General features: G+C 68.7%; 88 protein-coding genes, 1 tRNA gene, 1 rRNA gene and 1 pseudogene (1 of these 91 running past the window's edge). 43 read left to right on the forward strand and 48 right to left on the reverse strand.

What is annotated here, in order from left to right; genetic code table 11:
* The first annotated feature begins 141 nt into the window (after positions 1-141).
* Together rrf and IEV99_RS00010 are read left to right on the forward strand one after the other, a co-directional pair.
* Positions 142-256 (forward strand): 5S ribosomal RNA (gene rrf, locus IEV99_RS00005).
* Positions 257-461: 205 nt separating this feature from the next.
* Positions 462-538 (forward strand) — tRNA-Met (locus tag IEV99_RS00010).
* Positions 539-717: 179 nt separating this feature from the next.
* On the opposite strand, the gene IEV99_RS00015 is transcribed toward IEV99_RS00010, so the two are convergent.
* The gene (locus IEV99_RS00015) at positions 718-1314 is read right to left on the reverse strand and encodes a PRC-barrel domain-containing protein (RefSeq protein ID WP_188515700.1); all 597 of its coding nucleotides are present in this window, start codon (positions 1312-1314) and stop codon (positions 718-720) included.
* A gap of 269 nt (positions 1315-1583) precedes the next feature.
* Between IEV99_RS00015 and IEV99_RS00020 the strand changes: the two genes are divergently transcribed.
* The 3 genes from IEV99_RS00020 to IEV99_RS00030 all read left to right on the forward strand — a co-directional run bounded on the left by IEV99_RS00020 (position 1584) and on the right by IEV99_RS00030 (position 7454).
* Positions 1584-2564: an ImuA family protein gene (locus IEV99_RS00020; RefSeq protein WP_188515701.1), complete on the forward strand. Its 981-nt coding sequence runs from the start codon at positions 1584-1586 to the stop codon at positions 2562-2564.
* Between the two features lie 10 nt (positions 2565-2574).
* Entirely contained in the window at positions 2575-4026 is a 1452-nt protein-coding gene (locus tag IEV99_RS00025) for a Y-family DNA polymerase (protein WP_244643417.1), read from the forward strand.
* A 128-nt stretch (positions 4027-4154) separates the two neighbouring features.
* The gene (locus IEV99_RS00030) at positions 4155-7454 is read left to right on the forward strand and encodes an error-prone DNA polymerase (protein WP_188517571.1); all 3300 of its coding nucleotides are present in this window, start codon (positions 4155-4157) and stop codon (positions 7452-7454) included.
* Between the two features lie 24 nt (positions 7455-7478).
* Here the strand turns inward: IEV99_RS00030 and IEV99_RS00035 are convergent, their stop codons facing one another.
* The 7 genes from IEV99_RS00035 to amaB form a co-directional block, all read right to left on the reverse strand.
* The gene (locus tag IEV99_RS00035) at positions 7479-7874 is read right to left on the reverse strand and encodes a very short patch repair endonuclease (RefSeq protein ID WP_280514623.1); all 396 of its coding nucleotides are present in this window, start codon (positions 7872-7874) and stop codon (positions 7479-7481) included.
* Complete coding sequence (locus IEV99_RS00040; RefSeq protein ID WP_188515703.1) at positions 7871-8449, reverse strand: GIY-YIG nuclease family protein; 579 nt, start codon at positions 8447-8449, stop codon at positions 7871-7873. Before IEV99_RS00040 ends, IEV99_RS00035 begins: the two co-directional genes overlap by 4 nt.
* A 9-nt stretch (positions 8450-8458) precedes the next feature.
* Positions 8459-9769, reverse strand: coding sequence for a DNA cytosine methyltransferase (locus tag IEV99_RS00045; protein ID WP_308469333.1), 1311 nt, complete (start codon positions 9767-9769; stop codon positions 8459-8461).
* A 63-nt stretch (positions 9770-9832) separates the two neighbouring features.
* On the reverse strand, positions 9833-11518 hold the full coding sequence (locus IEV99_RS00050; RefSeq protein ID WP_188515704.1) for a thiamine pyrophosphate-binding protein: 1686 nt from the start codon (positions 11516-11518) through the stop codon (positions 9833-9835).
* A gap of 216 nt (positions 11519-11734) precedes the next feature.
* Positions 11735-12934, reverse strand: coding sequence for a CaiB/BaiF CoA transferase family protein (locus IEV99_RS00055; RefSeq protein ID WP_188515705.1), 1200 nt, complete (start codon positions 12932-12934; stop codon positions 11735-11737).
* Positions 12935-12937: 3 nt separating this feature from the next.
* Positions 12938-14152 carry an acyl-CoA dehydrogenase gene (locus IEV99_RS00060; protein WP_188515706.1) on the reverse strand — a complete coding sequence of 405 codons (1215 nt, stop codon included), beginning with the start codon at positions 14150-14152 and terminating at the stop codon, positions 12938-12940.
* 76 nt (positions 14153-14228) lie between these two features.
* Positions 14229-15752, reverse strand: coding sequence for an L-piperidine-6-carboxylate dehydrogenase (amaB, locus tag IEV99_RS00065; protein WP_188515707.1), 1524 nt, complete (start codon positions 15750-15752; stop codon positions 14229-14231).
* A gap of 142 nt (positions 15753-15894) precedes the next feature.
* Here amaB and gcvA point away from each other — a divergent pair, with 142 nt between their 5' ends.
* On the forward strand, positions 15895-16827 hold the full coding sequence (gene gcvA / locus IEV99_RS00070) for a transcriptional regulator GcvA (protein ID WP_188515708.1): 933 nt from the start codon (positions 15895-15897) through the stop codon (positions 16825-16827).
* Positions 16828-16904: 77 nt separating this feature from the next.
* Positions 16905-18131, forward strand: coding sequence for an NAD(P)/FAD-dependent oxidoreductase (locus IEV99_RS00075; RefSeq protein WP_188515709.1), 1227 nt, complete (start codon positions 16905-16907; stop codon positions 18129-18131).
* 140 nt (positions 18132-18271) lie between these two features.
* Here IEV99_RS00075 and IEV99_RS00080 read toward each other — a convergent pair whose 3' ends face one another.
* On the reverse strand, positions 18272-18868 hold the full coding sequence (locus IEV99_RS00080) for a tetratricopeptide repeat protein (RefSeq protein ID WP_188515710.1): 597 nt from the start codon (positions 18866-18868) through the stop codon (positions 18272-18274).
* A 126-nt stretch (positions 18869-18994) separates the two neighbouring features.
* Between IEV99_RS00080 and IEV99_RS00085 the strand changes: the two genes are divergently transcribed.
* Positions 18995-20038, forward strand: a complete 1044-nt coding sequence (locus IEV99_RS00085) for an MraY family glycosyltransferase (RefSeq protein ID WP_188515711.1) — start codon at positions 18995-18997, stop codon at positions 20036-20038.
* A gap of 3 nt (positions 20039-20041) precedes the next feature.
* Entirely contained in the window at positions 20042-20968 is a 927-nt protein-coding gene (locus tag IEV99_RS00090; RefSeq protein ID WP_188515712.1) for an NAD-dependent epimerase/dehydratase family protein, read from the forward strand.
* Here IEV99_RS00090 and IEV99_RS00095 read toward each other — a convergent pair.
* Positions 20886-22886 (reverse strand): SDR family NAD(P)-dependent oxidoreductase, encoded by a 2001-nt coding sequence (locus IEV99_RS00095; protein WP_188515713.1) that lies wholly within the window; start codon positions 22884-22886, stop codon positions 20886-20888. The genes IEV99_RS00090 and IEV99_RS00095 overlap by 83 nt on opposite strands.
* Positions 22887-23035: 149 nt before the next feature.
* On the opposite strand from IEV99_RS00095, the gene IEV99_RS00100 reads away from it, so the two are divergent.
* A complete protein-coding gene (locus IEV99_RS00100; protein ID WP_244643735.1) occupies positions 23036-24421 on the forward strand; it encodes a sodium:proton antiporter in 1386 nt (461 codons plus the stop codon).
* Positions 24422-24512: 91 nt separating this feature from the next.
* On the opposite strand, the gene IEV99_RS00105 is transcribed toward IEV99_RS00100, so the two are convergent.
* Both IEV99_RS00105 and IEV99_RS00110 read right to left on the reverse strand, forming a co-directional pair.
* Positions 24513-26132, reverse strand: coding sequence for a phosphoenolpyruvate carboxykinase (locus IEV99_RS00105; RefSeq protein WP_188515715.1), 1620 nt, complete (start codon positions 26130-26132; stop codon positions 24513-24515).
* A 238-nt stretch (positions 26133-26370) separates the two neighbouring features.
* Entirely contained in the window at positions 26371-27174 is an 804-nt protein-coding gene (locus tag IEV99_RS00110) for a HugZ family pyridoxamine 5'-phosphate oxidase (RefSeq protein WP_244643736.1), read from the reverse strand.
* Between the two features lie 150 nt (positions 27175-27324).
* Between IEV99_RS00110 and IEV99_RS00115 the strand changes: the two genes are divergently transcribed.
* The 5 genes from IEV99_RS00115 to IEV99_RS00135 all read left to right on the forward strand — a co-directional run bounded on the left by IEV99_RS00115 (position 27325) and on the right by IEV99_RS00135 (position 31117).
* Positions 27325-28023 (forward strand): response regulator transcription factor, encoded by a 699-nt coding sequence (locus IEV99_RS00115; protein WP_188515716.1) that lies wholly within the window; start codon positions 27325-27327, stop codon positions 28021-28023.
* 47 nt (positions 28024-28070) lie between these two features.
* Positions 28071-29852, forward strand: a complete 1782-nt coding sequence (locus IEV99_RS00120) for a sensor histidine kinase (protein ID WP_188515717.1) — start codon at positions 28071-28073, stop codon at positions 29850-29852.
* Positions 29849-30319 (forward strand): HPr kinase/phosphorylase, encoded by a 471-nt coding sequence (locus IEV99_RS00125; protein WP_280514624.1) that lies wholly within the window; start codon positions 29849-29851, stop codon positions 30317-30319. Before IEV99_RS00120 ends, IEV99_RS00125 begins: the two co-directional genes overlap by 4 nt.
* Positions 30320-30392: 73 nt before the next feature.
* On the forward strand, positions 30393-30794 hold the full coding sequence (locus tag IEV99_RS00130) for a PTS sugar transporter subunit IIA (protein WP_188515718.1): 402 nt from the start codon (positions 30393-30395) through the stop codon (positions 30792-30794).
* Complete coding sequence (locus IEV99_RS00135; RefSeq protein WP_188515719.1) at positions 30791-31117, forward strand: HPr family phosphocarrier protein; 327 nt, start codon at positions 30791-30793, stop codon at positions 31115-31117. Before IEV99_RS00130 ends, IEV99_RS00135 begins: the two co-directional genes overlap by 4 nt.
* 34 nt (positions 31118-31151) lie before the next feature.
* Here IEV99_RS00135 and IEV99_RS00140 read toward each other — a convergent pair whose 3' ends face one another.
* Together IEV99_RS00140 and IEV99_RS00145 are read right to left on the reverse strand one after the other, a co-directional pair.
* On the reverse strand, positions 31152-31811 hold the full coding sequence (locus tag IEV99_RS00140) for a L,D-transpeptidase (RefSeq protein WP_188515720.1): 660 nt from the start codon (positions 31809-31811) through the stop codon (positions 31152-31154).
* Positions 31812-31962: 151 nt separating this feature from the next.
* Positions 31963-32874 carry a DMT family transporter gene (locus IEV99_RS00145; protein ID WP_188515721.1) on the reverse strand — a complete coding sequence of 304 codons (912 nt, stop codon included), beginning with the start codon at positions 32872-32874 and terminating at the stop codon, positions 31963-31965.
* Positions 32875-33024: 150 nt separating this feature from the next.
* Here IEV99_RS00145 and IEV99_RS00150 point away from each other — a divergent pair, with 150 nt between their 5' ends.
* The 9 genes and pseudogenes from IEV99_RS00150 to trxA all read left to right on the forward strand — a co-directional run.
* Positions 33025-33297 (forward strand): hypothetical protein, encoded by a 273-nt coding sequence (locus IEV99_RS00150; RefSeq protein WP_188515722.1) that lies wholly within the window; start codon positions 33025-33027, stop codon positions 33295-33297.
* Between the two features lie 229 nt (positions 33298-33526).
* Complete coding sequence (gene ybaK / locus IEV99_RS00155) at positions 33527-33997, forward strand: Cys-tRNA(Pro) deacylase (RefSeq protein ID WP_188515723.1); 471 nt, start codon at positions 33527-33529, stop codon at positions 33995-33997.
* Between the two features lie 138 nt (positions 33998-34135).
* Complete coding sequence (gene ahcY / locus IEV99_RS00160; protein WP_188515724.1) at positions 34136-35542, forward strand: adenosylhomocysteinase; 1407 nt, start codon at positions 34136-34138, stop codon at positions 35540-35542.
* Between the two features lie 340 nt (positions 35543-35882).
* The gene (locus IEV99_RS00165) at positions 35883-38405 is read left to right on the forward strand and encodes a sensor histidine kinase (protein WP_188515725.1); all 2523 of its coding nucleotides are present in this window, start codon (positions 35883-35885) and stop codon (positions 38403-38405) included.
* Between the two features lie 12 nt (positions 38406-38417).
* On the forward strand, positions 38418-39986 hold the full coding sequence (gene tsaE / locus IEV99_RS00170; protein WP_188515726.1) for a tRNA (adenosine(37)-N6)-threonylcarbamoyltransferase complex ATPase subunit type 1 TsaE: 1569 nt from the start codon (positions 38418-38420) through the stop codon (positions 39984-39986).
* A 100-nt stretch (positions 39987-40086) separates the two neighbouring features.
* Entirely contained in the window at positions 40087-40821 is a 735-nt protein-coding gene (locus IEV99_RS00175; RefSeq protein ID WP_188515727.1) for a nucleotidyltransferase family protein, read from the forward strand.
* Complete coding sequence (gene addB / locus IEV99_RS00180) at positions 40822-43977, forward strand: double-strand break repair protein AddB (RefSeq protein WP_188515728.1); 3156 nt, start codon at positions 40822-40824, stop codon at positions 43975-43977. It abuts the gene before it with no gap.
* On the forward strand, positions 43974-47435 hold the full coding sequence (gene addA / locus IEV99_RS00185) for a double-strand break repair helicase AddA (protein WP_188515729.1): 3462 nt from the start codon (positions 43974-43976) through the stop codon (positions 47433-47435). The genes addB and addA overlap by 4 nt, the downstream gene beginning before the upstream one ends.
* Positions 47436-47510: 75 nt before the next feature.
* Positions 47511-47843 (forward strand): annotated as a pseudogene (gene trxA, locus IEV99_RS00190) (thioredoxin); the annotation flags it as partial.
* Between the two features lie 76 nt (positions 47844-47919).
* On the opposite strand, the gene IEV99_RS00195 reads toward trxA, so the two are convergent.
* The 10 genes from IEV99_RS00195 to IEV99_RS00240 form a co-directional block, all read right to left on the reverse strand.
* A complete protein-coding gene (locus tag IEV99_RS00195; protein WP_188515731.1) occupies positions 47920-49959 on the reverse strand; it encodes a methyl-accepting chemotaxis protein in 2040 nt (679 codons plus the stop codon).
* Between the two features lie 172 nt (positions 49960-50131).
* On the reverse strand, positions 50132-52096 hold the full coding sequence (locus tag IEV99_RS00200) for a response regulator (RefSeq protein WP_188515732.1): 1965 nt from the start codon (positions 52094-52096) through the stop codon (positions 50132-50134).
* Positions 52093-53832: an ATP-binding protein gene (locus tag IEV99_RS00205; protein ID WP_188515733.1), complete on the reverse strand. Its 1740-nt coding sequence runs from the start codon at positions 53830-53832 to the stop codon at positions 52093-52095. The genes IEV99_RS00200 and IEV99_RS00205 overlap by 4 nt, the downstream gene beginning before the upstream one ends.
* Positions 53832-54869 (reverse strand): chemotaxis-specific protein-glutamate methyltransferase CheB, encoded by a 1038-nt coding sequence (gene cheB, locus IEV99_RS00210; RefSeq protein ID WP_188517576.1) that lies wholly within the window; start codon positions 54867-54869, stop codon positions 53832-53834. The genes IEV99_RS00205 and cheB overlap by 1 nt, the downstream gene beginning before the upstream one ends.
* 29 nt (positions 54870-54898) lie before the next feature.
* Positions 54899-57133, reverse strand: coding sequence for a hybrid sensor histidine kinase/response regulator (locus tag IEV99_RS00215; protein WP_188515734.1), 2235 nt, complete (start codon positions 57131-57133; stop codon positions 54899-54901).
* Positions 57134-57142: 9 nt separating this feature from the next.
* Positions 57143-58816 (reverse strand): methyl-accepting chemotaxis protein, encoded by a 1674-nt coding sequence (locus IEV99_RS00220; RefSeq protein WP_244643418.1) that lies wholly within the window; start codon positions 58814-58816, stop codon positions 57143-57145.
* Between the two features lie 5 nt (positions 58817-58821).
* Positions 58822-59394, reverse strand: coding sequence for a chemotaxis protein CheW (locus IEV99_RS00225; protein ID WP_188515735.1), 573 nt, complete (start codon positions 59392-59394; stop codon positions 58822-58824).
* Positions 59391-60836 carry a CheR family methyltransferase gene (locus IEV99_RS00230; RefSeq protein WP_188515736.1) on the reverse strand — a complete coding sequence of 482 codons (1446 nt, stop codon included), beginning with the start codon at positions 60834-60836 and terminating at the stop codon, positions 59391-59393. Before IEV99_RS00230 ends, IEV99_RS00225 begins: the two co-directional genes overlap by 4 nt.
* Complete coding sequence (locus IEV99_RS00235) at positions 60833-61336, reverse strand: chemotaxis protein CheW (protein WP_188517578.1); 504 nt, start codon at positions 61334-61336, stop codon at positions 60833-60835. Before IEV99_RS00235 ends, IEV99_RS00230 begins: the two co-directional genes overlap by 4 nt.
* An 87-nt stretch (positions 61337-61423) precedes the next feature.
* Positions 61424-62509, reverse strand: a complete 1086-nt coding sequence (locus IEV99_RS00240) for an alpha/beta fold hydrolase (RefSeq protein ID WP_188515737.1) — start codon at positions 62507-62509, stop codon at positions 61424-61426.
* 248 nt (positions 62510-62757) lie between these two features.
* Between IEV99_RS00240 and IEV99_RS00245 the strand changes: the two genes are divergently transcribed.
* A complete protein-coding gene (locus IEV99_RS00245; RefSeq protein ID WP_188515738.1) occupies positions 62758-63426 on the forward strand; it encodes a YEATS-associated helix-containing protein in 669 nt (222 codons plus the stop codon).
* Between the two features lie 18 nt (positions 63427-63444).
* Here the strand turns inward: IEV99_RS00245 and gyrB are convergent, their stop codons facing one another.
* From gyrB to mutM, 8 genes are all read right to left on the reverse strand, one after another.
* A complete protein-coding gene (gene gyrB / locus IEV99_RS00250; RefSeq protein WP_188515739.1) occupies positions 63445-65868 on the reverse strand; it encodes a DNA topoisomerase (ATP-hydrolyzing) subunit B in 2424 nt (807 codons plus the stop codon).
* Positions 65869-66047: 179 nt separating this feature from the next.
* Positions 66048-67235 carry a DNA replication/repair protein RecF gene (gene recF, locus IEV99_RS00255; protein WP_244643420.1) on the reverse strand — a complete coding sequence of 396 codons (1188 nt, stop codon included), beginning with the start codon at positions 67233-67235 and terminating at the stop codon, positions 66048-66050.
* The gene (gene dnaN, locus IEV99_RS00260; protein ID WP_188515740.1) at positions 67232-68350 is read right to left on the reverse strand and encodes a DNA polymerase III subunit beta; all 1119 of its coding nucleotides are present in this window, start codon (positions 68348-68350) and stop codon (positions 67232-67234) included. The genes recF and dnaN overlap by 4 nt, the downstream gene beginning before the upstream one ends.
* 158 nt (positions 68351-68508) lie before the next feature.
* Entirely contained in the window at positions 68509-69972 is a 1464-nt protein-coding gene (gene dnaA, locus IEV99_RS00265; RefSeq protein WP_188517580.1) for a chromosomal replication initiator protein DnaA, read from the reverse strand.
* A 964-nt stretch (positions 69973-70936) separates the two neighbouring features.
* On the reverse strand, positions 70937-71203 hold the full coding sequence (rpsT, locus tag IEV99_RS00270) for a 30S ribosomal protein S20 (protein WP_188515741.1): 267 nt from the start codon (positions 71201-71203) through the stop codon (positions 70937-70939).
* Between the two features lie 162 nt (positions 71204-71365).
* Positions 71366-72163 carry a TSUP family transporter gene (locus IEV99_RS00275; RefSeq protein ID WP_188515742.1) on the reverse strand — a complete coding sequence of 266 codons (798 nt, stop codon included), beginning with the start codon at positions 72161-72163 and terminating at the stop codon, positions 71366-71368.
* 29 nt (positions 72164-72192) lie between these two features.
* Positions 72193-72981, reverse strand: coding sequence for an enoyl-CoA hydratase (locus tag IEV99_RS00280; RefSeq protein ID WP_188515743.1), 789 nt, complete (start codon positions 72979-72981; stop codon positions 72193-72195).
* Positions 72982-73080: 99 nt separating this feature from the next.
* Positions 73081-73965, reverse strand: coding sequence for a bifunctional DNA-formamidopyrimidine glycosylase/DNA-(apurinic or apyrimidinic site) lyase (gene mutM, locus IEV99_RS00285; RefSeq protein ID WP_188515744.1), 885 nt, complete (start codon positions 73963-73965; stop codon positions 73081-73083).
* Positions 73966-74049: 84 nt separating this feature from the next.
* Here mutM and ubiE point away from each other — a divergent pair, with 84 nt between their 5' ends.
* The 6 genes from ubiE (at position 74050) to cysK (ending at position 79668) form a co-directional block, all read left to right on the forward strand.
* Complete coding sequence (gene ubiE, locus IEV99_RS00290; protein WP_188515745.1) at positions 74050-74826, forward strand: bifunctional demethylmenaquinone methyltransferase/2-methoxy-6-polyprenyl-1,4-benzoquinol methylase UbiE; 777 nt, start codon at positions 74050-74052, stop codon at positions 74824-74826.
* Between the two features lie 7 nt (positions 74827-74833).
* Entirely contained in the window at positions 74834-76411 is a 1578-nt protein-coding gene (gene ubiB, locus IEV99_RS00295; protein ID WP_188515746.1) for a 2-polyprenylphenol 6-hydroxylase, read from the forward strand.
* A 25-nt stretch (positions 76412-76436) separates the two neighbouring features.
* Positions 76437-77666 carry a bifunctional phosphopantothenoylcysteine decarboxylase/phosphopantothenate--cysteine ligase CoaBC gene (gene coaBC, locus IEV99_RS00300; protein WP_188515747.1) on the forward strand — a complete coding sequence of 410 codons (1230 nt, stop codon included), beginning with the start codon at positions 76437-76439 and terminating at the stop codon, positions 77664-77666.
* Positions 77657-78127 (forward strand): dUTP diphosphatase, encoded by a 471-nt coding sequence (gene dut / locus IEV99_RS00305; RefSeq protein WP_188515748.1) that lies wholly within the window; start codon positions 77657-77659, stop codon positions 78125-78127. Before coaBC ends, dut begins: the two co-directional genes overlap by 10 nt.
* Before the next feature lie 24 nt (positions 78128-78151).
* Positions 78152-78598, forward strand: a complete 447-nt coding sequence (locus IEV99_RS00310; protein WP_188515749.1) for an RrF2 family transcriptional regulator — start codon at positions 78152-78154, stop codon at positions 78596-78598.
* An 80-nt stretch (positions 78599-78678) separates the two neighbouring features.
* Positions 78679-79668, forward strand: coding sequence for a cysteine synthase A (gene cysK, locus IEV99_RS00315; RefSeq protein WP_188515750.1), 990 nt, complete (start codon positions 78679-78681; stop codon positions 79666-79668).
* A 159-nt stretch (positions 79669-79827) separates the two neighbouring features.
* Here the strand turns inward: cysK and IEV99_RS00320 are convergent, their stop codons facing one another.
* The 4 genes from IEV99_RS00320 to fabA form a co-directional block, all read right to left on the reverse strand.
* Positions 79828-82191, reverse strand: a complete 2364-nt coding sequence (locus IEV99_RS00320; protein WP_188515751.1) for a xanthine dehydrogenase family protein molybdopterin-binding subunit — start codon at positions 82189-82191, stop codon at positions 79828-79830.
* Between the two features lie 108 nt (positions 82192-82299).
* Entirely contained in the window at positions 82300-83154 is an 855-nt protein-coding gene (gene fabI, locus IEV99_RS00325; RefSeq protein ID WP_188515752.1) for an enoyl-ACP reductase FabI, read from the reverse strand.
* Positions 83155-83182: 28 nt separating this feature from the next.
* On the reverse strand, positions 83183-84406 hold the full coding sequence (gene fabB / locus IEV99_RS00330) for a beta-ketoacyl-ACP synthase I (RefSeq protein ID WP_188515753.1): 1224 nt from the start codon (positions 84404-84406) through the stop codon (positions 83183-83185).
* Between the two features lie 94 nt (positions 84407-84500).
* Positions 84501-85016, reverse strand: a complete 516-nt coding sequence (gene fabA / locus IEV99_RS00335; protein WP_188515754.1) for a 3-hydroxyacyl-[acyl-carrier-protein] dehydratase FabA — start codon at positions 85014-85016, stop codon at positions 84501-84503.
* Positions 85017-85299: 283 nt separating this feature from the next.
* Here fabA and irrA point away from each other — a divergent pair, with 283 nt between their 5' ends.
* Positions 85300-85770 carry an iron response transcriptional regulator IrrA gene (irrA, locus tag IEV99_RS00340; protein WP_188517581.1) on the forward strand — a complete coding sequence of 157 codons (471 nt, stop codon included), beginning with the start codon at positions 85300-85302 and terminating at the stop codon, positions 85768-85770.
* 69 nt (positions 85771-85839) lie between these two features.
* On the opposite strand, the gene IEV99_RS00345 is transcribed toward irrA, so the two are convergent.
* The gene (locus IEV99_RS00345; protein WP_188515755.1) at positions 85840-86388 is read right to left on the reverse strand and encodes an SH3 domain-containing protein; all 549 of its coding nucleotides are present in this window, start codon (positions 86386-86388) and stop codon (positions 85840-85842) included.
* A gap of 191 nt (positions 86389-86579) precedes the next feature.
* On the opposite strand from IEV99_RS00345, the gene IEV99_RS00350 reads away from it, so the two are divergent.
* From IEV99_RS00350 to IEV99_RS00360, 3 genes are all read left to right on the forward strand, one after another.
* Positions 86580-87575, forward strand: coding sequence for a 2-hydroxyacid dehydrogenase (locus IEV99_RS00350; RefSeq protein WP_188515756.1), 996 nt, complete (start codon positions 86580-86582; stop codon positions 87573-87575).
* 136 nt (positions 87576-87711) lie between these two features.
* A complete protein-coding gene (locus IEV99_RS00355; protein WP_188515757.1) occupies positions 87712-88644 on the forward strand; it encodes a dihydrodipicolinate synthase family protein in 933 nt (310 codons plus the stop codon).
* 27 nt (positions 88645-88671) lie between these two features.
* Positions 88672-89772 carry an NAD(P)/FAD-dependent oxidoreductase gene (locus tag IEV99_RS00360; protein ID WP_188515758.1) on the forward strand — a complete coding sequence of 367 codons (1101 nt, stop codon included), beginning with the start codon at positions 88672-88674 and terminating at the stop codon, positions 89770-89772.
* Here the strand turns inward: IEV99_RS00360 and pbpC are convergent, their stop codons facing one another.
* Entirely contained in the window at positions 89773-91893 is a 2121-nt protein-coding gene (pbpC, locus tag IEV99_RS00365) for a penicillin-binding protein 1C (RefSeq protein WP_188515759.1), read from the reverse strand. It lies immediately after the preceding gene.
* A gap of 7 nt (positions 91894-91900) precedes the next feature.
* Entirely contained in the window at positions 91901-97102 is a 5202-nt protein-coding gene (locus tag IEV99_RS00370) for an alpha-2-macroglobulin family protein (protein WP_188517582.1), read from the reverse strand.
* Positions 97103-97330: 228 nt separating this feature from the next.
* Here IEV99_RS00370 and IEV99_RS00375 point away from each other — a divergent pair, with 228 nt between their 5' ends.
* Together IEV99_RS00375 and IEV99_RS00380 are read left to right on the forward strand one after the other, a co-directional pair.
* Entirely contained in the window at positions 97331-98776 is a 1446-nt protein-coding gene (locus tag IEV99_RS00375; RefSeq protein WP_188515760.1) for a peptidoglycan-binding protein, read from the forward strand.
* Positions 98777-98917: 141 nt separating this feature from the next.
* On the forward strand, positions 98918-100561 hold the full coding sequence (locus IEV99_RS00380) for a Na/Pi cotransporter family protein (RefSeq protein WP_188515761.1): 1644 nt from the start codon (positions 98918-98920) through the stop codon (positions 100559-100561).
* Between the two features lie 12 nt (positions 100562-100573).
* Here the strand turns inward: IEV99_RS00380 and pcaDC are convergent, their stop codons facing one another.
* The 7 genes from pcaDC to IEV99_RS00415 all read right to left on the reverse strand — a co-directional run bounded on the left by pcaDC (position 100574) and on the right by IEV99_RS00415 (position 107537).
* Entirely contained in the window at positions 100574-101779 is a 1206-nt protein-coding gene (gene pcaDC, locus IEV99_RS00385; RefSeq protein ID WP_188515762.1) for a bifunctional 3-oxoadipate enol-lactonase/4-carboxymuconolactone decarboxylase PcaDC, read from the reverse strand.
* A gap of 52 nt (positions 101780-101831) precedes the next feature.
* Positions 101832-103199 (reverse strand): class-II fumarase/aspartase family protein, encoded by a 1368-nt coding sequence (locus tag IEV99_RS00390; RefSeq protein ID WP_188515763.1) that lies wholly within the window; start codon positions 103197-103199, stop codon positions 101832-101834.
* Positions 103200-103354: 155 nt separating this feature from the next.
* Positions 103355-103948, reverse strand: a complete 594-nt coding sequence (gene pcaG / locus IEV99_RS00395; RefSeq protein WP_188515764.1) for a protocatechuate 3,4-dioxygenase subunit alpha — start codon at positions 103946-103948, stop codon at positions 103355-103357.
* Positions 103941-104651 (reverse strand): protocatechuate 3,4-dioxygenase subunit beta, encoded by a 711-nt coding sequence (pcaH, locus tag IEV99_RS00400; protein WP_188515765.1) that lies wholly within the window; start codon positions 104649-104651, stop codon positions 103941-103943. Before pcaH ends, pcaG begins: the two co-directional genes overlap by 8 nt.
* A 57-nt stretch (positions 104652-104708) precedes the next feature.
* A complete protein-coding gene (gene pcaF, locus IEV99_RS00405) occupies positions 104709-105908 on the reverse strand; it encodes a 3-oxoadipyl-CoA thiolase (RefSeq protein ID WP_188515766.1) in 1200 nt (399 codons plus the stop codon).
* A complete protein-coding gene (locus IEV99_RS00410) occupies positions 105905-106678 on the reverse strand; it encodes a CoA-transferase subunit beta (RefSeq protein ID WP_188515767.1) in 774 nt (257 codons plus the stop codon). The genes pcaF and IEV99_RS00410 overlap by 4 nt, the downstream gene beginning before the upstream one ends.
* A 10-nt stretch (positions 106679-106688) precedes the next feature.
* Positions 106689-107537 (reverse strand): CoA transferase subunit A, encoded by an 849-nt coding sequence (locus tag IEV99_RS00415; RefSeq protein ID WP_188515768.1) that lies wholly within the window; start codon positions 107535-107537, stop codon positions 106689-106691.
* 172 nt (positions 107538-107709) lie between these two features.
* On the opposite strand from IEV99_RS00415, the gene IEV99_RS00420 reads away from it, so the two are divergent.
* A complete protein-coding gene (locus IEV99_RS00420; protein WP_188515769.1) occupies positions 107710-108495 on the forward strand; it encodes an IclR family transcriptional regulator domain-containing protein in 786 nt (261 codons plus the stop codon).
* A gap of 107 nt (positions 108496-108602) precedes the next feature.
* Entirely contained in the window at positions 108603-108890 is a 288-nt protein-coding gene (locus IEV99_RS00425) for a hypothetical protein (protein ID WP_188515770.1), read from the forward strand.
* Positions 108891-109003: 113 nt separating this feature from the next.
* Here IEV99_RS00425 and IEV99_RS23935 read toward each other — a convergent pair whose 3' ends face one another.
* Both IEV99_RS23935 and IEV99_RS00435 read right to left on the reverse strand, forming a co-directional pair.
* Positions 109004-110320, reverse strand: coding sequence for a BON domain-containing protein (locus IEV99_RS23935; RefSeq protein WP_371875753.1), 1317 nt, complete (start codon positions 110318-110320; stop codon positions 109004-109006).
* A gap of 147 nt (positions 110321-110467) precedes the next feature.
* Positions 110468-111724 carry an allantoate amidohydrolase gene (locus tag IEV99_RS00435; RefSeq protein WP_188515771.1) on the reverse strand — a complete coding sequence of 419 codons (1257 nt, stop codon included), beginning with the start codon at positions 111722-111724 and terminating at the stop codon, positions 110468-110470.
* A 141-nt stretch (positions 111725-111865) separates the two neighbouring features.
* On the opposite strand from IEV99_RS00435, the gene IEV99_RS00440 reads away from it, so the two are divergent.
* The 4 genes from IEV99_RS00440 to urtA form a co-directional block, all read left to right on the forward strand.
* A complete protein-coding gene (locus tag IEV99_RS00440; RefSeq protein WP_188515772.1) occupies positions 111866-112297 on the forward strand; it encodes a GlcG/HbpS family heme-binding protein in 432 nt (143 codons plus the stop codon).
* 135 nt (positions 112298-112432) lie between these two features.
* Positions 112433-113212: a 2-oxo-tetronate isomerase gene (otnI, locus tag IEV99_RS00445; protein ID WP_188515773.1), complete on the forward strand. Its 780-nt coding sequence runs from the start codon at positions 112433-112435 to the stop codon at positions 113210-113212.
* Between the two features lie 10 nt (positions 113213-113222).
* Positions 113223-114818: an alkaline phosphatase family protein gene (locus IEV99_RS00450; RefSeq protein WP_188515774.1), complete on the forward strand. Its 1596-nt coding sequence runs from the start codon at positions 113223-113225 to the stop codon at positions 114816-114818.
* A 247-nt stretch (positions 114819-115065) separates the two neighbouring features.
* Positions 115066-115343, forward strand: the beginning of a protein-coding gene (gene urtA, locus IEV99_RS00455) for an urea ABC transporter substrate-binding protein (RefSeq protein WP_188515775.1). The gene runs 1009 nt beyond the window's last position; 278 of the gene's 1287 nt are visible here — the first part of the coding sequence; the start codon lies at positions 115066-115068; its stop codon lies beyond the right edge, outside the window.

Consider the following 115343-nt stretch of genomic DNA (forward strand, 5'->3'; position numbering starts at 1 on the left):
CCCAAAAGGGGTCCGGAGCGCCCATCGCCCGACCTTCTTCCCAACGCAGCTCGAAAATCCAGTTTGCTTCACTGTTGTCTCCCGGCAGGAGACCCGCAAGGGTCCCCCAAAACACAACAGCCCATTGCTGATCTTCGCCGGCCTGGTGGCCCTTGCGAGGAGACCAAACCCGATCCCATCCCGAACTCGGCCGTCAAACTCCTCAGCGCCGATGGTACTATGTCTCAAGACCTGGGAGAGTAGGTCGTCGCCAGGCCTGCAAAGATCAGCAAATATCCCTCACACGATGTCAAAACTTCAGCTGACACCCAGAGCGCACATCGCGCCAACGTCAGCAAACTCCGGTTCGGTCGCACACACGACCAACACCCTGGCGCGGGGTGCAGCAGCCAAGCGAACAAGCGCAAGCGCCGTTCGCAACTCAAGAACTCCGGGCTGCGCCGCAGCCCAGACACGGTTGGCGCGGGGTGGAGCAGCCCGGTAGCTCGTCAGGCTCATAACCTGAAGGTCACAGGTTCAAATCCTGTCCCCGCAACCAAAATCCTCAAATCCGACAAAAAACGCCGCCCCCAAAGGGCGGCGTTCTGCGTTGAGGGGACGTTCAGCGTGGGCGCCCATCGCTGAGCAGCCGTCCAGCAGCAGCAGACAGCAAAAAGCCCGAGACGGAGCCCGGGCTTTCCACCTGCGCAACCCGGTCGAAGCCGGGCCGTCGCGCGCTTACTTCAGGTTATAGGCCGGGGCGCTCTTCAGCTGGTCCTTGGTCATGCTGATCATGCCGTGGTCGGGATAAGTGCGGGCGTTGTCGCCGCTGCGCGCCACCGTTCCGGTGGTGTCGGTCGACGCGGGCGCCGCGGGAGCCGCAGCCGTGGTGCTGGCCGTGTTCATGCCGGCGCTGCCCGAGGCGGTGCTGCCGGCATTGCTGGCCGTCGTCGCCTTGCGGGGCGTTTCGCTCCACTGGATGGCGTTGAACGGAACGGCGACGTCCTTCTCGCCCATTCCGAGGAAACCGCCGACGCCGATCACCACACCCTTGATGTTGCCCTGGTGGTCGAGCAGCACGTCGCTGACGTCGCCGACCTTCTCGTCATTCGGGCCGTAGATGTCGACGCCCATCAGCTTCGACCCGCGCCACTGGCCGGCCTGGTCGTTGGTGATGAACTGCACCGAGCCCGAGGAAGCGCCCATGCTGGGCGAGCTGGTTGCGGACGGCGCCGTAGTGGCGGGCGCAGGGGTCGAAGGGTTGGTCTGCGCGATGGCGGTCCCAGCGAGCAGAACGGTGGCGATCAAACTGGTAGCGAGCTTGGCTTTCAGCATTGTGGTGTCTCCGATGCCGATGAAAATTCAATGCGCTCTTAGATACGCACTCCCAGATAACTGCAGGCGGGCCGGATGGTTCGCCGGAATTGCTCCTGATTGCAGGGAAAATAACCCAACTCTTCTGCCGTAAGCTTGGCTTTGAAAGCCGTTACTTGTCCTGTGTGGAATCCCGGAAGGTCTCGCAGACTCTCGTTGACTCCGTCCCCGATCGCTGGAATCCATAGAGAACAAAATAGGAACGATCAGCACAGGAAACCCGTGGAGCCATGCCCGCATCCGCGCAGCCTCTCGCCGTCTCTGCGCTTCGGGAGCGCATCGCCGCCATCGGGGCGGACGGTTCTGCGCGCGATTTTACGCCGTCGCGACGGCTGGTTTCGCTCGGCGTCAAAGCCGTCGACCAGGCGCTCGGGGGCGGGCTTCGGCGCGGCGGTCTGCACGAAATCCGTTCCGCCGAACCGGGATCGACCGCCCCGGCCTCCGGCTTTGCGCTTGCTCTGGCGGCGCGGCTGACCGCCGCCGAGGGGACGTCCGCTCCCTGGCTCTGGGTGCGGCAGGATTTCTCGGGGCTCGAAGCCGGCGAGCCTTATGGCCCCGGGCTCGCGGCCTTCGGCCTCGATCCGGCGCGCCTCGTTCTGGTGGGAGCCGCCGACGCCTCCGATGTGCTGCGGGCGGCCGAGGAGGGGTTGCGCTGCGCCGCCTTGGGCGCCGTGCTGATCGAGCCCTGGGGAGATCCCCGCGTTCTGGATCTCACCGCCACCCGTCGGTTGGTGCTGGCCGCGGAAGCGTCCGGAGTCGCGGCTCTCCTCCTGCGACCAGGCGCCCGGGAGGGGCCTGGCGGGTCCGCCACCCGCTGGAGCGTCGGACCGGCGCCCAGCGCCGCCTTGCCGGCGCGCGGCGTGGGTCCCCCGGCCTTTCGGGTCGTCCTGTCGCGAAGCCGGCAGAGCGGCCTGGATGCTTCCACCCGATCCCTGCCGGCCCCCGCCGGCCAGTTCCCAGACGCCCCTCCGGTCCACGCCCGGGAGGGCGACGGCTGGACCATGGAATGGCGTCCCCATGAACGCATTTTCGCCGACCCTCTCCGCCGCGAAACCCGCCATGCCGGCCCGGAGCCCGTCCGGGCGTTTCCTGGCGGTGCGCTTGCGGCGGCTTCCGGTGGATCGCCTGCGGAGGATGCAGGCTCGCGCGGCTTCGCGCGACGCGCCCCCTCCGACTCCCCGGAGCGCGGAGGGGTCCGCCGCGCCGGGTGACCCGCCGCTCGTGGTGGTCGAGAAAATCAAGGGCGCGCATGTGGTGGCGGCCCTCGACGAGGCGGCGTCCCAGGCCGGCGTTTCGAACGGCATGACGCTCTCCACCGCGCGCGCCATTCATCCCGGTCTGGCCGTCATGGAGGCCGACCCGGCCGCCGACGCCCGCGCGCTCGAAACGCTTGCCGATTGGGCCGAACGCTACACCCCCTTTGTCGGGCTCGACGGCGCGGACGGCCTGTTGCTCGACGTCACCGGATCGGCGCATCTCTTTGGCGGCGAGGCCGCCATGCTGGGCGACATGCTGCGACGCCTGCGGCGAGCCGGTTATGCAGCGTCAGGAGCCATCGCGGGCGCGGTCGGAACCGCCCGCGCGCTGGCGCGCCACGGCGACAGGTCGGTCGTGATCCCGCCGGGAGACGAGGCGGAAGCGGTCGCCGCGTTGCCGATCGAGGCGTTGTTCCTGTCGCCCGACGCCGTCACGGCCCTGCATCGGCTGGGGCTGAAGCGCATCGCCGATCTGGCGGACCGGCCCCGCGGGCCCTTGGCGGCGCGCTTCGGGGCGGACCTGCTTTCGCGCGTCGATCGTGTGCGCGGGCTCGCCGAGGAACCGGTTTCGCCCCGCCGTCCCCTGCCGTCCTGCACGGCGGAGCGACGCTTCGCCGAGCCCATCGGGCACGAGGAGGACGTGCGCCGCTCCATCCTGTCGCTGGCGGGCGACCTCTGCGCCGTGCTGGAGCGCCGTGGCGAGGGCGCGCGGCGGCTGGAGCTCGTGTTCTTCCGGGCCGATGGCGCGGTGCGGCGCATCGTGGTGGCGACAGGCCGACCCTTGCGCGATCCGGCCGGCATGGCGCGGCTGTTCCGCGAAAAGCTGGACGCCCTCGCGGACCCGGTCGACCCCGGATTCGGCTTCGACGTGATGCGGCTCGCCGCCCTCATGACCGAGCGGCAGGACGCAGCCCAGACGGGCCTCGATCGCCGCGCCGAGGACGCCGAGGCCTTGGCCGAACTCGCCGACAAGCTGGCGGCCCGGTTCGGCGCGCGCCGGGTGCAGCGGTTCATCCCGCAGGATACGCACTGGCCGGAGCGCGCCTCCCTGGCGGTTCCGGCGCAACGCAGCGGGCTGGCGCTGGCCGAGGACTGGAGCCCGGTGCTGGAGCCCGATGAGCCGCCGACGCGACCGCTGCGGCTGCTTTCCCGGCCCGAGACGATCGAGGTCCTGGCCGAAATCCCGGACGGACCGCCGATCCGGTTCCGTTGGCGGCGCGTGCTGCACGTGGTTCGCAAGGCCGAGGGGCCGGAGCGCCTCGCTCCCGAGTGGTGGCGTTCTGCGACCGACGCCCTGACGCGGGATTATTTCCGGGTCGAGGACGAGGCCGGGCGCCGCTTCTGGGTTTACCGCGAGGGGCTCTGGGGGCGTGAAACGACCGCGCCGCGCTGGTTCCTGCACGGGCTTTTCGGGTGAGAACCGCCGCGGTTCGGGTGAGAACCGCCGCGGTTCGGGTGAGAACCGCCGCGGTTCGGGTGAGAACCGCCGCGGTTCGAGAGAGAACCGCCGCATGATCGAGGCTCAGCCATGACCCTGTCGCCATGATGCCCGTCGCCCGCAAAGGCGAGAACCCGCCCTATGCGGAGATCGCCGTGACGACGAATTTCTCGTTTCTGCGCGGCGCTTCGCACCCGGAGGAGCTCGTCGCCGAAGCCTGGCGGCTGGGGCTCGCCGGGATCGGCGTCGCCGATCGCAACTCGCTCGCCGGCGTGGTGCGGGCCCACACCGCCATGAAGGAAACCGGAGCGGCCGAAGCCGGCATGCGGCTCGCCGTGGGGGCGCGCCTCGTGTTCGCGGACGCGACGCCCGACATTCTCGTCTACCCGCGGGATCGCGCCGCCTATGGGCGGCTGAGCCGACTCCTGACGCTCGGCAAGCGGCGGGCCGGAAAGGGCGATTGCACGCTGGCGCTGGGCGACCTGCTGGAGCACGTGGTGGGGCAGAACCTCGTGCTGGTCCCGCCCCTGCGGATCCCTGCCGCAGAGGCCGCGCGGCTCCAGGCCGTGCTGGCCCAACTGGTCGAGGCCTCGCCCCACTCCGTCTGGCTGCTCGCAGCCCTGCCGCATGCGGGCGCGGATCGCCGGCGCATGGCCCGCCTGGAGGAGATCGCGGCCGCGAGCGGAGCCCGGCTGCTGGCCTCCAACGACGTGCTTTATCATCACGCCGATCGCCGTCCCCTGCAGGACGTGCTGAGCTGCGTGCGGGAGCACTGCACGGTCGAGACGGCCGGTCGCCGGCTCGAGGCGAACGCCGAGCGGCATTTGAAGTCGCCTGACGAGATGGCGCGGTTGTTCCGCTCCCACCCGGCCCTGCTCGCCGAAACCATGCGGTTCCTCGATCGCTGCGGCTTTTCGCTGGACGAGTTGCGCTACGAATACCCGGACGATCCCGTGCCGCCCGGCAAGACGCCGCAGCAGCATCTGGCCGATCTCACGCAGCTCGGCGCGGGCCATCGCTGGCCCGAAGGGGTTCCGCTCAAGATCCAGGGGCTGATCGCCAAGGAGCTCGCCCTGATCGCGCAACTGAACTACGCCCGCTATTTCCTCACCGTGAACGACATCGTCGCGGAGGCGCGCCGCCGCAAGATCCTGTGCCAGGGCCGCGGCTCGGCGGCGAATTCCGTGGTCTGCTACTGCCTCGGGATCACGGCCGTCGACCCCACCGAGATCGACCTCCTGTTCGAGCGCTTCGTGTCGGCCGAACGAAGCGAGCCGCCCGACATCGACGTGGATTTCGAGCATGAGCGCCGCGAGGAGATCATCCAGTGGATCTATGAGCGCTATGGCCGCGAGCGCGCCGGCATCGCCTCCACGGTGATCAGCTACCGGCCGCGCAGCGCCATCCGGGACGTCGGCAAGGCGCTGGGGCTGGCCGAGGACGTCACGGCCGCGCTCGCCGGCACCGTCTGGGGCAGCTGGGGCAAGGGCATCGAGGAGAACCAGGTTCGCCAGGCCGGGCTCGACCCGCACAACCCGGCCATCCGCCGGGCGGTCCACATCGCGCTGGAGCTGCTGGGCTTCCCCCGGCACCTCTCGCAGCACGTGGGCGGCTTCGTGCTCACGCGCGGCCGGCTCGACGAGACGGTTCCGATCGGCAACGCCGCCATGGACGACCGCACCTTCATCGAGTGGGACAAGGACGACATCGACGCGCTCGGCATCATGAAGATCGACGTGCTGGCGCTCGGCATGCTGACCTGCCTGCGCAAGGGGCTCGACCTCCTGCGCCGGCATGGTGGGCCCGACCTGGAGCTCGCCACCATCCCGCGCGAGGACCCGGCCGTCTACGCCATGCTGCAGCGGGCCGATTCGCTGGGCGTATTCCAGGTCGAGAGCCGCGCCCAGATGAACATGCTGCCGCGGCTGCGGCCGGCCACGTTCTACGACCTCGTGATCGAGGTCGCGATCGTGCGGCCCGGCCCCATTCAGGGCGACATGGTGCATCCTTATCTGCGGCGCAGGCAGAACCGCGAGAATGTCATCTATCCGAGCCCCTCGCCCGAGCATGGCCACAAGGACGAGCTCAAGAACGTGCTCGGCAAAACGCTGGGCGTGCCGCTCTTCCAGGAACAGGCCATGCGCATCGCCATCGAGGCCGCCAAGTTCACGCCCGACGAGGCCAACCACCTGCGCCGCGCCATGGCGACGTTCCGGCGGGTCGGCACCATCCACCTGTTCCAGCAGAAGATGGTGGAGGGCATGGTCCGGCGAGGCTACGACGCCGAGTTCGCCGCCCGCTGCTTCAAGCAGATCGAGGGTTTCGGCGAATACGGCTTTCCGGAAAGCCACGCCGCCTCCTTCGCACTGCTGGTCTATGCGTCGTCCTGGCTGAAATGCCACCACCCGGCCGCCTTCGCGTGCGCGCTGCTCAACAGCCAGCCGATGGGCTTCTACGCCCCGGCCCAGATCGTTCGCGACGCCGTGGAGCATGGCGTCGAGGCGCGACCGCCGGACGTGAACGCCAGCTTTTGGGACAACACGCTGGAAGAGCGCGCGGACGGTTCGCTGGCGCTGCGCATCGGCTTCCGGCAGATCGACGGCTTCCGGGAGGAATGGGGCAAGAAGCTGGTGGAGCGGCGCAGCGGCTTCTACGCCAGCGCCGAATCGCTGCAGCGGCGCGCCGGCCTGTCCAAGGCCGCGCTGGTGCGCCTCGCCGAGGCGGATGCGTTTCGCTCGCTGGGGCTCGACCGCCGCGACGCCGCCTGGGCGGTGCGCCGCCTGCCGGACGACATCGCGCTGCCGCTGTTCGAGGCGGCCGGCGCGGAGGAGCTCGCCGAGGAGCCGATGGTGACGCTGCCCGCCATGCCGATGCCCGAGCATGTGGTGGCCGACTACCAGACCATCCGGCTTTCGCTGAAGGGCCACCCCGTGGGCTTCCTGCGCGGCCTGTTCGCCCGCGAGGGCGTCAAGGATTGCCGCGCCGTTGCGGCGATGCAGAACGGCTGGCGCGTGCGCGTCGCCGGCGTCGTGCTGGTGCGCCAGCGCCCGGGCAGCGCCCAGGGCGTGGTGTTCATGACGGTCGAGGACGAAACCGGCATCGCCAATTGCGTCGTCTGGCCCACCCTAATGGAGCGCTACCGCAAGGAGGTGATGGGCGCGCGCCTCGTGCTGATCGAGGGGCGCATCCAGCGCAGCCCGGAGGGCATCGTGCATGTGGTGGCCGAACGACTGTTCGACCGCTCGGCCGAGCTCGGCCGCCTGTCGCGCGACGACATGCCGGTTCCGCTCGCCAACGCCGACGAGGTGCGCCGCCCGGTCGCCGAGAACCGCACCTCGGGCGGCCACGCCATTCGGCAGCACCCGCGAAACGTTCGCATCCTGCCAAAGTCGCGCGACTTCCATTGAGACGTGGCCGAGGTCGCGTGGGCGTCAGCCCCGTCCCACGAAAGCCCGCAGGCGCTCGGCCAGCGCGGCCTCGTCGCGGGTCTCGCATTCCCAGACCACCAGCGAACGCCAGCCTCGTTCGGCCAACGCGGCCTGCGCGGCAGCATCCCGGGCGCGGTTGCGGGCGATCTTGGCGATCCAGTACTCCCGGTTCGCCTTGGGGGTGCGCGCCCCGCGTACGCAGTCATGCCCGTGCCAGAAGCAGCCATGCACGAAGATCGCGGCCTTGCGGCCCACATAGGCGACGTCCGGCCGGCCCGGGATGTCCTTGCGATGCAGCCGGTAACCCGGCGCGATCCCGCGCAGGAGACGACGCACCAGCCGCTCGGGCGTGGTGTCGGCGGACTTCACGGCCCGCATGATGGCGGAGCGGTCGGTCAATCTTCTCTGCCGCCGTCTTCATCTGGAGATGCGAGTCCCAGAAGCCTGAAATGGTAGCGACGCAGCCGTTCGAAATGAGCATCCATTGCACGGGCAATTTGCGGACTGTTTTTAACCGCAAGAAAGTGCCCAACGATTGCTGAATAATGCTCCGCCTGGCGGGGCAGACGAAGTGCGGGATCTCTCTTTTCGGCGATCTCTTCATCCCGCATGACCTGGACAGTTTCAGCCGGGTCGGGCGCCCTGCCAGCAGCGATCCGGGGCGGGACAGTGCCGTTCATCAAACGGTTCTGATCATTGTGGTAATGATAGAGTATGCTCTCCAAATTATTGATCTTTGATCGATCCGCAACCGGGTAGGCATGCACCCAAGCAATTTCCCAGACGTCGATTTGTCGGTTTGAGATAATGTCGCTTCGAGCAGAGGTCAGGTGACGGCGAACTCTGGAACGGATGCCATCTGTAGACTGGCCGACATAGATGGGGATCTGGTCGAGATCGCATAATACATAGACGCCGATCGCGTTGGTCAGCGTTGCGACTGCGCGTTTCCGGAATGCGAGATCGATGGCCACTGCGCCGCTCTATTCGGCGGCGGCAAGCGTCGGCCGTGTGGTGCCCGCGTCCAAGACAGGCTCAAGCAACTGCTGAGCGATGTACCGGACCACCGGAACAACGACGCCATCGCCACAGACATGATAAGCATCGTTGTATCGCGGCGGCAATTTGTAGTGTTCTGGGAGGCCCATCAGCCGTGCGGCCTCACGAGGTGACAACAAGCGTGTCCTGATCCGGTCGCCATCGACGACGATGATCGACTGCCGGGAGCTGCCGCCAGCCGGCGTCCGTAAGCATCCCGCAGTGTTGTCGAAACGAACTTCCGCCCTTTGACGCTTGATACCGTTCTCATCAGGTCGGGTACGACGATAAATGCCGCCCACGACGCGTCGACCTGCAAGCTGCGCGTCTGTTAGTTTCGCAACGTTGACGTCAGACATCATACCCACGATGTGGCGGGTTACTTCAGGCGAATTCCATGACACCCCAGTTGGGCGATCCTCGATCAGCTCGCTGAGAGTTGCAGCCCGCGGGGGTGGATCAGGAAGCTTCCACCAAAGCCAAGACTTTTTCACATTTGCAGGCAGCAGATCGTGAGCCGCTACGAGCGCTTTTGGATGCCAAGTTTTGCAAGGCTGACCGGCAATAAGACCAGCGTTGATCGAGATCTCGGATCGAACCGCCACGACAAAGAAACGAGGACGGGACTGCGGCACAAAGCGCTTTGCATCGATCACCATCGCTCCCAGTTTATATCCGAGAGATGCGATCGACCTGATAATTTCAACGAAATCGGCTCCGCCGTGAGACGTAAGCGTCCCATAAACGTTTTCCAGAACAATCGACTGTGGAGCGCGCCCTTCCTTCTTAAGAGCAGCCATTTTCTCAAAGAAGAGCCAAAATGTCCCGCTTCTCGTTTTCTGATTGTCACCGGCTCGGCCCAGTCCTTTGTAACCGCCGGCCAATGAAAGATCCTGGCAGGGAAAAGAAGCCCAGGCCAAATCAGCCTGGCCTGGCAGCTGCCCTACGCTGACCTCCGCGACATCTCCCTGGACAAGGTCAGCATCTCCCCAATTGTCTCGGTATGTGACGCATTTCATCGGGTCGAAATCATTGGCGAACAAGCATGTCCAACCAGCGCCTAAACCGGCGCGCGCCATGCCGCCCCCGGCGAAAAATTCGTAGAAGGTCCGTTTGCGCCCCTGCATTCCCGAATCATAAAAAATGCAGCCGCGAATGTCGATCAGGCGGCGCGTAAAGGCGGGGGATGAATCGCGCGGGTCCGTTCGCCTGACGCTGTTCTGCTTCGGCTTACGGCAAGGCAGCGGAAACAGCAAAAACGCGGCCGCCCCACGCAGCGTGCTAATTGCGGGGAGCGGGCCTTTGTTCCTGAGGGGACGTTACTGCACGTTTTGCGCCGCCAGCGCCTTCTCACGCATGGCCGTCAGCGTGGTGGCGGGCGTGATCGCCTCCGGATCGATCAGGCAGTGGAGGATCGCAGGCTTGCCGGACGCGACGGCGCGTTCAAAGGCGGGGCCGAACTCGTCGGCGGTCTCGACCCGCTCGCCATGGCCGCCAAACGCAACCGCGTAGGCGCGGAAATCAGGGTTCTTGAGCGCCGTGGCCGAGACGCGGCCCGGATATTCGCGCTCCTGGTGCATCCGGATGGTGCCGTACATGCCGTTGTCCACCACCACGAAGATCACCGGCAGCTCATATTGCACAGCCGTCGCGAACTCCTGCCCGTGCATCAGGAAGCAGCCGTCGCCCGCAAACGCCACCACCATGCGGTGCGGCTGCGCGCGCTTGGCCCCGACCGCAGCAGGCACGCCGTAGCCCATGGAGCCGGACGTGGGCGCGAGTTGGGATCCGAACGAGCGGTATCGCAGGAAGCGCGCGGGCCAGGTGGCGTAGTTGCCGGCCCCGTTGGTCACGATTGCGTCCGCCGGCAGGCGATTGCGCAGCCACAGCATGGCCTCGCCCATCTGCAGCCGGCCCGGAATGCGCGGCGGCTGGCCGGTCCAGGCGAGATAGTCCTCGCGCGCCTGTCGGGTCTCGGCCGACCACGGGATCTGGTTCGGCGGCTGCAGGCTCTCCAGCGCGGCCGCGAAGCCGGCCGGCGACGCGCAGATGCCCAGCGCTGGATGGTAGACGCGGCCGAGCTCCTCCGAGCCCGCATGCACATGCACGAGCGTCTGCTTCGGCGTCGGGATGTCGAACAGCGTGTAGCTCTGCGACGCCATTTCGGACATGCGGCTGCCGGCCAGGATGACGAGGTCGGCGTCGTCGATGCGACCCTTCAGCTTGGGGTTCGGCGCGATGCCGATCTCGCCCGCATAGTTGTCGTGGTCGCCCGAAAACAGCATCTGACGTCGAAACGAAGCCGCGACCGGCATGTCGAAGCGCTCGGCGAAGCGCTGTACGCTCGCGCAGGCCTTGGGCGTCCAGCCCGTGCCGCCCAGGATCATGATCGGCTTCTTCGCCGCCCAGATCAGCTTCTGAAGCTCGGCCATCTGGGTCTGGCCCGGCCAGATCTCCACCGGCTCGACGCGAGGCCCGGCCTGCACGGCCGCGAGTTCGAGCAGCATGTCCTCCGGCAGCGCGATCACGACCGGGCCCGGCCGGCCCTGCATTGCCACATGGAAGGCGCGCGACACCACCTCGGGGATGCGCTCCACCTCGTCGATCTCGGTGGCCCACTTGGCCATGGTCCCAAACACGGCCCGGTAGTCCATCTCCTGGAAGGCGCCGCGGCCGCGCATCTCGCGCGCGATCTGGCCCACGAACATCACCAGCGGCACGGAATCCTGCTCGGCGATGTGGATGCCCGCAGACGCGTTGGTGGCGCCCGGCCCGCGCGTCACCATCACGACGCCCGGCCGCCCGGTGAGCCGCGCCGTGGCGTCCGCCATCATGGCGGCCCCGCCCTCCTGCCGGCACACCGTCACGTTGATGCTGGCGTCATGCAGCGCGTCGAGCACGGCCAGGAAGCTCTCGCCCGGCACGCAGAACACGTGCTCGACGCGCTGCGCCTGCAGGCAGTCGACGATGAGCTGGCCGCCTGTGCGGGCCGGAAGGGTGGTCATGGGCGTGTCCTCGAAATCTGGTTGTCCCATCCTCGCTACCCTCATCCTGAGGAGCGGGCCCGCAGGGCTCGCGTCTCGAAGGACGAGGGAGTTCAGGAGGCGCCGAACTGCGTTCTGGAGCCCTCGTCCTTCGAGACGCGATGCTGCGCATCGCTCCTCAGGATGAGGGTGTTGGTGCGGTTGCTCACGTTCGTTGAGCGCGAAGAATATCAGACATCATGGCGCGCCCATCCAACCCGCATCCGCCAGCACCTCGTTGGTGTGCTCGCCCAGCCCGGGCGAAGGGCGTTGGGCCACCATGGGCTGGCCGTCCAGCACCAGCGGCGAGCGGATCGAAGGGATGCTGCCGCCCGCGGCGTGCGGCGCGGGCAGGTCCACCCGCATGCCGCGATGCCGGGCCTGCAGGTCCTCGAACACGTCCGCGACGGTGTTGATCGGCCCGGCCGGCACGCCGACGCGCTCCAACGCGGCGAGGAGATCGTCGCGCTTGAAAAGCTGCGTCCGTTCGGAGAGCAGCGGGATCAGGGTCTCGCGATGCTGGATGCGCAGAGCGTTGGAAGCGTAGTCGGGCGATTGCCCGAGCGCCGCCGCGCCCAACACTTCGCAGAGCCTCCGGTATTGCCCGTCATTGCCCGACGCGATCACGATGTGGCCGTCCGCGACCGGGAACACCTGGTAGGGCACGAGATTGGGATGCGCGTTGCCCATCCGCTTCGGGACCTTGCCGGACACGAGGTAGTTCAGCGCCTGGTTTGCGAGCACCGAAACCTGAGTGTCGAAAAGCGCCATGTCGAGGTGGCTGCCCACCCCGGTGGCGTCGCGCTGGCGCAACGCCGCCAGCACGCCGATGACGCCGTAAACGCCCGTGAAAATGTCCGCATAGGCGACGCCCGGTTTCTGCGGCTCGCCGTCGGCGTCGCCGGTGAGGTCCATGATGCCGCCCATGGCCTGGATCATGAAGTCGTAGCCGGCGCGCTCCGCATAGGGGCCGTCCTGCCCGAAACCCGTCACCGAGCAGGTGATCAGCCTGGGGTTCAGCGCACGCAGGCTCGCATGATCAAGCCCGTACTTCTTCAGCCCGCCAACCTTGAAGTTCTCAACCACCACGTCGGCGTGCTGGGCCAGACGCCGCACCAGCGCCTGGCCGTCCGGCGTTTCGAAATCAACCGCAATGGAGCGCTTGCCGCGATTGCAGGCGTGGAAATACCCCGCCGAGAGGTCGCCGCCATCCGCCGCCGCCACGAAGGGCGGCCCCCAGGCGCGGGTGTCGTCGCCCACGCCCGGCCGCTCCACTTTCACGACGTCCGCGCCAAGATCGGCCAGCGTCTGGCCGATCCACGGTCCCGCCAGGATGCGGGCGAGTTCCAGAACCTTGACGCCCGCGAGGGGCTTGGGCGCGCCTGCGGGGTCAGCCATGGCTCAGAAGAACGCCTGCAGGCCGGTCTGCGCCCGTCCGAGGATCAGCGCGTGGACGTCGTGCGTGCCCTCGTAGGTGTTTACGGTCTCGAGGTTCTGGGCATGGCGCATCACGTGGTATTCTTCCTGGATGCCGTTGCCGCCGTGCATGTCGCGCGCGACACGGGCGATGTCGAGCGCCTTGCCGCAATTGTTGCGCTTCACGATCGAGATTATCTCGGGGGCCATCTTGCCCTCGTCGAACAGGCGGCCGACGCGCAGCGAGCCCTGGAGGCCGAGCGCGATCTCGGTCTGCATGTCGGCGAGCTTCTTCTGCACCAGCTGCGTGGCCGCGAGCGGCCGGTTGAACTGCTTGCGGTCCAGCGTGTACTGGCGGGCGCGATGCCAGCAATCCTCGGCGGCGCCCATCGCCCCCCACGAGATGCCGTAGCGGGCGCGGTTGAGGCAACCAAACGGGCCCTTGAGGCCGCTGACGTTGGGCAGCAGGTTTTCTTCCGGCACGATCACGCCGTCCATCACAATTTCGCCCGTGATCGAGGCGCGCAGCGAGAGCTTGCCGCCGATCTTGGGGGCCGAGAGGCCCTTCATGCCCTTTTCCAGCACGAAGCCGCGGATCTCGTCGCCATGCGCGGCGGACTTGGCCCACACCACGAACACGTCCGCGATGGGGGCGTTGGAGATCCACATCTTGGAGCCCGTGATGCGATAGCCGTCGCTCACCTTCTCGACGCGGGTCTTCATGCCGGCCGGGTCGGAGCCGGCGTCCGGCTCGGTCAGGCCGAAGCAACCAACCCACTCGCCCGAGGCGAGCTTGGGCAGGTACTTCTTGCGCTGGTTTTCGTCGCCATAGGCATAGATCGGGTACATGACGAGCGAGGACTGCACCGAGTTCATGGACCGGTAGCCTGAGTCCACCCGCTCGATCTCACGCGCCACGAGGCCGTAGGACACGTAGTTGGCGCCCGCGCAGCCGTATTCCTCCGGCACCGTGACGCCGAGCAGGCCGAGCTCGCCCATCTCGTTGAAGATGGCGCGGTCGGTCTTCTCTTCGCGATAGGCCTCGATCACGCGCGGCAGCAGCTTTTCCTGCGCGTAGGCGCGGGCCGTGTCGCGGATCAGGCGCTCTTCCTCGGTGAGCTGGTCTTCCAGCAGAAAGGGATCGTCCCACTGGAACGAGGCGGCGGACGACTTCGTCTTGCTCTGCGGCTGCGCGCTCATCGGGTGTCTCCTCGATCGTTGCTGCACGGCGGGCTTTGGCCCGCCGGGGCTGTGCGGGCCGGAGGCCCGCGGTCCGTTAGCCCATGATCTCGAACGTGACGCCCTGCGCAAGCGGGACGGTCTTGCCGTAGTTCACCGTGTTAGTGGCGCGGCGCATATAGGCCTTCCAGGCATCGGAGCCGGCCTCGCGGCCGCCGCCGGTTTCCTTCTCGCCGCCGAACGCGCCGCCGATCTCGGCGCCGGACGGGCCGATATTGACGTTGGCGATGCCGCAGTCGGAGCCCTCGTCGGACACGAACAGCTCTGCCTCGCGCATGTTCAGCGTGAAAATGGAGGAGGACAGGCCCGCCCCAACGTCGTTCTGCATCGCGATGGCGTCTTCGATGGCGGCGTATCTCGTCACGTAAAGGATGGGCGCGAAGGTCTCGCGCACCATCGGCCCGGTCTGCGACGGCATCTCCACCAGCGCGGGCGCGGCGTAGTAGGCGTCCGTCCCGAGCCCTTCCTGGGCTCTCCCGCCGCCGAACACCGTCGCGCCGAGCGCGCGCGCTTCGTCCAGGGCGCGTCCCATGCCGTCAAACGCGGCCTTGTCGATCAGCGGACCGACCAAAACGCCCTGCTCGCGCGGGTCGCCGATCTTCACGCTGCCGTAGACGCTCTTCAGCCGCGGCACGAGCTGGTCGTAGATGCTCTCGTGCACGAACAGGCGCCGCAGCGTGGTGCAGCGTTGGCCGGCGGTGCCGATGGCCGCGAACGCGATGGCGCGTAGCGCGATCTCGAGGTCCGCCGAGGGCGCCACGATGGCGGCGTTGTTGCCGCCGAGCTCCAGGATCGAGCGGCCGAAGCGCGCCGCGACCTTGGGGCCGACCTGCCGGCCCATCGCGGTGGAGCCTGTGGCGGACACGACCGGCACGCGGTGGTCGTCCACCAGCGCCTCGCCGAGCGCACGGCCGCCGATCAACACCTCGCTCAAGCCAGCCGGCACGCCGCCGAAGCGCTGCGCGGCCTTCTCGAAGATCGCCTGCACGCCCAGCGCGGTGAGCGGCGTCTTCTCGGACGGCTTCCAGACGACGGGATCGCCGCACACGAAAGCGAGCGCGGCGTTCCACGACCACACCGCGACCGGGAAGTTGAAGGCCGTGATCACCCCGCAGACGCCCAGCGGGTGCCAGGTCTCCATCATGCGGTGCTCGGGACGCTCGGTCGCGATGGTGAGGCCGAAGAGCTGCCGCGAGAGGCCGACCGCGTAGTCGCAGATGTCGATCATCTCCTGGACCTCGCCTTGGCCCTCCGAGATCACCTTGCCGGCCTCAAGCGTCACCAAGCGGCCGAGATCGGCCTTGTGGGCGCGCAGTTCCTCGCCGATGAGACGCACCAGCTCGCCGCGGCGGGGCGCCGGGACCTTGCGCCACTCCGCAAAAGCCGCATGCGCCCGCCCGATGGCGGCCGAAGCGTCTTCGGCGCTCGCCTCGCGCAGCTCGGCCACGACCTCGCCCGTGATGGGCGAGCGCGCCGCCATGCCGCCCTTCTGGAAGGCCGAAGCCGGAACGCCGAGGCGATCGAGAATGCCGAGGACGTCGTCGCGCACCGTGGCGGCCATGGGAGATCTCCGAAACTGAAAGCCGGCCCAACGCCGGCATGCGGGACCACGCCTTTCGGCGGTCCCGCGCAAGTCCCGCACGGTCGCTCTTTCGCCGGCGGCGCGCAACCGATATGTTCTCACCACTTCATGAGGAAATCGCATGACCTTTGCGACCCAGCGCAGCCTGCTTCCGTCGCTCGGCGCGCTGCAGGCCTTTGAGGCCGCCGCCCGGCACGGCAGCTTCACGCGCGCCGGCGAGGAACTCAGTCTCACGCAAGGCGCGATCAGCCGGCAGGTCGCCGCCCTGGAGGAGAGCCTTGGGGTGCCGCTGTTCGAGCGCGTTCGCCAGCGCGTGACGCTCACCCCCGCCGGCCAATCCTACGCAGCCGAGATCCGGGACGCCCTGTCGCGCATCGCCTCCGCGACCCTGTCCGCCATGGCGTTTCGCGGCGCGGGCGGCACGCTCGCGTTGGCGATCCTGCCGACCTTTGGCACGCGCTGGCTGATCCCGCGCTTGCCGGATTTCTTCAGCCGGCACCCGGAAGTCACGATCAATTTCGCCACCCGGATCCGGCCCTTCGACTTTCGCGAGGAAGGGCTCGACGCCGCGATCCACTTCGGCGATCCCACCTGGCCGGGCGCGGCGGCGCATCGGCTCATGGGGGAGGTCATCATCCCGGTCGCGAGCCCGGCCCTGATCGCCCGCGCAGGGATCGCCGCGCCTGCCGACGTCCTGAACGCGTCGCTGCTGCAGCAGTCCACGCGCCCTCGCGCCTGGGCCAACTGGCTGGAGTTGCAGGGCCTGCCGCCCGGCCGCGCCCTGATGGGGCCCAGCTTCGAGCAGTTCGCCATGGTCGCGCAGGCGGCCGTGGCCGGGCTCGGCATGGCGATCGTGCCCCGCATGCTGGTGGAGGAGGAGCTGCGCTCCGGCCAACTCGTCATCCCGTTCGATCGACCGCTCGAGAGCAACCAGGGCTATTGGCTGGTTTATCCGGAGGAAAAGCGCGACAGGCCGCCTATCGTGGCGTTTCGCGACTGGCTTCTCGCCCAATGCGGGCGGGACCTGCCCAGCCCGGTGTCGACAGAAGCGTGAGAAGCTGGCAATCATGCGGCTTGCTCATGATCGCGCCTCCCAGGCCCGATCTCCTCACCCGCTAGACCGGCCTGCCGATGACATCCCAGCCTGCTTCCCAGCTTCCCGCTTCGGCCGATGTGGTCATCATCGGCGGCGCGGCGATCGGCTCATCGATCGCTTGCCACATCGCGGCCGATCCGGCCTTCACGGGCCGCGTGGTCGTGATCGAGAAAGACCCGACCTACCAGTTCTCGGCCTCGGCGCTGTCCGCGGCTTCCATTCGCCAGCAATATTCCAGCGCGGTGAACATCCGCATTTCGCTCTACGGCATCCAGTTCCTGCGCGAGATCGGGGAGCGGTTGGCGGTGGGCGGCGACCGCCCCGAGATCGGGCTCACGGAGGGCGGTTACCTCTATGTCGCCGGGCCGGAAGGCGCGCCCGTGCTGGAGGAGAACAACGCCCTGCAGCGGGCCGAGGGCGCGGACATCCTCCTGCTCGACCCGGAAGCGCTGCGCGCCCGCTATCCCTGGCTCAACACCGAGGATCTCTCCTGCGGAACCTGGGGCCGCTCCGGCGAGGGCTGGTTCGACGGCTGGGGTCTCATGCAGGCCTTCCGCAAAAAGGCCCGCAGCCTCGGCGTGATCTATGCGGAAGGCCAGGCGGCCGCGATCGAGCGCGACGGCGCGCGGATTTCGGCCGTGCGGCTGGCCGACGGCTCGCGGATCGCCTGCGGGGCCGTCGTGAACGCGGCGGGGGCTTCGGGTGGGCGGCAGGTGGCGGCGCTCGCCGGTGTGGACATTCCGGTTCACTCCAAGAAGCGCTTCGTGTTCAGCTTCACGTGCAAGGCCGAGATCCACGACGCGCCGCTGCTGATCGATCCTTCGGGAGCGTGGTTCCGTCCAGAGGGCCGGCGGGGCCCCGAGGGCCAGCTCTTTATCGGAAGCGCCGGGCCCACGGCCGAGATGGACGACCCGGATTCAGACGAGTTCGACGTTGATTGGGGCTTCTTCGACGATTTCATCTGGCCCGCGCTGGCGACGCGCGTGCCCGCCTTCGAGCAGATCCGCCCCGGCCGCGCATGGGCCGGCCACTACGACATGAACCTGTTCGATCACAACGCCATCCTGGGCAAGGCCGGCGGGCTGGAGAATTTCTATCTGGCGAACGGCTTCTCGGGCCACGGCCTGCAACAGTCTCCCGCGGTCGGCCGCGGCCTGGCCGAACTCATCCTGCACGGCCGCTACCTGTCGCTGGATCTCTCCGAAATGAGCTTCGAGCGCATCGCCGCCAACCGCCCGTTGCTGGAGCGCAACGTGATCTGAGGCTGGCCGCACCCCATGCGTCATGGCGCGCCGGAGGCGACGCAATCCCTAACGGTCGGGCATTAGGCTGGATTGCTTCGCTGGCGCTAGCAATGACGGCGGGGGCAGTCGCAGAGTGCCCCTGAAGCGGCAGCGCCGCCTCAGTGCAGCTCGCGCATCGGCGTGGAGCCGATCTCCTCGATGGCTTCATGAAGGCCAAGCAGGTGCGGGTTGACGCGCAGCGCGACCTGGAACGCCGCCCGCGCTTCCGCGAACCGCTGGTGGCGCAGGCAGATCTGGCCAAAGCCCGAGATCGCCCCGAAATGCCGCGGCTCCAGCATCAGCGTCTGCTCGATGTCGAGCAGCGCGTCCGCGTCGCGTTTCTCGATGAAAGCCAGCGTCGCGCGCTTGTTCCAGGCTTCGGCCCAACGCGGCTCGCTCTCCACCAGGCGATCCAGCATCGCGCGGGCGAGGTCAAGCGCACCGGCCCCGATCGCCTCGATGGCGGCCGCCATCTGGCTCGAGGCGTGCAGGTCCTTGTGGGCGATCCAGTGCGCCCAGATCAGGTCCTCGATGTCGTCCGGGTCGCGCTCGGGTTCCGGGAGGGCGAGCTCCCGAAATAGCGGGATCAGCCGGCGCGGCAAAGTCGATGCGGGCCGCCGCTCGCCCAGATGCAGGACGAGCGCGAACACCTTGTCGATGGTCGCCGCCGAGGGTTGGGGTCGGGCGGCGCGGGCCGTCCGGGTGCGCGTGCTCATGTGATTGGACATAGGGCGAAGATCATGGCCGGGGAGGGGCGGCGGCCCCGAGGTTCGGCGCCGTCGAGCATTGGCCGCGCCGGAGCGAACCGGTAAGGTCGCCGTCCCGCATATCACGGAAGACTCATGCCGCCCTTCGACGCCCTGCGGTCCACGCCGGCGCTGGCCCTCCTCGCCGCCGCTGCGGCGGGTCTGACCTGGCTTGTGATCCCGCTTTTGATGCCGGCTTTGCGCCGCTACGCCCTGGCGCGCCCCAATGCGCGATCGAGCCACCGCGAGCCGACCCCACAGGGCGGCGGCGCCGCGGTGGCGGGCGTCGTCGTGTTGCTGCTCGTCCTGCTCGCGCTTTTGGCCCCCGCCGCGCCAGTTGGGGAGACGGCATCGTTGCTCGTCCTGTGCGCCGCCGCCGCCGTGCTGGCGGCGCTGGGGGCCGTGGACGATATTCGGCCACTCCCGGCGCTGCCGCGCCTCCTTGTCCAAGCCATCGCGGTGGCGGCCGCCGTCTACGCCATCCCGGCGGACGCCCGCGTGACGACGGATGCGGTGCCGCTCGTCCTCGAGCGAGCGGTGGTGGCCTTTGCGGGGCTATGGTTCGTGAATCTCACCAACTTCATGGACGGCCTCGACTGGATCACGGTGGCCGAATTCCTCCCCGTGAGCGTCGCGCTGGCCATGCTGTCGGCCATCCAAGTCGCGCCGGTCAGCGCCGGCGTCGTGGCCGCGGCGCTTGGCGGCGCGCTGCTCGGCTTCGCGCCCTTCAACAAGCCGACAGCACGGTTGTTTCTGGGCGACGTCGGCAGCCTGCCGATCGGCCTTCTGGCCGGCTACGCGCTGTACCGGCTGGCCTGCGCCGGCCATCTGCTGCCGGCGCTGATCCTGCCGCTCTATTATCTGGCGGACGCCACCATCACGCTGCTGCGACGCATGGCGCGTCGCGAACGTATCTGGGACGCGCACCGCAGCCATTTCTACCAGCAGGCGACCACGAACGGCCTATCGGTTCTGGGCGTCGTGTCGCGCGTGTTCACCGTGAACGTGACGCTCGCGGGCGTCGCCATCATCCTGGCGGCGGGCTTCACCCCGGCGCGTGGCGTGCTGGGCGCCGGCGTGGCGGCGCTCAGCGTGGCGGCCCTGCTGGCAGACTTCGCGCAGAAGCGTCGGAAGGGCTGACGCATGCGGGTGCTGCTCACCGGCGCGTCCGGCTTCGTCGGCCGGCATCTCGCCGCCGACCTCATAGCGCGCGGCCACGGCGTGTGCGCAGCGGTGCGCGATCCCGCAGCGCTGCCGCCCGGGGCCAAACTGGCGTTGATCGGCGACCTCGGCGAGCCGGTTGATTGGGCGCCGCTGTTGCAGGGCGTCGACGCGGTGGTGCATGGCGCCGGCATAGCGCATGCCGGGCCGGGCCTGCCGGACGACCTCTATGCGCGCGTCAACCGCGACGCCACGCTGGCGCTCGCGCAAGCCGCCGCCGGCCGGGTGAACCGCTTCGTTTTCCTGTCCTCGATCCGCGCCCAATCAGGCCCGACATCCACGCATGCGCTGACCGAGGACGACGCCCCCGCGCCGACGGATGCCTATGGACGCTCCAAACTCGAGGCGGAGAACGGGTTGGCCGCCATTCCGGGCCTAAACGCCACGGCCTTGCGGCCGGTGGTGGTGTACGGCCCGGGCGTGCGCGGCAACATGGGCGCGCTGGCGAAGCTGGCGCGCCTGCCCGCGCCGTTGCCGTTTGGAGCTCTCCAGACGCCCCGCTCGGTCGTTTCTGTCGAGAATCTGGCGGCGGCCGTCGCGTTCGCGCTGGAGGCGGCCGAACCGGCACGAGGCGCCTTCATCGTCGCCGATCCGGAGCCGATCGCCTTGGGCGCGCTCGTCGCCGCGATGAGGGCTGCGCTCGGTCGGCCCGCGATGCTGCTTCCCATTCCTGCCGCCCTCATGGGCGGGGCCCTGCGCGCGCTCCGCAAGGGCGACGCCTGGGAGCGCCTCTCCGGCGCCATGACGGCGTCGCCGGCGCGGCTGGTCAGCCTGGGCTGGACGCCGCCGGTACGCTCAACGCCGGAGGGGATACGGCGCTGGCTGGCGCCGGGATCTCGGCCCGCGTAAAAGCCGGCACCGCCTCGGCGAGCACGCGCCGGCCCATCTCGCGATCGTCCGCATCCAGCGCGGCGCGCAGCTGCTGCAGCCAAGCCTCGATGCGCGCCTTGTCGGCGAACAGCGGCTTGGCGGCCATCAGCCCATCGACGCCGGTTTCCACCGTCGGTTCGGCCTGGTCGAACAGGATCTCGTTGAGCCGTTCGCCCGGGCGCGACCCTGTGACGGCGATCTCGATGTCGACGCCGGGCTCGAAGCCGGCGAGACGGATCATGCGCTCGGCCAGCGCCATGATCTTCACCGGCTGGCCCATCTTCAGTACATAGACGGACGGCGTCTCGGCCGCGTCGGCGGCCGGCGCGCGCATGTCGACGTCGGCGTGGGAGGCGGCGGTGAGCACCAGTTCGGCGGCTTCGCGCACCGTCATGAAATAGCGCACCATGTCGGGATGGGTCACCGTCACCGGTCCCCCATGCGCGATCTGCGCCTTGAATTTCGGAACCACGGAGCCGTTCGATCCGAGCACGTTGCCGAAGCGCACCGACACCAGCCGCATGCGCGGCGCACCGTTTGGCCGCGCCCGCGCGGCTTCGGCGTCCAGCGCCTGCGCGTACATCTCGGCGAAGCGCTTGGTGGCGCCCAGCATCGAAACAGGCTCGATGGCCTTGTCGGTCGATATCATCACGGCCGCGTTCGCGCCGGCCGCCACAGCGGCGTCCAGCACGTTCACGGAGCCGAACACGTTGGTCTTGATCGCCTCGTCCCAGTCCTGCTCCAGATAGGGAACGTGCTTCAGCGCCGCAGCGTGGAACACGAGGTCGGGCTGGAACCGACGAAACACCCGCTCGATCCTCGCCCTGTCGCGGATGTCGGCCAGCACGCCCACGAACCGCGTCACGGTCGCCTGCAGCGCCAGCGCTTCCGTGATGGCGTGCAGCGCTGGCTCGGAGCTCTCCACCACCATGAGCTCGGCAGCCCCGAAGGCCGCCACCCGCAGCGCCATCTCGCTGCCGATGGAGCCGCCGCCGCCCGTCACGATGACCCGCCGACCTTCCACCAGTCCGCGCAGGCGATTGCGGTTGATGTTGACGCTCGGGCGCAGCAGGAGGTCGTCGATCTCCACCGGCGCGAGACTGGCGGCCGCGCCGGCGCCCTCGTCCAGGGTCTGGAACCGCGTCAGCGGAATGCCGAGCCGCCGGGCCGCCGCGAAAAGCTCCTCGGGTTCGGCATCGGGCGCGAGCGCGGACGGCGTCGCGATCAGGCGTTTGACGCTGACGCCGCGCTCGGCGAAATCCGCCACGAGCTTCTCGAGATTGCGGAAACCGGCCCGGACCTGGATGCCGCGCAGGCTCTGCCCGGCGTCGCTGGCGCGCGGCGACAGCGCCCCCACGGCGTGGATCCGCCGCAGCCCGCCATTCTCCAAGGCGCGCAGCACGATCTCGACGTCCACGGCCCGGCCGAGGATCAGCGCCGGCGTAGTGGCGAGCTTTCCGGCCTGGTCGCGCGAGCGTACGAAGCGCGAGTAGCGGTAGGTCACGCGCGGCCCGCCCAGAAAGAAGATCTGGATCATCCAGTACAGCGCGATGGAAATCTTGCCGAAGTAAAAGTTGCCGTAGAAGTCCTCCGACACCAGGACGTAGTCGAGCAGCAGCAACGAGATGCTGAGCACCGACACGGCCTTGACGATGCCCGACAGGTCCGGAAGGGACGCAAACCGCCAGCGCGATTTGTACAGCCCGAAATACCAGTAGACGACGCTCGCATAGGCGGCGAAACCCGGGATGATCACCGGCAGGTATCGCAGCCGCGCCGTGAGCTGCGGCCCCTCGAACCGGAGCACGAACACGGCCGCCAGCGCCGCGGCCGTCATCGCGACGTCGTGAACCACGACGAGCGCCTTTTTCCAGCTAATGCGGCTGAGCACGGACATGGGCGCGGTATCGGGCGGCGCGCCAGCGGTGTCAACCGGCGCGCCGGCCTCGATTGCCGCCCGGGGATCCTTCGGCTAAGCAGCGGGCGGGCAGGGGAGCACGTCGCATGCGCCGATCAGCAAGAGTGAACGCAGCCGTCACGACCGGCATGGCGGTCGCCGCCATCGGCGCCCCGACGGGCGCCTGGGCGGCCGATGGGCTCAATGGCGCCGCGCTGGGCGGCGTCTGGGCGCTGCCCTTCGTCGGCATGCTCTTGTCGATCGCGCTGTTTCCGCTGCTCGCCCCCCATGCCTGGGAGCATCACCAGGGCAAGATTGCGGCCTTGTGGGCGGCCCTGACCGCCGTGCCGCTGGCGCTCACGGCCGGAACGGCCCCGACGGCTGCCGCGCTCGCCCACACGGCCCTGCTCGACTACATCCCGTTCCTGCTGCTGTTGCTTGCGCTGTTCACCACCGCCGGCGGCATTCTGATTGCCGGCAACATCCATGGCTCGCCGGCCATGAACGCCCTCCTGCTCGCCATCGGGGCGGGCCTCGCCAGCCTCATCGGGACCACGGGCGCGTCCATGGTGATGATCCGCCCGATGATCCGCGCCAACGACGACCGCAAGCACAACACCCACGTCTTCGTGTTCTTCATCTTCCTGGTGTCGAACCTCGGCGGCGCCCTGACGCCCCTGGGCGATCCGCCGCTGTTCCTCGGCTTCCTGCGTGGCGTGGACTTCTTCTGGACCACCACCCACCTGGCGCACGAGACGCTGTTCGCCGCCGGGGTCGTGCTGGCCGTGTTCTTTGTCCTGGACACGGTGATCTACCGCAAGGAGAACCGCGTGCCCGATCCGACGCCGGATCGCCACGTCCGGGTGCGCGGGCTCGTCAACCTCGCGTTGATCGGGGTGATCATCCTGGCCATCCTGGTGAGCGCGGGCTGGAAGCCGGGCGTCGCCTTCACGATCTTTGGCGTCGCTGTGGAGTGGCAGGGGCTCCTGCGGGATCTCGTGATGGTCGCCGTCACGATCGCGTCGATGAAGCTCACCAAGCCAGTCTGGCGCGAGGCCAACGGCTTCTCGTGGGGGCCGATCAAGGAGGTCGCCAAGCTGTTCGCCGGCATCTTCGTCACCATGATCCCGGTCCTCGCGATGCTTCAGGCCGGCCGCGACGGCGCCTTCGCGCCTCTGGTCGCGCTCGTCACCAACGCGGACGGGAGCGCCAATAACGCCGCCTATTTCTGGCTCACGGGCGCGCTGTCGTCATTCCTGGACAATGCCCCGACCTACCTGGTGTTCTTCCAGCTCGCGGGCGGGGACGCGCAGGCGCTGATGACCCAGGGCGCGCTGACGCTGGCCGCCATCTCGTGCGGCGCGGTGTTCATGGGCGCGAACAGCTATATCGGCAACGCCCCGAATTTCATGGTCTACGCCATCGCGCGCGACGGCGGTGTGAAGATGCCGAGCTTTTTCGGCTACATGCTGTGGTCGGGGGCTGTGTTGATCCCCACGTTCTTGCTCGTGACCTGGGTGTTCTTCAGGGGGTGAGAGGCAGGGTGCGGGCGGCTCAGCCTCGCGCCTCCATGAAGAAGGGCCCCGCGCTGGTGCGCAGGGCCCTGTGTCTGCAGCTTCGCCCGGACTACTCGGCAGCCATCTGGTTGCTTGGCGCGGCGGCCTTCACGTCCGAGTCCACATGGGCCTCGAACTTCTGGAAGTTGTCCGTGAACATGGTCACCAGCCGCTGCGCCATGTCGGCGAACTCGGCCTTGTTGGCCCAGGTCTTCACCGGGTAAAGGATGTGCGGCTCGACGCCCGGCACCGAGGTCGGCACCGAGAAGCCGAAATAGGGGTCGGTGCGGAAGTCGGCGCGGTTCAGCGAGCCTTCCAGCGCGGCCGTCAGCAGGCGGCGGGTGACGCGGATCGGCATGCGCCGGCCGACGCCGTACTTGCCGCCCGTCCAGCCGGTGTTCACCAGCCAGCAATCGACGCCGTGCTTGGCGATGAGCTCGCGCAGCATGTTGCCGTACACCGAGGGATGCCGGGGCATGAAGGGCGCTCCGAAGCAGGTCGAGAACGTCGCCTGCGGCTCCGTCACGCCCTTTTCGGTGCCCGCCACCTTCGCGGTGTAGCCCGACAGGAAGTGGTACATGGCCTGCGCGGGCGTCAACTTGGCGATGGGCGGCATCACCCCGAAGGCGTCGCAGGTCAGCATCACGATGTTCTTGGGCGCTCCCGCGCGGCCCGTCAGGGACGCGTTGGGGATGAAGTCCAGCGGATACGCGATGCGGGTGTTCTCGGTCTTCGACCCGTCGTCGAAGTCCGGAATGCGGGTCTCGGGGTCGAGCACCACGTTCTCCATCACGGTGCCGAAGCGCTCCGTGGTGGCGTAGATCTCGGGCTCGGCCTCGCGCGACAGCTTGATCGCTTTGGCGTAGCAGCCGCCCTCGAAGTTGAACACGCCGCCCGGCGCCCAGCCGTGCTCGTCGTCGCCCAGCAGCGTGCGGTTCGGGTCGGCCGACAGTGTGGTCTTGCCGGTGCCGGACAGGCCGAAGAACAGCGCCACGTCCTCCTTCGAGTCTTTGGCCGTGTTGGCCGAGCAGTGCATCGGCATCACGCCCTTGGGGGGCAGCACGAAATTGAGGTAGCCGAACACCGACTTCTTCATTTCGCCCGCATAGGACGAGTTGCCGATCAGCACGATCTTGCGCGTGAAGTCGCAGGCGATCACCGTTTCGCTGCGGCAGCCATGCCGGGCCGGGTCGGCCTTGAAGGACGGCAGGTCGACGATCGTCATGTCGGGAAGGAAGCTCGCCAGGTCCTGCCACTCGGGCCGGATCAGCATGGTGCGAATGAACAGCGAGTGCCAGGCGTACTCGGTGAACACCCGCACCTTGACCCGGAAGCTCGGGTCCGCGCCGCCATAGAGGTCCTGCGCGAAGAGCTCCTTGCCCTTGGCGTGCTCCAGCATGTCGCCGAGCAGCGTCTCGAAGTGCTCGGGCGAGATCGCGCCGTTGTTGTCCCACCACACGTGGTCGGCCGTGGTGCTGTCCTTGACGGTGAACTTGTCCTTGGGCGAGCGGCCCGTATGGGCGCCGGTTTCGGCCACGAGCGGGCCGCCCTGGGCCAGGATGGCCTCCTTGCGGGCGATCGCTTCCTCGTAAAGCCGTGGAGTCTGGAGGTTCCAGAACACCCGTTTGAGGTTCTTGAAGCCGAACGCCTCGGCGCCGTGCGCGCCGTTGTGGGTGCCGACATTGTCCACGATAATTCACTCCTCGCGTCGCGCGAAGGCCGCTCTGGCCGCATGGTCGAATGAACCGGAGGGGGAACCGGTCCCGCATGGCTTCGCCCCAGCCGACGCGATGCGCCCGGTTGCGGAACCTCAGTCTCAACAATCACGAGACGCGCGGCGGAACAAGTCGTTCGTTGGACTTAAATGGAATTGAACCGTTTCGGACATGCTGCGTTGCAGCATCTAAATCGGTTCAGGAAAGATGATCTTAACCACGTGCGCGGGTCGCCAGTTGCTGGAGCGCAATGCGCAGTTCAGCGGGAGAAGTCACCCGCTCTGAAAATAGAAGCCGCGCCCGTTCTTCTTCCAAAGCCAAGTCGCAGCCTTCCGGATCGATGCCGGTGACCCGCCACGAGCCTTCCCGTCGCCCGAGCAACCGCGTTGCGTAAAGCGCCACCGCGTCCGCATGGTCGGCGTTGATGTGCGCCACCGCCTCCTCTTCGGCGGGCAGCAGCCCGGAGGCTTCGCCCATGGCCAAAAGGAGGTCTTCCGGCGAGATGTCGACGATGCGGCCAAAGCCCGCCACCAAGTGGGCGCCGTGCACCACCATGCGGTAGAACGCGAAATCGGCGAAGCCCGCGTAAAAGGCGGCGTCGGGATGGCAGGCCAGGAACCGTCGGCGGGCGCGCGGCTCCTCGGTTTTTTCCGCATGGCCCGTCAGGCTGACGCGCGGATGCAGCAGAGGGTCGCCCGCTCCCACCTGCGCCAGGAGGATCGAGCACAGCGGGTCCACCTCGAGATTGCGAGTGTGAACGGCCAGCCGGGAGATCAGCAGCAGCGGGGCGCCATCGACGTCGGCCGCGAAAGAGATCAGCGACGCGTAAGGCCCGCCGGCGCGCCGATCCAGCGTGGCCAGCGTCCCCCAGCGGCTGGTGCGCAGCAGGCGTCGCGCCTCGGCGCGAGCATCAAACGGCGCCTCGGTGGCCGGCCCATCGTTGGTTGACATCGGCTGCTCCTCGTGACCCGCCCATTGAGGCTGGAGACGGTGGCGAAAATGAGCGATGATGGCCACATCGATCAAGCGCGTGGCCGAACTTCTCGGGAACCCTGCGGCCCCTCGTCACATTAAAGCCGCGCTTCACGGCGAGCGTCCGCGCCGCAAAGCCTTCCACCACCAGCCGTCCGGCCGAAGAGCGCCGGGCAGGCAGGGAACATCCGCACTATGCCGACCATCGCCCTCGTCGACGACGATCGCAACATCCTGACCTCCGTCTCCATCGCGCTGGAGGCCGAGGGATACCGGATCCAGACCTTTACGGACGGGGCCGCGGCTCTCGACGGCCTGAAGCAGAACCCGCCGGACCTCGCGATCTTCGACATCAAGATGCCGCGCATGGACGGCATGGAGCTTCTGCGCAGGCTGCGGCAGAAGTCGGACCTGCCCGTTATCTTCCTCACCTCCAAGGACGAGGAGATCGACGAGCTGTTCGGCCTCAAGATGGGCGCGGACGATTTCATCCGGAAGCCGTTCTCGCAGCGTCTGCTGGTTGAGCGCGTGAAGGCGGTTCTGCGCCGGGCCGGCGCCAAGGAAGCCGCCTCCCCGAAGGAGGGGGACGCCAAGGTGCTCGAGCGTGGGCTCCTGAAGATGGACCCCGAGCGACACACCTGTACGTGGAAGGGCGAGCCCGTCACCCTCACGGTCACCGAGTTCCTGATCCTCCAGGCGCTCGCCATGCGGCCGGGCGTGGTGAAGAGCCGCAACGCCCTGATGGATGCGGCCTATGACGATCAGGTGTATGTGGACGACCGCACCATCGACAGCCACATCAAGCGGCTGCGCAAGAAGTTCAAGTCGGTCGACGACGATTTCGAGATGATCGAAACGCTCTATGGCGTCGGCTACCGATTCAAGGAATCCTGAGGGCGCCGGCGCGCGGTCGTGAACCCGCTCGCCGGGACCGATGAGCCATGACCGCCCAGACCGAACACGGCGCCATTCCAACCGACACCGCAGCCAAGCGGGTTTCCCTGGGCGGCGCCATCGTGGCGCGCGTGCGGGCGCTGACGCGCGTCGCCGTGCAGCGCGGCTCGTCCAGCCTTGTACGCCGGATCGTGGTGCTCAACCTCGCGGGGCTGGTGGCGCTCCTGCTGGGCTTTCTGTACCTCAACCAGTTTCGCGAAGGTCTGATCGACTCGCGGGTGCAGAGCCTGCTCACCCAGGGCGAGATCATCGCCGGCGCGGTGGCGGCCTCGGCCACCGCGGACAACGACTCGGTGACGATCGACCCCGACAAGCTCCTGCAGCTCCAGGCCGGCGAGAGCGTCGGCTTCGGCGATGACAGCGCCACCGAGTTCTCGATCAACCCCGAGCGGGTCGCCCCCCTGCTGCGCCGGCTGGTGACGCCCACCCGCACCCGGGCGCGGATCTACGACCGCGACGGCTTCCTGATCCTCGACTCGCGGTCGCTTTACTCGCGCGGCGACATCATGCGCTTCGAGCTGCCGCCGCCCACCGCCGAGGAGCCGACCGTCATCGAGCGGACCTGGAACTCGGTGAAGCGCAGCTTCGGGCGCAGCAACCTGCCGCTCAGCGAGGAGATCAACTCGGTCAACGGCCGCAACCTGCCGGAAGTGTCTCGCTCGCTCACGGGCTCGCCCGCGAGCGTGGTGCGCGTCAACGCCAACGGCGACACCATCGTATCCGTGGCGGTGCCGATCCAGCGCTTCCGGGCGGTGCGCGGCGCGCTGCTGCTGTCCACGCAGGGCGGCGACATCGACGGCATCATCGCGAGCGAGCGTTTCGCGATCCTCCGGGTGTTCGGCGTCGCGGCCGGCGTCATGATCGTGCTGTCGGTGCTGTTCGCCGGCACCATCGCGGGCCCGATCCGGCGCCTGTCGGCGGCGGCCGACCGCGTGCGGCGCGGCGTCAAGGCGCGCGAGGAGATCCCGGACTTCACCGACCGTTCGGACGAGATCGGCCACCTCTCCGGTTCGCTGCGCGACATGACCAAGGCGCTCTACAACCGCATCGAGGCGATCGAGACCTTTGCGGCCGACGTCGCGCACGAGTTGAAGAACCCGCTCACCTCCCTGCGCAGCGCCGTCGAGACGCTCCCGCTCGCCCGATCCGACGAGTCCCGGGGACGCTTGCTGGAAGTGATCCAGCACGACGTCCGCCGGCTCGACCGGCTGATCAGCGACATCTCGGACGCGTCCCGGCTCGACGCCGAGATGGCGCGCTCCGACGCCGAACCGGTGGATATCCTGCGCCTTCTCGAAACCGTGATCTCGGTCGCCAACGGCGTGCGGCGCGACGACGGCGTGTCGGTCCGCCTCCTTCTTTCGGAGGACCCGCGCGGTCGCGACGCGTTTTTCGTGCTCGGCCATGATTCGCGGCTCGGGCAGGTCGTCAGCAACCTGATCGAGAACGCCCGCTCGTTTTCGCCCCACGGCGGCGAGGTCCGGGTCGGACTCAAGCGCGACGGCGCCGAGATCGAGATCACCGTGGAGGATGACGGCCCCGGCGTTCCCAGCCATGCGCTGGAGCGGATCTTTGAACGGTTCTACACCGATCGGCCCGAGCAGGGCTTCGGCCAGAATTCCGGCCTCGGGCTGTCCATCTCGCGCCAGATCGTCGAGGCGCATCGCGGCCGCATCTGGGCCGAGAACCGGCTGGAGCCTGTCCGCGCCGGTGAGCGGCGCTGCCTGGGCGCACGCTTCCACGTCCGCCTGCCGGTATCGGCGCCGTGAGCGGGGCCCTGCACGCGAGCTGCGTGGTGGTCGGCGACGCAGGCGTGCTGATCAGGGGGCCGTCCGGAGCCGGCAAGTCCACCCTGGCGCGACGGCTCGTCGAGGAGGCGCCCCGCCGGGGGCTGTTCGGGCGCCTGGTGTCGGACGACCGGGTTCTCGTGGGCGTCCACGATGGCCGCGCGGTGGCCCGCACGCATCCGGCGATCGCGGGCGCGCTGGAGATGCGCGGGCGCGGCCTGGTGCATGGGGCGCACGAATCAGCCGTCGTTTTGCGTCTCGTGGTCGATTGTGGCGTCGTTGCACTGGACAGGATGCCCGATCGTGATGATCTGATGGCGGAGGTGGCGGGCGTAAGCCTGCCCAGGATCGTGGCCGGTCCGGAAGACGCGGATCGCGTGTTCCAGGCGCTGGGTCGCGGGCCGTTTTCATCGGAGCCGGGGAACCCGAAACCGGCTAAGGCGTTGTAGGGGGTTGCACTTCCCGCTGCATCGCACAAAATGAGGGCTTCGTGCGCCGCCGGCGCGCAGGAGATCAGTTTACATGATCGGTATGGTGCTCGTGACGCACGGGCGGCTGGCGATCGAGTTTCGCGCCGCCATGGAGCACGTCGTGGGCCCGCAGCAGCAGGTCGAGACGATCACCATCGGGCCGGACGACGACATGGATCAGCGCCGGCAGGATATCGTGTCGGCCGTCGAGGCCGTCGACACCGGCGATGGTGTCGTGATTCTCACTGACATGTTCGGCGGAACCCCTTCCAACCTCGCGATTTCGGTGATGAACGGCGGCAAGACCGAAGTTGTCGCCGGCATCAACCTGCCCATGCTGATCAAGCTGGCCAGCGTGCGGGGCGAGTGCGACCTCGAAAAGGCCGTCGTGCAGGCCCAGGAAGCCGGCCGCAAATACATCAACGTCGCCAGCCGGGTGCTCGCGGGCAAATGATCGACGATCCCGACGCCGGCTGCGACTGCCCGCCCGCTCCCGTTCCGGACGGCGCGCTCGTACGCGAACTCCGAATCGTCAACCGCAAGGGCCTGCATGCCCGGGCGACGGCGAAATTCGTGCAATGCGCGGAACGCTTCGACTCGGCCATCCAGGTCACGCGCTGCGGCGAGACCGTCGGGGGCACGTCGATCATGGGAATCCTGACGCTGGGCGCCGGTATCGGCTCCACGATCACGGTCACGGCCGTTGGCGCGGACGCTGATCAGGCGCTGCAGGCGCTGGACGATCTCGTCGCCAACCGCTTCGGCGAGGAAGAGTAGAACCGCGGCGGGCTGAAGCCCGCCACGCGGCGCCTCAGACCCGGTAATGGCCGTTGCGCTTGACCAGCACGGTCGTGCCGACCGGGACGCGGTTGTAGAGGTCCGCCACGTCCTCGTTCAGCATGCGTACGCAGCCGCTCGATACCTGCTCGCCGATGCTCCAGGGCTCATTGGTGCCGTGGATCCGGAACAGGATGTCGTGCCCATTCTGGTAGAGGTAAAGGGCGCGCGCGCCGAGCGGATTATCGATGCCTGCTTCCCGGAAGCGCGGCAGCTCGGGCTTGAGCCGCACCATCGTCTTCGTCGGGCTCCAGTTCGGCCACACGCCCTTGCGGCCCACCGTGGCGACGCCCTTCCACGAAAAGCCTTGCCGACCGACGCCGACGCCATAGCGCATCGCCGCGCCGCCGGGCTGCACCAGGTAGAGGAAGCGCTTGTCGATATCGACCACGATCGTGCCGGGCTTCTCGGGCCCGTCATACGACACGGTCTGGCGGTTGAACTCGGGCGCGATCTTGCTCCTGTCTACGAGCGGGATGTCGTGCGGCTCGTCCGGCGCATAGCCAATGTACCACCCGGCGAGTTCCGGGTCGGACATCAGGCTGGGGTTCTTCTTGGCGGTGGGCGCGACGGTGTTGCAGCCCGCGAGGGCGGAGCCAGCCAGCACGGCGAGGAGGGAACGGCGGGACAGCATGAGCGGGGTTCGATCCTGGCTACGGAAACGGGTATTCGGCGCCACGCCGAAGGTCATGCGGAGCACTAACCAATCGGGTCCCGGGTTCCAACCCTGCTCACCCCGGCGTGCGGGCTGACAGGTCCGTGTTTCCGGCGTTGTGACCAAAGAGTCACGAATTGGCCCCGCCCACACTCGGCGCGGGACGTCGGTTCACCAGCCAGATTCCGCCGCAGACCAGAAAGATCGCGGCCGCGAAGCCCGGGCTCAGCCTGTCGCCCAGCACCGCCCATCCGGCGACGGCTCCCACGAGCGGGGTCAAGAATGTAAAGGCCGCCAGTCTGGCGGCCGGATACACCGCCACCATCCAGAACCAGATCAGGTAGCTGAAGAACCCGACCACGACGGTCTGAAACGCGAGCGAGGCGACGATCGCGGGCGAGAGGCGCACGATTCCGGGTTCGCCCGCCAAATAGGATAGCGGCAGCAGCATCACGGCCGAGACGAACAGCTGGTAGAACAGCGTCCGGATGGCGCTGATGGACGCCAGCCGCGATTTGCGGATCACGAACGTGGTCGCGCCCCACAGCACCGCCGCCCCGAAGCACAGCGCATCGCCCAGCACAGACGACCAGTCGGCATGCATCACCCCGTCGCCGAACGCGATCCCGACGCCGAGGAAAGCTCCCGCCAGCCCGACGATCTGCCAGCCGACGAGCCGCTCGGCCGGCAGTAGCCAATGCGCCCCCACCGCCACCACGAAGGGCGCGGTATAGATGAACAGAACGGCCCGCGCTGACGTGGTCCGCTCCGCGCCTAGAAAAATGCAGAGGAATTCAAGGCCGAAAAGCAGCCCGGCGACGAGACCTGGCTTCCAGGCGCCGTCGGTCCCGATCAGCGACACCCCGCGAAATTGCGCCCACCCGGCCAGAAGCAACGCCGAGCCGGCCGAGCGGAGGCCGGCCTGGAACAGGGGACTGACGCCTTCCAGCGCGATCTTCACGAACACCTGCTGGACGCCCCACAGGATGCAAAGCCCGACGAGCATCAGCGCGGCCCGGCGGTCGATGTGGTCGCGTGTCATGGGGGCTCGGGATGCAGGCCGCAGGTCCGGCAGCCATAACGCACTTCGGCGCGCCGCGGCAGCCGCATTCGGGCAGCCTCGCCCTGCGTCGCGTCAAGGCGGAACGCGAAGCTCCAGCCTGCGTTGGGACGCAAACCGGAGGATCATACCTTGCGCATTACCATCACGGCCGCCCTGTTCGCCTGCATCGGCGCCATCGTCTCCGCGCAGGCGCAGACCACTCCCGCCAAGCCCGCCGGCGCGACGCCTCAGAACGACGCGGACTTCGTGGCGAAAACCAGCAAGGATCCGGCTTTCGCGGGTGGTGAGCAGCCCAAGGAGACCGGATCGACCACATCGGCCGGCCCAGCCCCTGCGCCGCGCGAAGGCATGAACTACACGCCGACGAAAACGCCCGACGAAACCACCCAGCAAGCCAAGTGAAGGCTCGGTCACGGGTGCGAAAAGAAAAAGGGCCGCTCGCGCGGCCCAAGTCTCAGGGAGGAAATGCCCGAAGCGGGCACGGCTGAAGAACGCCGACCTCATGGATAAGTTCTGCCGTGCTTGCGAACAATCTGTAGAAACGCGAACTAGGGCTACACCGTAGATCCTAAGTCGGTTGCTATCGCGTGTCTGAAGCGCCAGAACTGCGCGAGCTCTGGCGAGACTGCCCATGTCTAGAAAAACTCCCGCAACGGTTGCGATCGAGAGGGCAGGCCTCGCTTACGAGGCCTTCTCGTACGAATACGATCCGGATGCCCCCCAAATCGGCCTGCACGCCGCCGAGAGCCTCAGCGTTCCACCCGCGACCGTCCTGAAGACGCTGATGGCGCTGGTGGATGGTCGGCCCGTCTGCGTGGTCGTGGCCTCGGACCGGGAAGTCAGCATGAAGCGCCTGGCCGCGGCGGCGGGCGGCAAATCGGCCCAGATGATGAAGCCGGCCGACGCCGAGCGCCTCACGGGCTTCCGGGTCGGCGGCATTAGTCCGTTCGGGCAGCGCAAGGCCGTTCCGGTGTTCCTGGATGACGCCGCGCTCGCGCATGAGCGCGTCTACGTGAACGGCGGCCAGCGCGGCCTGCAGGTGCGCCTTGCCCCGCAGGCGCTCATCGACGCTCTTCGCGCCAAGGCCACATCCCTGACGTAGCGAGGCAACGCTTCGGCAACCTTTGCGCAACTCTCGCGCAACCTCGTATAAAGACTTCTTTATGTCTTTATTGCCGTGGCGACCGGTCCGTGATAGAGACCCGCTCATCAGTCTCCCGAGCAATTCGAAGGGCCGACCATGAGCCATCATTTCAACGACTACCGCGTCGCCGACATCGGCCTCGCCGAGTGGGGCCGCAAGGAGATCACGATCGCCGAGATCGAGATGCCCGGCCTGATGAAGACCCGGGCCGAGTACGGCGCCGCGCAGCCGCTCAAGGGCGCCCGCGTGGCCGGCTCCCTCCATATGACCATCCAGACGGCCGTGCTGATCGAGACCCTGAAGGCTCTCGGCGCGGACGTGCGCTGGGCCTCGTGCAACATCTACTCGACCCAGGACCACGCCGCCGCCGCCATCGCGGCCGCCGGCATCCCGGTGTTCGCCATTAAGGGCGAGAGCCTCGAGGACTACTGGGACTACACCCACAACATCTTCGATTGGTCGGACGGCGGCACGCCCAACATGATCCTGGATGACGGCGGCGACGCGACGCTTCTGATCCATCTCGGCATCCGCGCCGAGAACGGCGACACGGCCTTCCTGGACGGCGCGACCAACGAGGAAGAGGAAGTCCTATTCGCGGCCATCAAGAAGCGCCTGAAGAGCCACCCGGGCTGGTACGCGCGCAACGGCCAGAACATCAAGGGCGTAACCGAAGAGACCACCACGGGCGTGCATCGCCTCTACCAGATGCAAAAGGAGGGCAAGCTCCTTTTCCCGGCCATCAACGTCAACGACAGCGTCACCAAGTCGAAGTTCGACAACCTGTACGGCTGCCGCGAGTCGCTGGTGGACGGGATCCGCCGCGGCACCGACGTGATGATGGCCGGCAAGGTCGCGATGGTGGCGGGCTTCGGCGACGTCGGCAAGGGCTCGGCCGCCTCGCTGCGTAACGCCGGTTGCCGCGTGATGGTGTCGGAGATCGATCCGATCTGCGCCCTGCAGGCCGCCATGGAAGGCTATGAGGTCGTCACCATGGAGGACGCCGCCCCGCGCGCCGACATCTTCGTGACCGCCACCGGCAATGTCGACGTGATCACGGTCGACCACATGCGGGCCATGAAGGACCGCGCCATTGTGTGCAACATCGGTCACTTCGACAGCGAGATCCAGATCGGCGGTCTGCGCAACCAGAAGTGGCACAACGTCAAGCCGCAGGTCGACGAGGTCGAGTTCGCGGATGGCAAGCGCATCATCGTGCTGTCTGAAGGCCGTCTGGTGAACCTCGGCAATGCGACCGGCCACCCGTCCTTCGTGATGTCGGCGTCCTTCACCAACCAGACGCTGGCCCAGATCGAGCTCTGGACGAAGCAGGGCGAATACGAGCGCAAGGTCTACACTCTGCCGAAGCACCTCGACGAGAAGGTCGCGGCCCTTCACCTCGACAAGATCGGCGTGAAGCTGACCAAGCTGTCCGACAAGCAGGCAAGCTATCTTGGGCTGCCCGAGCAGGGCCCGTTCAAGCCGGATCACTACCGCTACTGACGACTTCCGAACCGTCCAAACGGGCGGCATCAGGCGAAAGTGCAACCCGGCCGCAACACGGTCGGGTTGTTTCGTTTCGGGGCGCCGAAAGCGCGTGTCAACCCCTCGTTAACCACTTCCGGGCGGAGTCAACACGAGTCTATTGTGAGGATGATTCGGGGCGCCCGCGTTGCGGCGGAGGCGGCGTCGGTCACGGGCTGCGGGGGCGGCCCGACGCATGGATCGACCAGGAGCGCGGCGGCGCGCGCCTGGGTGGCGGGGCTGCTGGGAGGCGGTTGGATCGGCGTGCGCGTTCGCGCGCCGGTGCGGCGTCCGATGGCGCGACAAGAGAGGCGCGAGGATGGCCGATGGACGGCAGACGCACGGGATTCGTCGCGACCGCCCGGCGCCCGCACGCGTTCTCGCATCCGCCCTGCGGCTGCTGACCTCGTCCACGGCGATTGGCGTCGTTTGTGCGTCCCGCAGCTCCGCGGCCTCGTTCGCCGACAGCCTGAGCATCCTGCCCCAGCGCGTCGACCCGCATGGCGCGGTTGGGGTCGCGGTGTTCGTCGGCCTCGTTTTCTTCGCCACTACGACGGCTCTCATCCATCTCGGCCAGCGGCGGAAATGGGTCGAGCGCGAAGCGCGCCTCGCCGCCGAGAACGCTGACCTGCGGGCCCGCAACGATCGCGCCGACCTGCTTCTGGCGGCCGAGCCCCAGATCGTGATCGCGTGGGGCGGCCGCTCGGGCGAACCCGAGATCGAGGGCGACCTGTCGGTGGTTGGAGACGTCCCGATCGCCCGGCGCGTGCTCGGCTTCGGCAGCTGGCTTCCGGCCGCACAGGCGCAGGCGATGGACACGGCGGTCGACCGCCTCAAGCAGCGCGGCGAGGCCTTTCGGATGACGGTGCGCAGCGTCGGCGGCCGCATTCTGGAGGCCGAGGGCCGCCCCGTGATGGGCCGCGCCGTGTTGCGCATCCGCGAGATCTCCGGCGACCGCCTGGAGCTTCTGCACCTCCGCGAAGAATTCGCCGCCGCGAGCGCCGACGTGATCGGCTTCAAGGCGATCCTCGACGCCCTGCCGCAGCCGCTATGGCGGCGCGACGGCGAAGGCCGCCTCACCTGGGTCAATGCCGCCTATGCGCGGGCCGTGGAAGCCCCCGACGCCGCCGTCGCGGCAGCGTCTGGCCTCGAATTTCTCGACAAGGCGATCCGCGAGGAAGCCCAGCGGGCACGCGGGCGAGCCAGCGTGTTCCAGGGCCAGTGCGCCGCCGTGTCGGCCGGCGAGCGGCGCATTTACCAGGTGGTGGAAGTCGGCGCGAGCGACGGCTCGGTCGGCATGGCGACGGACGTTTCCGACCGCGAGGCGCTCCGGCTGGAACTGACGCGGCTCAGCGACAACCACACGGTCACGCTGGACCAGCTGCCCACCGCGGTGGCGGTGTTCGACAATCTGAAGCGGCTGAAGTTCTGCAATTCGGCCTACAGGGACCTGTGGCAGCTCGACGCCGCCTACCTGGACGGCCATCCCACCGACGGCGAGATCCTCGATCATCTGCGCACGGCGCGTCGCCTGCCCGAGCAGGCCGACTACCGTGGCTGGAAGAAGACGCTTCTGGAGGCTTATCGGGCTCTCGAGCCCAAGGAGACCTCCTGGTACCTGCCGGACGGCCGCACCCTGCGGGTGGTCACCAATCCGAACCCGGATGGCGGCATCACCTACCTGTTCGACGACGTCACCGAGCGCTTCCAGCTCAAGACGCAGTTCAACGCGCTGATGCGCGTGCAGGGCGAAACGCTCGACAGCCTCAAGGAAGGCGTCGCGGTGTTCGGCACGGACGGGCGGCTCAAGCTGCACAATCCGGCCTTCGCCAACCTGTGGCGTCTCTCGGCGGTCACCCTGGCGGACCGGCCGCACATCGACGGCATCGTCGCGTGGGCGCGCGAGCAGCACCCGGACGACGACGACTGGAACGCCATCCGGGGCGCGGTGGCGGGCCTCAGCGACAGCCGGCACGGCCTCGCGCTGCGCATGGAGCGCCGCGACGGCTCGGTGGTGGACTGCGCCGCCGCGCCGCTGCCCGACGGCGCGACGCTGATCACCTTCGTGGACGTCACCGCCACCGTGAACGTTGAGCGCGCCCTGACCGAGCGCAACGACGCCTTGGAGAAAGCCGGCCAGCTGCGCGAGAGCTTTGTCCACCACGTGTCGTACGAGCTGCGCTCGCCGCTCACCAACGTGATCGGCTTCACCCAGCTCCTGGCCGACGGCGCCATTGGGCCGCTCAACGACCGCCAAAAGGAATATGCCGGCCACATCATGCGGTCCTCGGCAGCCCTGATGGCGATCATCGACGACATCCTCGACCTCGCCACGGTGGACACCGGCGAGATGGCGCTGCAACTCGGCCCCGTGAACGTGCGCGAGACCATCGAGGCGGCCGTGGCGGGCGTGCAGGACCGCATCGCCGAGCACAAGATCAGCCTGGTGCTGGATGTGCCGGCCTCCATCGGCGAGATGAAGGCCGACGGAAAGCGCGTCCGGCAGGTGCTGTTCAACCTGCTGTCCAACGCGGTGGGGTTCTCGCGCGAAGGCCAGAGCATCACGCTCTCGGCCGAGCGCACCGAGCACGACATCGTCTTCCGCGTCCGCGACCAGGGACGCGGCATCCCGCCCGAACTGCTGGACAAGGTCTTCGACCGGTTCGAAAGTCATTCGGGCGGCTCGCGCCACCGCGGCGTCGGCCTCGGACTGTCGATCGTGCGCTCCTTCGTCGAGCTGCATGGCGGCAAGGTGAGCATCGCGTCCAAGCAGGACAGCGGCACCGTGGTCACCTGCGTGTTCCCGCTGAACGGCGCATCCTCGCGCGAAGCGGCCGAGTAAGGAGTTCGCGTCATGGTGGACGACGCCCCACGCCCGTCATTGCCCGAATCGCGCTGGACCGTCCGCCTGGGCGACCAATCCGCCACGGCCTTCCTGGCCCGCGAACTCGCCCCGATCATGCAGCCCGGCGACCTTGTCACCTTCTCGGGCGACCTGGGGGCCGGCAAGACCACCTTCGTGCGCGCCCTGGTGCGCGAGCTCGCCGGCGATCCGGAGCTCGAGGTCCCGAGCCCCACCTTCACGCTGATGCAGTCCTATGCGACGCCGCGCTTCACGGTCGTGCATGCGGATCTCTACCGCATCGGCGGCGCCGACGAGCTCGCCGAACTCGGCTGGGAGGAGGCGTCGGAGGATTCGCTGGTGCTCGTGGAATGGCCCGAGCGCGCCGGTTTCCTCCTGACCACCGAGCGCCTCGACATCGCGCTCTCGCTCGATCTCGCGGCCGGGGACGAGGCCCGTGTGGCGGTGCTGACCGGCCTTGGAGCCTGGGCGGGCCGGATCGGGCGCGCCAGCGCCACGCATGAGTTGCTGGCCCATTCGGGCTGGATCCACGCCCACCGCGAGCACCTGCAGGGCGACGCCTCCACGCGCGCCTATGAGCGCCTGACCCTGGGCGACCAGACCGCCATCCTGATGATCGCGCCGCGCCGGCCCGATGGCCCGCCGGTGCGCATGGGCAAGCCCTACAGCGCCATCGCCAAGCTGGCCGAGAGCGTCCATCCCTTTGTCGCCATGGCGGACGGCTTGCGCCGAGAGGGCTTCAGCGCTCCCGAGATCCTGGCCAGCGATCTCGACGCCGGCCTGCTGCTGATCGAGGATCTCGGCGCCGGAACGGTGACGGACGAGCACGGCCCCATTCCGGAGCGCTACGCCGAGGCTGCGGGCGTCCTCGCGGCCCTGCATGGACGCGAGCTGCCGGCCGTGCTGCCTGTTGAGCATGACGGCGAATACGCCCTGCCGCCCTATGATCTCGACGCCTACCTGATCGAGGCCGAGCTCATTCTTGACTGGTACGTGCCGCACATTCTCGGCGCAGAAGTGTCCGGCTCGGTGCGCAGCGCCTTCGTGCATCTCTGGCGCGCCGCCTTGGCCCCGCTCATCGAGGCCTCCAACACCTGGACGCTGCGCGACTACCATTCTCCCAACCTGATCTGGCTGCCCGAGCGCCAGGGCCTCGCGCGGGTCGGCCTGCTCGACTTCCAGGACGCCGTGATGGGCCATCCGGCCTACGACTGCGTGTCGCTGATGCAGGATGCGCGCGTCGATGTGTCGGAGGAACTCGAACTCCGGCTGCTCGGCCACTACGCCCGCAGCCGCAAGGCGGCCGACCCGAGCTTCGACATGGGCGATTTCGCCATGGCGTATGCGGTGCTGGGCGCGCAGCGCGCCACGAAGATCCTGGGCATCTTCGCCCGGCTCGACCGGCGCGACGGCAAGCCTCAATACCTGAAGCACCTGCCCCGGATCGAGCGCTATATCCGCCGCGACCTGTCTCATCCAGTGTTGTCGGACTTGAAGAACTGGTATGAGACCAACCTGCCGTCGCTATTCGCGGCGGACGATTCGGCCCCGCCCGCCTGACCGTCGCGGTTCTGCGTCCCCGATCCGGGCGAGCCGCCCAGGCGCGGGCCGGACGCGGCCCTTGCGGCCGTGATCTTGGATCCTGGGACAGCGCTCACGCATGCCTGCGCAGACACAAACGACGCCCGACCACGCCATGGTGCTCGCCGCCGGGCTCGGCACGCGCATGCGGCCGATCACCGACACGATGCCGAAACCCCTCGTCCCGGTCGCCGGCCGCGCGCTGATCGACCACATCCTGGATCCGCTCGCCGAAGCGGGCGTGACCACGGCCGTCGTGAACGTCCATTACCGGGCCGACCAGATGGAGGACCACCTGCGGGATCGGCGCAATCCCAAGGTGATCATCTCGGACGAACGCGACCAGCTGCTCGATTCGGGCGGCGGCGTCCGCAAGGCCCTGCCACACTTGGGAGCGAACCCGTTCTACGTGCTCAACGCCGACTCCTTCTGGGTCGACGGCCCACGCTCCAACCTGCGCCGCCTTGCCGAGGCCTTCGATCCGGCTGTGATGGACATCGTGATGCTGGTCGCCGCCACGGCGTCGTCTACCGGCTATGACGGCGCGGGCGACTTCCTGATGGGCGCCGATGGCCGGCTGAGCCGTCGTCGCGAGCGCACCGTCGCCCCCTTCGTGTATGCGGGCGTGTTCATCGTCTCGCCCACTCTGTTCGCCGATGCGCCCGAGGGGCCGTTCTCGCTCAACCGCCTGTTCGACCGCGCGATTGAGCGCGAGCGGCTGTTCGGCCTGCGGTTGGATGGGCTTTGGCTGCATGTCGGCACGCCCGAGGGCATCACGCTCGCCGAGCGCGCCCTGGTGCAAAGCGCCCGCTGAATGGCAGCCTCCGCTCGCGTCTACACGGTTTCGCCCGGCGCGCCCTTTCTGGCGACCCTCGCGGACGCGTTGCTGGACGGCAGGCTGATCCCGGGCTGGCCCGATCGTCACGATCCCCTGTCGCTCGCCGAGGGAGCGATCTTCCTGCCCACGCGCCGCGCCGCGCGCGCCCTCGCGACGATCCTGGCCGAGCGCATGGAGGGCGGCGCGGTGTTGCTGCCCCGGATCACGCCGCTGGGCGACGTGGACGAAGCTGAGGAGGCCGCCCTATTCGAGGCGCTGCGGAGCGGGCTCGACGACCCCGCCCTGCCGCCCGAGGTTCCCGAAACGCAGCGCCGGCTAGAACTCGCCTCGCTGGTGCTCGCCTGGGCCCGGCAGGTCGACCGCGCCATGCTGCGGCTGGATGCAAACGAACCGCTTCTGGTGCCGTCTTCTCCGGCTGACGCGCTCGGGCTGGCGGCCGATCTCGGCGCGCTGATCGACACCCTGTCGATCCACGGCAAGACCGTCGCGGACATCCACAAGCTCGTTCCCGAGCGATACGACCGCTATTGGGACATCACGCGCGATTTCCTCGGCATCGCGGCCGAATTCTGGCCGAAGCGCGGGCAGGAGCTCGGCCTGATGGACGCGGCCCTGCGTCGCCATCGCGTTCTGTGCGCCGAAGCCGAGCGCCTCGCCGCCGCGCGCCCCCACGCGCCGATGATTGTCGCGGGCTCCACCGGCTCTATGCCGGCCACCGCGGCGCTGATCGCGGCCGTGTCCCGATTGCCGCGTGGCGCGGTGGTGTTGCCAGGGCTCGATCTCCATCTTGACGAGCTCTCCTGGCGCAAGATTCCGGCCGATGGCGCTGAGGCCGGCCACCCCGGCCATCCACAGGCGGTGCTGTCCGGGCTCCTGCGCGTGCTCGGGGTCGAGCGGCGCGACGTGGAGGAGCTGGCTCGCCCTTCCCCGGCCATGGACGCTCGCGAGCGTTTTCTCTCCGAGGCGCTGCGGCCCGCTGAGACCACTGATCTCTGGGCCCAGGATGCGGGCCGCGTCGCGCCTACGCTCGCGGACGCCGCACTCGCAGGGGTGACCGTCGTCGAGGCGGCGGACGACCGCGAGGAGGCCCAGACGATCGCGCTCGCGCTTCGTCAGGCTCTGCTCGACGATACCGCGACCGCAGCCCTGATCACCCCTGACCGCACGCTCGCCGAGCGGGTCTGCGCCGAGCTGAAGCGCTGGGACATCGCGCTGGACGATTCCGCCGGCCTGCCGCTCGGCCGCTCCGGCCCCGGCGTTCTCGCCCGCTTGGTCGCCGAGGCGGCGGCGGACCAGTTCACGGCCGCCTCGCTGCTGGCGCTCCTGGACCACCCGCTGTGCCGCCTCCAATTGCCGCGCGCGACTGTTCTGCGCGGTCGTTCGACCTTGGAGATCGGCGTTCTGCGCGGCCCCGCGCTGCCGCCGGGGCTCCCGGCGATCGAGGCCGCTTTGGCGCGCGCCGAGATCGACGCGCGGGACGATGAAAAGCGGCGGCGCATGCCAGGCCCGCGCCGTCGACTGCGCGACCGGGACTGGCAGGCGGCCAGGGATGTCCTTCAGGCGCTCGCGCGGTGCTTCGCGGGCTTCGGCCCCACCGAGGGCGCAACGGACCTGGTGACCGTGCTGGCCGCCCATGAGGCCGCGCTGAACGCGCTGGGAGCCCCTGCGCCCGGGGAGGACGGCGGCGTGTTCAATGGAGCCGCCGGCGAGGAACTGGCTGCGTTGTTTGATGACGCAACTGTGCGGCCGACGGAAGGTATCGAGGGCCGCTTCGTGGACTACCCGCCCTTCTTCTCGGGCCTGCTGGCCGGGCGCGTCACGCGCCGGCCTGATGCCGGGCACCCGCGCCTGCGCATCTGGGGGCTGCTGGAAGCGCGCCTGCTCGGCGCCGATACCGTGGTGATCGGCGGACTGGACGAGAAAACCTGGCCGCCCGAGGCACGCGGCGACGCCTTCCTGAACCGTCCAATGCGGCATGAACTCGGCCTGCCCTCGCCCGAGCGGCGCATCGGCCAGACCACGCATGATTTCGTCCAGGCCATGGGCGCCCGCAACGTCGTGGTCACGCGCGCCCTGAAGCGTGGCGGCGATCCCACCGTGCAGTCGCGCTTTCTTCAGCGCATCCAGGCCGTCGCGGGCGCAGCCGCCTGGAGCGCCTGCAAGGCGCGCGGAGACGCCATGCTGGCGCTCGCGCGCCTTCTCGATCAGCCGGCCCGCGTCGCTTCGACCACCCGGCCTCGCCCGATCCCGCCGGCCGAGCGGTTTCCGAAGCGTCTCAGCGTCACCGAGATCGAGACGCTGGTGCGCGACCCTTATGCGATCTACGCCAAGCACATCCTGCGCCTCGAACCGCTGGACGACATCGCGGGCGAGCCCTCCGCGGCCGTCAAGGGCATGCTGGTGCATGAGGTGATCGGGCGCTTCGGCAAGGATTGGCCCAAGGACCTCCCCGCCGATGTCTATGCGACCTTGCGCGATCTCGCCGTGACGGAGTTCGCCAGGACGCCCGAACTGCGCGACCGCGCCGACATCCGCGCCTTCTGGTGGCCGCGCTTCCTGCGGATGGCGGCCTATATGGCCGAATGGGAGCATCGCCGGCGCGAGAGTCGGCCGACCGTGGCGGCGGAGGTCGGCGGCAAGCTCGCCTTGACGCTGAAGGACGGCTTCGCGTTCGAACTCACCGGCCGGGCCGACCGCATCGAGCTTCTACAAGGCGGCGAATTCGCGATCGTGGATTTCAAGACCGGCGCCATGCCGGGCGTGGATGAAGTGCGGGTCGGCTTCAGCCCGCAGCTCACGCTGGAGGCCGCCATGGCCAAGCGCGGCGCCTTCCAGCATGTGCCTGCCGGGCTGCGGACGCGCGAATTGCTTTACGTGAAGCTCTCGGGCGCGGCCGAACCCGGCAAGGAGCGCGCGATCTCCGATGCGAAGAACCCCTTCGACGTGGACGAGCTCGCCGAGGAACACCTCGACAAGCTCATGACACTGCTGGCCCAGCACCGCGCCGGCGAGCGCGCCTTTGTGTCCCGACCCCACCCCAAATACGCCAAGCGCTACGCTCCCTATGACCACCTCGCGCGCTATCGCGAATGGTCGCTGGCGGGCGAGACCGGCGATGAGGCCGCCCTGTGAGCGAGATCCTGCGCGTCCCGGACACGACCCGCACCGCCCAGCTGGAAGCCTCCGACCCGAGGGCGTCCGCCTGGGTCTCCGCCAACGCGGGGTCTGGCAAGACCTATGTGCTGTCGCAACGCATCATCCGGCTGCTGCTGGAAGACGTGAAGCCCGGCAAGATCCTGGCGCTTACCTTCACCAAGGCGGCGGCCGCCAACATGGCGAACCGCGTCTTCTCGATCCTGGCTCAATGGGTGACGCTGGACGACGCGACCCTGTCTGCCGAGATCGAGCGCCTGGACGGCAAGGCCCCGCCCGCCAGCCGCCTCGCGCTGGCGCGGCGCCTCTTCGCCCGCGCGGTGGAGACCCCGGGCGGCCTCAAGATCCAAACCATCCACGCCTTCTGCGAGCGCGTGCTGCATCTCTTCCCGTTCGAGGCCAACGTCGCAGCCCGCTTCGAGGTGCTGGACGACGCTTCGGCCGCGGACCTGATGGCGCAGGCGCGCGCGCACGTGCTCACGCACGCGTTGGGCGAGAGCGACGCGGACCTGTCGCGCGCGCTTTCGCTCGTCAACGAGGTCGCGGGCGAGGACGGATTCGTGAGCCTGATGGGGCACGCGCTCGCCCTGGGGCCCCTGCTGGCGCGCTACGGGCGCGGACCGGCAGGTATCGCAAAGCTGGCCGAGCAAATTGGCGAAGCGCTCGGGCTCGCGCCCGGCGAAACGCTGGAGAGCGTCGAGAGCCGCATCCTGGCCGAGGGTTTCGGGCCCGCCGAATGGCCGATGCTGTGCGAGCGCTTTCTGGCCGACGGCAAGGCCACGGAGGCGAAGCACGCGCAGGCGCTCGCCCGCGCGGCCGAGGCGCATGGGCTCGAGCGGCTGGAAGCCTACCTCTCGGTGTTCCTCACCAACGAGCACAAGCCCCGGGCTGATACGAGCTTCATCACCAAGGGCTTTTGCGCCGCCAACCCGAACTTGGCCGATCGCCTCAAGGCGGAGCGGTCCCGCGTTCACGACTTGCTGGACCGGCGCAAAGCCGTGGAGGCGACGGAGCGCACAAAGGCGTTGCTGACCCTCGCGGATGGGGTGATCGGGCATTATGCCCGCCAGAAGAGCCTGCGCGGGGCGCTGGACTTCAATGACCTCATCGGCAAGACGCTGGCGCTGTTTGAGCGCAGCGACGCCGCCTGGGTGCTCTACAAGCTCGACCAGGGCATCGACCACGTGCTGGTCGACGAGGCGCAGGACACCAGCGATCCGCAATGGCGAATCCTGCGGGCCCTTACGGACGACTTCATCGCCGGCGCGCAGGCGAGCGACCGCATCCGGACGTTGTTCGCGGTGGGCGATCCCAAGCAATCCATCTTCTCGTTCCAGGGCGCGTCGCCCGAAGCCTTCGAGCGGTCTCGCCGCCATTTCGCATCCCGGATCCTCGCTCTGGAGAGCGAAGACCCTGAACGCTGGGCTTGGCGCGAGCGGCCGCTCACCCTGTCGTTCCGCTCCGCGCCCGACTTGTTGCGCTCGGTGGACGCCGTCTTCGCGCACGCCGCCCACTACGAAGGCCTGAACCGCGGCGACCCGGTCGCCACCGTGCACGAGAGCGCCCGCGCGGAAGCGCCCGGCCTCGTCGAGATTTGGGACGTCGAGACGCCGGTGGTGACGGCCGACCCGGACGCGTGGTCGAAGCCCTTGGACGAAGCCGACGAGAAAGCGCCCAGCGTGCGGCTCGCAAGGCGTATTGCCGGGTTGATCCGCCGTTGGCGCACGGTCGGGGACGAGAGCGGCCGCCGCATCCCGGCAGGCGATATCCTCATTCTGGTCCGCAGCCGCAACGCATTTTTCGAAGCCATGATCCGCGCCCTCAAGGACGCGGACGTGCCGGTGGCGGGCGCCGACCGCTTGGCCCTGACGAGCCATATCGGCGTCATGGACCTGCTGGCGCTCGGGCGGGCCTGCCTGACGCCGCGGGACGACCTGACGCTCGCGAGCGTGCTGAAATCGCCGCTGATCGGGCTCTCGGAGGATGATCTCTACGCGCTGGCGGCGGACCGGCCGGGCAGCCTGTCGCGAGCCCTCGCGGAGGCTGAAGAACCGGTATTCGTCGCCGCGCAGACCCGCATGGCGCGCTGGAACGCCCTTGCGGCGTCGAGCGGGCCGTTCGGCTTCTACGCTTCCGTGCTTGGGCCGGATGGCGGGCGCAAGGCGATGCTGTCGCGCCTGGGGCCGGAGGCCGGCGACGCCGTGGACGAGTTCCTGCGGCTCGCCCTGGAGCATGAGCAGCGCGCGACGCCGTCGCTGGCGCTCTTCCTGCACGCGATGGAAAGCGCCGACATCACGGTGAAGCGCGACATGGAGGGCGGCCGCGACGAGGTCCGGGTCATGACCGTGCACGGGGCCAAGGGCCTGGAGGCGCCGATCGTCTTCATGGCGGACACCTGCTCGGAGCCGCATGGCCGGCACGATTCGCCCATCTTCGGCGTGCCCTACGCGGATGGCCCCGACGGAGCTTTGCTGCCGGTGTGGTCGCCCAAGTCGGCCTGCGACACGGCCGTGATCCGCCGAGCCCGCGAGGCGCTGCGCGAAGCCGCGCGGGACGAGTACCACCGCCTGCTCTACGTGGCGATGACCCGCGCCCGCGACCGACTCTATGTCTGCGGCTTCGAGGGGGCTCGCAAGCGAGGCGACGCCTGCTGGTACGAGATGATCCGCACCACGCTCGCGCCCTTCATGGAGGAGCACCCCGCCGGGGAGGGCGACGCCGTGGTGCTCCGCCGGCAGAGCCGGCCCTGGCCGGTCGTGGCCGCCTCTACGGGCATGCCGGCGCCCGTCGCCGCCGTCGCGCCCCCATGGCTTTCCGCCAAGGCGCCTGCCGAAGCGTCGCGCCGCCCGCCCTTGCGCCCCTCCAGCGCCATCGACGCCGCCGACGGCGAGCCGGCGCGGGTCGGAGCCGGCCGCGACCGTGACGGCCGCACCGTTGGCCGCCTCGTGCACGCCCTCCTGGAAGCGCTGCCCGGCTGCCCGGCCGCTCTGCGTCCTTCGGCGGCGCAGCGGCTCGTCGACTCCCGAGGCGCGGGCCTTCCGGCCGAACGCCGCGCCGGGCTCGTCGCCGAGGTGCTGGCCATCCTGGACTCGCCCGCGCTGGCGCCGTTGTTTGGCCCCCACAGCCGCGCCGAGGCGCCGGTCGCCGGCACGCTGCGCCTCGGCGGCGCCTCTCACCCGGTGTCCGGCCAGATCGACCGCCTCGCGGTGCTGCCCGACGGCGTGCTGGTGGCCGACTACAAGACCGGCGCGCCCGCTCCGGGCGAATCGGTCCCCGAGCCCTACCTCGCGCAGCTCGCCGTTTACCGGGCGCTGCTGGCCCAGATCTACCCCGACAGGCCGGTCCGCTGCCTGCTGGTCTGGACCTCCGGTCCGAAAGTGGTGGAGATTCCCTCTCCGGAGCTCGACGCGGCGCTTGCGCGGATCAAGCCTGCGTGACGGCGCCTTGACGCTCCGCCGGCCCATCCATAGCTTCCCCTCAACCAAGGCGGCGGGTGCGCCGCTCCCCTCTTCGCCCGCGAGGCTCCCATGACCGAGAAAGTCACCGACAGCTCCTTCGCCACCGACGTCCTGCAGGCGTCCACGCCCGTGGTGGTGGATTTCTGGGCCGAGTGGTGCGGCCCCTGCCGCATGATCGCGCCGGCCCTGGAGGAGATCTCCAAGGAGATGGGCGATCAGGTGAAGATCGTGAAGCTCAACGTCGACGAGAACCCTCAGGTGGCGGGGCAGTTCGGCATCCGGTCGATCCCCACGCTGCTTCTGTTCAAGGACGGCAAGATCGCGTCCCAGAAGGTCGGCGCCGACTCCAAAGGCGGCCTGTCGAAGTGGATCCAGTCCGCGATCTGACCATCGTTCATCGCAACAGCGAAAAGCCCCGGAGCAGTGCTCCGGGGCTTTGTTTTTGGGCGCGACGCCAAACCGTCTAGAACTCGTCCCAGCCTCCGTTGGCGGCCTTGCGGGCCGCTGGAACGACCTGCGTGCGGGCCGGCGCCTTCGCGGCCTTCGACTTGAAAGCCTCGGCCGCCAGCTCGCGCAGGCGGGCCGGCTCGGTCCCGGCCGGACGAGCCGCATGCCCGGCCGATCCTGCGCGCGTGCGGAACGTCGCCACGATCTCGTTCAGACGCTCGATCTGCGACGACAGCGACGACGCCGAGGCGGCGCTCTCCTCAGCCAGCGCGGCGTTCTGCTGGGTCATCTGGTCCATCTGGGCGACCGCCTGGCTCATCTCGTCGATGCCGTTGGCCTGCTCGGCCGAGGCCGTCGAGATTTCGCCTACCGTGCTGGCGACGCGCTGCGACGCGCCCACGATCTTGTCCAGCACCTCGCCGGCCGAACGCACCAGCTTGACGCCCTGCGCGACCTCCTGGGTCGAGGAGTTGATCAACCCGGTGATGTCCTTGGCGGCCTCGCTGGAGCGTTGCGCCAGCGTCCGGACCTCCGACGCCACCACGGCGAAGCCCTTGCCGGCCTCGCCGGCGCGCGCGGCTTCCACGGCGGCGTTCAGCGCCAGCAGGTTCGTCTGGAACGCGATGTCGTCGATCACGCTGGTGATGTCGGTGATCTTCTGCGACGCGAGCTCGATCCGCGCCATCGCGTCCACCGCCTGGGAAACGATCTTGCCGCCGTTCTCGGCCACCTTGGTGGCGTCCTCGGCCAGCTCCACGGCCTGACGGGAGGACATTGCGGACGCCTTCACGGAAGCGGCCAGTTGCTCGGTGGTGGCGGCGGTCTCCTCCAGGGACGCCGCCTGGTCCTCGGTGCGCCGCGACAGGTCGTCCGCGCCCGAGTTGATCTCCCGTGCGGCGCTGCCGACGTCCGTCGCGGTCACCTGGATGGTCGCCACCGTCTCGGAGAGGCGCTCGACGGTGTCGTTGATGGCCGACTTCAGGTCGGCGAACCGGCCGCGGTAAGCGGTCGCGACCGTCTGGGTGAGGTCGCCCTGCGCGATTCTGTCGAGCACGCTGGCGAACTCCGTTGTGGCGCTGTCCACCACGGCGTTGATCTCGTTGATGCCCTGCACGAGCTTGCGCATCTCGGGATCGGCGGTTTCGATCTCGAGCCGGGCCGAGAAGTCGCCGGCCGCCGCGGCCGCCACGACCTGGCCGACGTCATTCACCACCGCCACCATGGACTCGGCCCGCGCGGCCCGCTCCGCCGCGGCGGCCCGTTCCTGGGCCTCCAGCTCGCGCATGCGCAGGCCGTTGTCCTTGAACACCTGCAGGGCGGACGCCATCGCGCCGATCTCGTCGCGGCGCTCCAGGTAGGGCACCGCGACCGACAGGTCGCCCTGCGCGAGCTGCCCCATCGCGTCGGTGGTGCGCCGCAGCGGCGCCGACAGCCGTCGCAACACGAACAGCAGCCCGCCCGCCAGCACGAGGAAGTTCAAGCCCGCGAACGCCATCATGGTCCACCAGACCTGGCTGTAATTTGCGCGGCTGCTCGCGTGAGCGTCCTCGGCTCCCTTGTCGTTCGCGGACGCGATCACCTGGAGGTCGCCCTCCATGGCTTCGAGGAGCTTGTCGATCTCATTGCGGACCTCGAGCGCCTTCTCCTTCTGGCCTTCCTTGGCCAGACCGAGATGGGTGCGGTTGAGGGCGAGGAAACGCGCCCAGCGCTCCGCAAAGCTTGCATAAGCCTTCCGCTCAGCCTCGGTGCTGATCCCCGCCTCGTAGGCGCGACGGCTCTTTTCGACTTTGGCGAGAGAGTCTTCGACCTTGCGCTCCAGCGCCGGCTGCAGCTCCGCCTTGCTGTTCACATGGTTGGCCAGGTAAACGCGGCTGCGATACATGCCGATCGCGACGTCATCCGAGTTGCTGATGCTCGGGAGCCACGTCCCGGCTATCTGCTCGATGTCGCCGGAGAGCGACGAGGCTCCCCGGATTGCAAGAAAGCTTCCCACGCAAGCGGTGAGGCCGATCACGGCGAAGAGGCCCAGCAGTGCCCCGCGAATCGATAAATGCATGGTTCGTCCAGGTTTGCGGCTGTTGCGCGGTACGCGCGCTTAGATGCAACCCTGAATAGCAAAGCGCCGGTTTAAATTTACTTTAAGCAGCTGGATCGGCCCACAAACGTCCAAGCCGCGCGTGACTAGTCCTTATGACCTAGCGGGCAACATAGTGCGTTACAAGATTTAATTACTTCAAAAGACGAGATACAACTTTACCTAGATCATCGATCTGGAACGGCTTGTGAATGACGGTCGCCTGTGTATCCGCGCCCGAGAAGTCCGCATAGCCGGTGATCAGCAACACCGGAACAGCGGGGTGACGTTGCTTGATGGCGGCGGCCAGCTCCAGCCCGTTCATCTCCGGCATGGCCACGTCGGCGATCACGAGGTTCGGCTTGGAGCTGCGCTCCAGCACATCGAGCGCCTCGGCGGCTGAACGAGCTTCCTCGACCGCGTAGCCGAGTTCCTGCAGCGACTGGGCTGTGACGGACCGGACGTCGCGGTCGTCATCCACGAGCAGAATGCGCGCCCCAGCGCGGCCCGCCGACGCCACGTTGACCTCGGCGGCCGCGCTTGCCAGCGCGGGATCCTGACTCCGCGGCAGGTAGAGCTTCATCGCAGTCCCGCAGCCGGGCGCGGTTTCGACGTCCACCGCCCCTCCGGATTGCTGGACCAGCCCATACACCATCGAAAGTCCGAGGCCGGTGCCTTTGCCGACCTCCTTGGTGGTGAAGAACGGCTCGAAGATGCGCGCCACGACGTCGGGGGGAATGCCCGAGCCAGTGTCGCGCACGGTGAGCAGCGCATAATCGCCCGGCGCGAGATTCAGCGTGTTTGGATCGCTCACCGAGACGTTCTCGGTGGTCAGCGTCAGCGCGCCGCCTTCCGGCATGGCGTCGCGGGCGTTGATGCACAGGTTCAGGATGGCGAGCTCCAGCTGGGCCGGGTCGATCAGCACCGGCCACAGGTCGGGCGCGCAGCTTTTGCTGATCTGCACCATCCCGCCAAGCGTGCGGGACAGCAGCTCGTTCATCTCGGACAGAATGGCGTTCGGATCCACCACGCGAGGCTCGAGCTCACGCTGCCGACTGAAGCTGAGCAACCTGTGCGTCAGGCTGGCGCCTCGGCGCGCCGCATAGGCGGCGTTCTCCAGCAGCCGTGTCACCCGGGGATTGTTCTCGATTCGGCGCGCCGCGAGGTCGATGCTGCCCAGCACCGCAGTGAGCAGGTTGTTGAAGTCGTGCGCCACGCCGCCTGCGAGCGTGCCTAGCGCCTGCATCTTCTCGGCCTGCCGGAGACGCGCGTCGAGGCGCCGCTGCTCGGTGATGTCCCGTTCGATGATGGCGAGCGATTCGAGCTGCCCGCCATGCCCGAACACGGGCGTGCGGGTCACCATGCGCCAGCGCGGTCCATCCTCGCCAGCCCATTCCTCCACAGTCTCGACGGGAGCGCCGGCCTCCACGGCCTCGCGCTCGCTGCGCGCGATGGCGGCGGCGCGTTCGGGCAGGACGAAATCGCCCTCTTCGCGCCCGAGGCACGCGACGACGTCCGCGCCCAGCAGGGCGGCCTTGCGCGCATTCATGCGAATGAAGCGCCCGCCGGCGTCCTTGAACGCGATCGCGTCCGCAACATTGTCCAGCAGGCCGCTGAACAGGGCGCGCTCGGATTGCAACTCCATCTTGAGCCGCCGGCGGTCCAGCGCCGACGCAACCATGCCGCGCAGCGCGTTTGCGTCCCAGGGCTTTGGCGCATAGCCGGTGATGCCGCCCTCGTTCAAAGCTCCGACCACGGCCGGGAGATCGGCGTAGCCGGTCAGCAGAATAGCCTCGGCGTCCGAGAACTTGCGCGCTTCGGACAGGAACACGTGTCCCATCATGCCGGGCATTCGCTCGTCCGAGACGATCACCATCACGTCCGGCCGGTCCCGCAGGATCGCGAGAGCGTCCGCGGGCGCAGGGGCGGTCAGGACGTCATAGTCGTCGCCAAACAAGTCCTCGAGCGCGATCAGGATGTCTGGCTCGTCGTCCACCACCAGAATGGGGCCGCGAGGGCCGCTTTTGCCCGCAAGCTGATGCAACTCGACCGGACCCTTGGCGAGGAGGTTCGCGCCCGGAGGACTGACGCTGGAGGAACTGCTGTGAGGGGAATTCATGGGCGGTTCCGCCTTGGGATCGTGATGGTGAACCGCGCCCCGCCGTCCGGTCCCGAGCCGACCGCGAGGGTTCCCTGGTGCGCCTGTACGACGCTGAACGCGATCGCGAGGCCAAGGCCGGTGCCGGCCCCGACGGGCTTGGTGGTGAAAAACGGTTCGAAGATGCGCTCGCGCAGCGCGTCCGGCACGCCGGGCCCGCTGTCGGTGATTTCGATCGTGTAGGTTTCGGCGCTGCTGGCCGTGCGCACCATGATGCGCCCTTCGCCCCCCATCGCGTCTGCGGCGTTGCCGACGATGTTCATCACCACTTGGTTCAGCAGCGCCGACGAGCAGAACAGCTCGCGGTCGCCCTCGTATTGCCGCACGACCTCGATGCCCGTCGAGAGCTTGTGCGACAGCAGCGCCAGCACTGTTTCGATGGAGGCCGGCACGTCCACGGTCTGGAACTCGCCCTCGTCCAGCCGTGAGAACTTGCGCAGGTTGAGCACGATCTCCTCGATGCGCTTCAGGCCGACCCGCATGGAGCCGACGCGCTGCATCGCCTTGCCGAGCGACTGGGCCCCGGGCGCATCCGGCCCCATGCCGTCGATCGCCTTGCCGAGCAGGCGCTCCACCGTGGACTGGTGCGCCAGGATAAACGCAAGCGGATTGTTGATCTCGTGCGCGATGCCGGCGACAAGCTCGCCCAACGACGCCATCTTGGCGGATTGAACAAGCTTGGCCTGCGCATCGCGCAACTGCACGTTTGCGGCTTCGAGCTCGGCGTTCGCGCGCGCCAGCGCTTCGGCCAGCGATGCGCGGGCTTCCGCGGCCAGCGCCTCCGCGCGCGCCCGCTGCAGGTCGGTTTGTTGCTCACGCCACTCGCGCTCGATCCGGCGGTTCTCGTCGCGCACCAGCTTGCGGCGCACGAGCGCCCGGATGCGCACGATCAGCACCTCCGGCTCCACGTCGAGCGGCACGACCTCGTCGGCGCCGGCCGCGAAGACCTCCGCCAGCCGGTCCCGCTCCGCATTCGGGGCGTGGTCGATCGCCACGATCGGGAAACTCGCGCCTTCACCCGAGCTGGCGTCCTCGACCCGCAGGGCGTCGAAGCTGCGGCACAGCGCCAGATCGCCGTCCGTGCCGTCGAGGAGCCCCAGGACGACGCCGTCGAATTCGATCCGCCGGAACAGCGTCGCCGGGCAGTCGGCAACCGCGGTGGTCTCCACCGCATAGCCCTCGGAGGTGAGAAGCTCCTCCAGGAAGCGCAGCCTCGCGCCGGTTGGATCCACGACGAGCAGCCGCGGACGGCGGTAGGAGCCCGCCTCGCCCGCCGCGCCGGTCCGCTCCGCCGCGCTCGGCGTCTGGGCGCTTTCGGAGCGTCGGAGCAGCGCCTTGATGCGCAGCCCCATGATGTCGCCCGGCGTCGACTTCGGCACGTACGCGTCCGCGCCGCTCTCGAGGCCCTTCTGCTCGATGCCGTGCTCGCTCGCCTCGGTGAGCATCAGCACCGGCACTGTCCGGGTGCGGACATTGAGCCTGATCTGGCGGGCCAACCCGTCGCCGTTCATGCCGGGCAGGTGGTAGTCGGCGATCACCAGATCGGGCAGGGGACCGTTCAGGCGTTCCAGCGCGTCCTCGGCGCTCGCCACCCAATCCACCCCATAGCCCTGGCCTTCCAGCGCGTGGCTGAACTGGAGCGCCTGGGTGCGCGAGTCCTCGACGAGGAGAATGCGGCTCTGCGGCTGGTCCGGCATCACGCGGTTCTCTCCACGAGCCGCTGGAGCCGCGGACCGATCATGTCCAGCGGCAAGCTCAGGCGCGAACCGCCGAGCCGGACGGCGGCCGCCGGCATCCCGTACACCACGGCCGTGCTCTCGTCCTCCGTGATCGTGAAGCCGCCGGCCTTGCGCAGCTCCAGGAGCCCACGGGCGCCGTCCTCGCCCATGCCGGTCATCAGGATGCCAACTGCGTTTGCGCCCACGCTTTCGGCCAGCGACTGAAACAGCGCGTTGGCGGAGGGGCGCTGTCCCCCGATCGGCGGCGTGTCCCCAATCTGCAGAAGTCCGTCGCGCCCCACCATGAGGTGGCGGTCGCCCGGCGCGACGTACACGCCGCCCGCTTCGGGCGTCGCGCCGTGACGGGCGATCGACACAGTCAATGGCGTCACCCCATCCAGCCAGGATGCGAAGCCCGGCATGAAGGCCGCGCCCATGTGCTGTACGAGCACGATGGGAAGCGGAAACGTCTTGGGAAGACCGCCCAGCACGCGGGCGAGCGCGGGCGGGCCGCCCGTCGAGGCCGCCATCCCCACCACGGTTGGTCGAGCAGGCGTCAGGAAATCCTCGCGATACGACTGCGAAGGCCGCGCCGGCGCCCGTTCCTCCGGCAGCCGTCGCCGGATCACCGGCACCTGGCTCATGATGAAGAGCTGGGTGCAAATCGACTGCGCCTCGGCCTCGTAGCCGGCGCTCGACAATCCCACGGGCTTTTCCACCACCGACAGCGCGCCCGCCCGCAAGGCGTTCATCGAGATGCGCAGCGCCGCGTCCTCGACGCTGGCCGCAATCACGACGATCGGCGTGGGGCGCTCGCTCATGATGCGGCGCGTCGCCTCCAGACCGTCCATGCCGGGCAGGCGGATGTCCATCGAGATCACGTCCGGCTGCACGCGGCCGATCTCCCGCAGCGCGTCCTCGGCGGTCCCCACCGCGGCCGCGAGTTCGAGCCGGGGGTCGCGCGAGATGATGTGCGCGAGCAACTGCCGCACCACGGCCGAGTCCTCGACGATCATCACCCGCACGGGCAGCTTCGCGGTTCCGATCACAATATCTGTCCGATCGTAGCCAGGAGTTCGCGCTGGTCGAAGTTCTGCTTGGAGATATAGGCCCGGGCGCCGAGGTCCAGCCCGCGCCTGACATCCTCGGGTGCGGCGCGCGAGGTCATCAGGATCACCGGAATGGCAGAAAGGCCGGGGTCGGTCCGGATCGCCTGCAGCAGTCCGAACCCATCCATGCGCGGCATCTCGACATCCGCGATAACGAGATCCACGAGCGCCTCGCCTGAGCGCAGGCGCGACAGGGCGTCAAGCCCGTCCACGCTGAGCAGCACCGCATAGCCCTGCGCCTCCAGGATGCTCTTTTCCAGCGTGCGGGTCGTGATGGAGTCGTCCACCACCAGGATCGTCACCTGCCTGCGCGCGCCCGCGGGCGTCCAGTCCGGCAGGCCGAAGCGCCCGCCCGACGCGCTCGCATGCTCGCCGAGCCAGCGGTCCATCAGCGCCTCCGGGTTGAGCGTGAGGGCCGGGCGGTCGCCGTCGAGCAGCACCGTTCCGGACGCCATGGCGTCGTCGCGCGCCAGCGCGGGCGCGGGCCCGACCAGCACCGTCTGCACGTCCAGAAACGCATCCACCGCCACCGCACACCGCCTCTCGCCCCTGCGCAGGAGCATCGCCTTCACATGGCCTGCCTCCACGGGAAGCTGCGCCTCGCCCCCCTCCGCCAAGCCCGCGAGAGGGATGATCGGTACGGTAATGTCGCGGGCGCCCATCCGGATCCGCGCCGCCGGTCGACCTTCCACACTTTCGAGCGCCGCCAGCGGCAGGCGCAGCAATCGCTCGATCGCGTGGGTCGGAATGCCATATTCCCGCGCCCCGGCCCGCGCCATCAGAAGCGTCTGCCGCGTCGCCATAAGCGGCGCCGAGATGATCGCAAGGGCGCCCCATGGTTGCGCCGGCCTCAGCAACACGTCCCCGTGCAGCGCCCGGGCCGCCTCGGCGACCACCGACAGCCCCATTCCCCGTCCCGAAAGCCGGTCCACTTTACCCGCCGTGGAGAATTGCGGCTCGAACACGAGCCCGAGCAGCTGATCGGCGGGCGGAGCCGGCGCGTAGGGCGGACGAGCCGGCAAAAGGCCGCGCTCGATCGCCACGGCCTCGATGCGGGCGAGATCGGGCCCGCGCCCGTCGTCCTGCACGCTCACATGCAGCCGCCCGCCCTGCGAGCGAAACGAAAGCGACACCGTTTGGTGCGGCGGCTTGCCTGCCCGGGCCCGGAACTCCGGGTCTTCGGCGCCATGGCTGAGCGCGTTGCGGAGCAGGTGCATTACCGGATCCTTCAGCGCCTGAAGGACCCGCCGGTCGGCTTGGATGTCCAGCCCGGACACCAGCACCTCGACGTCGCGGCCCTCGCCTCGGGCAAGGTCACGCGCCATACGGCCAAAGCCGCCGAACACGGTCTCGGCCGGCGTCAGCGAGAGCTGGTCCACGCGGTCGCGCACCCTTCGCGCCTGTTCGTCCACCGACTGGGTGGCCGCCGTTTGCCCCCGCACGAGCGCGCCCACATTGCGCGACAGCGCCTCGACACGGCGTTTCGCCTCGGCCGGTTTCGCGCCCCGCGCGGACGCCGCGCCCATCAGCCGGGCCACGGAGGTCAGCTCCGCCTGCACCGCCCGCAGCTCGCCCAGCAGATCTGCGCCGGCCCGCAGACGGTCCGACAACCGGTGCATGTCCTCCGAGAGGCTATCCACCTGGTCCGCCCCGACGCGCAGGAACTCCGCCTGAGGCTGGGGCGCGGCCAACGAACCTTGCGGCGCCGCGTCCCGCGGGGCGGGCTCCACCGCCCCCGGAGCCACAACCGCGGCCTGATCCGGACGGATGGCGGCGGTCTCGTCGGAGGCCGCTGTCCCGTTCAACAAGTCTTCAAGCGCCTCGATGGCGGCTTGCGGATGCCGGGGCGCGCCGCCGGCCGCGATCTCCGCCGCGAAGGCCTCAACGGCGTCCAGCCCGAGCTCAATCACGCGCGCGCCGGCCCGGTCCACCACCAGGGAGCCGTCCAGCATGCGGGTGAACACGGCTTCCAGGCGGTGCGCCAATTCCTCGATGGCTGGAAGGTCCACCGCGCGGGCCGCGCCCTTGAGGCTGTGCGCCCGCCTGAAAGCGTCCTTCATGTCGCCGCCCTGGCCGTGCTCCACCAGCGCCAGCTCGCGCCGGATCGCCGCCAGATGCTCGCGATGTTCGGCGTCGAAGGCTTCCAGAAGCTGGGCGCGGATGTCCTGCACGATGGCGGCTCAGAACCGATAGCGTTCGGCCAGCCCCAGCAACTGCTGGGACAGGCCGCTGAGGTTGCCGGCCGCCGAATCGAGCTGGCGGGTGCTTGCGGCGGTCTGCTGGCTGGCCTGCCGGATGTTCTGCAGGGCTCCCATGACCTGCTCGATGCCGAGCTGCTGCTGGTTGGTGGAGGCGACGATCTGCTGGAACGTCTGCACGCTCTCCTGCACGCGCGCGGTGATTTCCTCGATGGTGCGCTGGGTGGTGTCGGTGCGGTCCTTGCCGGCCGCGACGCGCTTCACGGCTTCTTCGGTGAGCATCACCGACGCATTGATGCCACGCTGGATCTCGCCCAGGATCGACCGCACCTGAGCGGTGGCGTCCTTCGCCTGGTCGGCCAGGATCTTCATCTCGGCCGCCACTACGGCGAAGCGCTGCCCGGTCTCGCCTGCGCCTGCCGCCTCGATCGCGGCGTTCAGCGCCAGCAGGTGCGACCGCTCCGAGATGTCATTCACCGTCGTGGTGATGTCCTCGATCGCGAGCGTCTTTTCGCTCAGCGCCACGATGTTCTCGGCCACGGCCTCGGCCTGGTCCCGGATGGCGTCCATGGCGCGGGCGGTCTCGTCCACGGCCGCGAGGCCGGCCGTGCTGGTCTGCGCCGTGGCTTGCGCGGAGGCGATCACCTCCTGGGCGCGCTTGCCGATCTGCGCGCCCGCATGCGTGATCTCGTCCACGGTGGCGGCGGTTTCCTGCACGGCCGCGAGCTGTTCCTCGACGCTGGCGGCCTGCTCCTGCGTGGACGCTCGGATCTCGGCCGCCGCCGCATTCAGGTTCTCGGTCGCCTCGCGGCTCTGCTTGGCCAGTTGTCGCAGGCCGTCCACCATCTGGTTCAGCGTGGCGCCCAGATGAGCGATTTCGGAAGGCCCGTCCGTCGCCGTCCGTCCGCCGAGGTCGCCCTGTCCGACGCGCTCCACGAAGGCCATGAAGGCGTGGAGGGGCTGCGTGATCGACCGGCGAATGCCGAGCGCGATCACGACGCCGAGCAACGCCGCCACGCCGAGCGCGATGATCACCGACACCCGGCTCTCCTCGTAGACGCTGTTGACGCGCTTTTGCCCGGCCAGGATCGCGGCGTTCATCACGTCCGTGGAAGCCGCGATCTGCCGCATGAAGGCGTTATGGCTCGCATCGACGGGCTGGGTCGACGCCACCACGCCCGCAACGTCATTCGCCTGCGCGGCCGCGATCTGGCGTTCGCTGAGGTTGTGGAGCTGGCGCAATTCCGTCATGGCGTCGCCCAGCAGCACGGCGATCTGCCGCCAGGCCTCGGCCCGCTCCTGGCTCACTGCGCCGTCGCGCAGTTTTTCGGCGGTTGTGATGGTTTGCGCCAGCGCGGCCTCGCCCGCCATGGCGTCGCGACGCCAGAGCGGCGCGGGGTCTTCTCCCTGCCCCTCGCGACCGAGAGCCCGCTGCATGGCGCGTGTGATCACCGTCATGCGGGCGTTTCTGGCGCGGTTCTGGAAGTCCTGCACGGCCGAGAGCTGCCGCAGCATCGTGATGTTGCGGCTCACGATGGCCTCGTTTGTGTCCTTCACCTCCGCCACCTGGCTCAGCGCGTAGACGCCGAGCGCCACCATGAGGGCGAGTACGGCCGCAAAGCCGAGAAGGATGCGGTTGGCGATCGATATGGACACGGGGTTCAAACTCCAGACGCCAGGATGGGTGCAAACGGGCGCAGCACCCGGTCGAGATCGAGCAGGGCGACCAGCATCGGCCCGGCCGCGCCCGCCATCGGGGCGTAGCCGGTCGCAAAGGCTGAGCCTTCGTCCGTCGCCAGCCCGCCGGCTGTGTCGTCCGCCTTCAGGGCTGCGACCGCGAGGGCGTCGTCGACCCGTAGCGCGATGCGGGGCTCGCCGCCCTTCAGCAGGACGAAGCAGCCAGGGCTCGTTTCGTCCCGCACCGGCAGGCCGAGAAGAGCCGCGAGGTCCAAGGCCGAGATTGTTCGGCCCTCATGCGCGAAGAGGCCGATCGCCGCGCCGCCCGCCTGGGCCGCCGGCGTGCACGGACGCCAAGCCAGCACGGCCGCGACTGCCGGCAGCCGCAATCCGTAGCGGTTCCGCCCGACCGCGCAGACGAGGAAAGGTTCGCCCGAAGCAGTCGGGTCGCGCGGCGCGAGCGACCGAGCCCGGCGGGCGAGCTCGCGCGTCCGTTCGCCGAGAATGCGCTCTCGCTGCTCGGACGATGGAAGGGACTGCTGGTCGTGAGCCGTCATCGCGCCGACGCCATGGGTTGCAGCGTTGCACGGGCCAGCCTGGCGAGCACGCCGGCCGTGAGGCCGTCGCCTTCCGCCAGCTCGCGTTCCGGCGGGAGGCCGGCGGCCAGCCGCGCGGCCGCCGTGAGGGCGCGGCGTCCGGCTACGATCTCGCCGCAGGACGTGAGGAGCAGGCCGAGCTGGTAGTGCGCCATCACGAAGGAGCCGTCGAGATAGATAGCGCTGCGAAAAGCGCGCTCGGCTTCGGCGGAGCGGCGGCCGGCCTGGTCCAGCAGGCCCTGGTAGTAGAACAGCACCGGATCGGTGGGAGCGGCCTTAAGCCCGGCCCGAACGAGACCAAGCGCGCCTTCCACATCGCCCTCATCCGCCTTGGCGCGAAGAACGGCGACGAGGTCGGAACCGGCAGGGTGGTGCTGAGCGACTTTGTCGATGGTCGCCAGAGGCGGCGCCGTGCGCCGGGCGCTTGGCCGCTCCGCTCCGGCCCGAACGGTCGCGCGAGAGGGCTGGGCCGCCGATTGCGGGAACGCAGGCGGCTCGGCCACGTCGGCTTGCGGGGCGGCCGCATCGGCGTGCTCCGACCTGCGCCGATACGCGATGGCGCCCGGCAACTCCACCAGCGCGAGAGATCGGGTGAAGTCCGGGTGGCTTTCCGCATGGCCGATCAGCATCCAGCCATCCGCGGCGAGGCAGTCGCCGAGGGCGTGCACGATCCTCGTCACCGCGTCGGTATGAAAATAGATCAGCACGTTGCGGCACAGGATGAGATCGAAGCCCGTAAACTGAAGCGGCGACGTGCCGTCCAGCAGGCTCATGAGGTTGTGGCGCTCGAAATGCGCGAGGCCACGATAAGCCGGCCGCACCGTCCAGGGGCCGTCCGGTCCCGGCGCGGTGAACCAGCGTTCCCGGTCGACCGGGTTGGTGGAGCGCAGCGCCCATTTGCCATAAACGCCACGACGCGCCGCTTCCAGGAAGCTCTCGTTGATGTCGGTCCCGACAATGCCGACCCGCCAGTCCGCGATCGCTTCGCCCAGCAGCTCGCGCAAGACGATCGCGACCGAATAGGCCTCGGCGCCGGTCGAGCAGCCCGCGCTCCAGATCCGTATCTGCCGGCTCTCCCGATTTCGCGCGATAATGTCCGGGAGGATCTTCGTGCGCAGCGCCGCGAATTGCTCGACGAAACGAAAGAAGAAGGTCTCCCCGATGGTGATCTCCGCCTCAAGGGCGTTCCACTCGGCCTCGCCGCCGCGGCCGGCGAGCCGCTCCACATAGGCGTCGATCGACGCCGCCCCGGTGGCCTTCAACCGCTTGGCGACGCGCTCCCACAGAAGCGCATCCTTGTCCTCGTAGTAGTAGTGCCCTGTGCGCGCGATCACGGCCTGCTTGAGCAGGCGGAACGACTGTTCCTCCCCGAATGGCGGCCCCGTTCTGGCGATGCGGCTCATGGGGCCGCGCTCCAGGCGTCCGCGCGTGCGGCGGCGCGGCGCGTCCACGCGTCCAGGGCGGCGCGCTCCTCGGCAAGCAGCAGGCGCTCCAGCGCCAGCACATGGGTGAGTTGGCCGTCCTCGCTGTGCTCGGCCTCCACGAGGCCGTTCAGCGTCTGCTCCGCCGGAACGGCTCTTAGCGCCTGCGGGTCGATGTCCAGCAGCCCCACCGCCCTGTCGACCAGGAGGCCGATGCGCCGCGCTGCGACGTCGCGGCGCAGGCGGATGATGTGGCCGTAGAACGGGTCGGCCCGGTCCCCGGCCTCCAGCCCAAGCAGCACGGCGAGCCGCACAACCGGCAGCACCCCGCCGCTCAGGTCGACGAAGCCGGCGAGCGGCGGCGGCGCCTCGGGAGGCCTTTGCAGATGGGGAACAGGCAGGATCTCGCGCACGGCCGACGCGCGTAGCGCGCAGCGTCGGCCGCCGATGTCGAGCGTGAGGTAGGTCTGCCGCGTTGGAATGCTCGCCCCCTAGCGGTCGGCCACGAATCGTGGACGACGAAGGTCGGGCGCTAACGCTCAAGCTGCGGAATGGTTCCCGTTTGCGCCTTACTGGAGTGATGCGGCCTTCTTGGCCGGCAGCGACCGAATGAACTCCTCGAGCTGCGCCTTGTAGAACTTCGCGATGCCCGTGGTGCCGTGCCCGCGGGTGTCGACGCTGGCCGGGATGAGAACCAGCCTGGCGTTCGAGAGCCGCTTCAACTCACGATCCATCACGCCGGTCTCGGGCGGGTTCCGCTCGTCGTCGGCCGAGTTGATGGCCAGCACCGCCGCCTTGATCTGCTCCAGCTTCGGCGCGGGGTTGTAGTCGCGCGAGGAGTCCCACTGGTACATGAAATCATTGGCGTCGGCCGTGAATGGAGCCGCCAGCCGGTCGTCCAGCATTTTGTCCGCCTTCTCGCGCGTGCCGGCTTGGGCCTGGTAGGCCATGGAGCCGCCGTTCGTGGCCGTGCTGTAGAAGACGTTGGCGACGCGCAGCATCTTGGGCTGCTCGGTGTAGTCGCCGTTCTTCCAGTCCGGATCCTTGCGCACGGCGTCGATGATCATCCGGCGCATCATCCAGTTCCGGCTCGCCATCTCGACGGGCTGCGACGCCATCGGGACGATCGCGTCCATCATGTCCGGGTAGTTCACGCCCCACACCCAGGCGTGCATCCCGCCCATGGAGTTGCCCAGGATGAGCCGCAGGTGCTTGATGCCGAGCCCCTCGGTGACGAGCCGCTGCTGGGCCAGCACCATGTCGTCGTAGTTGTAGGATGGGAACTTCGCCCGGAGCCCATCGGAGGGCTTGGAGGATTTCCCCGCCCCGAGCGCGTCCGGGAGCACGATGAAATACTTCGTCGCGTCGAGCGGTTGGCCCGGGCCAAACAACTCATCTGCGAAAGCCGGCGTCAGCATGCTCAGCGCATTGCCGGCCGTGCCATGGAGGATCAGCACCGGAGGGTTCGCGGGATCGCCGATAGTCGTGTAGTGCAGCTTCACCTCCGGCAGCGTCTCGCCCGTGTGGAACTTGAAATCCTTGGCGACGTAGTCGCCTTCCCGTGGGGCCGGGTAGTTGGCCGCCAAGGCTGCCTGCGCGATGGTCGATACGGCCAGCGCGGCCGCGGCCCCCAGCACGATGCTCCGAAATCCCATGACGTCCTCCCTGCGGCTGGACGAGTCTCGGCTCGCCCTTGGCCAAGCCCGGAGCGTCCCCCACCCACGCGGCCGGCGCAAGCGCCTCGCATCGGCCGCGTATCAACTCGGCGTGAGCCGCAGTCGCGCCAGCGCCCGGCCAGAAGTGTGAGCTACTTCACATTCGCTCACCCGGCCAAACGCCAAGACTGTGGTCTCCTTCTTTGCGGAGGACCGCCATGCGGCGCCTTGTTTTATGGATTTTGGTCATGTTTCTGACGAGCCTTGGAGACGCGTTCGCGTCCGCGACGGCTGCCGACGCCGGCGGGGAGGCGAGCCGTTTCGCGCCGCTTGGCGTTGCCGTGATGGTGATGTTCATTGCGGGCGGCATGGGCTCGGTCTGCCGCAACGTTCTGGAGCCGAGCTACTCGGCCGGAACGGTCGCGTCCGTGGTTCTGCCCGGGCTGGTGGCCGCCAGCTTCGTTCCGCTGCTGCTCAGCATCGGCAAGAGCACCGTTCTGAGCGCCGTGCTGGCCCAGGGCGAGGGCTGGATGGAGAGCGCATTCCTGCTCTTTGCCTTCTGTCTCGTGGCCGGGATGTCGGCCCGCAGCTTCATCGAGGAGATGCGGGACCAGTCCCCGATCGCCGGGCTGGAGCTGGAGGGCATCGCCGAACTGCTGTTCAAGGGCGCGCGGGATGGGTGGCGGAGCATGGTGAAGCGGCGTCACGAGGCGGGCGCAACCGCCATCCCCAAGCCGGCGATCCAGCCGGCCCGGGCCTGTCCTGCCAAAACGCCCATAGCCACGAAGCCTGGAGGCGAAATGGCCGCCTCCAGCCACTCCCTCGACGACCCGACGCTGCGCAGCCTGCTGGAGCGCTTGTCCGCCCAGCTTGTTGAGCCCGCCCCGGCCGCCGGCCAGGGACTGCTGCAGTCCTGAACCGGAAGCCTTGGCCCGTCAGACGTCCAGATTGGCGACGTTCAGCGCGTTGGTCTGGATGAAATCGCGGCGCGGCTCCACCACGTCGCCCATCAGCTTGGTGAAGATGTCGTCCGCGTCGGCGATCTCTTTCACGCGCACCTGAAGGAGCGAGCGGATGGAGCGGTCCAGCGTGGTCTCCCACAGCTGCTCGGGGTTCATTTCTCCAAGGCCCTTGTAGCGCTGCAGGGTGAGCCCCTTGCGGCCCACGGCCGTCATGGCCTCGAACAGCGCCACCGCGCCGGCGACCTGCGTTTCGTCGGTGCGGCGCGTCAGCGTGGCGGGCGCCTGGAAGGCGTCGCGCAGCGGGGCAGAATGTTCCTCCAGCTTGCGGGCGTCCGCAGAGGCGAGCAGCTGCGCGTCCAGCACGGCGGTGTGCTTCACGCCCCGGATGGTGCGCTCCAGCACGTAGCCGCCGGCTTCGGCCCGGCCGCTCCAGCCGCGCTCGATGTCGTCCGCGATCACGTCCAGCCGGCGGGCGATCTCGGCCACCTGCGTGTCTGCGACGCTCTCGTCCTCGATCGGATGAAGCGCGCCCGCGAGCGCGGCCTGCTCCACAACGGAGCGATCGTAGCGCGTGTGGAGTCCGCCCAGGAGGTTGCGCACGATGCGGGCCTCCTCGACCAGCGCCTTGAGATCGCGGCCGGTGCGCTCCTCGCCCGAGGACGTCCGCAGCAGCGCGCCGTCGACGCCCTGCTCGATCAGGTAGTCCTCGAGCGCGCGCTCGTCCTTCAGGTACTGCTGCGACTTGCCGCGCGTCACTTTGTAGAGCGGAGGCTGGGCGATGAAGATGTGGCCGCGCTCGAGCAACTCGGGCATCTGCCGGAAGAAGAACGTCAGCAGCAGGGTACGGATGTGGGAGCCGTCCACGTCCGCGTCCGTCATGATGATGATCTTGTGGTAGCGCAGTTTGTCGGCGTTGAACTCTTCCTTGCCGATGCCGGTGCCCAGCGCGGTGATCAGCGTGCCGATCTCCTGGCTGGACAGCATCTTGTCGAAGCGCGCGCGCTCGACGTTCAGGATCTTGCCGCGCAGCGGCAGCACGGCCTGGAACTCGCGGTTGCGGCCCTGCTTGGCGGAGCCGCCGGCCGAGTCGCCCTCGACGATGAAGAGCTCAGCCTTGGACGGGTCGCGCTCCTGGCAGTCGGCGAGCTTGCCGGGCAGGGACGCGATGTCGAGCGCGCCCTTGCGGCGGGTGAGCTCGCGCGCCTTGCGGGCGGCCTCGCGCGCCGCGGCGGCTTCCACCACCTTGCCGACCACCGCCTTGGCCTCTGTCGGGTGCTCCTCGAACCACACCGAGATCGCCTCGTTGAGGCAGTTCTCGACCACCGGCCGCACCTCGGAGGAGACGAGCTTGTCCTTGGTCTGGGACGAGAATTTCGGGTCCGGCACCTTGACGGACAGAACCGCCGTGAGCCCCTCGCGGCAGTCGTCACCCGTGAGGCTCACCTTTTCCTTTTTGGTCAGGCCTGAGCTGTCGCCATAGCCGGTCACCTGCCGGGTGAGCGCCGCCCGGAAACCCGCCAGATGGGTGCCGCCGTCACGCTGCGGAATGTTGTTGGTGAAGCACAGCACGCTCTCGTGGTAGCTGTCGTTCCACCACAGCGCCGCCTCCACGGTGATCCCGTCCTTCTCGGCCTTCACCATGAGGGGTGAGCTGATGATGGGCGACTTGGCCCGGTCGAGATAGCGCACGAAGGCCTCGAGCCCGCCCTCGTAGAGCAGCTCCTGCTGCTTCACTTCCGAATGGCGGGCGTCGGTGAGCAGAATGCGGACGCCGGAGTTCAGGAACGCGAGCTCGCGCAGCCGATGCTCCAGCGTGTCGTAGTCGAACTCGATCATCGTGAACGTCTGCGGCGAGGGCAGGAAGGTCACTTCCGTGCCGCGCCGCTCGGACGGGCCGACGATGCGCAGCGGCGCGTCGGCGTCGCCATGCGTGAAGCTCATCTCGTGCTCCTGCCCGCCGCGGAAGATCCGCAGCTTCAGGAACGTCGAGAGCGCGTTCACCACCGAGACGCCCACGCCATGGAGGCCGCCCGAAACCTTGTAGGAGTTCTGGTCGAACTTACCGCCGGCGTGCAGCTGGGTCATGATGACCTCGGCCGCCGAGACGCCTTCCTCCGAGTGGATGTCGGTCGGGATGCCGCGGCCGTTGTCCGTCACTGTCACGGAGCCGTCCGGGTTCAGCGTCACGGTGACGATGTCGGCGTGGCCGGCCAGCGCCTCGTCGATGGCGTTGTCCACAACCTCGTACACCATGTGGTGCAGGCCCGAGCCGTCGTCGGTGTCGCCGATATACATGCCGGGGCGCTTGCGCACCGCATCCAGGCCCTTGAGAACCTTGATGGATTCTGCGCCGTAGGCGTTCTCGGCCTCGTCGCGGCGAGCTGCTTCTGCCGTCATGGAGTGTGTGTCATCCGAATGCGTTGATTCGCCTGCCGAATTATAGCCCGGATGGGCTGTCGCCGCACGGTCCGAGGCAGGCGCATCGACCCCTGAACCACGACCCGAAGGGCCGCTCCGGCCACCGGGACCGGATCTGTGCAATTCCTTAGCCTATATGGGCCTGCGTGGGGGCTTTTTCATGGCCTGAGCTGAAGGTTCTGCACCGCTCCGGGCGTCACCTCGAAGATCTCGCGGCCGGCGGGCAGGCCCGCAAAGGCGGCCGCGTCCGCGCCCGTCATCCAGACCTGCGCGCCGAGCCCCGCCAGCGTCTCGTAGAGCGCCACCCGACGGCGGGGATCGAGATGCGCGGCGATCTCGTCCAGCAGCACCAGCGGCACAATGCCCGTCATGGCGGCGACGAGGCGCGCATGCGCGATCACGAGCCCAATCAGCAGCGCCTTCTGCTCGCCCGTCGAGGCCGTGGCGGCGGCCACGTCCTTGGGGCCGTGGCGGACCACGAGGTCGGCCGCCTGCGGTCCCACCAGCGTTCGGCCGGCCGCCTTGTCGCGGGGGCGGCCTTCGCGCAGCCACTCCCGGTAGAGGTCCTCGACGTCGATCGCCGACAACCGGCCGAGTTCCACCTCGATCGGCCCTTCCAGGGCCACGTCCGCCCAGGGAAAGGGCGAGGTCTCGTCGCGCGTCGCGCCGATCAGGGCCGCGAGCCGCTCCACGGTTTCGCGCCGGGCCGCCGACACCGCCACGGCGGTCTCGGCCACTTCGCGTTCCACCGCGTCCAGCCAGGCGTGGTCCATGCGATCTTCAGCCAGGAGCCTGTTGCGCGACCGCAGCGCCCGGTCGAGCGCGTTCACACGCGCCCCATGCTCGCTGTCGACGGCCAGCACGAGCCTGTCCAGAAAACGCCGCCTGTCGCCAGCCGCGCCCGTGAACAGCCCATCCGAGGCGGGCGTCAGCCACACCACGCGCAAGCGTTCCGCAAAGGCGGCCGTGGACGACACGGGCGCGCGGTCGATCCGGCAGCGGCGCGCGAAGGCGCCCTCGTCCGTCCGCTCGATGCCGACGCCGAGCTGGGCCGGGCCGTTCTGGTCGTCCAGGTGGATCGACACCGCAAAGCCGGCCGTTGCGCCGCTGCGGACCATGTCGGGAAGATCCGCCCGCCGGAGCCCGCGCCCGGGCGTGAACAGCGACAGGGCTTCCAGCAGGTTGGTCTTGCCTGCGCCGTTCTCGCCCGTCAGCGCGACGAGCTGCGCCCCGACATCGAGGTCGAGCGCCGGATAGGAGCGGAAATCAGACAACACCAGCCGGGTCACACGGGGACCGGCCAAGGGCGCGACAGAACCGGCGTCGGGAGACGTCGTTCCGCTCACACGCGCATCGGCATCAGGACGTAGAGCGCCGCCGCGCCCTCGCGATCCTGCACCAGGGTGGGCGAACCCGGGTCGGCGAGCTTGAACAAGGCGGTGTCGCCCTCCAGCTGCGCCGTGATGTCGAGCAGGTATTTGGCGTTGAAGCCGATGTCGAGCGGGGTCGAGTCGTAGTCGACCTCGATCTCCTCCACGGCCGAACCGGAGTCCGGATTGGTGACCGACAGCGTCAACCGCCGATCCGCGATGGCGAGCTTCACGGCCCGGCCGCGCTCGGACGAAATCGTCGAGACGCGATCCACCGCGGCTGCGAACTCAGCCTTGTCGACGATCAGGTCCTTGTCGTTGCCGGCCGGGATCACGCGCTGGTAGTCCGGGAACGTGCCGTCGATGAGCTTCGATGTCAGCACCACCGGCCCCATGGTGAGGCGGATCTTGGTCGGCGACAGCTCGATCTCGACCCCGTCGCCGGCCTCGTCCACCAGCTTGATGATCTCGGCGACGGCCTTGCGAGGCACGATCACGCCCGGCATTCCGGCCGCGCCCTCCGGTGCTCCGGTCTCGACGCGCGCGAGCCGATGCCCGTCCGTCGCAACGGCGCGAAGCACCTGCTTGCCGGCGGATTCCAGAGTGTGCAGGTAAATTCCGTTGAGGTAATAGCGCGTCTCCTCGGTCGAGATCGCGAACTGCGTCTTCTCGATCAGGCGCTTGAGCTCCGCAGCCGGCACCTTGAAACGATAGGCCATTTCGCCGGCCGCGAGATCAGGGAAATCCGTCTCGGGCAGCGCCTGCAGGTTGAAGCGCGACCGGCCGGAGCGGATCGTCACCTGGCCGGTGTCGCCGGTGGTCTCGAGCGAGACCTGCGCGCCGTCGGGCAGCTTGCGAACGATGTCGAAGAGCACATAGGCGGGAGCCGTGATCGCGCCCGGCTGGCCGACGTCGGCCGCGAGCGTTTCGGTGACCTCGAGGTCGAGATCGGTCGCCTTCAGGCTGAGTTCGCCGGCGTCGGCCCTGATCAGAACATTGGACAGGATCGGAATCGTGGTGCGCCGCTCCACCACCCGGTGGACGTGGCCGAGCGATCTGAAGAGGGCCGCCCGTTCGACTGTGACCTTCATGGTCCGACCTTGCGCTTGCTCATAAAGGAATGGAACCGGCATTAACCCGGCCAAGGGGCGAGCACAATGGCGCGGCCGATCCGCCCTTGCAAGGGCGCGGGCGGGGCCGCAGCCGGCTGTCCCCGCTCAAAACGCCGCATTGGGCTGCGGCCGCAATCCTACTCCTGCAGCATGCGCTTCAGAAGCTCGACATCGTCCCTCAGGCTCGGGTCGGCCTGCACGCAACCCTCGATCTTTCGCACGGCGTGCAGCACCGTGGTGTGGTCGCGTCCGCCGAACCGCCGGCCGATTTCCGGCAAAGACCGGAGCGTCAGCTGCTTGGACAGGTACATGGCGATCTGGCGCGGCTTCACGACGCCGGCGGAGCGACGCGACGACAGGATGTCGGCCCGGCTGACATTGTAGTGGGTGGCGACGAGCTTCTGGATATCCTCGATGCGGACCTTCTTGGGCTCGCGCGACCGAACGAGGTCGCGGATGGCGGTCTCGGCCGACTCCACGGTCGCCGAGGACCCGGACAGGGTCGTGTGCGCGAGCAGCCGGTTCACTGCGCCGTCGAGGTCGCGGCCGTTGGTGGTGATCATCCGGGCCACGTAGCCGACCACCGCGGGGCTCACCTCGAAGCTTTGATGATGCACGCGCGCCGCCGCGATGCGGGTCTCCAGGATCTTGATGCGCAGCTGTTCGTCCAGCGATCCCATCTCGACCACGAGGCCGCCCGCAAGGCGGGAGCGCACGCGCTCGTCAAGGCTTTCCAGTTCGCCCGGCGCGCGGTCGGCCGCAATCACGACCTGCCGGCCGGCGTCGATCAGCGCGTTGATGGTGTGGCAGAACTCCTGCTGGATCGACTTGCCCTGCAGGAACTGCACGTCGTCGATCACCAGGAGGTCGATGCCGCGCAGGCGCTCCTTGAAGGCGATCGCCGTCTGCGCCTTCAGGGCGGCCACGAAGCCGTACATGAAGCGGTCGGCGGTGAGATAGATCACGCGCTTGCCGGACGCGATCACCTCATGGGCGACGGCCTGTAGCAGGTGGGTCTTGCCGAGGCCCACCGCCGAATGAACGTAAAGGGGATTGTAGAGCGGCGGCGCGCCGGCCTCGATGCGGGCGACCCGCTCGCCGGCCGCATGCGCCAGCGCGTTGGAGCGCCCGACCAGGAAGCTCGAAAACGTGAGGCGTCGATCGAGCGGCGACCCCTGCAGGCCGTCGGCGTCCGCCAGCGCCGGCTGGATCCGCTCCGGAGACGGCGCGGAAGCGCCGACCTTGGATTCGGAAGACCGCATGCCGGGCTGCGGCCGCGGGCCGCCCGCGCCGCTTTCAACGGCCGCGACGCGGATCGCCGGGCGCTGCGCGCTGCGAACAAACAGGTTGATCTCCGCAACGCCCTCGCATTCCGCCGAAACCAGCGTGCGAACGCGGTCGAGGTAATGCGCCTGGATCCAGCTCTTCAGAAAGCGCGTCGGCACCGAGAGCTGCGCCACGCCGTCGATCACCTCCACGAGGTCGAGCCGGCCGAACCAGCTCGAAAACACGTCATCTCCCAGCTCGGCGCGCAGCCGGCGGCGCACCCGATCCCAAGCTTCGTCGCGGTCCACCCTGAGAGCCTCCCCACTGCTGTGCATCGATTCCAGGGCCGCTTCGCGTTCAGCTGATTGAAACATCGTGTTCTCGCAAAAGGCGCCGCATGCTCGCGCGCTGGTCGCGGCGAGTTGTGGCCGTGTCTGTGATTGTCGGTCGCTGGATATGGGCCTCTCGGGCCCGGGGTCAGCTGAGCGGAAAAGTTCCGCCCGCCGCACGCCTGAACGGCGTTCCCACCCTCTCGATCGCAGGCTCCCCAGCCACGCGCTCTGTTTCAGCCATCCTTGCCCCCTCGGTCCGGCTAAGTATATTTCCAGACGTCATTGCTTGCCCGCTGCATCTTGAAAGGAATTCTGTCGATCACAATTGGTTCGACGACTCCTGAGTTTTCTTATCGGTACCCCTGATCGCAAAACATGCGACTTCTATTGACACACGACTTAGGCAACGAGAATCCGTCGGCCTGAAGTCAGGCTTGTGGACCGTCGGTACCTACTGAGGGATGGGCCAGGACGTCGTCCCGGCGTGAAAGGACCTTACACAGGGGCCCCCGGGGGTGCAACACGGCCGCGGGTGAGTCCGCCCCCGGCGGGGATGACTCAGGCAAGCGCTCCCGAGGGGTTCGGATCGGTCGTGCACAGCAAATTGTTGAGTCAGTTCACGATTCCTTAAGCCCCCCGACGCCCCCCGCGATCCACCCCGGCGCGCGAGATTCTTTTAAGCCGTTATGACCATTCTGCGACGGTGCGCGCGATTCAGGCTCTGCGCTGACCTTTGGGCTTTAAGCATCTGCAATAACTTGCCTTTTTCTGCGCAGCAAAGAACCCCAAAACAGCTTGGGCGCGGCCTTTATGCTGGCATGCCTGTCAAGTCCAAATCGTCGCCGAGTTGTCGTTTTGCGGCACGCGCGCAAGCGTTGCGGCGCCGCAGACACGGCCTCTGTGAACCTCCAGAACGCAAAAAGCCCGGCCAGGAGGCCGGGCTTCGCAACAGTCAAAAAAGGGCGGATCAGGCGGTCAGCGACGCGATCGCGTGGGCCAGGCGCGACACCTTCCGGGAGGCGGTGTTGCGGTGAACGATGCCTTTCTGGGCAGCGCGCACCAGAACCGGCTCGGCGGCCTTGAAGGCTTCGGTCGCGGCAGTCTTGTCGCCGGCCTTGATGGCTTCCTCGACCTTCTTGACGAAGGTGCGCATGCGCGACCGGCGGCTACGGTTCACGGCCGTGCGGCGTTCGATCTTGCGGGCGGCCTTCTTTGCCGAGGGTGTATTGGCCATCAGTTCGTCCTCATTGCGCGCCGACCGATCAGTGTCGGGTCGCAGGCCGCGCCGTGTTCCTGGGAAAATTGGCGGGAGCCCGTCGAACGCGCCGGCCGGCTCTCATGTGTGCGGGCTTCTACACGCTGCCCGGCGGATCGTCAACGCTCTTTGCCCGCTTGCTCAGCCGCCAGCCAGGATGCGCGACAGCGCCTGCCGCAATGGATTGGCCGGATCGGCCATGAGCCGCGCCGCGACGGCCAGGCAGACGATGATCAAAAGCGGCCGGATCAGCCGCGCGCCATGCCGAAGGGCGAGACGCGCGCCGATCTGCGCGCCCGCGAACGACCCCGCCGCCATCACGAGGCCCACGGGCCAGACCACGAGGCCTGACCAGATGAACAGCGCCAGCGAGGCGCCGTTGCTGGACACGTTCAGCAACTTGGTGTTGCCGGTCGCGCGCACGAGACCGAGGCCGAGCAGCGTCACCATGCCGACCATATAGAAGGAGCCGGCGCCGGGCCCGAAGAAGCCGTCGTAGAAGCCGACCAGCGGCGCGATCGTGACGCCGAAGACCCAGGGCGGAATGCGACGCCGCGCGTCCTCGTCCCGCATCTTGGGCGACAGGCCGAAGTAAAGCGCGATGACGACGAGGAGGATCGGGATCACGCCCGCCAGCACGTTGCCGGCGAGATGGCGCACCGCGAAGGCGCCCGCCAGCGCGCCCAGCGCGGCGGTGGCGGCCATCGGCAGGCTCTCGCGCCAGGCGATCTTCCCGGCCCGCGCGAAGGACCAGGTCGCCGAGGCGGTGCCGAAGACGCCCTGCAGCTTGTTGGTCGCGACCGCGCTCACCGGGTCGAAGCCGGCCAGCAGCAGCGCCGGCACCGTCATGAGCCCGCCGCCACCCGCGATGGAATCGAAGAACCCGGCCAGCAGGGCGACGAGCCCGAGCAGGCCGAGCGTAATGAGATCGAGCTCCATGCGGGGGAGGCCTTTCGGGCGCGCGCGCCTCAGCTGTTGGTGAAGCCAGGCTTACGCTTGTCCACGAAGGCGCTCATGCCCTCTTTCTGATCTTGCGTGGCGAACATGGCGTGGAACACGCGCCGCTCGAAGCGGATCCCTTCGGCCAGCGTGGTCTCGTAGGACCGGTTGACGCTCTCCTTGGTCATCATCGCGATGGGCAGCGACATGCCGGCGATCTGCGCCGCGACCTTGAGCGCCTCGTCCACGAGCTCGGCCGCCGGCACGACGCGCGAGACCAGCCCGGCTCGCTCGGCCTCTGCGGCGTCCATCATGCGGCCGGTGAGGCACATCTCCATAGCCTTCGCCTTGCCGACGAAGCGCGTCAGCCGCTGCGTGCCGCCGGCGCCTGGCATCACGCCCAGCTTGATCTCTGGCTGGCCGAACTTCGCCGTGTCGGCCGCCAGAATGAAGTCACACATCATCGCGAGCTCGCAGCCGCCGCCGAGCGCAAAGCCCGCCACCGCGGCGATGATCGGCTTGCGCTTCTGGCTGATGCGGTCCCACGCGGTGATGAAGTCGTCCAGGTAGGTCCCCGGATAGGTTTTGCTCTGCATCTCCTTAATGTCCGCGCCGGCCGCGAAAGCCTTCTCGGACCCGGTGATCACCACGCAGCCAATGGCGGGGTGGCGCTCGAAGCCGTCCAGCGCGGCGTCGAGTTCGGCGATGATCTGCGCGTTCAGAGCGTTCAGCGCTTGCGGCCGGTTCAGCCGCACGAGGCCGACGCGGCCATGGGTCTCGACCAGAATGGTCTCGTAGGTCTTGGCGGTTTCGGACATCGGCTCCTCCCAACGGGCGTTTGATTCAAGCGCTATCCCGGCGTGGCGTCCGCCGCAACACACAGCCGCGCAAGTCGGCCTGCGCGCCGCCGCACCGGCTCAGCGTTGGCACGTCGCGCAGAAAAAGGTCGAGCGCCCCGACTGCACGATCCGCTGCACCACGCCCCGGCAGCCCGGCGTAGGGCAAGGCTCGCCCTCGCGGTCGTAGACCCTGAAGCGATGCTGGAAATAGCCAAGCGAGCCATCCGTTTGCGCGTAGTCGCGCAAGGATGATCCGCCTGCAGCCACGGCCTCCTCGAGAGTTTCGCGGATCACGACGGCAAGCCGCTCCGCCTTGGCGGTCGGGCCGCCGTCCTGCCGGGCAATGGTTCCGGCCGCCCGGCGTGGCGACAGGCGCGCCCGGTGCAGCGCCTCGCACACATAGATGTTGCCGAGCCCGGCCACGAGCCGCTGGTCCAGAAGCGCGGCCTTGAGCGGCGCACTCTTGCGGGCGAAGAGCGTCGCCAGCGACGCGCCGTTCAGCGCGTTGCCGAGCGGCTCGATGCCCATCTGACGGAACAGCGGGTGCTCGGCCAGCGTCGCCCGCTCGGTGATGGTCATGAAGCCGAACCGGCGCGCGTCATTATAAGTGACGGTCGCGCCGGTGGAGAGCCGGAACACCACATGGTCGTGCGGCAGCAGCCCGCCGGCTTCATGGTGGAACTCGCCCAACTGGGCCACGTCCCCGCCCGGCGTGGCCACGGTAAAGCGCCCGCTCATGCCCAGGTGCATCACCAGCACGTCGCCATTGTCGAGGTCGGCGAGCAGGTACTTCGCGCGCCGCCCCAGGGCCTGAATGGTCCGGCCAGTAAGGCGTTCGGCGAAGCGCTCGGGAAACGGAAAGCGCAGGTCCGCCCGGCGCTGGTCCACGCTGACGATCCTGGCGCCCACCATGGCGGGCTCGAGCCCGCGGCGGACGGTTTCGACTTCGGGGAGCTCCGGCATTTCCACCTGCGCACGTGTGAGCAAGCCACATAGCGCCCCGCGCGCCCGCGCGCTATGGTCCGCGCCGCAAACAAGGACGAGATCATGCAAGCGGGCAGGACCCAGGGCGACGACGCGGCGGCCGAGACGCATTTCGGCTACACGACCGTGCCGCTCGGCGAGAAGCAGTCGATGGTGGACGAGGTGTTCCACAAGGTCGCCAACCGCTACGACCTGATGAACGACCTCATGTCGGCCGGCCTGCACCGCGCCTGGAAGGAGGCGCTCGTCTCCACCCTGCGTCCGCCGCAGTTGAAGCCCTATCGCCATCTCGATGTCGCGGGCGGCACCGGCGACGTGGCGTTCCGCGTGCTGGACGCCGCCGGTCCGCAGGCGCACGTCACCGTGCTGGACATCAACGCCGACATGCTGGCGGTCGGCCGCGAGCGCGCCCCGGCGCGGCTCGAGGGCCGCATCGACTTCGTGGAAGGCAACGCCGAGAGCCTGCCCTACCCGGACAAGAGTTTCGACGCCTACACGATCGCGTTCGGCATCCGCAACGTGCCGCGCATCGACCTCGCGCTGGCGGAAGCCTACAGGGTGCTGAAGCGCGGCGGCCGCTTCCTGTGCCTGGAATTCTCGCATGTCGACGTGCCGGTGCTGGACCGCATCTACGACGCCTATTCGTTCACGGCCGTGCCGGCGCTCGGCAAGGTCGTGACCGGTGACGGCGAGCCCTATCGCTACCTCGTGGAATCCATCCGCAAGTTCCCGCGCCCGGCCGTTTTCTCGGCCATGATCCGCGAGGCGGGGTTCGGACGGGTCACCGACAGGCCGATGAGCGGCGGCATTGTGCGGCTCCACTCCGCCTGGAAGCTGTGAGCCCGGCGTGCTGACCTCCATCGTTCATCTGCTGCGCCTGGCGCGTGTCGGCTTCGTGCTGGCGCGCGAAGGCGCGTTCGGGCTCATCGATCCCAACGAACTGCCGGCCGGGGCGAAGCCGGCCCTGTGGGCCGTGCGCCTCCTTGAGCGCCGGGGCGCCGGCGACGGAGCGCAGCGCCTCGCCGCCGCGCTCACCCGCATCGGGCCGTCCTACGTCAAGTTCGGCCAGTTTCTCGCCACCCGGCCGGACGTGGTCGGCGTGCGTGTGGCCCGCGATCTGGAAGCTCTGCAGGACCGCATGGCGCCCTTCGGCCGGGCCGAAGCGGTGGCCATGATCGAGGCCTCGCTGGGCGCGCCGCTCGACAGCATTTTCATTGCTTTCAGCGAGCCGGTCGCGGCCGCCTCCATCGCGCAGGTGCATCGCGCCACAGTGCGCACCGCCGCCGGCGATCGCGACGTCGCCGTGAAGGTGCTGCGCCCCGGCGTGCGCACCCGCTTCCGGCGCGACCTGCGCGCCATGGCGTTTCTGGCCCGCACGGTGGAGCGCCTGCTGCCCGAGACCCGCCGGCTGAAGCCAATGGGCATCGTCGACACGCTGGCGCGCTCGGTCTCCATGGAGATGGATCTGCGGCTGGAAGCCGCCGCCCTCTCCGAGATGGCCGAGAACACCCGCGAGGACGCGGATTTCCGCACCCCAATCCCGGACTGGGAGCGCACCTCGCGCGACATCCTCACCATGGAGTGGATCGACGGCCTGCCGCTGAACGCCCTCTCGGCGATCGACGAGAAGGGCTATGACCGCGTCGCGCTCGGCCGCAGCGTCATCCAGTCCTTTTTGCGCCACGCCCTGCGGGATGGCTTCTTTCATGCCGACATGCATCCCGGAAATCTGTTCGTCGACACGACGGGTCGGCTTTGCGCGGTGGATTTCGGCATCATGGGGCGCCTCGGCCCGAAGGAGCGCCGCTTCCTGGCCGAGATCCTGCTCGGCTTCATCACCCGCAACTACCGCCGCGTCGCGGAGGTGCATTTCGAGGCCGGCTACGTGCCGGGCCGGCATTCGGTGGATGACTTCGCCCAAGCCATTCGGGCTATCGGCGAGCCCATCCACGACCGCACGGCCGACCAGATCTCGATGGCCAAGCTGCTGACGCTGCTGTTCGAAATCACCGGCATCTTCGAGATGACGACCCGCACCGAACTCGTGATGCTGCAAAAGACCATGGTGGTGGTGGAGGGCGTCGCCCGCAATCTCGACCCGCGGCTCGACATGTGGCGCACGGCAGAGCCGGTGGTTCGCGAGTGGATCGAACGCAACCTTGGGCCGCTGGGGCGGATCGAGGAGGCCGGTCGCGGCGCCATGGACTACGCCAAGCTTTTCGGCAACATCCCGTCGCTGATGAACCGCGCCGAGCGGCTGGTGCTGGACCTCGAGGACTCGGCCGTGAACGGCTTCCGCCTCGCGCCCGAGAGCCTCGAAGGCATCGGCCGCGCCGAGGCGGAGCGGAACCGATGGTCCACGGTGGCGCTGTGGATCATCGCCATCTGCGTCTTCGCCGCGACGTTGCGCATTCTGTCGTGGTAAAACGCCCGCGAACCCGGAGCCCGTCATGACGATCGCCGGCCAACGCATCCTCCTGATCATCGGCGGCGGAATCGCGGCCTATCGATCGCTGGAACTCATCCGCGCCTTCAAGAAGCGCGGCGCCTCGGTGCGCTGCATCCTCACCAAGAGCGCGAGTGAGTTCGTCACGCCGCTCTCTGCCTCCAGCCTCTCGGGCGACAAGGTCTACACGGACCTGTTCTCGCTCACCGACGAAGCCGAGATGGGGCACATCGAGCTGTCGCGCGACGCCGACCTCCTGGTGGTCGCGCCCGCCACGGCCGACCTCATGGCCAAGATGGCGCACGGGCTGGCGAACGACCTCGCTTCCACGGCCCTGCTGGCCACGGACAAGCGCGTCTTGATCGCGCCGGCCATGAATGTGCGCATGTGGGAGCATCCGGCCACCAAGCGAAACCTCGAGACCCTGCGCGCCGACGGCGTCGCGGTGGTGGGCCCCGACCAGGGCGAGATGGCCTGCGGCGAGTTCGGCTTCGGCCGCATGGCCCAGCCGGACGCCATCGCGGACGCCGCCGCCCTTCTGCTCCGTCCGCCTGGGGGCGGCCCGCTCGCCGGCAAGCGCGTCCTGGTCACCTCCGGGCCGACTCACGAGCCGCTCGACCCCGTGCGCTTCATCGCCAACCGCTCCTCGGGCAAGCAGGGCCACGCCATCGCACGCGCTGCCGCCGATCTTGGCGCGGACGTCACGTTGGTGAGCGGCCCCGTATCCATCCCCGACCCGCCCGGCGTCACGGTGGTGCATGTCGAGACCGCCCGCGAGATGCTGGCGGCTGTCGAATCCCACATGCCGGTCGACGCCGCCGTGTTCTGCGCCGCCGTGGCGGATTGGCGGGCCGCCCAGCCCGGGGAAGAGAAGCTGAAAAAGGACGGCTCGGGCGCGCCGAGCTTCTCGCTGGTCGAGAACCCCGACATCCTGGCGACGATCGCCAAACGCACGGAGGCCCGACCCACGCTCGTGGTCGGTTTCGCGGCCGAGACCGAGAAGGTGATCGAGCACGCGCAAAGCAAGCTCGCCCGCAAGGGCTGCGACTGGATCGTCGCCAACGACGTCAGCCATGCGGGGCCGGGCGTCGGCGTGATGGGAGGCGACCGCAACACCGTCTCGATCGTCTCGCAGGCCGGCGTCGAGAACTGGCCCACCATGGGCAAGGATGCGGTCGCGACCCGCCTCGCTGAGCGCATGGCGAAGCAGTTGAAGGATACGCAATGGGTCTGACTCCGATGCAGGACCTCACGGTTGGCGTCATCCGTTTGCCGCATGCGCGCGACCTCCCGTTGCCGCGCTACGAGACGATCCACAGCGCCGGCATGGATTTACTCGCCGCCATCGGCGAAAACGAAAAAATCACGTTGCAAAATGGGGAAAGGGCCCTTGTAGCAACCGGGCTGAAACTCCACCTGCCTGATAGCTACGAAGCTCAGGTTCGGCCCCGGTCGGGCTTGGCGCTGAAGCACGGCGTGACCGTGCTGAATGCGCCCGGTACGATCGACGCGGATTACCGCGGGGAGGTCGCTGTGGTGTTGATCAACCACGGCGCGACACCCTTCGAGATCACGCGCGGCATGCGGATCGCCCAGCTCGTGGTCGCGCCGGTCACGCGCGTGCGGCTGGAAGAGCGGGATACGCTCTCCGAGACCGAGCGCGGCGCAGGAGGATTTGGGTCGACGGGTGTGTGACGCCCGCGCGCGCGGGGGGAACGCATGATCCTGTTGTCACGGCGCAGTCTGCTGGCCATTGCGGCCGTGGTTGATATCGCGCTCCACGCCCGGCCTACTCCGGTCGCCGCCAAGCATCTCGCGCAGCGACATAATCTTCCGCCACGACATCTCGAGACCATGCTGCAGGCGCTCGTGCGCGCTGGCATCCTCAAGGGCGTCCGAGGCCCGCGCGGCGGCTACGAAATCGCCCGCGAGCGCCGCCGCATCACGGCCGGCGATATTGTGCGCGCCGCGATGGCGTCGACGGGGGAGGATTCCATGCCGCCCATCCCCGAATCCAAACTCGTGGACGAAGTAATCGGCCCGACAGTAAAGCGCGCAGGCGACGCCTTCTTGCGGGAGCTGGACGGCGTGACGGTGGATGACCTCTGCCGCCAGGCGGACGGGATCTACCGAGAAATGCCCGTGACAGCAGATTTCACAATATAGAATGTAGATTTTGCGTTAGCGTCGACATCCCGCGTGAATATGCGCTATACTGGCTTCACTGCCCGTTTCGGAGGACGACCATGGCCAATCCCGCCGCTTTGCACTCTGCCCCTGAAACCGGCACGGCGCCGGGTCGCGGACGGATTTACGACTCCATCACGGACACGATCGGCAACACGCCGATCGTGCGCCTGAGCCGACTGGCCAAGGAGAAGGGCGTCCACGGCAATCTTCTCGCGAAGCTCGAATTTTTTAATCCGATCTCCAGCGTGAAGGATCGCATCGGCGTCAACATGATCGACGCCCTGGAGGCCTCCGGCGCGATCCAGCCCGGCGCGACCCTGATCGAGCCAACCTCCGGCAACACCGGCATCGCGCTCGCCTTCACGGCGGCGGCGCGCGGCTACAAGCTCATCCTCGTTATGCCCGAGTCGATGTCGATCGAGCGTCGCAAGATGCTGGCGCTGCTGGGCGCCCAGCTCGACCTCACGCCTGCGCCGCTTGGCATGAAAGGCGCCATCGCGCGCGCCGAAGAGCTCAAGGCCCAGACGCCCGGCTCCGTCATCCCGCAGCAGTTCGCCAATCCAGCCAACCCGGACATCCACCGCCGCACCACCGCGGAGGAGATCTGGAACGACACGCACGGGCAGATCGACTATTTCGTGTCCGGCGTCGGCACGGGCGGCACCATCACGGGCGTTGGCCAGGTGCTGAAGCCGCGTCGCCCCACCCTGAAAGTGGTGGCCGTGGAGCCAGAGGACTCGCCCGTGCTGTCGGGCGGCCAGCCCGGCCCGCACAAGATCCAGGGCATCGGCGCAGGCTTTGTTCCGCAGGTGCTGGATCGATCGGTGATCGACGAGGTGATCACGGTCGGCAACCAGACCTCCTTCGACACGGCCCGCCTGCTGGCCCGTATCGAGGGCATCCCGGTCGGCATCTCGTCCGGCGCGGCCGTGGCGGCGGCGCTGGAGATCGCGGCCCGGCCTGAAGCCAAGGGCAAGAACATCGTGATCATCATCCCGTCCTTCGCCGAACGCTACCTTTCGACCGCGCTCTTCGAAGGGCTGTAGGCCAGCCGGAACAAGCTCGCTTCCCTTGTCTTTCGAGACGCAGGCCCATGCAGTCCTGCGTCTCAGGGTGAGGGACATTCAGCGCGTTGGCCTCGAAGCGACCCGATGCAAAAAAGGCGGCCCGCAGGCCGCCTTTTCGATTGCTGTGCCGCGCCGCTTTCAGGCCGCCGCCGAGCTGTTGGCCTGCTGGATGGCCTCCCAGACCCGCTTGGGCGTCGCCGGCATGTTCATCTGCGTCACGCCGACCTCCGCCAGCGCGTCGTTGATGGCGTTCATCACCGACGGCAGCGCGCCGGCGCAACCCGCCTCGCCGCAGCCTTTCGCCCCGAGCGGGTTCGTGGTCGCAACCGTAGGCCGGCTCTCGAACGTGAACTCCGGCATGTCGTCCGCGCGCGGCATGGCGTAGTCCATGAAGGAGCCCGTTACGAGCTGCCCGTCGGCGTCGTATTCGGTGAACTCCATCAAGGCCTGGCCGATGCCCTGCATCACTCCGCCATGCAATTGCCCTTCGACGAGCAGCGGGTTTACGACTGTGCCGAAGTCGTTGACCATCACGTAGCGCACCACCTTGGTGACGCCCGTGTCCGGGTCGATCTCGACCTCGGCGATGTGGCAGCCGTTCGGATAGGCCGAGGGCGACAGCCGGTGCACGTGGTCGACGTCCAGCGTCTTGGGCGCATCGTCCGGCATCTGCAGCCCGCCGTTGCGCAGCTGTGCGGCGAGTTCCATCACCCCGATGCCCCGGTCCGTGCCCGCGATCGCGAACCGGCCGTTGGCGAACTCGATGTCCTCGACGCCGGCCTCCAACGCATACGAAGCGACGATCCTGCCTTTCTCGATGACCTTCTCGGACGCGCCCACGATGGCCGCGCCTGACGCCATGATGGACTTGGACCCGCCCGTGCCGCCGCCCGCGACGAGACGGTCGCTGTCGCCCTGCACGAGCTTGATCTTGTCGAAGGGCACGCCGAGCTTGGTGGTGAGCACCTGCGCGAACGGCGTCCAGTGGCCCTGGCCGTAATCGAGCGTGCCGGTCACGATCGTGACCGTGCCGTCGGCCTCGAAGTGGATGCCGCCCATCTCGTTCATGGGTGGGGCCGTCACCTCCAGGTAGCAGCCGATGCCGCGTCCACGCAGCAGGCCGCGCTTGCGGCTGTCGCGCTTGCGCTGGGCGAAGCCCTTCCAGTCGGCCGCTTCCACGGCGCGTTCTAGCAAGGCCGTGAAGTCGCCCGAGTCGTAAACGGTGTCGACCGGCGTCTTGTAGGGCATTTGAGACGGCTTGATCTGGTTGCGCTTGCGCAGGCTGACCGGGTCAATGCCCATTTCGCGCGCGGCCTGATCGATCAGCCGCTCCATGAAATAGTTGCCTTCCGGCCGGCCCGCGCCCCGGTAGGCCCCGATCGGCGCCGTGTTGGTGAACATGCAGCGCGTGTCGACCTGCATCAGGGGCGTCGTGTAGGTGCCGATGCCGTTCTTGTGGATGTTCAACGTCGACATCAGCGGGGCCACTGGCGACAGGTAGCCGCCCATGTTGCTGTGCCCGCTAATGCGCACGGCCAGGAACTTGCCCTTGGCGTCCAGCGCCAGCTCGGCGTGGACGTTCTGGTCTCGGCCATGGTGATCGGACACGAAGCTGTCGGAGCGCGCGTCCGTCCACTTTACGGGCCGGCCGAGCGTCTTGGCTGCATGCAACAGCGAGACATATTCCGGGAACACCGAACCCTTCATGCCGAACGAGCCGCCGACATGGCCGGTGATGACGTGAACGTCCTTGGGCTCAACCTTCAGCACGCCCGCAAGATTGTTGCGGAAACCGAATACGCCCTGCGTCGGAACGTTCAGCACGTACCGGCCGTCGCTGAATTGGGCCAGCGCGGCCCGCGGCTCCAGCGAGTTCACGACGATGCGGTTGTTGGCGATGTCGAGCCGCGTCACATGCGCGGCAGACGCGAACGCCGCCTCCACCTGCTCGGTAGGGCCGAAATGATAGTCCAGCGCGCAGTTGCCGGGCGCTTCGTCGTAAATGGTCGGCGCGCCTGGCTTGTCGGCCTCTTCAGGGGTCGCGACGGCGGGCAGCGGGTCGATGTCGAGGGCCACCGCTTCGGCGGCGTCGCGCGCCTGAGCCGCCGTCTCGGCCACCACGAACGCGACCGGGTCGCCCACGAAGCGCACCTTGTCCACCGCCAGCGACGGCCGGGCCGGCGTCACCATCGCGGAGCCGTCGCGCTGCTTCTGCACCATGATGCAAGGCAGCGTGCCGTAGCCGGCCGCCACCAGGTCCGCGCCCGTGTAGGCCGCCACCACGCCAGGCATGTCCAGGGCCGCCGAGAGGTCGACGCCGTTCAGCACCCCATGCGCGTAGGGGCTCCGAACGAAAGCCGCGTAGAGCTGGCCGTCGACGTTCACGTCGTCCGTGTAGCGGCCCTCGCCGCGCACCAGGATCGGATCCTCGTTGCGCGACACCGGCTGGCCGATGCCGAATTTCATGAGAGACAGGTCGGAGGGGTCCGTCGGCTTGTTCATGACGTGCGAAAACTCGGGTGAGGCGGGATCACCGGAGTCTAGCGCGTTGCGCCGGGAAGGCGATACCCCGCCGGGCAGGGCTCCGCCGCGCCTGCGGCATGGAGGCCGCTACTCGGCCGCCTGCCCGGTGGCTTCGGCCTGCTCCTCGGCGGCCGTTTCGGCGGCGTCGACAGTTTTCAGCGCGTCGGGGGCCGGCATCGAGATGATATTGTAGCCGGAGTCCACGTAGTGGATCTCGCCCGTGACGCCGCTCGACAGGTCGGACAGCAAGTACAGCGCCGAGCCGCCGATCTCGTCGATCGACACCGTGCGGCGCAGCGGCGCATGGCGCTTCTGGTAGTTGAACATCAGCCGGGCGTCCGTGATGCCTGCGCCCGCCAGCGTCCGCACCGGCCCGGGCGACAGCGCGTTCACGCGGATGCCCTGCGGGCCGAAATCGCCCGCGAGGTAGCGCACGCTCGCCTCGAGCGCCGCCTTGGCGACGCCCATGACGTTGTAGTTCGGCATCACGCGCGTCGAGCCGCCATAGGTCAGCGTCACCAGCGAGCCGCCATCCGGCATCATCGCGGCCGCGCGCTTCGCCACCTCGGTGAACGAGAAGCACGAAATCACCATGGTGCGGGAGAAGTTCTCGCGCGTGGTGTCGGCGTAGAGGCCCTTGAGCTCGTTCTTGTCCGAGAAACCAATGGCGTGGACCACGAAATCCAGCTTGCCCCAGGCGTCCTTCAGGGCCGCGAACAAGGCGTCCACGGTCGCGACGTCCTCGACGTCGCAGGGCAGCACGAGCTTGCTGCCGAGGCTGGCGGCAAGCGGCTCCACGCGTTTGCGCAGGGCGTCGCCCTGGTACGTAAACGCCAGCTCGGCCCCGTGCTCCGCCAGCGTCTTGGCGATGCCCCACGCGATCGAGTGGTTGTTGGCGACGCCCATGATGAGGCCGCGCTTGCCGGACATGAACGACGACATGCCGTGATCCTTTTCTGGATGGGGCGCGTCAGGCGTCCGGGTGCTTCATCACGATGGTCGCGTTGGTGCCGCCGAACCCGAAGGAGTTGGACAGCACCGTGCCGAGTTTCACGTTATCGATCCGCTTGCGGACGATGTTCATGTCCGCGAACTCCGGATCGAGCTCCTCGATGTTGGCGCTCTCGCAGATGAAGCCGTTCTGCATCATCAGCAGCGAGTAGATCGCCTCCTGCACGCCGGTCGCGCCCAGCGAGTGGCCGGTCAGCGACTTGGTGGCCGAGATCGGCGGGCACTTCTCGCCCGTGCCGAACACCTGCCGGATTGCCTCGATCTCTTTCTGGTCGCCCACCGGGGTCGAGGTCGCGTGCGGGTTGATGTAGTCGATCGGGGTCTTCACGCCCACGAGCGCCTGCTTCATGCAGCGGATCGCGCCCTCGCCGGAGGGGGCCACCATGTCGTAGCCGTCAGACGTCGCGCCGTAGCCGACGATCTCGGCATAAATCTTGGCGCCGCGCGCCTTTGCGCGCTCGTACTCCTCCAGCACCAGCACGCCCGCGCCGCCCGCGATCACGAACCCGTCGCGATTGCGGTCATAGGCGCGCGAGGCCACGGCCGGGCGGTCGTTGTACTTGGTCGACATCGCCCCCATGGCGTCGAACAGCACCGAAAGCGACCAGTCGAGCTCCTCGCAGCCCCCCGCGAACATCACGTCCTGCTTGCCGTACTGGATCATCTCGTAGGCGTTGCCGATGCAATGGTTCGACGTCGCGCAGGCGGACGAGATCGAATAGTTCACGCCCTTGATCTTGAACCAGGTCGCCAGCGTGGCCGACGCCGTGGACGACATGGCCTTCGGCACCGCGAAGGGGCCGATGCGCTTGGGCCCCTTCTCGCGGGCGATGTCGGCCGCCTCCACGATGGTGCGGGCCGACGGGCCGCCCGATCCCATGATGATGCCGGTGCGCTCGTTGGAGATGTCGCTCTCCTCGAGCCCCGAATCCCGAATCGCCTGGTCCATCGCGACATGGTTCCAGGCCGTGCCAGTGGCGTGGAACCGCATGGCGCGCCGGTCCACGAGCTCCGACGGGTCGAGCTGCGGCTGGCCGTGCACCTGGCAGCGGAAGCCGAGCTCGGCGTAGCGGTCGGCGCGAACGACGCCTGACTTGGCCTCGCGCAGGGAGGCCAGCACTTCCTGAGTGGTGTTGCCGATGGATGAGACGATGCCCATGCCGGTCACGACGACGCGCTTCATGGTGTCGGCTCCTTTTCAAATGAGCGACCAGGGACCGAACGCCCCTTGGCCGGAGAACAGATGAAACTCTTGAACGTCAACAACGCGGCGGGTTTCAGACCGGGTCCGCGGCCTTGAACAACCCGACGCGCAGGTCCTTGGCGTCGTAGATGCGCCGGCCGTCCGCCTCAAGCCAGCCGTCGGCCACGCCGAGCACCAGCTTGGAGCGAAACACCCGCTTCAGGTCCACGCCGTAGACCACCTTCTTGACGCTGGGAAGAACCTGATCGGCGAACTTCACCTCGCCGACGCCGAGCGCCCGCCCGCGGCCTTCCGCCCCCAGCCAGCCCAGGAAAAACCCGGTCAGCTGCCACAAGGCGTCCAGGCCGAGGCAGCCCGGCATCACCGGATCGCCCTTGAAGTGGCACGGAAAGAACCAAAGGTCCGGCCTGATCTCGAGCTCGGCCCGGATCATGCCCTTGCCGTTGGGTCCGCCCGTCTCGCTGACTTCGGAGATGCGGTCGAACATCAGCATCGGCGGGAGGGGAAGCTGGGCGTTGCCCGGCCCAAACATCTCGCCGCGTCCGCAGGCGAGAAGGTCCTCATATTCGTAGCTCGAGCGCTGCTGCATCTCCCCGAAGGGCTCCGTCCCGTCATGGTAAGTGGGAGCGACGCCCGAGGGCTCGCCCGTTCGCGGCTGCGTTGGTATCACAGCGGCTCTCGCATCGAAAGCCGGAACCGGCGCCCGAGGTTCCCGGCGTTGGCGATCTTAAGGCTAGGGGTTGGCCCGGGTTGCGGCGGGGGCCTGCGCTTCCTATGATATTGGGACGCAACAGCAGGACCGCTTTTCCCCTATGACGGAACTCACGCGCATTGGCCTTCGCGCATCCTCCACCGCGCAGCAGGCTCCCCGGATGACTCCGCCGGCCGCCGCGGCCGCGAATCCCGGCGCGTGGCCGAACCAGAGCGGCTGCCTGTTCCACGACCTGCGCGGCAAGCTGCGCCAGGCCGGCTTGCGTCCGACCCGCCAGCGCGTCGGACTTGGTTGGCTGCTGTTCGCCAAGGGCGATCGCCACGTCACGGCCGAGGTTTTGTTCGAGGAAGCCTCCAAGGCGCGCGTGCCGGTGTCGCTCGCGACCATCTACAACACGCTGCACCAGTTCACCGAAGCGGGTCTGCTACGCGAAGTCGCCGTCGAGGGCGCGAAGACCTATTTCGATACGAATGTGAGCAATCACCACCACTTCTACGTCGAGGGCGAGAACACCCTGCACGACGTGGAAGGCGACCAGGTTCAGGTCTCGTCTCTGCCGGAGGCCCCTGAGGGGATGGAAATCGCCCGCGTGGACGTGATCATCCGGCTGCGCAAGAAGACCGTGCGGTAGGCCGCGTTGCGTCTTCGACGCTCCTCCCGCGGCTGAGCGCCACCCCAAGGGCGCTCAAAGCGGTCTGGGTCACTCGACGCGTTCGTTCGGATAGACGCCCCAAAGCTTGTCCTGGGGCATGAAGCCGTCGAAGCCCTGGCCGATCACCCGGCACCATTGGCCATCGCAGGATTTCAGCGTGGCGAGCACGCCGGGCTGCAACTGGGCGACCAGGTCGCCCTTCTGGTTCGGGCGGTTGAACAGGGGCAGCGGACCCTGCTTCCACCAGGGCGCGACCAACGCGGTGCGGCGTCCGGACAGCAGGCTGTGCAGCACCCAGCCTTCCGCGCCGTCCGAATCGCGGATGCGGCGCCAGGTCTCGGCCTCGGCCGTGATCTCGACCGGCAGGCCGGCCCGCTGGAACACCCACGTGGTGCGGTGATCCTTGGACGGGCCCTCCCGCAGGTTCACGCGATCCGACTTCAGGCTCACATAGCGCGGCACCGGCAGGCCGGAGGCCGTTCCGGCCGTGGTCCCGTCAGCCGCCCGAACGCCCGGGGCGGTCACCGTCAATGACGCGACCGCAAGCGCGAGAACGAGCAGCAGGCGAGGGAAGCTCTGGTGAAAATCGATGCGCATCAACGGAGCCGTTGGTTCTCAATCTTTAGTCCCGGGTCGCCGGGCGTTGTTTTTCCCAAAGCGCCTCGGTAGACAGGGCTGGTAGCCTGAACGGCGCAGAGGGACACTTCCGGTTGTCTCCCGGTCGTCGTTAACGGTTGGTGAATGCGGCGGCTCGCGGTTGCCGCAACGAGTGGGGGATAGCGTTGGTCATGACCAAGAAGAAGCCGCTCGTCGTCGTTACGCGCAAGCTCCCGGACGTGGTCGAAACGCGCATGCGCGAGCTCTTCGACGCCCGCCTCAACGTCACGGACGCGCCCATGAGCGCCGGCGAACTCGCTGAGGCGGTGCGCACCGCCGACGTGCTGGTGCCCACCGTGACCGACAAGATCGATGCCTCCGTGCTCGCCCAGGCGGGCGAGAACCTCCGCCTGATCGCCAATTTCGGCAATGGCGTCGATAATATTGACGTTCAGTCGGCGCTGTCGCGCGGCATCACAGTGACCAACACGCCGGGCGTGCTGACCGAGGACACGGCCGACATGACGATGGCGCTGATCCTCGCGGTGGCGCGCCGCATCGCCGAGGGCGCGCGCACGATCCCGGACGAGAGCTGGAACGGCTGGTCGCCGACCTGGATGCTGGGCCACCGCATCACCGGCAAGCGGCTCGGCATAGTCGGCATGGGCCGCATCGGCCAGGCGCTGGCGCGCCGCGCCAAGGCGTTCGGCCTGCAGGTGCACTATCACAACCGCCGCCGCGTCTCGTCCTCCATCGAGGAAGCCCTGGAGGCGACCTACTGGGATTCGCTGGACCAGATGCTGGCCCGCATGGACATTGTGTCCGTAAACTGCCCGCATACCCCCGCGACCTATCACCTCCTGTCGGCGCGGCGGCTCAAGCTGATGAAGCGCGAGGCCATCCTGGTGAACACCGCGCGTGGCGAGATCATCGACGAGAACGCGCTCACCCGCATGCTGGAAGCCGGCGAAATCGGCGGCGCCGGCCTCGACGTGTTCGAACACGAGCCTGCGATTTCACCCCGCATGCTGAAGCTGGCCCGCCAGCACAAGGTAGTGGTGCTGCCCCACATGGGCTCGGCCACCATCGAGGGCCGCGTCGACATGGGCGAGAAGGTCATCGTCAACATCAAAACCTTCATGGACGGCCATCGTCCGCCGGACCGCGTTCTGCCCGCCATGCTGTAAGGCCGTGGCGGCCCGCACGAGTGGGTTGTTCTTTACCTTGATACAATCGATGCCCGGGCCTGCGCCGGGCGCGCTTGCTCGGCCGCTCTCCCGTCGTTAGACGCAGAGGGAGCAAAATCCGGCCGGGAGCAACGTCATGTTCGGTATTCACGCCAGCGGGGTCTACCCCATCGCCCCGACGCCGTTCACGGACGCGGGCGAGATCGACTGGGCGTCCACCGACCGGATGATCGATTGGTACCGGGAAATCGGGGCCACCGGCCTCACCATCCTGGGCATCATGGGCGAAGCCCCCAAGCTCGATCCGGCCGAGGCCGTTGAATTCGCGACCCGCATCATCCGCCGGGCAAAGGGCCTGCCCGTGTTGGTCGGCGTCTCGGCCCCGGGCTTTGCGGCCATGCGGTCGCTGGCCCGCACCGTCATGGACGCGGGTGCGGGCGGGGTCATGATCGCGCCGCCGCCAGCGCTGCGCACGGACGACCAGATCGTCGGCTATTACGCCCAGGCCGTGGAGGCGATCGGGACCGACATCCCGTTCTGCATCCAGGATTACCCGCTGACGCTGACGGTTGTGATGACCCCCAAGGTCATCCAGCGGATCATCACCGATAATCCCTCCTGCGTGATGCTGAAGCATGAGGATTGGCCGGGGCTCGAGAAGATCTCCACATTGCGCCGTTTCGAGCAGGAAGGAGCGCTGCGCCATGTCTCGATCCTCACCGGCAATGGCGGGTTGTTCCTCGATTTCGAAATGGAGCGCGGCGCGGACGGCGCGATGACGGGCTACGCCTTCCCGGAGATGCTCGTGGACGTCGTGCGCCTCTCGGCCGAGGGCAAGCGCGACGACGCGCACGACCTGTTCGACGCCCATCTGCCGCTGGTTCGCTACGAGCAGCAGGCCGTGATCGGCCTCGCGGTTCGCAAATACATCCTGAAGCGGCGCGGCATCCTCCAGTCGGACGCGCAGCGCAAGCCTGGCTCCGCGATCACGGCCGCCGGCAAGGCCGAGGTCGAGTACCTGCTGGCGCGGCTGGCCCGTCGCGATCCGCGCGCCGGCGAGCTGGTGTGAGGTCATGAGCCGAGCGGAGTTGGTCTGATGAGCGACGTCGACGCCATTGTGGTCGGGGCCGGCGTGGTCGGCCTCGCGATCGCCCGGGAGTTGGCCCTGTCGGGTCGTTCCGTGGTCGTGCTCGAACAGGCCGAGGGCATCGGCACCGAGACCTCCTCGCGCAACAGCGAGGTGATTCACGCCGGGCTTTACTACCCGGCCGGCAGCCTCAAGGCCCGGCTCTGCGTCGAGGGCCGGAAGCGGCTCTATGATTTCTGCGAGAGCCACTACGTGCCACACCGCCGCTGCGGCAAGCTGGTGGTCGCCACCGACGAGGTCGAGCTCGCGGCCGTCGAGGCGATCCGCCTCAAGGGGCTGCACAACGGCTGCGACGACCTGGAGATGATCTCCGGCGAGGCCGCCCGCGCGATGGAGCCGGCGCTCAACACCGTCGGGGCGCTGTGGTCGCCCTCCACGGGCATCATCGACAGCCACGCCTACATGCTCGCCCTCCAGGGCGACGCCGAGCAGGCGGGCGCGGGTTTCGCGTTCCACACGCCGTTCTTGCGCGCCGACGCGACCGGCAATTCCATCGTTGTGGAGACCGGCGGCGCCGAGCCGATGCGGCTCACGACCTCTTTGCTGATCAACAGCGCCGGCCTGCACGCCTCACGGGCCGCCAACGCCATCGAGGGGCTGGATCCCGCCGCCGTGCCGGTGACGCAGTATTGCAAGGGCAACTACTTCGTACTGACCGCCAAGGCGCCCTTCAGCCGGCTCATCTACCCGGCCCCGCACACGCACGGGCTCGGCGTCCATCTCACCATCGATCTCGGGGGCCAGGCGCGCTTCGGCCCCGACATCGAGTGGGTCGACGACCTCGCCTACGAGGTCGACCCAAAGCGCGGCGAAGGCTTCGACGCCGCCATCCGCAAGTACTGGCCCGGCCTGCCCGAGAACGCGCTTGCGCCCGGCTATGCGGGCATCCGGCCTAAGATTTCCGGCCCGCACGATCCCGCGCCCGATTTCCGCATCGACGGCCCGGCCGACCACGGCGTGCCCGGGCTCGTGAACCTCTACGGCATGGAGAGCCCCGGCCTCACGGCTTCGCTGGCGATCGCGGCCGAAGTGGTCCGTAAACTCGGCTAGCTATTCCAGCCGAACCATGACGCTGTCGGTCGCTCCGGCGGCGTCCATGACGCTGACACGCGCGAAACCCGCTCCGTCGGGCCGCCACGCGCCCTGCCGCCGCGCCTCGGGCTCGCCAACCGGCCGGCCGTTGACCATCCAGGTGAGCGGCGGAACGCCGCCGAGCGCCTTCAGGGCCAGGCTTGCCTCGGCGGTCGGACCGGCCGAGAGGCCGAGGTCCACCCGCGCGCCGTCCGGCGGAAACGCGATCTTCAACGGCGCGTTCGCGGCCGCCGCAACCGAGCGCGGCGCGTCCCGGCGCAACCGGCGCAGGGGAGGCGGCAGCGTCGCCGACGTGGCGAACAGGGCGTCGCGCGGCGCCGCGATGGGCTCCGGCTCGCCGCCAAGGCGCGAAAATGCGTCGAACAGGATCGGCGCGGCGATCTGCCGACCGACCAGCCCCGGCACCGCGGCGCCGTCGGGCCGACCTACCCAGACGCCGATCGTCACGCGCTTGTCGAAGCCCACCGCCCAGGCGTCGCGATAGCCGTAGGAAGTGCCCGTCTTGAACGCGATACGCCCCGCCGGCGAATTGGCGGGCGGGGGGGCCCCGCGCAGGATGTCGAACACGTACCAGGACGACAGCGGCTCGGCGATCCGCCGCCCCGGCTCGCCCGTTGGCGGCGCGTCCGCGCGCCACTGCAGCGCCGGAGCGTCGCCGCCGCGCGCGAGTCCCGCATAGAGCCGCACCAGATCGGTGAGCCGGATCCCGAGGCCGCCCAACCCCACGGCCAGCCCGGGCGCGGCCTCCTTCGGGACGACGATGTCGGCCCCGGCCTGCCGCAGCCGCGCCAGGAAGCGCGCGGGCCCGACATCGGCCAGGAGCTCCACCGCCGGCACGTTCAGGGACAGCTGCAGCGCCCGCCGCGCCGTCACGGTCCCCTGAAAGGAAAGGTCGAAGTTTTCCGGCGCGTAGAGCCCGAAGCGCGACGGCCGGTCGTCCAGGATCGTTTCGGGATGCGCCAGCCCGGTTTCGAACGCCAGCGCGTAGATGAACGGTTTCAGCGCCGAGCCGGGCGATCGCACGGCCTGGGCCATGTCCACCGCGCCGGCTCGCGCGGCGGACAGGTAATCCGCCGCCCCCACATGCGCCCGCACGTGGCCGGTGGCGTTGTCCACGGCCAGGATCGCGATAGACAGCCGTGGGCCCAGCGCGTCGGCCCGCTCGCGCGCCAGGCTTTCCAGCGTCGCCTGCAGCCGCGCCTCGAGGGTGAGCCGATGCACGCGCCGGTCCGGCTCGCTCCGCATGGCGGCCTCGGCCGCGTGGGCGGCCAGCATCGGAACCGGCCACCGGGCCGTGGGAACAGGCTCCGCCCTGGCCAGCGCCGCCTCTGGCCGGCCTAGGGCGCCAAAGCGCGCCGCGCGCTCCAGCACGCGGTCGCGCGCCGTCTGGGCCGCGTGGGCGTAGCGGTCCGGCCGCCGCGTTTCGGGCGACTGCGGCAGGGCGGTCAGCAACGCCGCCTCGGCGGTGGTCAGGCGCTTGGGCTCCTTGCCGAAATAGGACAGCGACGCGGCCCGCAGCCCTTCGATGTTGCCGCCATAGGGCGCGAGGGCGAAATAGAGGTCGAGGATCTGGTCCTTGCTGAACCGCCGCTCCAGCTGCACGGCCCGCACGGCCTGCCGCAGCTTCGCCGCCAGGGTCCGTTCCTCGCGAGGCTCCAGCAACCGCGCCACCTGCATGGTGAGCGTCGACCCGCCTGACACCACGCGCCCGTTGCGCAGCGCCTGCCAGCCGGCCCGCGCGAAAGACCGCCAGTCCACGCCCGGATGCCAGCGGAAGCGCCGGTCCTCATAGGCGATCAGCATGGCGACATATCGCGGATCCACCTCAGCGGTGGTCACCGGCAAGCGCCAGCGTCCGTCCGCGGTCGTGAACGCCCGCAGCAGCTTGCCGTCGCGGTCCGTGACCGTCACGGAGCCTTCATCGACACGGGAGAGATCGAGCGGGCCGAGGCTGTCGACGAACCGCCAGAGGGATAGCGTCGCGGCGCCGAGCAAAAGCCCAACGAAGAGCGCCAGCCTGATCCCGAACACGCGCCGACGAGGGCGTCTTGGCGCCGCTGGACCGCGGGCCTCGCTCATCCCCCCGTCACCGCGCCGGCGTCACCTCGACCGACCCATAGGCGGTGCGGCCGAAGCGGTCGGGGCGGTACATGTCCTCTACGGTGGCGGGCGGGTGCACGTAGCGCCCGGGCGACACGGCGCGCACCATATAGGCCAGCGTGAAGAAGGCCGACTGCCCGGGTTCGCGGTCCAGCGCCGCCACGAAGCGGTCGTCGCGATATTCGGCCGCGACGGGCTCGATCTCGCGTTTCAGCCAGGGCAGGCCCTGCAGGGCGTCGGCGTCCATCAGCTTGGGATTGTCGATCTCCAGCCCGGCCGGCAGCATATCGACGAGTAGCAGGCGCGCGTATTTCGCCTCCGGCTCCGTCACTTTCAGCACCACGACCAAACGATCGTTCTGCCGGATCGTGGTGGGCTCCACCTTGGTCCCGTCGAGCTTGTAGTAGGAGCGCTCCACCGCGTAGCCCTGGCTGGCGGCCGGCTCCGGCGTGGTGGGCACGCCCGACAAGGTCAGCACGACCTGTGAGGCGACCTGCCCGGCGTTGGCCACCGTCACGGGGCGCCCTTCCAGCGCGTCGCCCTTCCAGCTGCGGAACAGGGCCCCGGACTGCGGCGCGCCATCAACGGTCAGCCTCAGCGCCTCCGCCTGGGACGAGAGCCCTTCGGCGGCCAGCACCATCCAGGCGTTCTCCTGCGTGCTCGTGTAGGAAACGCCGTTGCGCGCTTCCTCGACCACCACGCTCGCGCGCTGCAGCAAGTCCCGGCCCTGGTTGGCTTCCGCCGCCAGCGCCAGCACGCCCGCGCCGTCGCGCAGGCGCGAGCCGTAGTCCGGCCGCGAGAAGCGGTCGTCCTTCACGGCCCGGATCTTGTCGAGCGCCGACGCGAAGGCGGTCTGCGCCCGGCCGCGGTCGCCCAGCAACGCCAGCGCGGCCGCCACCTGGGCGCGCGAGAGCGCCGACCCGAAAGCGTTCAGCTTCGTATCCGCGAGGTACCGCAGGTCGCCCATCACGGGCCGCCCGTTGCGCGCCAGCACGTAGATCGCATAGGCGAGCTCCTGCCCCTTGCCCTCCTGCACCTCGGTGGCGTTCGCGACCGTGTTGCGCAGGCGGTCGAGCGCGCTGTCGAGCGCCCGCTGCGGCACCGCGAAGCCGCGCTCGCGCGCCCGCGTGAGGAAGTCCGTCACATAGGCGTCGAGCCAGGCGTCATCCGAGCCGCCGACGGTCCATAGGCCGAACGCGCCATTGGAGTCCTGGCGCGACAGCACCCGGTCGATCGCGTCGCGGATGCGGTCGTCGACCTTGTCGTCGAGCGCTAGCGCCTCCGTGCGCGCGAGCTTGTTGACGTAGAGCAGCGGCATGGCGCGGCTCACGGTCTGCTCCGAGCAGCCATAGGGGTAGCGGTCCAGCGCGTGCAGCAGCGCCGGAACGTCGATCGCGCCGGCCGGCGACACCGCCATCGAAACCGAGGCCGTGCCGGGCACGAAGTCGGCCACGAGATCGCTGGACGCCGTGATGCTCGACCCGGGCGGCAGTGCGCGCACCATGCGCCGATACACCGTCGAGGAGCCGGGCTGGACGCGCAGCGCGAAGCTCTGTGTCGCGTCGACGCCGGGCCCGGTCAGCCGCAGGTCGACGCCCGTCATGCCAACGCCCGCGGCCGTGACCGGGATCGTGACGCTGGCCTTGCCGTTGGCCTCGAGCCGCACGGTGGAGCGCGTCGACGCGGCCGGGATCACGAGGGGCCCGCGCACGTCGAGGTCCACCGCGTAATCGCCCGCCGGACCCTCGACATTGTCGATCTGCATGAAAAAGCGGGACTGGTCGCCGAGGTTCAGGAAGCGCGGCAGCGTGCCGGTCGCCACCACGGGATCGCGCACGATCACGTCCTGCGTGGCCGCGCCGACGCGGCCTTTGCTCCATCCCACGGCTGTCACCCGCACGGTTCCGTTAAAGCCCGGGATCTCGAACGAAACCTTCGCGGTCCCGTCCGGGCCGACCTTCACGACGCCCGAATAGCGCGACACCGGCTCCTGCGCGGGCGGGTTGGCGTCGCCCGACAGCGCAGCCGCGTCGCCGCCGGACCGAATGGCGCCGCGCGTGCCCTGCATGCCGTCGATCAGGAATCCGTAGAGGTCGCGGATCTCGGTCGCGAGTTGGCGCTGGCCGAAGAAGAAGTCGTAGGGCTTGGGAGCCTCGAAACGGGTCAGGTTCAGGATGCCGACATCCACGGCCGCGACCGTCACGAAGGCGTCCTCGCCGGCCTGCAGGCCCGCGAGGCGGATCGGGATCTTCATGGACTGCCGCGGCCGCATCTTCTCGGGCGCGCCGAGCGACACGCCGATCGAGCGCGCGTCCTTGTCGAGCGCGAACCACGCGACCCCGAGCGCCCGCCCGGGCAGCCGCTTGGCGGCCGTGTCGAGCGGCCGGTGCGCCAGCGCCACCACATAGGCGCCCGCGCCCCAATCGGCCTTCACGGGAATCGAGATGCTGTTCTCGCCGGGCTTCACGTCCACGACCTGCAGGTCGTGCACCGTGTCGCCCACGATCGCCACCGTGGCCTTGCCGGCAAAGCGGGGCGCGAGTTTGAGGTTCATCGTTTCGCCGGCCCGGTAGGACGGCTTGTCGAGCGACACCTCGAGCATGTCGGGCGTTTCGGCCGTGGCGTCGCCCGACCAGCCGACCGTGAAGGTCACGCTGGTGTCGCCGCCTTCGCCGCCCGTCCGTAGGTCGAGCCGGTAGGTGCCCCACTGCACCGGGATCGAGAGGCGTGCCGGCGCATCGGCCGCCACGTCGATGGCGCCGTCCGAGATGCGTCGGGCAGACTTGATGGTCTCGAAGGTCCAGCGCCCGTCCTGGTTGAACCATTGGTAGCGGCGCTCGACCTTCTGCAACGTCCACGGCAGAGCCTTGCGCGCCAGCTTCTGGCCGTCCGGGCCCGCATAGACGACGTCGAAGGTCGCAGGCGCGCCCTCGGCGAGATCGCCGAACAGCTTCTTCACCGCCGCAACCGGGCCTTTCGGCCGGATCGGGATCGTGACCGACCGCTCGATCGCGCGTCCGCCCGTTTCGCCGACCCGCAGCGTGATCCTGGCCTGGACAGGGCGGGGCGCGGCCGGGTCCGGCAGCGTCATCACGACGGCGGCGTGGCCCTGCGCGTCCGTGCTGGCGCTTTCTTCAAGTGAGCCCGTGACGGTCTCGAACGCCTCGTCCTGAAGGCCCACCACATAGCCGTCGAGACCCGGCAGCGGCGCGCCCTCTAGCGGCTGGATGGCGAACTCGCCGCTGACGTCCAGCCCGGAGCCGGGCGCGCCATAGAGGTAGCGGGCCGAAAGGTCGATCTGGGCGGGCTCACCGGCCCGCAGGCTGGGTTGTTTCGGCTTCAGGTCGAGCTCGAGCCGCTCGGGCACGTAATCCTCGACCAGGAAGCTGACCTCGCCGAGCGCCGGGGCCTTCGGGTCCGCATAGGCCTGCACGCGCCAGGCGCCCCGGGCCGCGCCGGGCAGCAGCGGCAACGAGAAGGCCCGGCCGCCGAGGCCCTGATCCTCCACCACGGCGCGCCGATACTCCACGCCGTCCGGCCGCTTGGCCACGAGGGTGAGAGGCAAGCTCGTGATGGCGACGCCCTTGAGGTCACGCAGGAGGGCGGTGACGTTCACGGTCTCGCCCGACCGGTAGACGCCGCGCTCCGTGTACAACATGGCGTCGAGCGCCTTTGGGGCGACGCGGCCTTTCACGCCGCGGTCCGACAGGTCAAAGGCCGCCTGGCCGAGATCCAGGAAGCCGTAGTCGCCTTTGAGGTCGGCCGTGACGAGGCCGGGCGCGAGGCCGCCGGTCCCGCGCGCGAGGCCGGGATCGAACCGCACATAGCCGGCCGCATCCGTCGATTTGGTCGCCAGCACCTCATTGTTGCGCGCGATCAGCCGCAGCTCGACGCTAGCGAGCGGCTCGGCGCTCGCAAGCGAGCGGACCAGCACGTGCACCCCGTCGTCGCCCGCCATGGCGGTGAGGCCGAGGTCGGACACCACGAACCACTGCGTGGCCCGCATGCCATAGTCGTCATCGTCCGACGCCGAGGCCGAGCGTTCTCCACCCGGGCGCGCCGTCATGATGTAGACGCCGGGTTCGAGCTTGCCGACCGCCTCCATCACCGGAAAGGCCGTGACGACGTCGCGGTTCAGGTCCTGCTTTGTGTCGAGCGTTCCCGACCAGATCTTGACGCCCTGCTCCTCGGCCAGCTGCTTGGCCTTGTAGCCGCCGACCTGGGACATGAAGTCCTCGGACCGCACCGTGGGCAGGAGATTGCGGTCGCCCACGCGCGCGATAGCGACCTCGACCTTCGCGGTGTTCACCGAAACGACCGGGATACCTTCCTGGCCGACGCGCGGCAGCACGTAGTTCTTGCCCGTGAAGCGCACCTGGGCGGAGCGGTCGCGAACATAAACTTCGTAGTCCATGCCCTTGAGCAGGCTTTCGCCGACATTGGACGGCAGACCTTGGCGCAGCACGAAGGCGTAGCGCTCGCCGTGCTTCAGCCCGTCCACGCACAGTTGCTGGTCCTCAGCCGTCACGGCCGCGTTGGCGCTGCCCGAAACAGCCACGAAGGGTGTGAAATCGACCTTGCCGCGCGCCAGCGGGTCCGAGAACTGGAAGCACACGCGGGGCGCCGAGGAATCGCTGTCAACCTTGTAGTCCAGCACTCGGAAGCCGTGCTTCTCGCGCAGGTCCTCGTAGATCGGCCGCACGCGCGCGTTATCGGCGAGCTGGAGGCTGGTCCGATAGGCGTCCAGCGCCGGGCGCCAGATCTCGCGCAGCGCGAAGGCTTCGCCGAGCACTGCCAGGGCCGAAGCTTCGTCCGCCCGCGTGGCGGCGCGTTGGTAGGCCGCATAGGCGGCCAGCGTCGCGCGCTCCTGAAGGCGCCAGCGCTCGGTGGCGTCCTTGGGGGCCACCGCGAGGGCCGTCCGCGCGAAAGCGAGCCAGCTGGCGAAGTCACGCCCGTCGAGCGCGATCGCCTGCCCAACGAGCCCAAGGGCCCGCCGGGCGTCTCCGCGCCCGACCAGCCCGACCGCCTCGCGGCGCAGCGCATCCGTCTGCTTGCCCTGTGCGGCCGCGCCGGCGTCCTTTCGCAGCTGTTCCTCCAGCCGCACGCCGTCGCTCGCCAAGTCCTCCCGGTTGAAGCTCTTGGCCGGCGTCTGCGACTGTGCGGCCGCTAGCATGCCGAACATCGCCATAACCAGAGCCAGGGCTTTCAGAACGACGCGCATGGGTTTGATCTCCGGTCGGCGAACCGCAACCGTAGCATTCCGTGATCGGGCCGCAATGTGCGCGATGGCGCCTCGTTGACGGGCGGATGTCGGCAGAAGCACGGTTGGCGCAGCGCTCTCGACGCAAGGGCGGCGCTGCGCGAGAGTGAACGCACGCTCGCCGAGCTCAAGCCGACGCGCCAAGGAGATTAACGCATGGTCAGCCGGTTCAACGCCGTGACGCGGACGATCATCGCCGTGGCGGTCGCGACGTGCCTCGCGGCTGCGTCGGATGCCGGCGGCGCATCGGCCCAAACCGCGCCCGCCGCCAAGGTCGATCCGATCTTTGAGGCCGCGCGCGCCCATTTCGACGGATTGCCGGAAAGCGAGCGCAAAGCCATCCAGGAGGCGCTCATCTGGACGGGAGACTTCTCGGGCGCGGGAACCGGCGGATACGGCCCGCTGACCCACAGGGGCGTGCTCGCCTTTCAGAAGCGCCAGAACGCGCCGGCGGATGGCATTTTGCAGGCTCGAGACCGCGCCGCCTTGGAGGCGGCGGCCGCCAGGGCGAAGCAGGCCGTGGCGTTCGTGCGGGTGACGGAGCCGCGCAGCGGCGTGCGCGTCGGCGTGCCGCAGCGGCTGTTCGACAAGCCGCCTGCGCCCGTGCCGGGCGGGATGCGCTACACGGCCACGAACGGAACCCTGCTCGAGTTAACCAGTCAGGCTGGCGGCGACGCCGATCTGCCGGCGCTGTTTGACCGATACAAGGCTGATGGGGCTGGCCGGCGCGTCACCTACAAGGTGCTGCGGCCCGATTGGTTCGTGGTCGCGGCCGAGTTCGACGGGCGCAAGACCTACACGCGCCTTTCGGCCGGCCCCGGCGGCCTGCGCGGCTTCACGTTCACTTATCCGGCCTCGGCTCCCGATCTCGACCGCATGGTGATCGCCATCGCGAACAGCTTCGAGGCGTTTCCGGCCCCGACGCCCGCCGTCGCGGCAGTCCAACCCGGCCTTCCGGCCGCGAAGGCGCCGCCGGCGAGTCCGCCGGCCGCGGCGCCAGTTCCCGCCGGACCCACCCTGGCCGGTACCGCCTGGGCGGTTGCCCTCGGCAAAGCGGTGACAACGGCCGTGCTGGCCGGCTGCTCCGCCGTGACGGTCGACCGCAAGCCGGCCAGGATCGCGGCCAATGACGTGGCGACCGGCCTGACGTTGCTGGACGCGTCAGGTCTGCGGCCTGCCGGGCTCGCCTTTGTGTCCGCCCTGCCGGGTGACGGCGCCGCGCTGGTCGCGGTCGGCTTCGCGGCGGTGCCCGAAATCCAGCTCACGACCGCCCCCGCCGAAGCGCGGGCGCCGCAGGGAAGCGATGCCCTGCGGGTCTTTGCGCCCATTCAGAAGGGCGCGGCCGGAACGGCGCTGTTTGATCGGCAGGGTCGCCTTGCCGGGCTGGTCCTGGGCTCAGCCCCCGAGCCCAGGCTGGTGGCCGGCGTGGCTCCGGCTGCGAGCTGGCCGACGGTCGGCGGAGCCGCCGTCGCAAAGTTCCTGTCGGGCCATGGCGTAAGCGTGCCGGCCGGGGCGGGCGCGCCCGAGCCGATGAGCGTCGGCCAGATCGCCGCCTCAGCCAAGGGCGCCGCGTCGTCGGTGGAGTGCCAGAGAGCGCCTTGACCATCAGCGGCGACCGATCTGCACAAGGGAACCGCCCGTCCGGCCTGCCGTTGAGGCGCCGTCATGGTGTTTCCGGTATATTCATTCCGTCGAGCGTCATAATGTAACGCTGTTTCCGCCAACCCCGTGCGAGGCCCCCCGATGTCCGCCACGCAGGTCATCATCCATCTCTTTGGCGATATCGCGCTGCTCCTGTGGGGCATCCACATGGTGCATAGCGGCGTCATGCGGGCGTTCGGCAGCGAACTGCGTCGCGCGCTCGGCGCGGGCCTAAGGTCGCGCGCCAGCGCGTTCATGGCCGGCGTGGGCGTCACGGCGGTTCTGCAGAGCAGCACCGCCACGGCCTTGATGGCGACCTCGTTCACGGCAGAAGGCGTCGTCGCACTGGCGCCCGCCATGGCGCTGATGTTGGGCGCCAATGTCGGCACCACGTTGATCGTTCAAGCGTTTTCGTTCGATATCAGCCTCGTCTACCCGGTGCTGATCTTCGGCGGCGTCGTGGCGTTCAGAAAGGGTGGACGCACCAAGACGCGCGACCTCGGCCGCGTCGCGATCGGGCTCGGCCTGATGCTGCTGTCACTGCACCTCCTCACCGAGGCGATCCGTCCGATCGAGAGCGCGCCCGCGATGCGCGACCTGCTCCAGGCCCTGACGCGGGAGCCGGTTCTGAATCTTGCGCTCGCCGCCATTATCACCTGGGCGGCGCATTCCAGCGTCGCCATCGTGCTGTTCGTGATGTCCCTCGCCACCGTGGGGGTGCTGTCGCCCACGGCCGCGCTCGCGATGGTGCTCGGCGCAAACCTGGGCAGCGCGCTCAACCCGCTGATGGAAGGCTCGGGCGGAGATCCGCGGCGTCTGCGGCTGCCGCTCGGCAACCTCATCAACCGCGCGATCGGCTGCTTGATCGCGCTGCCGCTGCTGCCCGAGATCGCGTCCTGGCTCGCCGTGCTGGATCCCTCTCCGGCCCGGATGGCGGCGCTGTTTCACATGGCGTTCAACGTCGTGCTGGCGCTCGCCGCCATGCCGTTGCTCGGACCGTTCTCGAGGCTGCTGACGCGGTTGCTGCCGCAGACGATCAAGGCCAATGACCCGGGCGCGCCGCAGTATCTCGACGCCACCGCGCTGGAGACACCCAGCGTCGCGCTCTCCAATGCGGCGCGCGAGTCCTTGCGCATGGCAGACGTGGTCGAGGCCATGTTGCGCGGCTCGCAGGACCTGATCCACAGCCTCGACCGCAAGCGGGTAGCCGAGATCGGCCGGCTGGACGACATCGTCGACCGCCTCCATGGCGAGATCGAGCGCTATCTCACGGCGATCAGCCGCGAGGCGTCCAGCGAAGTCGAGACGCGCCGCCTGGCCGAGATCCTCGGCTTCACGATCAACCTCGAGCACATCGGCGACATCGTCGACAAGAACCTCAAGGAACTTGGGGCCAAATGCATCAAGAACCGGCTCAAGCTCTCGGGCGAGGGTCTGGCCGAGATCGACTCCATGCACCAGCGCCTGATCGACCACATGCAGCTCGCCATCGCGGTGTTCATGGGCGGCGACGTGAACGCGGCGCGCCGGCTCGTCGCCGAAAAGGAGCAGTTCCGCGAGTTGGAGCGCATCGCGACCGAGCGCCACTTCGAGCGCGTGCGCGACGGCGACACGGCCTCCATAGAGACCAGCGCGATCCAGCTCGACATTGTGCGCGACCTGAAGCGCATCGAGGCCCATATTGCGGCCTCCGCCTACCCACTGCTGGAGCAGAGCGGCGTGCTGCGGCAAAGCCGGCTCAGGTAGAAAGGCGGCGGCTCAGAGTTCGGCCCGCCACGGCTCCACGGCGTCGATCTCCGGCCCGAGCACGTCCTTGACCCACCGGAACGCCGCATTGGCGGCCGGCACGCCCGCATAGATGGCGGTCTGCAGCAACAGCGAGCGCAGCTCCTCCAGCGAGACGCCGTTCTTGAGCGCCGGGCGGACATGCAGCTTGAACTCCTCCTCGCGGTGCAGCGCCACCATCATGGCGAGCGTCACGCAAGAGCGCGTCTTCCACGGCAGAGTCGGGTCCCCCCAAACCTCGCCCCAGGCCGTGCGGGTGATGAAGTCCTGCCATGGCGCCGCGAACGGGCCCGCGCCCGCAAGCGAGCGTTGCACGTGGTCGACCCCCAGCACGGCCTTGCGGTTCGAAAGGCCGCGCTGGAACGCCGCATCCGCATGGACGGAGGGCGACCCTGCCTGCGCGGCGAGGAACTCGCCCAGCAGCGCGTTGACGTCGCCAGGCTGTTCGGCGGCGAGCAGGTGCGCGGCGTCGGCCACGATCTCCAGGCGCGCGCCCGGAATGGCGGCCGCGAGCTCCTGCCCCATGGCGGGCGTCGTCACCGGATCGTCAGCCCCCGCGATCACGAGCGTCGGCGCCGTAATGGAGCCGAGCCCCGGCCGCAGGTCCATGTCCCGGATGGCCCGGCAGCAGGCCGCATAGCCCTTGGCGTCGACGCCGAGCACCATTTTGGTAAAAAAGGCGAGCCGGGCCGGGTCGCGCTCCGCGAAGGCGGGCGTGAACCAGCGGCCGAGCAGCGGGCCGGCGATCGCCGCCATGCCGTCGCGCAGCACGGCCTGCGCGCGCGTCTCCCAGGTCTCGGGCGGCGGCAAGGCGGGCGCGGTGGCCATCAGCACCAGGCTCCTGACCTTGGCGGGATGCCGGATCGCGAGATTCTGCGCCGTCATGCCGCCGAGCGACAGCCCGACCACGTGCGCGGCCGCGATCCCGAGCGCGTCGAGGAGCCCGGCCAGGTCGTCGCAGAGCGTGTCGATGGTTGCGGGCGCGTCGGAGGCGGGCGAGCGCCCGTGCCCGCGCGTGTCGTAGCGGATCACGCGGTAGCGCCCCGCAAAGGCGCGGGCCTGCGCCTCCCACATCTCCAGCGTGGTTCCGAGCGAGTTGGAGAACACCACCGGCGGTGCCTCGCGCGGGCCGGTCTCATCAAAAAACAGGGTGGTCCCGTTGACGTCGATCAGCGGCATGGCGGTAGTCCCGATTGAATGAGCCGATCGGTTTCCCGATCGCGGTTTGGGGTTAAGACGCCAGCGCGTCCTGGACGGGTTGCGCGGCCGCGACGGCGCGATCCACGAAGCGCGCGGCCGCGTTTATGGACGGCGCCGGATCGAACGCCCTGGCGAGCGCCGCGCGGTCGAAGCTGGCGGGCAGGTCGGGAAGGCTGTCGATCACGTCCCGCAGCGATCGCCCGGACGTCCGGACGGCGCCTGCGGCCTCCTCGACGAGGTGGTGCGCCGCTGCGCGCCCGAGCGCCGGCGTCAGCGCGGACGCCGCCGCATCGGCGAACAGGAGTCCCTGCGTGAGGTCGACGTTGCGGCGCATGCGATCGGCGTCGATCTCGAGTCCCTCGGCGAGCCGCCGCGCTTCCGCGAGCGCCCCGGAGGCGAGCCCAAACAATTGTGGCAGCGCGTGCCATTCGGCGTGCCAGGCTCCAGCGGGCCGTTCGTGCGCGCCCGTCATGGCGGTGAGCAACGTGGAAGCGAGCCCCGGCGCCGCGCCGGCTGCCGCGAGCATCACCGTCGAGGAGACCGGATTGCGCTTGTGCGGCATGGCCGAGGAGCCGCCGCGCCCGGGCGTGTAAGGTTCGGCGACTTCGCCGATCTCCGTGGAGGCGAGGCTGGCCACGTCCGTGGCCATTTTGCCCAGGGCGCCGATCAGCATGGCGAGCCAGATCCCGACCTCCACGACGGCGCTCCGCCGCGTGTGCCACGCCAGTGGCGGAGCCCCAAGGCTCAGCTCGGCCGCGAACGCGTCCTGCACGGCCGGCCCGTGCTCGCGCAATCCCGCCAGCGTGCCGACCGGCCCGCTGAGCGAGGCCAGCAAAGTCCGCGTGCGGATGTCGGGCAGCCGCCCGCCAACGTCCGCGAGGCCAGCCAGCCAGCCCGCCGCCTTGAAGCCGAAGCTCACCGGCGCGGCGTGCTGCCCATAGGTGCGGCCCACGCACAGCGTCGTCCGGTGCCGCCGCGCCAGGGCGGACAATCCCGCCAGGGTGGGTGCGAGGTCACGACGCAAAGCCTCGAGCGCGTCGCGCATCTGCAACGCCAGGGCGGTGTCGACGATGTCTTGCGTAGTGGAGCCCTTGTGAAAGGCGCTTTCCAACTCAGGCGGCAGCCGCTTCTGCACGGCCTTCACGAACGGTATCGTCGGGACGCCCGCCAATGCGGTGTCGACACCCAGTTGCCGCAGGTCGAGGCTGCCCGGTTCGATCGCCTCGATGGCGGCCGCCAAAGCCTCCGGCGCGAGGCCAAAACGCGCCTCGGCCCGCGCCAGCGCGGCCTCGGCCCGCAGCATCGCGGCGACCCGCGCCTCGTCCGAAAAGATCGCCCGCATTCGCTCGGTGGCGAAGAGCGGCCCCGTGAGGGCGGAGTCAAGCGCTGAGAAGGTCATCGCGATCGTGTTCCGGACAAACAGCTTCCACCATCTCACATCTGCGGCGTCACGCGAGTGCGACGCATCCGGAACCCTCTCCGGGCGGAGCGCGCGAGGAGGGCGGCCGAGCATCGCCGACGCTGGATTTGTCTCGACGCCCTCTCTGCGCCCGCTTAGGCCTCGAAAAACACCGTTTCGCCCTCGCCCTGCAGGCGAATGTCGAACCGGTAGGTCGGCTCGGCTTCCCCCGCCAGCCGCCGGGCGATCAGCGTCCGGCGCGCCTCCTCGTCGGGAACCAGCGCCAGGATTGGGTCGGCCGCGTTTGCGGACTCATCCTCGAAATAGATGCGTGTATAGAGGTGCTTCAGCATGCCGCGCGCGAACACCGTGACGGCGATGTGAGGCGCCTGCGGCTTGCCGTTCGGGCCGGGAACCTGGCCCGGCTTCACGGTCGTGAACGCGTACATGCCGTCGGGGGTGGTGGGCGCTCGGCCGAAGCCGGCGAAACCGGAATTGCCCCGCGCGCGGTCGTCGGCCGGGTGGGCGTAGCGGCCCTCCGGGTCGGCTTGCCAGATCTCGATCATGGCGTCGCCGATGCCGACGCCGTCGCCGTCCAGCACTTGCCCGACCACGCGGATGCGGTCGCCGCCGATAGCCGGGGTGGTGAGGTCCGCCGAGAAGATCTCGCGCGTGTCGTAGTCCTTCGGCGTCAGGCAATAAGCGAAATAGGGGCCGACCGTCTGCGACGGGGTAATGCCGTCAGTCATCGTGCGGCTCCTCCATGGGGGTGGCGTTGCGGCCGCGCAGCACGATGTCGAACACGAAGCCCAGCGCCCATTCGGGCTGCGTGGTGTCGAGATCGAACCGCGACACCATGCGGTTGCGCGCCCGCTCGTCCGTCACCGAGTTGAAGATCGGGTCGAACGGGAAGAGAGGGTCGCCCGGGAAATACATCTGCGTCACGAGACGCGACAGGTAGGACGGGCCAAACAGCGAAAAGTGGATATGCGCCGGCCGCCAGGCGTTGTGGTGGTTACGCCAGGGGTAAGCGCCCGGCCTGATGGTGACGAAGCGGTAGCGGCCCTCGTCATCCGTCACGACCCGGCCTGCGCCGGTGAAGTTGGGGTCGAGCGGCGCCGGGTGCTGGTCGGCGACATGCACGTACCGCCCGGCCGCGTTGGCCTGCCAGACTTCCAGCAGCGTGTTGGGGACGGGCCGGCCATCCTCGTCCAGCACGCGGCCGGACACGATGATCCGCTCGCCCAGCGGCTCTCCGGCGTGCTGCAGCGTCAGGTCGGCGTCTTCCGGCCGCACGATTTCGTGGCCGTAGACTGGCCCGGTCACTTCCGAAAGCGTGTGCGGCAGGATCACGAGCGGGCGCTTGGGATGGCGCTTGGCGGTGCTGCGATAGCCCTCGAATGAATTGGAGGGATGCGCCAGCGCGCTCTCCCGCGGGTAGATCAGGCCCATGTCGGTCCTCCTGGCTGTTGTTCGGCTTGGAGTTCGCTCAGCCGGGGGAGCTCAAGGTCAGATGCGTTCCACGGCGAGCGCCACGCCTTGGCCCACGCCGACGCAGAGTGTCGCGAGGCCGAGCTTGCCGCCGGTCTTGTCGAGATGATGCGCCAGCGTCATGGCCAGCCGCGCGCCGGACATGCCGAGCGGGTGGCCGAGCGCGATGGCGCCGCCATTGGGGTTCACGTGGTCGGCGGCGTCCGGCAAGCCAAGCCCGCGCAGCACCGCGAGGGACTGGCTCGCAAAAGCCTCGTTGAGCTCCACGGCGTCGAAGTCCGACACTTTGAAGCCCAGCCGCTCGCAGAGTTTCTGCACGGCCGGGACCGGCCCGACGCCCATGATGCGCGGCGCAACGCCGGCGGTCGCCATGCCGAGAACGCGGACGCGCGGGTGCAGGCCGTGCTTGCGGACCGCCTCCGTGGAGGCGAGCAGCATCGCGCACGCCCCGTCGTTGACCCCGGATGCGTTGCCGGCCGTCACGGTGCCGTCGAGGCGGACGATGGGCTTCAGCTTGGCGAGCGCGTCGGCGGTCGTTTCGCGCGGATGCTCGTCCGTGTCGACCGTGATCGGCCCGGCCTTGCCGCCGGGCGTCTCGACGGCGACGATCTCTTCGGCGAAGAACGCCTTGGACCGGGCGGCGCGCTGCTGGCTGCGTAGCGCGAAGGCGTCCTGGTCTTCGCGCGAGACCTGAAAGTCCTGCGCGACGTTTTCGCCCGTCTGGGGCATCGAATCCGTGCCGTATTTCGCCTTCATGGCGTTGTTGACGAAGCGCCAGCCGATGGTTGTATCGAAGATCTCGGCGGTTCGGCCGAAAGCCTGGTCGGACTTGCCCATCACGAAGGGCGCGCGGGTCATGCTCTCGACTCCGCCCGCGATGGCGAACTCCATCTCGCCGGCCCGGATGGCGCGAGCGGCCGATCCCACGGCGTCGAGCCCGGAGGCGCAGAGCCGGTTCAGCGTCGTGCCCGGAACCTCCTGCGGCAGGCCCGCAAGCAGCGCCGCCATGCGGGCGACGTTGCGGTTGTCCTCGCCGGCCTGGTTGGCGCAGCCAAGAAACACTTCGTCCACCTGACCCCAGTCGGCTTCCTTGTTCCGCTCCATCAGGGCGCGAAGGGGCGTCGCCGCCAGATCATCGGTCCGTACTTTCGCCAGACCGCCGCCGTAGCGGCCGATGGGCGTGCGAACGGCGTCGCACAGAAAGACGTCGCGGTTCATCTCGATCCTCCATGCGCCTTCTTGGTGCGGGCCTGGATGTCGCGCAGTACTTCGAGCTCCTGCGCGGTCGGGGGCGGGGTCTCGCCGACGTTTGAAGCATAGCGCACCGGCCACCCGGTGTTCTCGGCGATCTTCTCACGCGTGACGCCGGGGTGGATGGACACCACGGTCATTTCCTTGGTGTCGTCGTCGGGCTCGAAGACACACAGGTCCGTCATCAACCGGCTTGGCCCCTTGGTCTTGACCCCCATGGCGCGGCGTTCGCGGCCCGTGCGTCCATGCCCCATGGAGGTGATGAACTCCAGTTCGCCTACGAAGGAGCGCGGCGATTGCGCCATTGTGATGAAGATCTCGCCGCAGTTCGTCGCGATCTCGGGAGCGCCGCCGCCGCCCGGCAGCCTCACCTGGGGGGCGTCATAGGGGCCCACCACGGTGGTGTTCAGGTTGGCGAAGCGGTCGATCTGGGCGCCGCCCAGGAAGCCGACCGTGATGCGTCCGCCCTGCAGCCAGTAGCGGAACATCTCCGGCACCGACACGGTGGTGAGCGCCGTGTCACAGAGCTCGCCGTCTCCAATGGAGAGCGGCAGCACGTTGGGACGCGTCGCCAGCGTGCCGCTCTCGTAGATAAGCGTGATCTGCGGGGCGTGGGTCAGCCGCGCGAGGTTGCAGGCAGCCGAGGGCGCGCCGATGCCGACAAAACACACGTCGTCGTTCTTCAGCGCGCGGGCGGCCGCGATGGTCATCATCTCGGTGGGGGTGTGGTTGGTCATGATGGTCCCCTCACGCGACCTTGCGGCCATGGGCCGCAAAGGCATCAGGCCCCTTCGCGAGAACGTTGTCCTTGATCCAGGCCAGGAATCCATCCCGGTCGCGGGAAATCTTGTCCCACGCGATGTAGAAGGCGTTGTCGCGCTTGTAGTAGCCCTGCGCATAGGACGGATGCGCGCCACCCGGCACGACCGCGATGGCGGTCACGGTCCAGCTCGGCAGAACCACGGCGTTGCGGTTGAGCGGGCCGAAGTCGTCCACCAACTCCTCGACGGTGACGATCGAGCGCCGGGAGGCCAGCACGGTCTCTTTCTGGACCCCCGTGATGCCCTCCAGCAGCACGTTGCCCTCACGGTCAGCCCGCAGCGCGTGGATCACGCCGACATCCGGCCGGATCGCCGGCACGGCGGCCAGCTCCTCACCGGTGAACGGGCACGTGACGCGCTTGATATTGGGGTTCACCTTCGGCAAATCGACGCCCAGATAGCCGCGGAACATCGCGAAGGGCAGGTTGGACGCGCCGGCCTCGTAGGCGTTCGCCATCGCGGCATGCGAATGCTCCTCGATGGCGAGCTTGTGCGGCCAGCCGTTCTCCACCGCGTCGCGCAGCCGGTGCAGCGAGCCCACGCCCGGATTGCCGCCCCATGAGAAGACCAGCTTCTCGGCGCAACCCATGCCGATGAGCTGGTCGTAGATGATGTCAGGGGTCATGCGGTAGAGGGTCAGGCCCTTGCGGCCCTGGCGGATCACCTCGTGCCCAGCCGCGTGCGGGATCAAATGGGTGAACCCTTCCATCGCGACTCTGTCGCCGTCGCGAATGCACTCGGCCACTGCGTCACGCAGCGTCATGAAGCGCGCCATCCGGGGTGTCTCCTCGCCGTGGTGTCGGCTTGACGTGTTCGCATTACGAACATACATTCGTATTGCGAACATTTTAGGTCCGGCGAAACCGGCCCGTCAAGGCGCGCCGCTTCGGTTTCGATCCGGACGAGGCGGCGCCCGGCGCATGTCGCGACGCTCGAGGAGGCTGAGGATGGAGTCGGGACCGGCCCCGATCAGCGAAGACGATCCATCCTATGTGGGCGCGCTGGCGCGTGGGCTGTCGGTGATCCGCGCCTTCGACATCGGCCGCGGAAGCCTGACGTTGGCGGACGTCGCCAAGGCCACCTCACTCCCGCGCGCAACCGTTCGACGGTCGCTCCTCACCCTGCAGGCGCTCGGCTACGTGGCGAGCGACGGCAAGCAGTTTCGGCTCACGCCCCGCATCCTGTCGCTCGGCTACGCCTATCTGGCGTCCACGCCGCTCACGCGCGTGCTGCAGCCGGCGCTGGAGGCTGTGAGCGAGCGCACGCATGAAAGCTGCTCGGCCTGCACGCTGGACGGCCCCGAGATCGTCTATGTGGCGCGCGCCGCCACCAAGCGGATCATGTCAGTGGGGCTGGCGGTCGGAAGTCGCCTTCCGGCGTATTGCACGTCCATGGGGCGGGTGCTGCTGGCGGCCGAGCCGCCCGAAACGGCGAGGCGCATCCTGGCCCAGTCCGACCTGCGCCGGCTGACCCCCCACACCGAAACCGATATCGACGCCCTGATGGCGATCCTCGAACAGGTCCGCCGGGACGGTTACGCGCTGGTGGACCAGGAACTCGAGGTGGGATTGCGTTCGGTCGCCACGCCGGTCCGCAACGCGGCGGGGCAGGTTCTGGCGGCCGTGAACGCCAGCGCGCAGGCCGGCCGGATCTCGGCCGAGCGCCTCGTCGAGACCGCGTTGCCGGTGCTGCGCGAGCAGGCCGAAAGCCTCCGGGCGTCACTCGTGGGCTGACGCCGCCTCGCCGCTCCTCCGCGGGTGTGCGGCTGCGTCCGACGGGCGCAGCGGGGAACAGAACCGCCGTCCAGCGGTTCACCCCGTCCCATCACTGGAGGCCAAACATGATTTCGAAACTTGCCGCCGCCGCGTTCGCGACCGCCATCACGTTTGCGGGTCTTGGCATGTCGAGCGCTCAGGCGGCTCCGGCCGCGCCGGCGGCCGTGGACTCGTCCGTCCAGGGCGGCGGGCTGCTGAACGACGTGCGCTGGGTGTGTGGTCCGCGCGGCCGCAACTGCGTCTGGCGTGGCGGCCCCGGCCCGCGCTTCGCCCGCCCGGCTCCCTTCCGCCGCTGCGTGACTCGCGTGCAGCGTGGCCCCTGGGGCGTGCGCCGCGTCCGCACCTGCCGCTGAACCGAGAGACTGAATCAGGAACCCCGCCGGACGCGAGTCCGGCGGGGTTTTCGTTTGGCGATTGTTGTTTCTGAGGGAGCCATGGCGGGTAATCCCCGCCATGGCGTCGTGGCTCAGGCCCCGCCGATCTTGCGGCTGGACCCGGCGCTGGCCATGGACGACCCGCTCAAGCCCGTTGTGCTCGACCCGGTCGCATCCGCGCCCGTGCCGGTCGCCCCGGGGGTCGAGGAGCCGGCCGTGTCGCCATAGCTCACCGCGCCGGGGTTCTGCGAGCCGGTATGTGTTCCGGCGGAGGATGAACTCGTCGAGCCAGACCCGGACCCGGAGGAGCCAGCCCTGGCCGCCGCTGCGCCCGATCCATAGAGGCTCTGGTTGGAGTCCGTGGACGTGGATCCGGAGCCATAGCCAGAGCGCTGCTTCACCCGGATATTATTTTGCACGTGGGTCACGCCCGAGACCGTCTCGGCGATGTCCTCGGCGTGGCGCTTGGCGAAGCGTTCCTCCACCGAGCCACTCAGCGTCACTTCGCCGTTCTGGACATTGACGTCGATGTCGCTGGCGTCGATGTGCGGGTCGTCCGTTAGGCGGTCGTTCACGTCCTCGCGGATGCGGTCGTCCGAGCGGGCATAGCCCTTGGGGCCACGGCCACGGTGCTGGGCTTCGCGCTGGGCATCCTGCCGCCGGCGGCGCTCGGCGTCGTCATCGCCGAACCACGAGGCCACCTCGTCGCTGGCGCGCTCAAAGAAGCCGCGGTCGTCGTCGCGGCCATAGCCGCGATCCTGCGAACCGTAGCCCTGCGATCCGCGGCCGTAGCGATCGCGGTCCGAGCCCTGGCTGTAGGAACCAGCGCCCCAGTTGGAGCCCGACGAACGCCCGAAGTCGCCGCCGCGGCCATAGTCGCTCGTGTCGCCTCGGCCATAGCCGGCGGAGCGGCCCGACGAGCCATAGCCGTAGCGGTCTTCACCGCCGGCCGAGTAGGATGCTGCGCCGCGGCTCGGCCCGTATTCGGGCGCCACCGGCTCGTCGAAACGCGAGCGCGATCCGAATCCGGACCCGCCGCCCATGCCGCCGGAGCCGCTGAACGATCCACGCTCACGGTCGCCGCCGCGCGAGCCGCCCCATTCGTCGCCGCGCGAATAATCGTTGCTCCAGCTGTCGCGGCCACGCTCGTCGCGGCCCCAGTCGCCGGCCCGCTCCCAGGTCTGATTTCGGCCATAGTCGGAGCCGCCGCGCGAACCGGACGCGCTCGAGCCGCCCCCGAACTGACCGCCACGGCTGCGGTCGCCGCCATAGCGGTTTTCCGACCCGGATGTCCGGCTGCCCGAGCCGTAGCGGTTCTCCGACCCGCCGTAGCGGTTCTCCGAGCCGCCATAGCGGTCCTCGGTCCAGCGCTGACGGTCCGGGTCGCGATATCGATCGTCGTTTGCCATGGGAATCCTCCACTCCTGCATGCAGGCGTTATGGGCTGCCGAGCGGCAGCCTGTTTGGGAAGAGCCCATTCAATGCCCCCAGGATGGGGAAGTTCCGGCGTGGTTAAGACACCCCCGCGCCGGCGCGGTGCAGCTTGCGCCGCCCTCTCAGGCGCGAAAGCCGCGCACGAAATCCAGCAGCGTCGCGATCGCGGCGTCCGCGTCCGCCTCCGTCATCGACTCGGCCGGATTATGACTGATTCCGCCCTTGCACCGCACGAACAGCATGCCCACCGGGCACAGCGACGCCATCGCCATTGCGTCGTGCCCGGCGCCCGAGGGCAGCTCCAGCACGGGGATCTGCCGGCCCGCCACCGCGGCTGCGAGGCCGGCCCGGATCGCCGGGTCGCAGGGCGCGGCGGGCGCGTCATAGAAAGGTTCGATCGTGAGCGTCACGCCGCGCCGTTGCGCGATGGCGCGGCATTCGCGCTCCACGGCCGCCACCAGCGCGGTGCGGATCACGTCGTCCGGGCTGCGGGCGTCCAGCGTGAACAGCACCCGCCCCGGAATGACATTGACGGCGTTGGGCTCCACCGTGAAGCGGCCCACGGTTGCGACCGTGTCCGGCTGGCCCGCGCCGAGCCGTTCGATCGCGAGCGCCATCTCGGCCGCAGCCGCCAGCGCGTCCTGCCGCAGCGTCATCGGCACCGTGCCGGCATGCCCGGCCATGCCCGAAACCGTCATACGCCGGCGGCTCGCGCCGTTGATGGCCGTGACCACGCCGACCGCCAAGTCGCGCGCTTCCAGCACCGGCCCCTGCTCGATATGAACCTCCACATAGGCCAGCACCGCCGCACGATCGCGCCGCAACGCCGCAATGCCGTCAGGGTCGCCGCCAAACCCGACAAGCGCGTCGCGCAGGCTGATCCCGTCCTCGTCCCGGCCATCCAGCGTGGCGGGGTCGAAGGTCCCGGCCAGCGCGCGGGAGGAGGACAGGTTGCTCGGAAACCGGACATTCTCCTCGTCCCCGAACGCGAGCGCTTCCACGGCGAAGGGCAGACGCTCGCCGGCATTCGCGAGTTCCTCGATCACCCCGATCGCCGCAACCACGCCCAGCGTGCCGTCAAACGCGCCAGCGTCCTTCACGGTGTCGATGTGCGAGCCGATCAGCAACGCCGGCAATCCCGGCGTCGCGCCCTCGTAGCGCCCCACCACGGTGCCGAGCGCGTCGACGTTGACGCTGTCGCATCCGGCCGCGCGCATCATCTCCGCCACAGCATCCGCGGCATGCCGGTGGGATGGGGACAGATACAGGCGGTGGATCTGGCCCGGCACGTCCGTGAAGGCGCGGAGCTGCTCCAGGCGCTCGATGGCGCGCGAGCCGAGCGTGACGGGAAGGCGGATGGACGGCACGATGCTGGTCATGGCGGGAAGCTAAGCCGGATCCGACCGCGGCGGCAACGCCGCCCGGTTCGGGAGAGCGCAATTGTGCCTCTCCCCCGCTGGCGCGCGGCGCCCTATGGTGCCGCATGGCCGCCGTCTCGCGGCTTTCCGGAACGTCCCATCATGACCGAACTCACCCTCGCGGCCGCCCAGGCCCTCGTGTCCGCCGCCCTCGCGCATGGCCGCGAGAAAACCATGCAGCCGCTCGCCGTCGCGGTGCTCGACGCGCGTGGGGCGCTCCGCGCTTTCGGCGCCGAGGACGGGACCAGCCTGAAGCGCGGCGACATCGCGCGCGGCAAGGCCTCGGGGGCGATCGCGCTCGGCGTCGGCTCGCGCGCGCTGCACCGCATGGCGCAGGAGCGTCCGCATTTCATCGAGTCGATGCACGGCGTCGTCGGCGCGCTCGTGCCGGTGCCGGGCGGCGTCCTGCTGCGCGACGCCTCCGGCGCCGTGGTCGGCGCGGTCGGCATCTCGGGCGACAACGCCGACAACGACGAGGCCGCCGCGCTGGCGGGTGCGGCCGCGGTGGGTCTCACGGCCGACCCCGGCAAATGACGACCCTGCCGGGCGCGCGGCAGGCTTGCGCGCCCGGGGCTGGACACGCCGGCCGCGCCGGGCTTGGCTCAAGGGAGCCGCTGCGGGTGCGGACGGCGAGCCGCCGACAAGGCGGCCAAGGAGGGGAGACCGCAGATGCCGCGCTTCGCCGCCAATCTGTCCATGATGTTCACCGAGTGGGAGTTCCTGGACCGCTTCGCGGCCGCCTCGGACGCTGGCTTTTCGGCCGTTGAATTCCTGTTCCCCTACGAGCATCCGCCCGAAGCGATCGAGCAGCGCTTGCGCGAAAACGGGCTCACGCAGGCGTTGTTCAACCTCTGGCCCGGCGACTGGCAGGCCGGCGAACGCGGCATCGCGGCGCTGCCCGGCCGCGAAGCCGAATTCCGGGACAAGTTGCAGGTTGCGGCCGCCTACGTGGAGGCCACCGGCGTCCGCCGCGTCCACCTGATGAGCGGCATGGCCGACCCCAACGATTCCGCCGCCCAGGGCTGCTTTTCGGCCAATCTGGCGCTCGCCTGCGAGCAGATCGGCCAGCTCGGCGCCGACGTGCTGCTCGAGCCCATCAATGGCCGCGACATGCCGGGCTATTTCATGAACAGCTTCGATCGCGCCGCCGCCATCATCAAGCAGGCGGGCCGCCCCAACCTGAAGCTGCAGTTCGATTTCTACCATCGCCAGATCCTCCATGGCGACGTCACGATGGCATTTAGGGCGATGCAGCCGATCACCGGGCACGTGCAGATCGCGAGCGTGCCGAGCCGCCACGAGCCCGCCGGCGAGGAGCTGAACTACCCCTTCGTGTTCGAGGAGCTGGACCGGCTGGGCTATGCGGGCTTCGTCGGCTGCGAGTACCGGCCGCGCGCCGGCACCGTGGAGGGCCTCGGCTGGTTCGCGCCCTGGCGGCGCAAGACCTGACGCACGCGCGATGGCTGAGCCCGCCAAGCCCCGCCGCAAGGTGCTGTTCATCACCACCGACCAGCAGCGGGCGGACGCGCTCGTGCTCGCGCCGGATTTCGACCTGTGTCCCAACCTGAAGGCGCTCGCGGCCGAGGGCGTGACCTTCACGCGTCATTACACTTGCGCGGCCCCTTGCGGCCCCGCCCGCGCCACGCTGCTGACGGGGCTTTATCCTTTCGTGCATCGCTCGGTCCGCAACGCCACCCCGCTGGACGCGCGGCACGGGAACGTCTTCATGGAAGCGCGCCGGGCCGGCTACGATCCGGTGCTGTTCGGCTACACGGACTCGGCCATCGATCCGCGCGCCACCGTGCCGGGCGATCCCCGCACCCGCAGCTTCGAGGGCGTGCTGCCCGGCCTTCGGCTGGAGGCCGCGCTGAACGAGGCGAGCCTGGAGCCCTGGCTCACGGATCTCGCCAAGCGCGGCTACGACGTTCCCAAGCGCCTGCGCAACATCTACCGGCATGTCGGCTCCACCAAGGTGATGAAGCAGTTCTCGCGCGAGGCCGCCTTGTACCGGGCCGAGGATTCCGACACCGCCTGGCTGACCGACAAGCTGCTCGATTTCTGGCGCCTGCGCCGGGACGAGGACTGGTTCGTGCACCTCGTCTGGTACCGCCCGCACCCGCCCTTTATCGCGCCCGAACCCTACAACCGCCTCGTGCCGGCCGATGCGATCGCCTTGCCGCGTCGCCGCGAAACCATCGAGCAGGAACGCGCCGCGCACCCGTTCCTGGACGCATGGCTGCACGAGCAGAACACGGCCGACTACCTGAAGACCCAGGTCAACACGCAGGAATCGAGCGCCGCCGAAATCCAGGACATCCGCGCCGTTTATCTCGGTCTCCTGGCCGAGGTGGACGCCAATCTGGGCCGCGTCGTCGACCACCTGAAGCGGACCGGAGAGTGGGACGAAACGCTCGTCGTGTTCACGTCCGACCACGGCGAATTGCTCGGCGACCACTGGTGCTGGGGAAAGGGCGGCTTCCACGACGCCTCCAATCACGTCCCGCTGATCGTCCGGGCGCCCGGCATGCCGGCGGAGCACAGGGGACGCGTGGTGGACGCCTTCACCGAGTCGGTGGACCTCGCCCCCACGATCCTCGAGTGGGTGGGCCTGGCGCCTCCGGCTGAAATGAACGGCGTGTCGCTCGGCCCCTGGCTGCGCGGCGAAACGCCCGAGCGCTGGCGCGACTACGCATTTTGGGAGTTCGACTTCCGCACCCTGGGCGGCGGCGGCCTGGAAGCCGCGCTCGGGCTCACGCCCGACCAGTGCACGCTCGACGTCATTCGCGAGCGGCGCTGGAAATACGTGCATTTCACCGCGCTGCCGCCGCTCCTATTTGATCTCGACGACGATCCGGGCGAGTTCAACAATCTCGCAGACAGTCCTGCCTATGCGAGCGAGAGCGCCCGCCTGGCGGGCCGCCTCCTGTCGCATCGCATGCTTCACGCCGAGCGCACGCTCACCAACACCAAGCTCGCGCATGCGGGCGTGAAGACCTGGACGGGCGACCGCGGCCTCGTGCCGCCTTCGTTTCAGGCAACGGCGGCTGGCGCCTAAAACAAAGGCAGACGCGTAAACCGAATCCGCATCCTGCGCGCTCCGCGTGCGGAACCGTTGTGGACGCAAGATCCTGCGACGGGTCGGCCAAATCGGCTCCAGCGTCGTCCAAGCTTGGTCCTAGCCCCCCTTTGGCTCGCATTTTATGCGAATCCGCCGCTCCGGCGATTATCGTCATCTGCTGGCACGGCGCTTGCGAACCTTCCTTTCCGGTCCATGAACCCGCGTTTAGGAGGGGGCTCTACCCATGTCGCTTCGTTTCAAGTCTTTCGTAGCCGCCGCGGCCGTCGCCGCCGGGGTGACGCTCGCCTCGGCCGGCGCCCAGGCCCAGACCATCAAGGTCGGCATCCTGCATTCGCTCTCGGGCACCATGGCGATCAGCGAGACCACGCTGAAGGACGTCATGCTCATGCTCATCGACGAGCAGAACAAGAAGGGCGGTCTCCTCGGCAAGAAGCTCGAGGCCGTGGTGGTCGACCCGGCTTCCAACTGGCCGCTCTTCGCCGAGAAGGCTAAGGAGCTGCT

It is taken from the genome of Alsobacter metallidurans (assembly GCF_014636935.1).
Lineage (GTDB): Bacteria > Pseudomonadota > Alphaproteobacteria > Rhizobiales > Beijerinckiaceae > Alsobacter > Alsobacter metallidurans.

Bases quoted from the DNA above. Each gene is read 5' to 3' on its own strand.
- IEV99_RS00020 (WP_188515701.1), top strand. From the start codon at position 1,584: ATGCCCGCATCCGCGCAGCCTCTCGCCGTCTCTGCGCTTCGGGAGCGC.
- IEV99_RS00410 (WP_188515767.1), bottom strand. From the start codon at position 106,678: ATGACCAACCACACCCCCACCGAGATGATGACCATCGCGGCCGCCCGC.
- IEV99_RS00440 (WP_188515772.1), top strand. From the start codon at position 111,866: ATGACCGAACTCACCCTCGCGGCCGCCCAGGCCCTCGTGTCCGCCGCC.
- IEV99_RS00120 (WP_188515717.1), top strand. From the start codon at position 28,071: ATGACCGCCCAGACCGAACACGGCGCCATTCCAACCGACACCGCAGCC.
- IEV99_RS00165 (WP_188515725.1), top strand. From the start codon at position 35,883: ATGGCCGATGGACGGCAGACGCACGGGATTCGTCGCGACCGCCCGGCG.
- ybaK (WP_188515723.1), top strand. From the start codon at position 33,527: ATGTCTAGAAAAACTCCCGCAACGGTTGCGATCGAGAGGGCAGGCCTC.
- pcaF (WP_188515766.1), bottom strand. From the start codon at position 105,908: ATGAACCGCGACGTCTTTCTGTGCGACGCCGTTCGCACGCCCATCGGC.
- IEV99_RS00015 (WP_188515700.1), bottom strand. From the start codon at position 1,314: ATGCTGAAAGCCAAGCTCGCTACCAGTTTGATCGCCACCGTTCTGCTC.
- IEV99_RS23935 (WP_371875753.1), bottom strand. From the start codon at position 110,320: ATGGCAAACGACGATCGATATCGCGACCCGGACCGTCAGCGCTGGACC.
- IEV99_RS00075 (WP_188515709.1), top strand. From the start codon at position 16,905: ATGACATCCCAGCCTGCTTCCCAGCTTCCCGCTTCGGCCGATGTGGTC.
- IEV99_RS00420 (WP_188515769.1), top strand. From the start codon at position 107,710: ATGGAGTCGGGACCGGCCCCGATCAGCGAAGACGATCCATCCTATGTG.
- IEV99_RS00425 (WP_188515770.1), top strand. From the start codon at position 108,603: ATGATTTCGAAACTTGCCGCCGCCGCGTTCGCGACCGCCATCACGTTT.
- mutM (WP_188515744.1), bottom strand. From the start codon at position 73,965: ATGCCGGAGCTCCCCGAAGTCGAAACCGTCCGCCGCGGGCTCGAGCCC.
- IEV99_RS00200 (WP_188515732.1), bottom strand. From the start codon at position 52,096: ATGAATTCCCCTCACAGCAGTTCCTCCAGCGTCAGTCCTCCGGGCGCG.
- gcvA (WP_188515708.1), top strand. From the start codon at position 15,895: ATGACCTTTGCGACCCAGCGCAGCCTGCTTCCGTCGCTCGGCGCGCTG.
- IEV99_RS00360 (WP_188515758.1), top strand. From the start codon at position 88,672: ATGAGCGACGTCGACGCCATTGTGGTCGGGGCCGGCGTGGTCGGCCTC.
- IEV99_RS00435 (WP_188515771.1), bottom strand. From the start codon at position 111,724: ATGACCAGCATCGTGCCGTCCATCCGCCTTCCCGTCACGCTCGGCTCG.
- IEV99_RS00090 (WP_188515712.1), top strand. From the start codon at position 20,042: ATGCGGGTGCTGCTCACCGGCGCGTCCGGCTTCGTCGGCCGGCATCTC.
- IEV99_RS00100 (WP_244643735.1), top strand. From the start codon at position 23,036: ATGGCGGTCGCCGCCATCGGCGCCCCGACGGGCGCCTGGGCGGCCGAT.
- IEV99_RS00280 (WP_188515743.1), bottom strand. From the start codon at position 72,981: ATGTCCGAAACCGCCAAGACCTACGAGACCATTCTGGTCGAGACCCAT.
- IEV99_RS00355 (WP_188515757.1), top strand. From the start codon at position 87,712: ATGTTCGGTATTCACGCCAGCGGGGTCTACCCCATCGCCCCGACGCCG.
- dut (WP_188515748.1), top strand. From the start codon at position 77,657: ATGGGTCTGACTCCGATGCAGGACCTCACGGTTGGCGTCATCCGTTTG.
- rpsT (WP_188515741.1), bottom strand. From the start codon at position 71,203: ATGGCCAATACACCCTCGGCAAAGAAGGCCGCCCGCAAGATCGAACGC.
- IEV99_RS00375 (WP_188515760.1), top strand. From the start codon at position 97,331: ATGGTCAGCCGGTTCAACGCCGTGACGCGGACGATCATCGCCGTGGCG.
- otnI (WP_188515773.1), top strand. From the start codon at position 112,433: ATGCCGCGCTTCGCCGCCAATCTGTCCATGATGTTCACCGAGTGGGAG.
- IEV99_RS00080 (WP_188515710.1), bottom strand. From the start codon at position 18,868: ATGAGCACGCGCACCCGGACGGCCCGCGCCGCCCGACCCCAACCCTCG.
- dnaA (WP_188517580.1), bottom strand. From the start codon at position 69,972: ATGCACAGCAGTGGGGAGGCTCTCAGGGTGGACCGCGACGAAGCTTGG.
- IEV99_RS00195 (WP_188515731.1), bottom strand. From the start codon at position 49,959: ATGCATTTATCGATTCGCGGGGCACTGCTGGGCCTCTTCGCCGTGATC.
- addB (WP_188515728.1), top strand. From the start codon at position 40,822: ATGGCAGCCTCCGCTCGCGTCTACACGGTTTCGCCCGGCGCGCCCTTT.
- IEV99_RS00245 (WP_188515738.1), top strand. From the start codon at position 62,758: ATGTTTCTGACGAGCCTTGGAGACGCGTTCGCGTCCGCGACGGCTGCC.
- IEV99_RS00390 (WP_188515763.1), bottom strand. From the start codon at position 103,199: ATGACCTTCTCAGCGCTTGACTCCGCCCTCACGGGGCCGCTCTTCGCC.
- IEV99_RS00230 (WP_188515736.1), bottom strand. From the start codon at position 60,836: ATGAGCCGCATCGCCAGAACGGGGCCGCCATTCGGGGAGGAACAGTCG.
- IEV99_RS00345 (WP_188515755.1), bottom strand. From the start codon at position 86,388: ATGCGCATCGATTTTCACCAGAGCTTCCCTCGCCTGCTGCTCGTTCTC.
- pcaH (WP_188515765.1), bottom strand. From the start codon at position 104,651: ATGGGCCTGATCTACCCGCGGGAGAGCGCGCTGGCGCATCCCTCCAAT.
- IEV99_RS00415 (WP_188515768.1), bottom strand. From the start codon at position 107,537: ATGGCGCGCTTCATGACGCTGCGTGACGCAGTGGCCGAGTGCATTCGC.
- fabI (WP_188515752.1), bottom strand. From the start codon at position 83,154: ATGTCGTCGTTCATGTCCGGCAAGCGCGGCCTCATCATGGGCGTCGCC.
- IEV99_RS00030 (WP_188517571.1), top strand. From the start codon at position 4,155: ATGCCCGTCGCCCGCAAAGGCGAGAACCCGCCCTATGCGGAGATCGCC.
- IEV99_RS00205 (WP_188515733.1), bottom strand. From the start codon at position 53,832: ATGCCGGACCAGCCGCAGAGCCGCATTCTCCTCGTCGAGGACTCGCGC.
- irrA (WP_188517581.1), top strand. From the start codon at position 85,300: ATGACTCCGCCGGCCGCCGCGGCCGCGAATCCCGGCGCGTGGCCGAAC.
- IEV99_RS00135 (WP_188515719.1), top strand. From the start codon at position 30,791: ATGATCGACGATCCCGACGCCGGCTGCGACTGCCCGCCCGCTCCCGTT.
- IEV99_RS00225 (WP_188515735.1), bottom strand. From the start codon at position 59,394: ATGACGGCTCACGACCAGCAGTCCCTTCCATCGTCCGAGCAGCGAGAG.
- IEV99_RS00115 (WP_188515716.1), top strand. From the start codon at position 27,325: ATGCCGACCATCGCCCTCGTCGACGACGATCGCAACATCCTGACCTCC.
- ubiE (WP_188515745.1), top strand. From the start codon at position 74,050: ATGCAAGCGGGCAGGACCCAGGGCGACGACGCGGCGGCCGAGACGCAT.
- pcaDC (WP_188515762.1), bottom strand. From the start codon at position 101,779: ATGCCGCTGATCGACGTCAACGGGACCACCCTGTTTTTTGATGAGACC.
- IEV99_RS00130 (WP_188515718.1), top strand. From the start codon at position 30,393: ATGATCGGTATGGTGCTCGTGACGCACGGGCGGCTGGCGATCGAGTTT.
- IEV99_RS00310 (WP_188515749.1), top strand. From the start codon at position 78,152: ATGATCCTGTTGTCACGGCGCAGTCTGCTGGCCATTGCGGCCGTGGTT.
- pcaG (WP_188515764.1), bottom strand. From the start codon at position 103,948: ATGACTGACGGCATTACCCCGTCGCAGACGGTCGGCCCCTATTTCGCT.
- IEV99_RS00320 (WP_188515751.1), bottom strand. From the start codon at position 82,191: ATGAACAAGCCGACGGACCCCTCCGACCTGTCTCTCATGAAATTCGGC.
- IEV99_RS00380 (WP_188515761.1), top strand. From the start codon at position 98,918: ATGTCCGCCACGCAGGTCATCATCCATCTCTTTGGCGATATCGCGCTG.
- fabB (WP_188515753.1), bottom strand. From the start codon at position 84,406: ATGAAGCGCGTCGTCGTGACCGGCATGGGCATCGTCTCATCCATCGGC.
- IEV99_RS00140 (WP_188515720.1), bottom strand. From the start codon at position 31,811: ATGCTGTCCCGCCGTTCCCTCCTCGCCGTGCTGGCTGGCTCCGCCCTC.
- IEV99_RS00450 (WP_188515774.1), top strand. From the start codon at position 113,223: ATGGCTGAGCCCGCCAAGCCCCGCCGCAAGGTGCTGTTCATCACCACC.
- IEV99_RS00095 (WP_188515713.1), bottom strand. From the start codon at position 22,886: ATGTCCGTGCTCAGCCGCATTAGCTGGAAAAAGGCGCTCGTCGTGGTT.
- coaBC (WP_188515747.1), top strand. From the start codon at position 76,437: ATGACGATCGCCGGCCAACGCATCCTCCTGATCATCGGCGGCGGAATC.
- ahcY (WP_188515724.1), top strand. From the start codon at position 34,136: ATGAGCCATCATTTCAACGACTACCGCGTCGCCGACATCGGCCTCGCC.
- fabA (WP_188515754.1), bottom strand. From the start codon at position 85,016: ATGCAGCAGCGCTCGAGCTACGAATATGAGGACCTTCTCGCCTGCGGA.
- IEV99_RS00085 (WP_188515711.1), top strand. From the start codon at position 18,995: ATGCCGCCCTTCGACGCCCTGCGGTCCACGCCGGCGCTGGCCCTCCTC.
- cheB (WP_188517576.1), bottom strand. From the start codon at position 54,869: ATGATCGTCGAGGACTCGGCCGTGGTGCGGCAGTTGCTCGCGCACATC.
- IEV99_RS00145 (WP_188515721.1), bottom strand. From the start codon at position 32,874: ATGACACGCGACCACATCGACCGCCGGGCCGCGCTGATGCTCGTCGGG.
- IEV99_RS00055 (WP_188515705.1), bottom strand. From the start codon at position 12,934: ATGGCTGACCCCGCAGGCGCGCCCAAGCCCCTCGCGGGCGTCAAGGTT.
- IEV99_RS00240 (WP_188515737.1), bottom strand. From the start codon at position 62,509: ATGGGATTTCGGAGCATCGTGCTGGGGGCCGCGGCCGCGCTGGCCGTA.
- gyrB (WP_188515739.1), bottom strand. From the start codon at position 65,868: ATGACGGCAGAAGCAGCTCGCCGCGACGAGGCCGAGAACGCCTACGGC.
- IEV99_RS00050 (WP_188515704.1), bottom strand. From the start codon at position 11,518: ATGACCACCCTTCCGGCCCGCACAGGCGGCCAGCTCATCGTCGACTGC.
- IEV99_RS00350 (WP_188515756.1), top strand. From the start codon at position 86,580: ATGACCAAGAAGAAGCCGCTCGTCGTCGTTACGCGCAAGCTCCCGGAC.
- IEV99_RS00175 (WP_188515727.1), top strand. From the start codon at position 40,087: ATGCCTGCGCAGACACAAACGACGCCCGACCACGCCATGGTGCTCGCC.
- IEV99_RS00060 (WP_188515706.1), bottom strand. From the start codon at position 14,152: ATGAGCGCGCAGCCGCAGAGCAAGACGAAGTCGTCCGCCGCCTCGTTC.
- amaB (WP_188515707.1), bottom strand. From the start codon at position 15,752: ATGGCCGCCACGGTGCGCGACGACGTCCTCGGCATTCTCGATCGCCTC.
- dnaN (WP_188515740.1), bottom strand. From the start codon at position 68,350: ATGAAGGTCACAGTCGAACGGGCGGCCCTCTTCAGATCGCTCGGCCAC.
- tsaE (WP_188515726.1), top strand. From the start codon at position 38,418: ATGGTGGACGACGCCCCACGCCCGTCATTGCCCGAATCGCGCTGGACC.
- pbpC (WP_188515759.1), bottom strand. From the start codon at position 91,893: ATGAGCGAGGCCCGCGGTCCAGCGGCGCCAAGACGCCCTCGTCGGCGC.
- IEV99_RS00275 (WP_188515742.1), bottom strand. From the start codon at position 72,163: ATGGAGCTCGATCTCATTACGCTCGGCCTGCTCGGGCTCGTCGCCCTG.
- cysK (WP_188515750.1), top strand. From the start codon at position 78,679: ATGGCCAATCCCGCCGCTTTGCACTCTGCCCCTGAAACCGGCACGGCG.
- IEV99_RS00370 (WP_188517582.1), bottom strand. From the start codon at position 97,102: ATGGCGATGTTCGGCATGCTAGCGGCCGCACAGTCGCAGACGCCGGCC.